This is a genomic window from Prochlorococcus sp. MIT 1323 (genome assembly GCF_047304905.1).
GTDB classification, from domain to species: Bacteria; Cyanobacteriota; Cyanobacteriia; order PCC-6307; family Cyanobiaceae; genus Prochlorococcus; species Prochlorococcus marinus_D.
Map to the genome: position 1 here is coordinate 918,198 of NZ_CP138973.1, position 115,343 is coordinate 1,033,540.

General features: G+C 51.9%; 110 protein-coding genes, 2 tRNA genes and 3 pseudogenes (1 of these 115 only partly in view). 62 read left to right on the forward strand and 53 right to left on the reverse strand.

All coding sequences use genetic code 11. From position 1 onward, the window contains the following. Positions 1–1,450 precede the first annotated feature (1,450 nt). Positions 1,451–1,726, reverse strand: coding sequence for a hypothetical protein (locus SIB68_RS04485; protein ID WP_328586775.1), 276 nt, complete (start codon positions 1,724–1,726; stop codon positions 1,451–1,453). A gap of 51 nt (positions 1,727–1,777) precedes the next feature. Between SIB68_RS04485 and SIB68_RS04490 the strand changes: the two genes are divergently transcribed. Continuing rightward, positions 1,778–2,038, forward strand: a complete 261-nt coding sequence (locus tag SIB68_RS04490; protein ID WP_063399277.1) for a hypothetical protein — start codon at positions 1,778–1,780, stop codon at positions 2,036–2,038. A gap of 668 nt (positions 2,039–2,706) precedes the next feature. On the opposite strand, the gene SIB68_RS04495 is transcribed toward SIB68_RS04490, so the two are convergent. Next, a complete protein-coding gene (locus SIB68_RS04495) occupies positions 2,707–2,904 on the reverse strand; it encodes a hypothetical protein (RefSeq protein WP_063399331.1) in 198 nt (65 codons plus the stop codon). 192 nt (positions 2,905–3,096) lie between these two features. Next, positions 3,097–3,168, reverse strand: a tRNA-Lys gene (locus tag SIB68_RS04500). Positions 3,169–3,392: 224 nt separating this feature from the next. Between SIB68_RS04500 and SIB68_RS04505 the strand changes: the two genes are divergently transcribed. The 4 genes from SIB68_RS04505 to pepN all read left to right on the forward strand — a co-directional run bounded on the left by SIB68_RS04505 (position 3,393) and on the right by pepN (position 9,469). Next, complete coding sequence (locus tag SIB68_RS04505) at positions 3,393–3,509, forward strand: photosystem II protein Y (RefSeq protein ID WP_011130420.1); 117 nt, start codon at positions 3,393–3,395, stop codon at positions 3,507–3,509. A gap of 75 nt (positions 3,510–3,584) precedes the next feature. Then, entirely contained in the window at positions 3,585–4,988 is a 1,404-nt protein-coding gene (trmFO, locus tag SIB68_RS04510) for an FADH(2)-oxidizing methylenetetrahydrofolate--tRNA-(uracil(54)-C(5))-methyltransferase TrmFO (protein WP_063399276.1), read from the forward strand. A 132-nt stretch (positions 4,989–5,120) separates the two neighbouring features. Next, the gene (crtH, locus tag SIB68_RS04515) at positions 5,121–6,683 is read left to right on the forward strand and encodes a carotenoid isomerase (protein ID WP_063399275.1); all 1,563 of its coding nucleotides are present in this window, start codon (positions 5,121–5,123) and stop codon (positions 6,681–6,683) included. 167 nt (positions 6,684–6,850) lie between these two features. After that, positions 6,851–9,469, forward strand: coding sequence for an aminopeptidase N (pepN, locus tag SIB68_RS04520; RefSeq protein WP_063399274.1), 2,619 nt, complete (start codon positions 6,851–6,853; stop codon positions 9,467–9,469). An 8-nt stretch (positions 9,470–9,477) separates the two neighbouring features. Here pepN and SIB68_RS04525 read toward each other — a convergent pair whose 3' ends face one another. Continuing rightward, positions 9,478–10,710, reverse strand: coding sequence for a glycoside hydrolase family 10 protein (locus SIB68_RS04525; RefSeq protein ID WP_063399330.1), 1,233 nt, complete (start codon positions 10,708–10,710; stop codon positions 9,478–9,480). A 361-nt stretch (positions 10,711–11,071) separates the two neighbouring features. Here SIB68_RS04525 and SIB68_RS04530 point away from each other — a divergent pair, with 361 nt between their 5' ends. Further along, positions 11,072–11,509, forward strand: coding sequence for a hypothetical protein (locus tag SIB68_RS04530; protein WP_063399273.1), 438 nt, complete (start codon positions 11,072–11,074; stop codon positions 11,507–11,509). A 397-nt stretch (positions 11,510–11,906) separates the two neighbouring features. On the opposite strand, the gene SIB68_RS04535 is transcribed toward SIB68_RS04530, so the two are convergent. Genes SIB68_RS04535 through lysA form a run of 5 tightly spaced genes read right to left on the reverse strand, consistent with a single transcriptional unit; the run spans position 11,907 to position 16,930 of the window. Continuing rightward, the gene (locus SIB68_RS04535; protein ID WP_063399272.1) at positions 11,907–12,839 is read right to left on the reverse strand and encodes a rhodanese-related sulfurtransferase; all 933 of its coding nucleotides are present in this window, start codon (positions 12,837–12,839) and stop codon (positions 11,907–11,909) included. Beyond that, the gene (gene bioB, locus SIB68_RS04540) at positions 12,836–13,843 is read right to left on the reverse strand and encodes a biotin synthase BioB (RefSeq protein WP_011825650.1); all 1,008 of its coding nucleotides are present in this window, start codon (positions 13,841–13,843) and stop codon (positions 12,836–12,838) included. The genes SIB68_RS04535 and bioB overlap by 4 nt, the downstream gene beginning before the upstream one ends. Positions 13,844–13,863: 20 nt before the next feature. Next, positions 13,864–14,661 carry an isoprenyl transferase gene (locus SIB68_RS04545; protein ID WP_011130429.1) on the reverse strand — a complete coding sequence of 266 codons (798 nt, stop codon included), beginning with the start codon at positions 14,659–14,661 and terminating at the stop codon, positions 13,864–13,866. Continuing rightward, on the reverse strand, positions 14,658–15,539 hold the full coding sequence (gene cdaA / locus SIB68_RS04550; protein ID WP_063399329.1) for a diadenylate cyclase CdaA: 882 nt from the start codon (positions 15,537–15,539) through the stop codon (positions 14,658–14,660). Before cdaA ends, SIB68_RS04545 begins: the two co-directional genes overlap by 4 nt. A gap of 23 nt (positions 15,540–15,562) precedes the next feature. After that, positions 15,563–16,930 carry a diaminopimelate decarboxylase gene (gene lysA / locus SIB68_RS04555; protein WP_063399271.1) on the reverse strand — a complete coding sequence of 456 codons (1,368 nt, stop codon included), beginning with the start codon at positions 16,928–16,930 and terminating at the stop codon, positions 15,563–15,565. Between the two features lie 69 nt (positions 16,931–16,999). Here lysA and rimI point away from each other — a divergent pair, with 69 nt between their 5' ends. From rimI to SIB68_RS04580, 5 genes are all read left to right on the forward strand, one after another. Continuing rightward, on the forward strand, positions 17,000–17,485 hold the full coding sequence (gene rimI / locus SIB68_RS04560; protein WP_063399270.1) for a ribosomal protein S18-alanine N-acetyltransferase: 486 nt from the start codon (positions 17,000–17,002) through the stop codon (positions 17,483–17,485). A 175-nt stretch (positions 17,486–17,660) separates the two neighbouring features. Further along, positions 17,661–20,240 (forward strand): ATP-dependent Clp protease ATP-binding subunit, encoded by a 2,580-nt coding sequence (locus SIB68_RS04565; protein WP_063399269.1) that lies wholly within the window; start codon positions 17,661–17,663, stop codon positions 20,238–20,240. Positions 20,241–20,256: 16 nt separating this feature from the next. Further along, a complete protein-coding gene (locus tag SIB68_RS04570; protein ID WP_063399268.1) occupies positions 20,257–21,417 on the forward strand; it encodes an iron-containing alcohol dehydrogenase family protein in 1,161 nt (386 codons plus the stop codon). 14 nt (positions 21,418–21,431) lie between these two features. Further along, positions 21,432–22,331, forward strand: coding sequence for an alpha/beta fold hydrolase (locus SIB68_RS04575; protein WP_063399328.1), 900 nt, complete (start codon positions 21,432–21,434; stop codon positions 22,329–22,331). A gap of 2 nt (positions 22,332–22,333) precedes the next feature. Continuing rightward, a complete protein-coding gene (locus SIB68_RS04580) occupies positions 22,334–22,978 on the forward strand; it encodes a DUF2993 domain-containing protein (RefSeq protein WP_063399267.1) in 645 nt (214 codons plus the stop codon). A 5-nt stretch (positions 22,979–22,983) separates the two neighbouring features. Here the strand turns inward: SIB68_RS04580 and SIB68_RS04585 are convergent, their stop codons facing one another. Continuing rightward, on the reverse strand, positions 22,984–23,898 hold the full coding sequence (locus SIB68_RS04585; protein ID WP_063399327.1) for a phosphatidate cytidylyltransferase: 915 nt from the start codon (positions 23,896–23,898) through the stop codon (positions 22,984–22,986). Positions 23,899–23,917: 19 nt separating this feature from the next. Further along, positions 23,918–25,318: a lysine decarboxylase gene (locus tag SIB68_RS04590; RefSeq protein WP_063399266.1), complete on the reverse strand. Its 1,401-nt coding sequence runs from the start codon at positions 25,316–25,318 to the stop codon at positions 23,918–23,920. A gap of 101 nt (positions 25,319–25,419) precedes the next feature. Between SIB68_RS04590 and SIB68_RS04595 the strand changes: the two genes are divergently transcribed. After that, positions 25,420–27,066 (forward strand): ABC1 kinase family protein, encoded by a 1,647-nt coding sequence (locus SIB68_RS04595; protein ID WP_063399265.1) that lies wholly within the window; start codon positions 25,420–25,422, stop codon positions 27,064–27,066. 282 nt (positions 27,067–27,348) lie between these two features. Here the strand turns inward: SIB68_RS04595 and SIB68_RS04600 are convergent, their stop codons facing one another. Next, positions 27,349–28,311: an RpoD/SigA family RNA polymerase sigma factor gene (locus SIB68_RS04600; RefSeq protein ID WP_413681947.1), complete on the reverse strand. Its 963-nt coding sequence runs from the start codon at positions 28,309–28,311 to the stop codon at positions 27,349–27,351. Between the two features lie 315 nt (positions 28,312–28,626). Between SIB68_RS04600 and SIB68_RS04605 the strand changes: the two genes are divergently transcribed. Together SIB68_RS04605 and SIB68_RS04610 are read left to right on the forward strand one after the other, a co-directional pair. Further along, a complete protein-coding gene (locus SIB68_RS04605; protein ID WP_063400345.1) occupies positions 28,627–29,361 on the forward strand; it encodes a pseudouridine synthase in 735 nt (244 codons plus the stop codon). Positions 29,362–29,394: 33 nt separating this feature from the next. Continuing rightward, positions 29,395–30,324 carry a helix-turn-helix domain-containing protein gene (locus SIB68_RS04610; protein ID WP_063400299.1) on the forward strand — a complete coding sequence of 310 codons (930 nt, stop codon included), beginning with the start codon at positions 29,395–29,397 and terminating at the stop codon, positions 30,322–30,324. Here SIB68_RS04610 and malQ read toward each other — a convergent pair. After that, positions 30,246–31,811 (reverse strand): 4-alpha-glucanotransferase, encoded by a 1,566-nt coding sequence (gene malQ, locus SIB68_RS04615; RefSeq protein WP_063400298.1) that lies wholly within the window; start codon positions 31,809–31,811, stop codon positions 30,246–30,248. The two genes, SIB68_RS04610 and malQ, sit on opposite strands and share 79 nt — an antisense overlap. Before the next feature lie 182 nt (positions 31,812–31,993). Between malQ and SIB68_RS04620 the strand changes: the two genes are divergently transcribed. Next, positions 31,994–33,010, forward strand: a complete 1,017-nt coding sequence (locus tag SIB68_RS04620; RefSeq protein ID WP_413681949.1) for an LCP family protein — start codon at positions 31,994–31,996, stop codon at positions 33,008–33,010. A 10-nt stretch (positions 33,011–33,020) separates the two neighbouring features. Here the strand turns inward: SIB68_RS04620 and SIB68_RS04625 are convergent, their stop codons facing one another. Beyond that, positions 33,021–33,557 carry a hypothetical protein gene (locus SIB68_RS04625; RefSeq protein ID WP_063400296.1) on the reverse strand — a complete coding sequence of 179 codons (537 nt, stop codon included), beginning with the start codon at positions 33,555–33,557 and terminating at the stop codon, positions 33,021–33,023. Positions 33,558–33,643: 86 nt separating this feature from the next. Between SIB68_RS04625 and SIB68_RS04630 the strand changes: the two genes are divergently transcribed. Further along, entirely contained in the window at positions 33,644–34,648 is a 1,005-nt protein-coding gene (locus SIB68_RS04630; protein WP_063400344.1) for a ribose-phosphate pyrophosphokinase, read from the forward strand. 858 nt (positions 34,649–35,506) lie between these two features. Continuing rightward, on the forward strand, positions 35,507–36,046 hold the full coding sequence (locus SIB68_RS04635; RefSeq protein WP_063400294.1) for a hypothetical protein: 540 nt from the start codon (positions 35,507–35,509) through the stop codon (positions 36,044–36,046). Here the strand turns inward: SIB68_RS04635 and lipA are convergent. Both lipA and recR read right to left on the reverse strand, forming a co-directional pair. Further along, on the reverse strand, positions 36,028–36,948 hold the full coding sequence (gene lipA / locus SIB68_RS04640) for a lipoyl synthase (RefSeq protein WP_063400293.1): 921 nt from the start codon (positions 36,946–36,948) through the stop codon (positions 36,028–36,030). The genes SIB68_RS04635 and lipA overlap by 19 nt on opposite strands. Before the next feature lie 4 nt (positions 36,949–36,952). Then, positions 36,953–37,522, reverse strand: a complete 570-nt coding sequence (gene recR, locus SIB68_RS04645; protein ID WP_011130449.1) for a recombination mediator RecR — start codon at positions 37,520–37,522, stop codon at positions 36,953–36,955. A 137-nt stretch (positions 37,523–37,659) separates the two neighbouring features. Between recR and psbP the strand changes: the two genes are divergently transcribed. Next, positions 37,660–38,214 carry a photosystem II reaction center PsbP gene (gene psbP / locus SIB68_RS04650; protein ID WP_063400343.1) on the forward strand — a complete coding sequence of 185 codons (555 nt, stop codon included), beginning with the start codon at positions 37,660–37,662 and terminating at the stop codon, positions 38,212–38,214. Positions 38,215–38,413: 199 nt separating this feature from the next. Here the strand turns inward: psbP and SIB68_RS04655 are convergent, their stop codons facing one another. Then, positions 38,414–39,310, reverse strand: a complete 897-nt coding sequence (locus SIB68_RS04655; protein ID WP_063400292.1) for an LCP family protein — start codon at positions 39,308–39,310, stop codon at positions 38,414–38,416. Between the two features lie 377 nt (positions 39,311–39,687). After that, positions 39,688–41,490: an ABC transporter ATP-binding protein gene (locus SIB68_RS04660; RefSeq protein ID WP_063400291.1), complete on the reverse strand. Its 1,803-nt coding sequence runs from the start codon at positions 41,488–41,490 to the stop codon at positions 39,688–39,690. 139 nt (positions 41,491–41,629) lie between these two features. Here SIB68_RS04660 and SIB68_RS04665 point away from each other — a divergent pair, with 139 nt between their 5' ends. Further along, positions 41,630–41,830 carry a hypothetical protein gene (locus SIB68_RS04665; protein ID WP_063400290.1) on the forward strand — a complete coding sequence of 67 codons (201 nt, stop codon included), beginning with the start codon at positions 41,630–41,632 and terminating at the stop codon, positions 41,828–41,830. A gap of 54 nt (positions 41,831–41,884) precedes the next feature. On the opposite strand, the gene SIB68_RS04670 is transcribed toward SIB68_RS04665, so the two are convergent. The 10 genes from SIB68_RS04670 to SIB68_RS04715 form a co-directional block, all read right to left on the reverse strand. After that, a complete protein-coding gene (locus SIB68_RS04670; protein ID WP_063400342.1) occupies positions 41,885–42,196 on the reverse strand; it encodes an RNA recognition motif domain-containing protein in 312 nt (103 codons plus the stop codon). A 446-nt stretch (positions 42,197–42,642) separates the two neighbouring features. Then, positions 42,643–42,870 (reverse strand): hypothetical protein, encoded by a 228-nt coding sequence (locus tag SIB68_RS04675; protein WP_413681951.1) that lies wholly within the window; start codon positions 42,868–42,870, stop codon positions 42,643–42,645. A gap of 67 nt (positions 42,871–42,937) precedes the next feature. Continuing rightward, on the reverse strand, positions 42,938–44,788 hold the full coding sequence (locus SIB68_RS04680) for a DEAD/DEAH box helicase (RefSeq protein WP_063400341.1): 1,851 nt from the start codon (positions 44,786–44,788) through the stop codon (positions 42,938–42,940). 108 nt (positions 44,789–44,896) lie between these two features. After that, positions 44,897–45,280, reverse strand: coding sequence for a phosphomannose isomerase type II C-terminal cupin domain (locus SIB68_RS04685; RefSeq protein WP_063400340.1), 384 nt, complete (start codon positions 45,278–45,280; stop codon positions 44,897–44,899). Positions 45,281–45,293: 13 nt separating this feature from the next. Further along, on the reverse strand, positions 45,294–47,024 hold the full coding sequence (locus tag SIB68_RS04690; RefSeq protein WP_063400288.1) for an ATP-dependent DNA helicase: 1,731 nt from the start codon (positions 47,022–47,024) through the stop codon (positions 45,294–45,296). Then, the gene (locus SIB68_RS04695) at positions 47,021–50,845 is read right to left on the reverse strand and encodes a UvrD-helicase domain-containing protein (protein WP_063400287.1); all 3,825 of its coding nucleotides are present in this window, start codon (positions 50,843–50,845) and stop codon (positions 47,021–47,023) included. The genes SIB68_RS04690 and SIB68_RS04695 overlap by 4 nt, the downstream gene beginning before the upstream one ends. A 232-nt stretch (positions 50,846–51,077) precedes the next feature. Further along, on the reverse strand, positions 51,078–51,464 hold the full coding sequence (locus SIB68_RS04700) for a M10 family metallopeptidase C-terminal domain-containing protein (RefSeq protein WP_155724937.1): 387 nt from the start codon (positions 51,462–51,464) through the stop codon (positions 51,078–51,080). Between the two features lie 177 nt (positions 51,465–51,641). Further along, the gene (locus tag SIB68_RS04705; protein WP_236068932.1) at positions 51,642–52,205 is read right to left on the reverse strand and encodes a methyltransferase family protein; all 564 of its coding nucleotides are present in this window, start codon (positions 52,203–52,205) and stop codon (positions 51,642–51,644) included. Between the two features lie 96 nt (positions 52,206–52,301). Next, positions 52,302–55,613, reverse strand: coding sequence for an exodeoxyribonuclease V subunit gamma (locus SIB68_RS04710; RefSeq protein ID WP_063400284.1), 3,312 nt, complete (start codon positions 55,611–55,613; stop codon positions 52,302–52,304). Then, positions 55,607–56,308, reverse strand: a complete 702-nt coding sequence (locus SIB68_RS04715) for a metallophosphoesterase (RefSeq protein ID WP_081215508.1) — start codon at positions 56,306–56,308, stop codon at positions 55,607–55,609. The genes SIB68_RS04710 and SIB68_RS04715 overlap by 7 nt, the downstream gene beginning before the upstream one ends. Positions 56,309–56,354: 46 nt before the next feature. Here SIB68_RS04715 and SIB68_RS04720 point away from each other — a divergent pair, with 46 nt between their 5' ends. Further along, positions 56,355–56,729, forward strand: a complete 375-nt coding sequence (locus SIB68_RS04720; RefSeq protein ID WP_236066052.1) for a hypothetical protein — start codon at positions 56,355–56,357, stop codon at positions 56,727–56,729. A 176-nt stretch (positions 56,730–56,905) separates the two neighbouring features. On the opposite strand, the gene SIB68_RS04725 is transcribed toward SIB68_RS04720, so the two are convergent. Beyond that, positions 56,906–57,643, reverse strand: coding sequence for a pyridoxine 5'-phosphate synthase (locus SIB68_RS04725; protein WP_063400281.1), 738 nt, complete (start codon positions 57,641–57,643; stop codon positions 56,906–56,908). 110 nt (positions 57,644–57,753) lie between these two features. On the opposite strand from SIB68_RS04725, the gene SIB68_RS04730 reads away from it, so the two are divergent. From SIB68_RS04730 to SIB68_RS04750, 5 genes are read left to right on the forward strand one after another with little or no spacing between them, the layout of a single operon-like run. Further along, complete coding sequence (locus SIB68_RS04730; protein ID WP_063400280.1) at positions 57,754–58,491, forward strand: lysophospholipid acyltransferase family protein; 738 nt, start codon at positions 57,754–57,756, stop codon at positions 58,489–58,491. Positions 58,492–58,517: 26 nt separating this feature from the next. Continuing rightward, positions 58,518–59,054, forward strand: coding sequence for a hypothetical protein (locus SIB68_RS04735; protein WP_063400279.1), 537 nt, complete (start codon positions 58,518–58,520; stop codon positions 59,052–59,054). A 56-nt stretch (positions 59,055–59,110) separates the two neighbouring features. Continuing rightward, on the forward strand, positions 59,111–59,344 hold the full coding sequence (locus SIB68_RS04740; protein ID WP_011130466.1) for a BolA family protein: 234 nt from the start codon (positions 59,111–59,113) through the stop codon (positions 59,342–59,344). Positions 59,345–59,366: 22 nt separating this feature from the next. Beyond that, a complete protein-coding gene (grxD, locus tag SIB68_RS04745; protein WP_011130467.1) occupies positions 59,367–59,690 on the forward strand; it encodes a Grx4 family monothiol glutaredoxin in 324 nt (107 codons plus the stop codon). A gap of 37 nt (positions 59,691–59,727) precedes the next feature. Next, a complete protein-coding gene (locus SIB68_RS04750; RefSeq protein WP_011825608.1) occupies positions 59,728–59,901 on the forward strand; it encodes a hypothetical protein in 174 nt (57 codons plus the stop codon). 243 nt (positions 59,902–60,144) lie between these two features. Here SIB68_RS04750 and SIB68_RS04755 read toward each other — a convergent pair whose 3' ends face one another. Next, positions 60,145–60,417, reverse strand: coding sequence for a DUF6761 family protein (locus SIB68_RS04755; protein ID WP_011825607.1), 273 nt, complete (start codon positions 60,415–60,417; stop codon positions 60,145–60,147). Positions 60,418–60,563: 146 nt separating this feature from the next. Between SIB68_RS04755 and SIB68_RS04760 the strand changes: the two genes are divergently transcribed. Next, positions 60,564–61,268: a response regulator transcription factor gene (locus SIB68_RS04760; protein ID WP_011825606.1), complete on the forward strand. Its 705-nt coding sequence runs from the start codon at positions 60,564–60,566 to the stop codon at positions 61,266–61,268. 547 nt (positions 61,269–61,815) lie between these two features. Here the strand turns inward: SIB68_RS04760 and SIB68_RS04765 are convergent. Continuing rightward, complete coding sequence (locus SIB68_RS04765) at positions 61,816–62,241, reverse strand: hypothetical protein (RefSeq protein ID WP_063400277.1); 426 nt, start codon at positions 62,239–62,241, stop codon at positions 61,816–61,818. A gap of 213 nt (positions 62,242–62,454) precedes the next feature. Between SIB68_RS04765 and SIB68_RS04770 the strand changes: the two genes are divergently transcribed. The 3 genes from SIB68_RS04770 (at position 62,455) to SIB68_RS04780 (ending at position 63,967) form a co-directional block, all read left to right on the forward strand. Further along, positions 62,455–62,664, forward strand: a complete 210-nt coding sequence (locus tag SIB68_RS04770) for a hypothetical protein (RefSeq protein ID WP_063400276.1) — start codon at positions 62,455–62,457, stop codon at positions 62,662–62,664. Between the two features lie 33 nt (positions 62,665–62,697). Continuing rightward, positions 62,698–63,810, forward strand: a complete 1,113-nt coding sequence (locus SIB68_RS04775) for a histidine kinase (protein WP_063400275.1) — start codon at positions 62,698–62,700, stop codon at positions 63,808–63,810. Between the two features lie 84 nt (positions 63,811–63,894). Then, a tRNA-Glu gene (locus tag SIB68_RS04780) sits at positions 63,895–63,967 on the forward strand. 130 nt (positions 63,968–64,097) lie between these two features. Here the strand turns inward: SIB68_RS04780 and SIB68_RS04785 are convergent. Next, positions 64,098–64,670 carry an SRPBCC family protein gene (locus tag SIB68_RS04785; RefSeq protein ID WP_074160284.1) on the reverse strand — a complete coding sequence of 191 codons (573 nt, stop codon included), beginning with the start codon at positions 64,668–64,670 and terminating at the stop codon, positions 64,098–64,100. Positions 64,671–64,841: 171 nt separating this feature from the next. Here SIB68_RS04785 and SIB68_RS04790 point away from each other — a divergent pair, with 171 nt between their 5' ends. The 6 genes from SIB68_RS04790 to SIB68_RS04815 all read left to right on the forward strand — a co-directional run bounded on the left by SIB68_RS04790 (position 64,842) and on the right by SIB68_RS04815 (position 71,866). Further along, positions 64,842–65,942, forward strand: coding sequence for an FAD-binding oxidoreductase (locus tag SIB68_RS04790; protein WP_063400339.1), 1,101 nt, complete (start codon positions 64,842–64,844; stop codon positions 65,940–65,942). Positions 65,943–66,113: 171 nt separating this feature from the next. Continuing rightward, on the forward strand, positions 66,114–67,637 hold the full coding sequence (gene zwf / locus SIB68_RS04795; protein WP_063400273.1) for a glucose-6-phosphate dehydrogenase: 1,524 nt from the start codon (positions 66,114–66,116) through the stop codon (positions 67,635–67,637). A gap of 41 nt (positions 67,638–67,678) precedes the next feature. Then, the gene (locus tag SIB68_RS04800; RefSeq protein ID WP_063400272.1) at positions 67,679–68,968 is read left to right on the forward strand and encodes a glucose-6-phosphate dehydrogenase assembly protein OpcA; all 1,290 of its coding nucleotides are present in this window, start codon (positions 67,679–67,681) and stop codon (positions 68,966–68,968) included. A gap of 41 nt (positions 68,969–69,009) precedes the next feature. Further along, entirely contained in the window at positions 69,010–70,437 is a 1,428-nt protein-coding gene (locus SIB68_RS04805) for a cobyrinate a,c-diamide synthase (RefSeq protein WP_063400271.1), read from the forward strand. Between the two features lie 69 nt (positions 70,438–70,506). Then, positions 70,507–71,097, forward strand: a complete 591-nt coding sequence (locus SIB68_RS04810) for a histidine phosphatase family protein (protein ID WP_063400270.1) — start codon at positions 70,507–70,509, stop codon at positions 71,095–71,097. Between the two features lie 79 nt (positions 71,098–71,176). Beyond that, positions 71,177–71,866: a GAP family protein gene (locus tag SIB68_RS04815; RefSeq protein ID WP_063400269.1), complete on the forward strand. Its 690-nt coding sequence runs from the start codon at positions 71,177–71,179 to the stop codon at positions 71,864–71,866. On the opposite strand, the gene SIB68_RS04820 is transcribed toward SIB68_RS04815, so the two are convergent. From SIB68_RS04820 to folD, 4 genes are read right to left on the reverse strand one after another with little or no spacing between them, the layout of a single operon-like run. Next, complete coding sequence (locus SIB68_RS04820) at positions 71,841–73,316, reverse strand: ATP-dependent DNA helicase (RefSeq protein ID WP_063400268.1); 1,476 nt, start codon at positions 73,314–73,316, stop codon at positions 71,841–71,843. The genes SIB68_RS04815 and SIB68_RS04820 overlap by 26 nt on opposite strands. Continuing rightward, positions 73,313–73,825: a divergent PAP2 family protein gene (locus SIB68_RS04825; RefSeq protein ID WP_063400267.1), complete on the reverse strand. Its 513-nt coding sequence runs from the start codon at positions 73,823–73,825 to the stop codon at positions 73,313–73,315. Before SIB68_RS04825 ends, SIB68_RS04820 begins: the two co-directional genes overlap by 4 nt. After that, positions 73,822–74,724 carry a geranylgeranyl diphosphate synthase CrtE gene (crtE, locus tag SIB68_RS04830; RefSeq protein ID WP_196757120.1) on the reverse strand — a complete coding sequence of 301 codons (903 nt, stop codon included), beginning with the start codon at positions 74,722–74,724 and terminating at the stop codon, positions 73,822–73,824. Before crtE ends, SIB68_RS04825 begins: the two co-directional genes overlap by 4 nt. A 42-nt stretch (positions 74,725–74,766) precedes the next feature. Next, entirely contained in the window at positions 74,767–75,675 is a 909-nt protein-coding gene (gene folD, locus SIB68_RS04835) for a bifunctional methylenetetrahydrofolate dehydrogenase/methenyltetrahydrofolate cyclohydrolase FolD (RefSeq protein ID WP_063400266.1), read from the reverse strand. A gap of 70 nt (positions 75,676–75,745) precedes the next feature. On the opposite strand from folD, the gene SIB68_RS04840 reads away from it, so the two are divergent. Further along, entirely contained in the window at positions 75,746–77,854 is a 2,109-nt protein-coding gene (locus SIB68_RS04840; RefSeq protein ID WP_063400338.1) for an HDIG domain-containing metalloprotein, read from the forward strand. A 216-nt stretch (positions 77,855–78,070) separates the two neighbouring features. Here the strand turns inward: SIB68_RS04840 and SIB68_RS04845 are convergent, their stop codons facing one another. From SIB68_RS04845 to SIB68_RS04865, 5 genes are all read right to left on the reverse strand, one after another. After that, a complete protein-coding gene (locus tag SIB68_RS04845) occupies positions 78,071–78,694 on the reverse strand; it encodes an RluA family pseudouridine synthase (RefSeq protein ID WP_063400265.1) in 624 nt (207 codons plus the stop codon). 68 nt (positions 78,695–78,762) lie between these two features. Beyond that, positions 78,763–79,170: a hypothetical protein gene (locus SIB68_RS04850; RefSeq protein WP_063400337.1), complete on the reverse strand. Its 408-nt coding sequence runs from the start codon at positions 79,168–79,170 to the stop codon at positions 78,763–78,765. 68 nt (positions 79,171–79,238) lie between these two features. Next, entirely contained in the window at positions 79,239–79,415 is a 177-nt protein-coding gene (locus SIB68_RS04855; RefSeq protein WP_196757114.1) for a hypothetical protein, read from the reverse strand. Between the two features lie 57 nt (positions 79,416–79,472). After that, complete coding sequence (locus SIB68_RS04860; RefSeq protein ID WP_196757113.1) at positions 79,473–79,634, reverse strand: hypothetical protein; 162 nt, start codon at positions 79,632–79,634, stop codon at positions 79,473–79,475. Positions 79,635–79,667: 33 nt separating this feature from the next. Continuing rightward, complete coding sequence (locus SIB68_RS04865) at positions 79,668–80,165, reverse strand: hypothetical protein (protein WP_063400264.1); 498 nt, start codon at positions 80,163–80,165, stop codon at positions 79,668–79,670. 845 nt (positions 80,166–81,010) lie between these two features. Here SIB68_RS04865 and SIB68_RS04870 point away from each other — a divergent pair. Continuing rightward, the gene (locus tag SIB68_RS04870) at positions 81,011–81,307 is read left to right on the forward strand and encodes an FUSC family protein (RefSeq protein WP_236068930.1); all 297 of its coding nucleotides are present in this window, start codon (positions 81,011–81,013) and stop codon (positions 81,305–81,307) included. A gap of 255 nt (positions 81,308–81,562) precedes the next feature. Here the strand turns inward: SIB68_RS04870 and SIB68_RS04875 are convergent, their stop codons facing one another. Beyond that, entirely contained in the window at positions 81,563–81,808 is a 246-nt protein-coding gene (locus SIB68_RS04875) for a hypothetical protein (protein ID WP_413681956.1), read from the reverse strand. Between the two features lie 492 nt (positions 81,809–82,300). Continuing rightward, on the reverse strand, positions 82,301–82,546 hold the full coding sequence (locus SIB68_RS04880) for a Nif11-like leader peptide family natural product precursor (protein WP_063400262.1): 246 nt from the start codon (positions 82,544–82,546) through the stop codon (positions 82,301–82,303). A 142-nt stretch (positions 82,547–82,688) separates the two neighbouring features. Here SIB68_RS04880 and SIB68_RS04885 point away from each other — a divergent pair, with 142 nt between their 5' ends. Then, positions 82,689–83,051 carry a hypothetical protein gene (locus SIB68_RS04885; protein ID WP_011130491.1) on the forward strand — a complete coding sequence of 121 codons (363 nt, stop codon included), beginning with the start codon at positions 82,689–82,691 and terminating at the stop codon, positions 83,049–83,051. 61 nt (positions 83,052–83,112) lie between these two features. Here SIB68_RS04885 and SIB68_RS04890 read toward each other — a convergent pair whose 3' ends face one another. Then, complete coding sequence (locus SIB68_RS04890) at positions 83,113–83,952, reverse strand: carbohydrate ABC transporter permease (protein WP_196757119.1); 840 nt, start codon at positions 83,950–83,952, stop codon at positions 83,113–83,115. A 27-nt stretch (positions 83,953–83,979) separates the two neighbouring features. Next, positions 83,980–85,602 carry a 2-isopropylmalate synthase gene (locus SIB68_RS04895; RefSeq protein ID WP_063400260.1) on the reverse strand — a complete coding sequence of 541 codons (1,623 nt, stop codon included), beginning with the start codon at positions 85,600–85,602 and terminating at the stop codon, positions 83,980–83,982. 147 nt (positions 85,603–85,749) lie between these two features. Here SIB68_RS04895 and SIB68_RS04900 point away from each other — a divergent pair, with 147 nt between their 5' ends. Next, entirely contained in the window at positions 85,750–87,318 is a 1,569-nt protein-coding gene (locus tag SIB68_RS04900) for a glycoside hydrolase family 57 protein (protein ID WP_063400259.1), read from the forward strand. Here the strand turns inward: SIB68_RS04900 and crtL are convergent. Both crtL and gyrA read right to left on the reverse strand, forming a co-directional pair. Next, the gene (crtL, locus tag SIB68_RS04905; RefSeq protein WP_413360323.1) at positions 87,315–88,541 is read right to left on the reverse strand and encodes a lycopene beta cyclase; all 1,227 of its coding nucleotides are present in this window, start codon (positions 88,539–88,541) and stop codon (positions 87,315–87,317) included. The two genes, SIB68_RS04900 and crtL, sit on opposite strands and share 4 nt — an antisense overlap. Positions 88,542–88,543: 2 nt before the next feature. Then, positions 88,544–91,171 carry a DNA gyrase subunit A gene (gene gyrA / locus SIB68_RS04910; protein ID WP_063400333.1) on the reverse strand — a complete coding sequence of 876 codons (2,628 nt, stop codon included), beginning with the start codon at positions 91,169–91,171 and terminating at the stop codon, positions 88,544–88,546. A gap of 158 nt (positions 91,172–91,329) precedes the next feature. Here gyrA and SIB68_RS04915 point away from each other — a divergent pair, with 158 nt between their 5' ends. From SIB68_RS04915 to rsmD, 5 genes and pseudogenes are all read left to right on the forward strand, one after another. Further along, positions 91,330–92,469 (forward strand): CAAD domain-containing protein, encoded by a 1,140-nt coding sequence (locus tag SIB68_RS04915; RefSeq protein WP_413681958.1) that lies wholly within the window; start codon positions 91,330–91,332, stop codon positions 92,467–92,469. Between the two features lie 75 nt (positions 92,470–92,544). Continuing rightward, positions 92,545–93,708 (forward strand): GuaB3 family IMP dehydrogenase-related protein, encoded by a 1,164-nt coding sequence (locus tag SIB68_RS04920; protein ID WP_063400332.1) that lies wholly within the window; start codon positions 92,545–92,547, stop codon positions 93,706–93,708. Between the two features lie 224 nt (positions 93,709–93,932). Continuing rightward, a complete protein-coding gene (gene trxA, locus SIB68_RS04925) occupies positions 93,933–94,256 on the forward strand; it encodes a thioredoxin (protein ID WP_011130499.1) in 324 nt (107 codons plus the stop codon). A gap of 94 nt (positions 94,257–94,350) precedes the next feature. Continuing rightward, the gene (gene hisH / locus SIB68_RS04930; protein ID WP_074160285.1) at positions 94,351–94,992 is read left to right on the forward strand and encodes an imidazole glycerol phosphate synthase subunit HisH; all 642 of its coding nucleotides are present in this window, start codon (positions 94,351–94,353) and stop codon (positions 94,990–94,992) included. Beyond that, a pseudogene (gene rsmD / locus SIB68_RS04935) lies at positions 94,989–95,552 on the forward strand (16S rRNA (guanine(966)-N(2))-methyltransferase RsmD); the annotation flags it as partial. The gene hisH and the pseudogene rsmD, both read left to right, overlap by 4 nt. Positions 95,553–95,562: 10 nt before the next feature. Here rsmD and petG read toward each other — a convergent pair. Then, complete coding sequence (petG, locus tag SIB68_RS04940; protein WP_011130502.1) at positions 95,563–95,679, reverse strand: cytochrome b6-f complex subunit V; 117 nt, start codon at positions 95,677–95,679, stop codon at positions 95,563–95,565. A gap of 56 nt (positions 95,680–95,735) precedes the next feature. Between petG and SIB68_RS04945 the strand changes: the two genes are divergently transcribed. From SIB68_RS04945 to SIB68_RS05015, 15 genes are all read left to right on the forward strand, one after another. Continuing rightward, positions 95,736–96,113: a c-type cytochrome gene (locus SIB68_RS04945; RefSeq protein ID WP_063400331.1), complete on the forward strand. Its 378-nt coding sequence runs from the start codon at positions 95,736–95,738 to the stop codon at positions 96,111–96,113. Next, complete coding sequence (locus SIB68_RS04950; RefSeq protein WP_063400255.1) at positions 96,110–96,859, forward strand: RNA methyltransferase; 750 nt, start codon at positions 96,110–96,112, stop codon at positions 96,857–96,859. The genes SIB68_RS04945 and SIB68_RS04950 overlap by 4 nt, the downstream gene beginning before the upstream one ends. Before the next feature lie 30 nt (positions 96,860–96,889). Beyond that, on the forward strand, positions 96,890–98,050 hold the full coding sequence (locus tag SIB68_RS04955) for a serine hydrolase (protein ID WP_063400254.1): 1,161 nt from the start codon (positions 96,890–96,892) through the stop codon (positions 98,048–98,050). After that, entirely contained in the window at positions 98,047–99,462 is a 1,416-nt protein-coding gene (locus SIB68_RS04960; protein ID WP_063400253.1) for a DUF3370 domain-containing protein, read from the forward strand. Before SIB68_RS04955 ends, SIB68_RS04960 begins: the two co-directional genes overlap by 4 nt. Further along, positions 99,459–100,550: a magnesium chelatase ATPase subunit I gene (gene bchI / locus SIB68_RS04965; RefSeq protein WP_063400252.1), complete on the forward strand. Its 1,092-nt coding sequence runs from the start codon at positions 99,459–99,461 to the stop codon at positions 100,548–100,550. Before SIB68_RS04960 ends, bchI begins: the two co-directional genes overlap by 4 nt. Positions 100,551–100,554: 4 nt before the next feature. Next, on the forward strand, positions 100,555–101,019 hold the full coding sequence (gene ruvC, locus SIB68_RS04970; RefSeq protein ID WP_011130508.1) for a crossover junction endodeoxyribonuclease RuvC: 465 nt from the start codon (positions 100,555–100,557) through the stop codon (positions 101,017–101,019). An 8-nt stretch (positions 101,020–101,027) separates the two neighbouring features. Then, a complete protein-coding gene (locus SIB68_RS04975; protein ID WP_063400330.1) occupies positions 101,028–101,795 on the forward strand; it encodes a methyltransferase domain-containing protein in 768 nt (255 codons plus the stop codon). Continuing rightward, positions 101,792–102,361 carry a 5-formyltetrahydrofolate cyclo-ligase gene (locus SIB68_RS04980; protein WP_063400251.1) on the forward strand — a complete coding sequence of 190 codons (570 nt, stop codon included), beginning with the start codon at positions 101,792–101,794 and terminating at the stop codon, positions 102,359–102,361. Before SIB68_RS04975 ends, SIB68_RS04980 begins: the two co-directional genes overlap by 4 nt. 272 nt (positions 102,362–102,633) lie before the next feature. Beyond that, the gene (locus SIB68_RS04985) at positions 102,634–103,488 is read left to right on the forward strand and encodes a hypothetical protein (RefSeq protein WP_155724935.1); all 855 of its coding nucleotides are present in this window, start codon (positions 102,634–102,636) and stop codon (positions 103,486–103,488) included. A gap of 280 nt (positions 103,489–103,768) precedes the next feature. Continuing rightward, positions 103,769–104,245, forward strand: a complete 477-nt coding sequence (locus tag SIB68_RS04990; RefSeq protein WP_063400249.1) for a hypothetical protein — start codon at positions 103,769–103,771, stop codon at positions 104,243–104,245. Between the two features lie 9 nt (positions 104,246–104,254). Continuing rightward, entirely contained in the window at positions 104,255–104,716 is a 462-nt protein-coding gene (locus SIB68_RS04995) for a SufE family protein (protein ID WP_063400248.1), read from the forward strand. A gap of 37 nt (positions 104,717–104,753) precedes the next feature. After that, complete coding sequence (locus SIB68_RS05000) at positions 104,754–106,070, forward strand: homoserine dehydrogenase (RefSeq protein WP_063400247.1); 1,317 nt, start codon at positions 104,754–104,756, stop codon at positions 106,068–106,070. A 116-nt stretch (positions 106,071–106,186) separates the two neighbouring features. Next, positions 106,187–106,411, forward strand: a complete 225-nt coding sequence (locus tag SIB68_RS05005) for a hypothetical protein (RefSeq protein ID WP_063400246.1) — start codon at positions 106,187–106,189, stop codon at positions 106,409–106,411. 57 nt (positions 106,412–106,468) lie between these two features. Further along, positions 106,469–108,058: an ABC transporter substrate-binding protein gene (locus SIB68_RS05010; RefSeq protein ID WP_074160283.1), complete on the forward strand. Its 1,590-nt coding sequence runs from the start codon at positions 106,469–106,471 to the stop codon at positions 108,056–108,058. Next, positions 108,058–109,077, forward strand: a complete 1,020-nt coding sequence (locus SIB68_RS05015; RefSeq protein ID WP_063400245.1) for an ABC transporter permease — start codon at positions 108,058–108,060, stop codon at positions 109,075–109,077. The genes SIB68_RS05010 and SIB68_RS05015 overlap by 1 nt, the downstream gene beginning before the upstream one ends. Here the strand turns inward: SIB68_RS05015 and SIB68_RS05020 are convergent. Then, positions 109,071–110,663: an alpha/beta hydrolase gene (locus SIB68_RS05020; RefSeq protein ID WP_063400244.1), complete on the reverse strand. Its 1,593-nt coding sequence runs from the start codon at positions 110,661–110,663 to the stop codon at positions 109,071–109,073. The genes SIB68_RS05015 and SIB68_RS05020 overlap by 7 nt on opposite strands. A gap of 562 nt (positions 110,664–111,225) precedes the next feature. Here SIB68_RS05020 and SIB68_RS05025 point away from each other — a divergent pair. From SIB68_RS05025 to SIB68_RS05035, 3 genes and pseudogenes are all read left to right on the forward strand, one after another. After that, complete coding sequence (locus SIB68_RS05025) at positions 111,226–111,588, forward strand: glutamyl-tRNA amidotransferase (RefSeq protein WP_236068927.1); 363 nt, start codon at positions 111,226–111,228, stop codon at positions 111,586–111,588. A gap of 240 nt (positions 111,589–111,828) precedes the next feature. Then, a complete protein-coding gene (locus SIB68_RS05030) occupies positions 111,829–112,203 on the forward strand; it encodes a hypothetical protein (protein ID WP_063400242.1) in 375 nt (124 codons plus the stop codon). Positions 112,204–112,930: 727 nt separating this feature from the next. Then, a pseudogene (locus SIB68_RS05035) lies at positions 112,931–113,364 on the forward strand (iron uptake porin); the annotation flags it as partial. A gap of 157 nt (positions 113,365–113,521) precedes the next feature. On the opposite strand, the gene SIB68_RS05040 reads toward SIB68_RS05035, so the two are convergent. The 4 genes and pseudogenes from SIB68_RS05040 to SIB68_RS05055 form a co-directional block, all read right to left on the reverse strand. Further along, a complete protein-coding gene (locus SIB68_RS05040; protein ID WP_063400240.1) occupies positions 113,522–113,878 on the reverse strand; it encodes a hypothetical protein in 357 nt (118 codons plus the stop codon). After that, complete coding sequence (locus tag SIB68_RS05045; RefSeq protein WP_196757111.1) at positions 113,863–114,273, reverse strand: hypothetical protein; 411 nt, start codon at positions 114,271–114,273, stop codon at positions 113,863–113,865. The genes SIB68_RS05040 and SIB68_RS05045 overlap by 16 nt, the downstream gene beginning before the upstream one ends. A 727-nt stretch (positions 114,274–115,000) precedes the next feature. Then, positions 115,001–115,102: pseudogene (locus tag SIB68_RS05050) on the reverse strand (chlorophyll a/b-binding protein); the annotation flags it as partial. A 163-nt stretch (positions 115,103–115,265) separates the two neighbouring features. Beyond that, positions 115,266–115,343, reverse strand: the end of a protein-coding gene (locus SIB68_RS05055; protein WP_063400238.1) for a chlorophyll a/b-binding protein. 126 nt of this gene lie beyond the right edge of the window; 78 of the gene's 204 nt are visible here — the last part of the coding sequence; its start codon lies off the right edge, out of view; it ends in the stop codon at positions 115,266–115,268.

Genomic DNA, 115,343 nt, shown 5'->3' on the forward strand with positions numbered 1-115,343 from the left:
ATCCGCAGCATCTTGAAACTACCCATACACGATGCTGATAAGATCAATTTGAGCAGGCTCCTCAGAGATCCCTCAACGTAAGCGAATCCTGCTCAACAGCCCAAACCGCAATTAGGCCAAGGATCAGCCCTACTCCTTTGCGGTACAAGAGCACAGTTCCTCAGGACAAAGATTCACGAATGCATTGTCCGAATTGCTCCCACTGAAGGTCGGTCATGTTGTCGGTGCCAAATGGGATGCCAATTTGCTTTGAACAAACAACTCTGCGCGACTCTGCTTTAGCGTTCATCTGTTGGGGATATTGGTCCTGAATGCATATTCCCATGACAATTAAAAGACATGTGACGGCGAGCTGTGATTTCATCTTTTGGATAGCGTGAGGGCTCTATGCCCGTTGTCTACCAGCCTGATTTCATTAAATAGAAGAAGCCTTGAGGCCTCTCACTCATCTTCGTGATCTTGCTCACATGATGGGTTGAACAAGAAGAATGCAAGGTCTCCACTTTGATAGATCTTTTGAAGACCCCTTCTCAAGGCAAATTATTAGCTTCAAAAGCTTGACTCTTTGAGCCTGATTAGAACACCAAAAACCCCATGTGAAAGTAATTTACTGTTAGGGGAATTCGTAAACCTTTGAGGCATTACTACGAAGACTTTGGATCTCTAGAAATCAAGCGCATCATTCTTCTACCACTCCGCCTTAAAATTATTTTTAACTATACCCTGCAATTGATCTTGCATGGATTGGCAAAATCCGTAGAGAAACTACTCGCGGAGCAAAAGGTTTGAGTATCTCTCTCGAAATTATTTTCAGGGAGTTCCATTGATCTAATCAGTCTCAATGATCAATTAAACAACACAACGGAAGCACCTATCGCCAAGATCCTTTTGGACTAAAGAACCAAAGCTATCGGGAGCGAAGCATCAACACAGTGTTTGATTAGTGATTCTTCAAACTAGAGATGGATACACCAATTTCCATAAGCTTGGATGCATCACAAAACCAGGGGATAATAGAGCAGTAGTGGTTCTGCAATCTGCAGAAATGGCGCCTACAAGAGCTTGATAGCTTTTAAATTTCAGGCTATTCCAGTTGGCAAGTAATCCTCTTAGTACCACCCTTATACGGTTCTTGTTAATGCATGCATCACTCCTCATACAGGACACAAATCTGGGTTCAACCCCCTAGCGCTTCTGATTTGCTTTCAGCATCAGATTTTTCCTTGCTTGACAATGACTACAGAAAACCCAACCCCATAGACTGGACTAATGCCCAACAAGCACTTGGAACCATTGGATCAGCTTGGGGCATCATTCTCACAGCAAAGAGATACAAGTAAAGCTCAACCAATCAATCAGATCCATCGAAGTGGATCCAGACTCACAGCTGAGCACATTTCCGAATAACTCATGCCTACAACAGTGAGGATTGACAAAAAACAGCTCTAAGTCATTTAGCTGACTCTTTCGACTTCGATTTTTTAGCCGACTTGCTTTCTAACAGTTCGAGTAGAGCTTCCAACTGGGCAATAGCAGCTCGAATATCTCCAGGCTCAGGGAGCACTGTTTCTTCAAGCACCCCTACATGCATGACCCGCAAGGCCTTGCGGAAGCCCTGAAGCTTGGCCTTAACCTCTTCACGTTTCTCACTCGCTGTAGAAATCGAGAAACTCTTTTTCGAAAAGACCTCAGCACTTTGTCGGAAAGTGTGTCGACTAACACTCATGAGCACAAATACGCAACAGAGTGGATTTGTCCACCAGAACCGAGAACTGGATTGAAAAACGAGCTACTTAATGGGTCTGTAAAAGGCGAAAGAAGCTATTCCCTGGGCTATGACGTTGAAATAGCCATTGACCCCGACAAGCCAATCAAAGAAGAAGTGGCAAGAACCTTCGAAGAGGCGACGCAACTCAAGCCAGTCCTAATCGAAAATCCACTCGTAGCAATCGACGCATCAAGCTGGAGCTGGGTCGTCGAAGACGACGAAGACAGTGACGAATTCCTAGTGGTCTTCAAGAAAGTCGCTCAGGAGTGACAAGGCACGCAAGAGTTTTGCAATCTGACCACAACAAGCTCAACAAAACCACCATCACAGCGTTCAAACGCAAAAGGGCCAAAGCTTTTTGGCCCTAGCCCCTTGGTGTGATTGAGATAGGTCGTCTGCGATTCGAACGCAGGGCCAGCCGGTTTAAAAAGCCGGATGAAAACCCTGAGATGCGCTGCTAAAACAAAGCAGTATTACAAAACTTACGCGTCCATTTCCACGAATGCGATCCCCTCCCCATCAACCAAAGGGGTTTATCCAGTTGCCTTAGCATTCCGAAGCTACTTGAGCTAGGTATTTGAACCTATTAAAAGTTTGGGCTTGGGATATGGCACTCAAGCCGGGGGGCTAAAGACCAGATTGGATATGAGCAAGATCCGAGAACTGGATTGACAAACAAATCAAGGATGATCGAAAGAAATCAAATCACTCAACGCCCAGAACTATGACGTTGCAATAGCCATTGGCCCCGACACGCCAGTCAAAGCAGAAGTGGCAAGAGTCTTCAAAGTGGCGACCCAACTGAACCAGTCCTCATCGAAAATCCACGAGTAGCTCTCGACACATACAGCTGGAGCTAGGTCATCAAAGATGACGAAGACAGTGGCGAATTCCTAGTGGTCTTTAAAAATCCTCTAAGGGATGTCAGGTCATGAGTTTTACTTCTTCGACTTCTTCGCTGACTTGGGTTCAAGTACTTCAAGCAGCTCTTCCAATTTGGCCATTGAGGCACGCACCTCGCCGGGTTCGGGCATCGTGCTTTCCTCCATCACTTTCGAATGGATCTCCCGCAATTCCTTGCGCAGAATTTGGAGCTTGCTTTTGATGTCCTCACGTTTTTCAGCGGCTGTCGCCATTGTTCCTTTTGATAAAACTTTGCCCCTCAAAATAAGGGTTGATTCTTCCCATCCGCGCCTAAGTCCATGTCGCAATGCGCGACATGAGCCGATTCCCAACGAAGCCATCCGAAGTCTTTGATGGCTCTTCAGGGCAAGAAAAAAGCCAGTGACTTCAAGGGCTTTCCCTGAGATCCACTGGCCTGACTGAAGTGGGTCGCCTGCGATTCGAACGCAGGACCAGTCGGTTAAAAGCCGAATGCTCTACCGCTGAGCTAGCGACCCGTCTTTTGGCATGCCATTCAGGCACGCATGAAAATTATCATGCGGCCTATCGAGCAAAAAGGACACCTTGGCAAAGGATCCATGCATCCACCGCATCAACTGAAGATTAAGGACCTAAAGTGATTGATGAAAATTCGATCAGCTGCTGAGGCCAAGCATGCTTGGCCTTATGTAAGTCCGTAGAATCGGTTCTCTGCAAAATCCACTAAGCGATCAGCCCCCTCATGATTCTCATCGTTCTCCTCCCTATTTTACTTGCCGCCACCTGGGCCTTTATCAACATCCGCGGTGCTGCTTTAAAGCAACAGGGCTTAGGGCTTGTCAGCAAAAACAAAGGCTAAAAATCCGCAATGGCCATCCCCAAATGGCCACTGCCTAAGCTCGAGTTCAGGCCAAATGCCGAATGACCTGAACTCTTGAGTTCCCTCCCTACTGTGCTTGTCATAGGAGCCGGCCTGGCTGGTTCAGAAGCTGCTTGGCAAATAGCACAAGCAGGCGTGCCTGTCAGGCTGATAGAGATGCGGCCGGTCAAGCACTCACCAGCTCACTACAGCAGTGAATGTGCAGAGCTGGTCTGCAGTAATAGCTTTGGTGCTCTGAGTAGCGATCGAGCGGCCGGCCTACTCAAGGAAGAGCTGCGCCGGCTGGGCTCAATCGTGATCCGCACAGCCGACAGCCACGCCGTACCTGCTGGTGGTGCACTAGCTGTCAATAGGGCTTCTTTTAGTGCATCCCTTACCAAAGAACTCTCTGCCCATCCACGCATCACGATCGAGCGCCAAGAGCAGGAACACCTTCCAGATGAAGGACAAATCACTGTTCTGGCAACGGGTCCTCTGACCAGTGAATTGCTTGCAGAAAACCTACGCACCTTCACCGGCCGTAGCGAATGCCACTTCTTTGATGCCGCCAGTCCAATTATCGAAGGCGAAAGTATCGATCTCACACTGGCATTTCGAGCAAGCCGCTACGACAAAGGTGACGCTGACTACATGAATTGCCCGATGGACAAAGGGCAATACCTTGCCTTTCGGGAGGCACTGCTCAATGCTGAGCAAGCCGAACTCAAAGAGTTCGATAAGGAATCTGCCAAGTTTTTCGAGGGCTGCCTACCAATCGAAGAGCTTGCTCGTCGCGGCGAAGACACAATGCGCTACGGCCCACTCAAACCAATCGGACTCTGGGATCCCCGCTGGGGCGATCTCAATGATCGAGACGTGCGTCGCTCCAAGCGGGCTTATGCAGTTGTGCAACTGCGCAAAGAAGATCACGAGGGTCGTCTCTGGAATCTGGTGGGCTTTCAGACCAATCTCAAATGGAGCGAACAAAAGCGAGTCCTAAAAATGATTCCAGGGCTGAACCAGGCTGAATTCGTGCGTTTTGGGGTCATGCACCGCAATACCTTTCTCGAAGCCCCGCAGCTACTTGAACCAACCCTGCAATTCAGCAAACGATCCAACCTCCTCGCTGCTGGACAGATCACCGGCACAGAGGGTTATACCGCTGCAGTAGCTGGAGGCTGGCTTGCTGGAAACAATGCAGCGAGATTGGCAATGGGCCTCAACACCATTACGCTTCCTTCCACAACAATGATCGGTGCCCTTACACACTTTGTGAGCGACAGCGACTGCTTTAGGGGCCGCAAAGGTGAGTTCCAGCCGATGCCCGCAAATTTCGGCCTTCTGCCAGAACTTGCAGAGCGAATCCACGCTAAACGCGCACGCTACGGTGCCTACCGGGATAGGGCACTCACGATGCTTGAGGAAGCCCAGCAAGAATGGGGCACGAGTAAGGCCCCTGTCCAGATAGGGAGTTCATAATCGTCTCGAGCAGGGCAAGCATCAAACTGATTCTTTAATCTCTCCAGCAAAGCTGCCGCAAACTTCACAGTCAGAGTTGACGGGTTCAGAGTTGCATGCAAGCCCTTAGCGTCAAGCTGTTGAGACCATGCCATGGAACCTATCCGCATCGAAAAAGACGCAACACAGCCTTGGGATGCTGTGGTTATCGGTTCCGGCATCGGCGGCCTGGTCACCGCCAGTCAGCTAGCTGTCAAAGGTGCCAAGGTTCTTGTTCTGGAGAGCTACACAATCCCAGGTGGTAGTAGCGGCTCATTCCAGCGAGAGGGCTACACCTTTGATGTAGGTGCATCAATGATCTTCGGGTTCGGAGAAAAGGGATACACCAACCTGCTCACCCGAGCCTTGGCCGATGTGGGGGAGCACTGTGACACCCTGCCTGACCCCGCCCAACTCGCCTACCACCTTCCTGGAGGATTAGAGCTCGCAGTTGATCGGAAATACGAGCAGTTCATTGCTGATCTCACCGCACGCTTCCCCCACGAAGCGAAGGGGATCCGTCACTTTTACGACATCTGTTGGCAAGTGTTCAACTGCCTGGATGCAATGCCACTGCTATCGATCGAGGATCCCACTTATCTGGCCAAAGTTTTTTTCAAGTCCCCCCTGGCCTGTCTCGGTCTTGCGCGCTGGTTGCCCGTCAACGTGGGTGATGTAGCCAGGCGTCACATCAAAGACCCAGAACTGTTGCGGTTCATCGACATTGAATGCTTCTGCTGGTCAGTGATGCCTGCCGACCGCACACCGATGATCAATGCTGGCATGGTGTTTTCAGATCGCCATGCCGGTGGCATCAACTACCCCAAAGGAGGCGTTGGTGTGATAGCCCAAAAGCTCGTCAAAGGCATGCAACGTCATGGTGGTGAGATCCGCTACAAGGCACGGGTCACACGAGTGGTGCTAAAAGATAACCGTGCTGTTGGTGTACAGCTAGCAAATGGAGAAATCATCCACGCCCGCAGGGTGATATCCAACGCCACTCGCTGGGACACCTTCAGCGGTGAGGGGTCCAAACAGGCCCTGGTGGATGCAGAACACACACCCGCAGCGGAGCAGACCTGGCGACGCCGCTATGTGCCATCGCCATCCTTCCTCTCTCTTCACCTTGGAGTCCGTAACGAGGCCATTCCAGCCAACAGCCACTGCCACCATCTGCTCCTAGAAAGCTGGGATGAAATGGAGAGTGAACAGGGTGTCGCATTCGTCTCTATGCCGACTCTCCTGGATCCATCCCTGGCGCCAGAGGGGCATCACATCGTCCACGCCTTCACACCATCCTCAATGCAGGCATGGCAAGACCTAAGCCCTGCGACCTACAACAGCAAAAAGCAAGCTGATGCTGATCGTCTCATCAGGAAACTCGAAAAAATCCTGCCTGGCCTAAGTCAAGCCATCGTTCACCGAGAGGTGGGCACTCCTCGTAGCCATCGACGTTTCCTAGGACGATTTCAGGGTAGCTATGGGCCAATCCCCTCAAGTCGTTTACCTGGCCTTCTCACCATGCCCTTTAACCGCACTGGACTCAAAGGGCTTTATTGCGTCGGCGACTCTTGTTTCCCTGGCCAAGGCCTAAATGCAGTTGCTTTTAGTGGCTTTGCCTGCTCCCATCTCATCGGTGCCGATTTAGGGATCAACCCCTGGGCCCTGCCCAATTGAGCCATCTTCTAGATCTTCATAGAAGACAATCGCTACCCGAACGAACTTGAAGTACAAGGCAGCAGCAGAAATTGTTCCGCGGTATTGCTAGCACATCTCAATTGATGTCATCAGGAAATTAGCGAGGAAGCTCAAGCTCAAAAATCTCTACAAACAATCACTCCCCCATGACAACAGCAACCACCCGATTAGCAGATTACAGGCCATATCCCTTCCAGATTCCTAATATTGAACTGGATGTTGTTATCGAAGAACAGCACATCGCGATCTCCAGCTCCATGCAGATCGAGCCTGCCTTGACAACCAAAGTTCCTTTAGTCCTTCAGGGGTTAAACCTGGAGTTGGACTCCATTGTTATAAACGGCAGTTCTGTACCAACGGATGCCTACAGCCTATCTAGCAGTGAGTTAGTTCTCCATCAGCCACCAATTCATCCTTTTAAGTTGAAGATTATCTGCCGAATTGATCCCTTCAGCAACACCTCACTAGAAGGGCTTTATGCCAGCGAGAGCATGATCACAAGCCAATGTGAGGCAGAAGGCTTCCGTCGCATCTGCTTCCATCCTGATCGTCCTGATGTTCTCAGTCGCTATCGAGTACGAATTGAGGCGGATCGGACGCGTTATCCAGTGTTGCTCTCGAACGGAAATCTTGTGAGCAAAGGGTCTTTAGCTAAAGATCCAATGCGACATGAGGCAATTTGGGACGATCCCTATCCCAAGCCTGCCTATCTCTTTGCTTTGGTTGCAGGGGCACTTCAGGAAGTTCAGGCTCATTTCAAAACCACATCTGGACGCTCAGTTCTATTGCGTTTGCATGTTGAAAACGGAGATGAGCCCTACACCTCTCACGCCTTGGAGTCTCTGAAAAAAGCTATGGCCTGGGATGAAAAGGTCTATGGACTGGAGTACGACCTGGATGAATACAACATTGTGGCAGTGCGTCACTTCAACATGGGTGCAATGGAGAATAAGAGCTTAAATATATTCAACTCAAAACTTGTATTGGCTGATTCCGAATGTGCAACCGATGGTGAACTTGAACGAATCGAAAGTGTTGTTGCTCATGAATATTTTCACAACTGGACTGGCAACCGTATCACCTGCAGGGACTGGTTTCAGCTCTCCCTAAAAGAAGGTCTCACTGTATTTCGGGATCAGAGCTTCACAGCGGATCTGCATTCAAAAGCAGTGAAACGCATCGAGGATGTCTCAATGCTGCGAAACACCCAATTTCGCGAAGATTCAGGCCCTACATCTCATCCAGTTAAACCTAGTGAGTACAAGGCAATTGATAACTTCTACACCACAACTATTTATGAAAAAGGTGCAGAGTTAATCCGCATGCTTCACACCCTGCTTGGGCAGCAACGCTTCATGGCAGGAATGGCGTTATATGTGCAGCGTTTTGATGGCACTGCTGCCACCACAGAAGATTTTATCCACTCCATTGCTGAAGGAGCCTGCGCAAATGGGGAACAACTTGGGTTTGATCTTGATCAATTTCAGCGTTGGTATCACCAAAGCGGAACTCCTCAAGTCTGCGTCAAACGCCACTGGGATTCTCAAGTCGGAACACTCACACTTGAGGTCAGCCAATTCACACCACCAACGCCTGGTCAACCCTCAAAAGCACCTCTAGTCATTCCGATGGCCCTCGCCGTGATCAGCCCAAATGGACGCATCGGCGAAGAGAAACTGGTTGTGTTGGACCAAGACACGCAGAGCGTCTCACTAAGGGATCTACCAAGGCAAGCAAAGCCTCCAGCTCTATCGATATTTCGTCGTTTTTCAGCTCCGATCACGTTGCAGATGGACGTCTCAGTCGACGAATCGTTGCAGCTACTTGCTCTGGATGACGATCCCGTTGCTCGATGGGAAGCAGGCCAGAGATTATGGAGAAAGATCCTTTTAGCAAGGGCTCGCAAGCAAGCTGACAAGCCACTTGAAGAACGTTTAGCTCTAGCGCTAAATCAACTGATCACCAGTGGAGGGGAGAGTGATCCCTCTTTTCTGGCGATGTTATTTGGCATGCCAGGAATAGCTGAACTGGAGGCCGCCCAGGATGTCGCCGATCCATTGATGCTCTATCAGGTCTATCAATCACTCAAGTCATGGTTGGGAGTCAAGCTTTCAGATCCGCTCCAGAATCTGCTTGAACGTAGTCGATTGAATTGGGGGGCTCAATGGCCAGCTGGACAAGGTGAACGCATGCTCACAGGACTGACCTGGAGCTGGTTAGCGGCTGCTGGTGATTGCGAAGTTCGCAAGGAAGCAGTTGAAGCAGTCAACGGACCCTCGATGTCTTTGGCTCGAGCGGCCCTTCGGGCACTACAACCCGTTGAATGTCCTGAGAGAGACGAAGCTCTCAAAAGCTTTTACGAGCGCTGGCAAGATCGACCAGTGATCCTAGATACCTGGTTTGCTCTGGAGGCATCCACTCCACGGTCAGATGGGCTTGAACGAATCAAACAGTTACTAAATCATCCCCGCTTTGACCCAATGGCACCCAACGCGATAAGGGCTGTCCTTGGTGGGCTCGCTTCAAATCCACCTGTATTTCACGCTATTGATGGAAGTGGTTACAACTTCATGGCTGAACAGCTCATCGCCATTGATCAACGGAACCCAATCACTGCTTCACGCATGGTGAAAGTGTTCAGTCGTTGGCAAACTTATGCTCCCTCAAGGAAAGAGGCGATGCACCGGGCCATCGATCAACTGGCCAGTGCAGAGCTTTCTGCAAACACCAGAGAAGTGGTCACACTCATGCAGCCAAAACACTAGAAGTAAGCCTAGTTTTTCTTCTCATGCAATTGCTTGAACTGCCTGAGGCGCTGAATTCCACCCTCTATCCCAGCGTGCTGTCCCCAGAGCCCCTCCCAATAAAAATAAATCACTCCATGGCCGCGCGAAGCTGCCATTCGAACCTTTTCAGCCAAAATCGGCATGGGCGTGGTGCGTTTGCCGAATCCTGCCAGCACACCAATATGCACAGGGACACCCAATTGAGGTGCTTTGCGTAAGGCCGGCTGGTCGAGATCCTTCGCAAATCCCTTGAGCGAGTAGGCGTAGTTCTGCACAACCAACTCGTCTATCAATTTGCCTACAGTCCAAAGCTCCCAGTCTTGAAGCCAGTTGTTGTAAGCAAACCTGAAAGGCCCAGGGGCAAGGCTGATGTTGACAGGTAGCTTTTCCTTCTCCAATGCTTGCCTCAGTTCTCTAAGCAAACCGGTGAGCTTCCGTCTTCTCCATTGCATCCAAAAGCGGTCGCTGTAGTCCCGGGGCGGAGAGGAGCCGGTTTCTTGTTGATAAAGAGCCACGGTGTAAGGGTCATAACCAAGCTGCACCGGCCAAGCAAAATGATCATCAAGCTGAACACCATCCATCTTGCAGCGCTTCATGACCTCAATTACTACGCCAATGAATCGCGCACGAACCTCCGGATGGGCTGGATTAAGCCAAACCCGCTGGTGATTCCCATGCATCTTCACAACTGGGTTGCCATCAGCTCTGGCAAGAACCCAGTCGGGATGAAGCTTAACCACCTCTGCGTCATCAGGCTCCATCAGCCCGTATTCAAACCATGGCACCACCTTCATGCCGCGGGCATGACCTTCTCTACTCAGGGTGCAAATAGGGTCTAGAGCCAAGCCTGCTTTCTGAAGGGGCCCTTCTACAGGGGCATAGTTGCTGCGATGGAAGGTAGACCCCCGACTCCAAACATTGAGATAGAGCGCCGTGAAGCCTGCGCTATAGAGATCTTTCACCGCCTTATGCATCAAGTTACGTCTGTAATAAAGAGGGCTCGGACTATTGGTCATCCAAACACCAACAATCGGCAACTGATCACTTAAATGACGCAAGCTTGATTGGGCCACTGATGGGGAAGTTGATGCCTGCGCTGAAATTACGCATGGTTGAGAAGTCATCAACAACACAACCACTAACACTCTCAAGTAGGGATAGCGCCACCAAAAGCTGAGTGATGGCATCGTGTTATCAGGGCATGGCATATTTCTTGGCATGACGCGAGATTCAACCAAAAACAGGATTTAAGCAAAGCGTGGAGAAGGGTTGAAGTTGTAGAAAGATATCTAGTCCTGAAAGATGAGCATAAATAGCCTGCTTGCTAGCAAAGAAGCAAAAGAGATGAAAGAACGAAACCAATCGCACGTAATCGTTATTGAGCCCCTACATATCCTTGCTAACACTCAGACCAACGGACAATCCCAAAGGCATTGATCGCAGCAAGTGTTTTTGTCTGGCCTATGGGCAAAGGTCTATCTGAAGACCACGGTCAAACTTAGTCATGCTTTGGAGTGCTTCTGGTCAGATTTTTGCATGTGCATCCGCGCAAGATAAAAAGGTCAACTTTTGGAGTTCTCGATGAACTTTTCCATACGTTCCAAAGCCCTTTGGCTGATTCCTTGTTTTGCCCTTGCTGGTTCGGCCTTTGTCGTCCGCGATGCTGACGCCAACAAAGGTGGCCAAAGTTTTGGAGCCAAACTTAGCGAAGCTCAGCAACAGAAGCTTTTTGAGGCCCGCAAAGAATGGGAACTAAGTAGTGCAGGCAATCGGATTGCCATCATCAACGCTTCCCAGAACTGTATTGATGCTGCCCAAACACCAGAAGCTTTTCGAAACTGTAAACAAAAAGGGCGGCAATCTTATAGAGCCTTAAAAGAGCAACGCCGCAAAAAAATCAATACCACCCTAAAGAACATGGGGCTAGAGCCTATGCAATCACACCTTAAGCATGGCCATCGCAAAGGCAGAGCAAACAATCAAAGAATTGGAGCTAAGCTGAGTTCAAATCAAGTTTAAAGCCTCAAAATTGGCTTCTTATTTACTCCTTTAGATCAGTTAGGCATGCATGGCTCCAACCCTCTTAAATCCATGAGAGTTGGAGCCATATATGCTACTTGCCTTTCCACGAAGATGTTCCGGCAGAAAAATACTGAGTCTCTGATCAGACTTCTCTAATCAATGCAAGCAAGCGATTCATTCAACATTGCAAGGTTCATTGCTCGAACAAAAGCAACTGTTCATGCATCCATTTAACTAGCATTCCTTCGTGAGAGTAGCCAACGAAAAAACTTCACTTCGACAAGAGGCACATTGCTGGAAAGCCTGCTTGGAGATATTCAACTGCTCTTAGCATAAACTTAGCCAATCTCTAACTAAAAACCATACAGACACACTTTCTTCATCGCTGTGTTATCTACTTCCTAGAACTGTGTGCCATCTGCCGTTGTCTTTCAGCAAAACGAATACGGTCCGTATCACTAAATTGATCCACGCAGTGGCGACATTGAACACCAGGCAGATAACTATTCATCGTCTGTTCCTCAGGGGTGAGGGGCATTCCACAGGCATGACAAAGACAATGGACACCAGGTGAAAGCTGATGATTCAAAGCCACACGTTGATCAAAAACAAAACACTCTCCTTGCCAGCGACTTTCAGCTTGAGATACCTCCTCAAAATAACGAAGAATGCCACCACGAAGATGATGGACGTTAGTAAAGCCCTTCTCAATCAGATAAGACGTAGCCTTCTCACAGCGAATGCCACCTGTGCAATACATGGCTATTCGTGCTGGAGTTTGTGCTTTAACCATCGAACGCAACTGCTGTTCTACCCAAGCAGGAAAGTCGCGGAAGCACTTCGTTTGGGGGTTTATTGCTCCTTTAAATCCCCCAATCGCAATCTCATAGTCATTTCGCGTATCGATCAAAAGAGTATCTGGATCATCAATTAGATCATTCCATTCATGAGCGTCCACATAAGTCCCCACCGTCTTTGATGGATTCAGGCCGGCAAGACCCATGGTCACAATCTCTGCCTTACGGCGAACCTTGAAGCGACGAAAAGCCTGCTCAGGCGTCCAGCTAATTTTCAGTTCAAACAAACCCTCGATCAAATCGCGTTCTAACCTCTCAAGCAAAGCGCTAACACCACCAACCGATCCACAAATCGTTCCATTCACCCCTTCCTCTGCTAACAGCACAGTTCCCATCAGTTGATGTTCATCCCCAAGGCTCAGCAGATCCTGCAATAAGCAGGCAATAGTGACCTCAGGCCAAGCAGTAAAGGAATAGAAAGTCGCTACCTGAAATAGATCTGCAGAGGTCTGATCATCTTGCAGATTCATTCGTCACTCTCCTCCCAATTCGCATGAACTCCTGCCTGAGAGAGAAGTTCGCGATCAGTTTTTACATCAGGATTGCTGGTAGTTAGCAAACTATCGCCGTAAAAGATCGAATCAGCTCCCGCTTGGAGACAAAGGATCTGAGCCTCTCGGCCAAGCTGCTCACGCCCTGCGCTTAGACGGACACGACTGCGAGGCATCAGAATTCGAGCCGTCGCAACCATGCGCACCATCTCTAAAGGATCCACCGCAGGGAGGTCCTGCAATGGCGTGCCCTCCACTGCCACCAGACCATTAATTGGAACACTCTCAGGATGAGGGTTGATATTGGCTAGTACACAAAGAAGAGAGGCTCGATCCAGCGTTGATTCCCCCATCCCGATGATGCCCCCACAGCAAAGAGTGATGCCAGCTGAACGAACCTTCTGAAGGGTTTCGATTCGCTCTTGGTATGTGCGCGTTGTGATGATCTGGTCGTAGTACTCAGGGCTGGTATCAAGATTGTGGTTGTAGGCAGTCAATCCCGCATCTGCCAACCTAGAAGCCTGCTTTTCAGTCAGCATGCCGGCAGTAACACAGGCCTCTAGTCCCAACTCCCGTACACCACTCACCATCGCAAGCATGGCTTCAAACTGGGCACCATCTCTGATCTCCCGCCAAGCCCATCCCATGCAGAAGCGATCCGCACCAGCATCTTTGGCGGCCCGTGCGCGCTCAAGCACTGTTTGGATCTGAACCACTAGATCGGGCTGCCCTTCAACATCACTACTGTTGTGCATGGACTGGGGGCAATAAGCGCAATCCTCCTGGCATCCTCCCGTCTTCACGCTGAGCAAAGAAGCCAGCTGGACCCGATAGCCAGGATTTGCCGTCCGATGCACAAGCTGGGCCTGCCAGAGCAAGTCCATAAGTGGTCGCTCCAAAAGTTCCCGCACCTCATCCACTGTCCAGTCATAACGATGAACTACGGGTTCAAAGGTGAGATCCTTGGCAATAAGCACGGTCATGGAACGACTGGAGCCAACGGTCAAGATCCCAGATGATTCGCTGCGATTGGATCCAAACCGCCGAAACGACGACAGCGTGACTGGTAATCAAAAAGAGCTTTTGTCAAAGCTACTTCATCAAAATCAGGCCAGCACACATCGGTGACGTGAATTTCTGCATAGGCGAGTTGCCAGAGAAGAAAATTACTGATCCGTCGCTCACCACTGGTGCGGATCAGCAGGTCTGGATCAACCTCACCAGCTGTGAGCAACTCAGCCTCGAAACTGTTCTCATCAATCAAAGTTGGATCAAGATCCCCTCTTGCAGCGCGTTGTGCAAGTTTCTGTGCCGCTAGCACCAGTTCACGTCGACCACCGTAATTGGTGCAAACATTGAAGTGAATGCCATTGTTCCTAACAGTGAGCTCGGTGGCCTCACTGATCAACTCCTGCAGACCTGATGGGAGACCCTCAAGGTCTCCCAGAAAACGAATCCGTACCTTTTCACGTTCAAGTGACTCCAACTCCCTCTGCAGCACACGCTCAAACAGAGTCATCAAGAAATTCACCTCATCTCCAGGGCGAGACCAATTCTCCGTAGAAAAGGCATAAGCCGTAAGGGCGCCAATGCCCCAGTCACTGCAAAGACGAAGGGTTCTCTTGAGAGCTTCTACGCCAGCGCGATGGCCAACCATCCTAGGCAGGCCCCTTGCCTTGGCCCAGCGTCCGTTCCCATCCATAATCACAGCCACATGGTTAGGTAGCCGATAGGGATCAAGCCCCGAGGGACATGCACAGACCTTTGGATGGCCTGAACTAGTGGCCGAACGGCGGCTCACGGGAGTGGTTCCTCGATAGAGCTGCTCACGCTAAGCCTGGATGAAGCTTGTGTAGCAACAGCCGAAGCTTTGACTGGACTAGAGGCCCCCTTTGTCGCCGCTGCTCCTGATGAAGAAGCGATCAACTCCTTAAGCAAATCCTGCAGACGACTACTGGTGATGGGCCGTTCAAGCCGGCCCTGGCTTGCAAGAGACAATGTTCCAGTCTCTTCGGAAACCACCACACAAATACAGCGATCAAAACGTTCTGTTATCCCCAAAGCGGCTAAATGTCTCGTGCCATAACGGCTGATGCCCTGCCGCGAGAGGGGCAGAATCACACCAGCAGAAACGATCCGATTCCCCTTTACAAGTACGGCCCCGTCATGAAGGGGCGTATCAGATGCAAAAAGATTCAGCAGCAACTCACTACTTAGCTGGGCATCGATCAGCACACCTGGGTTAAGGAAGTCTTCTGGACGAAGATCACTACCCATATCAACAACAACCAATGCTCCACGGCGGCTCTGAGATAAACGTCCAGCCGCCTCAGTAAGCTGAGCAACAGTGCTGGCGGTGGCCCGTAACTCGTTCTGAGGATTGCCAAGGAGAACGGCCAGACGACCTGTTCCCAGTAATTCCATCAATCGTCTCAGTTCCCCCTGCCAAAGGATCGCTAATGACAAAGAACAAGCCAAAACCAGCGCATCCACCAACTTTGAAGTGAGCGGAAGATTTTCAAAGCGCTGCACAAACCAAGCCAAGGCAACCAAAAAGAGGTAGCCCCTCAACAACCACAGGGTGCGCCGCTCATTGATCCTAGAAAAAAGCAAGACGCCAAGGGCCGAAGCAAACAAAACATCGAGCAGGCGCGGATCTACCACCCCCCACAAGTTCACTCCCACTCCCCAGCCTTGCTTGCTCAGCCTAACGCTAAAAATCGTTCCGGCATAACGTCATATCGCAGAAGATCTTCTGGCTGCTCCCGCCTCTGCACCAACTCCGAGTGGCCTGAATGAACAAGTACCGCTGCAGGTCGTGGGATGCGGTTGTAGTTAGAACTCATAGAGACGTTGTAAGCCCCTGTCGCAAACACCACCAAGACTTCTCCACTGCTGGCATATGGCAAAGCAAGGTCCTTAAGCAGAACATCCCCAGATTCACAATGCTTGCCAACCAGAGTGATCGTCTCGTCTGGCGAGGCCAACGGTCGGTCAGCAAGGCAAGCCGTATAGAGAGATTGATACGTGATTGGGCGGGGGTTATCACTCATGCCTCCATCGACAGAAAGATAGGTGCGCAGCCCTGGGATGGTCTTGCGTGATCCAACCCGATAAAGGGTGACTCCGGCAGCAGCGACCAGAGAGCGACCCGGCTCACACATCAACCGGGGCAAATCCAGTTTGCGAGAACGACAGGCTTGATTCACTGCCTCGGCAACCACCTTGACCCAGTTATCAATTGAAGGTGGATCATCAGAGCTGACATATCTGACACCTAGGCCTCCTCCAACGTTGAGATCCATAACTGGATGACCCAGGCGCCTAGCCAGTTGCAGAGCACCAGCCATCACATCTGCCAGATCCTGATGAGGTTCCAATTCAAAGATCTGCGATCCAATATGAGCGTGGAGTCCCGTTAAGCGTGCCCAGCGACAGCCGAGTAACTGATTCAGAACCGATTCCAGCTGATCTGGATCAAAACCAAACTTGCTATCAAGATGGCCGGTGCGGATGTACTCATGGGTATGGCATTCGATACCCGGAGTGAAACGCAACATCAACTTTGCAGGATCTGCTCCAACAGGCACCAGTTGTGAGAGGCGATCCAGATCATGCTGATTATCAGCAACGATTGTGACGCCATTGCGATAGGCAAGCAGCAGCTCCTGATCAGATTTGTTGTTGCCATGAAGCACAATGCAATCGCCTGGCACACCTCCCTTCAAAGCGGTAAGCAACTCACCTGCTGAGACCACATCCAGCCCAAAACCTTCTGAAGCCACCAGGCTGCTCATCATCAATGAGCTATTGGCCTTAGAGGCATAGATAGGAAGAGATGGCCCTGGATAGTGACGCTGTAATGCCCCACGGTATGACTGACAAGCTGCCCTCAAAGTGGCTTCATCGAGCACATAGAGAGGGGTGCCATAACACTCCGCCAATTCGCTCAGTTGACAGCCTCCAACGATCAAGCGTGATTGCGCATCAAGTTCGGTTGTAATCGGCGCGAGGTTGCAATTGGGGCTAAGGGGATCCCGCCCAGGCTCATAGGGGCTGGATGACATCATGGCGATGGACGAGGAAATTAGTTAGAGGGATCAATGTAGGGATCAATCCCCCCAAGGAAGGGGTTAGGCATGTTGAAGCACGACATCCAAGCAATGGAAGTCATCCATCTAGGGCCGGAACAGATCAATGCGTGCATGGAGCTGAATCAACTCGCACTCAATGGACTCTGGAGCAAACAGCAATGGATTCAGGAATTGATCGATTCCCGCAGTCTCTGCATGGGAGTGCTCAAGTCTTCAACACTGCTTGCTTTGGCCTGTGGCTGGCTAGTGGTAGACGAACTTCATCTCACCGCAATAGGAGTTCATCCTCAACATCGCAGACAGGGCCTTGCCCGTCTGCTGCTATCAAAGTTGCTCGAGCAAGGGCAACGAACAGGAGCCATCCACGCCACACTCGAAGTTGCCAGAAACAATTCGGCGGCCAGAGGGCTTTACGAAAGCTGCGGATTCAAGACAGCAGGATGTCGTCATCACTATTACAGCAACGGCCAAGATGCTCTGATCCAGTGGCGAAGCTTAGGGAAGCAGGCTGAGCCAAGACAAAAGATTTGAATAAGTACGGATTACCGTCCGGGAAATACAACGAAGACAAACATCTTAGCCACTTCATTGTTACTATTGAAACCACTAACTCCCTTGCAGCAAAGGGACTAGGCCAAATAATCCAACAGCTCACATTCCAACACCAACCCTGATAAGTTAGAGATAGATTCACGTGCCCCGGACCATGTTCGAGCGGTTTACCGAGAAGGCCATCAAGGTGATCATGCTGGCCCAGGAAGAGGCCAGGCGTCTTGGTCATAATTTCGTGGGCACCGAGCAGATTCTTTTGGGATTGATCGGTGAGGGCACAGGTGTGGCAGCGAAGGTTCTCAAGTCAATGAGCGTGAACCTTAAAGACGCCCGCGTTGAAGTTGAAAAGATCATTGGCCGTGGTTCAGGCTTCGTCGCAGTAGAAATCCCCTTTACTCCCAGAGCAAAGCGCGTACTAGAACTCTCTCTAGAAGAAGCCCGACAACTTGGCCACAATTACATCGGTACAGAACATTTACTGCTTGGTCTCATCCGAGAAGGAGAGGGTGTAGCAGCCCGAGTCCTCGAAAACCTTGGTGTAGACCTAGCAAAGGTGCGCACCCAAGTAATCCGCATGCTCGGAGAAACCGCCGAGGTCACTGCAGGCGGAGGTGGAGGAAAAGGCTCAACGAAGACAGCCACACTTGATGAATTCGGCAGCAACCTGACCCAGCTAGCCAATGAATCCAAGCTTGATCCTGTTGTCGGGCGACAAAATGAAATCGATCGTGTTATTCAGATCCTCGGAAGACGCACAAAGAACAACCCTGTACTGATTGGAGAGCCCGGAGTTGGGAAAACAGCAATTGCTGAAGGCCTCGCTCAACGCATCCAACAGGGAGATATTCCCGACATCCTTGAAGAAAAGAGGGTTCTAACCCTCGACATCGGCCTGCTAGTTGCTGGAACCAAATACCGGGGGGAGTTCGAAGAACGGCTCAAAAAGATCATGGAAGAGATCAAAGCCGCAGGCAACGTGATCCTGGTCATCGATGAAGTGCACACACTGATTGGGGCAGGCGCTGCAGAAGGTGCGATCGATGCCGCCAACATTCTCAAACCAGCGCTAGCTAGAGGAGAACTGCAGTGCATTGGTGCTACCACTCTTGACGAATATCGAAAACACATCGAACGGGATGCTGCCCTAGAACGCCGATTTCAGCCGGTCATGGTTGGCGAGCCATCGATCGCTGAAACCATTGAGATCCTGCAAGGATTAAGGGAGCGCTACGAACAGCATCACCGCCTAAAAATCACAGACGAAGCCCTAGATGCCGCAGCAAACCTAGGCGATCGCTATATCTCTGACCGCTTCCTGCCGGATAAGGCCATCGACTTAATCGATGAAGCTGGCAGCCGCGTGCGTTTGCTTAACTCCAAACTTCCCCCTGCGGCAAAAGAGGTTGACAAAGAATTACGCAAGGTTCAAAAGGAAAAAGAAGATGCCGTTCGTGATCAGGACTTCGCCAAAGCCGGGGAATTACGTGAAAAAGAAGTTGAGCTAAGAGAGAAGATCCGCACTCTGCTTCAAAGCAGTCGCCAAGGTAGTGAGGAATCGCCCCCCGCTGAGGCGGAAAATGCTGTTCGTTCCAGCGATGAGACGCCAACGCCTCAACCTGAAAAAGAGACAACAGCTGCATTAATTCCTCATCTCACAACACCACTGGTGACAGAAGAAGATATTGCCAACATCGTGGCGGCTTGGACCGGAGTACCTGTACAAAAGCTCACCGAAAGCGAATCAGTGAAGCTCCTAAACATGGAGGAAACCCTCCACCAGAGGCTGATTGGCCAAGATGAAGCCGTCAAAGCAGTCTCCAAAGCCATCCGTCGAGCCAGGGTGGGCCTCAAAAACCCCAATCGCCCCATTGCCAGTTTCATCTTTTCAGGCCCTACTGGCGTCGGCAAAACCGAACTAACCAAAGCTCTCGCCACCTACTTTTTTGGTAGCGAAGAAGCCATGATCCGACTAGACATGTCGGAATTCATGGAGCGACATACGGTCAGCAAGCTGATCGGATCACCTCCTGGCTATGTGGGGTTCAACGAAGGGGGACAACTCACCGAAGCTGTTCGTCGCAGACCTTATACCGTTGTGCTCTTCGACGAAATCGAAAAGGCACACCCAGATGTTTTTAACCTGCTGCTTCAATTATTGGAAGATGGTCGACTAACTGACTCCAAAGGAAGAACAGTGGACTTCAAGAATACCTTGATCATTATGACTTCGAATATCGGTTCAAAAGTGATTGAGAAAGGAGGCGGAGGACTTGGCTTCGAATTCTCAGGTGAAAACGCAGAAGACAGTCAATACAACCGAATCAAATCCCTTGTCAACGAAGAACTAAAACAATACTTCCGTCCTGAATTTCTGAACCGTCTCGATGAAATTATCGTCTTCCGCCAACTCAGTAGAAATGAGGTGAAAGAAATCGCTGAGATCATGCTTCAAGAAGTGTTCTCTCGCATGCAAGACAAAGGGATCACTCTCACTGTTTCAGATGCATTCAAAGAGCGACTAGTGGAAGAGGGATACAACCCCTCTTATGGAGCGAGGCCGCTACGAAGGGCTGTCATGCGACTCATGGAAGACAGTCTTGCCGAGGAAGTGCTTACTGGCCGCATCAAGGACGGTGATGCTGCGGAGATGGATGTGGATGACAACAAGCAAATCGTTGTACGCCATGTCAGCAAAACTGCTGCCACACCGGAACTCGCTGGAGCAAGCGTCTGACACCTCTCCAACATCAATGAACAAAAACAATTTGCCTGAGGCGGTCTCTCACTGCTCTCACTCCATCGCCCCCGCAAAGGTTGTTAGGGGAGAAAGGGCGTGGGAAGAAAACCATCAACTCATTGCCTCGATTTGCCGCTCACCTTTACTTCTTGGACGCAGCATCGCCACGGCTGAGTTACGCCAGGGATTACTCAACAACCTCAGGGACCTTGAACTCAACACAGTTCCTACTGAGCTCAAGCACGATTGTTGCGAGATAGATCTCAAGCGGATCAATGCTCTTGCCTTGTACAACTCCTGCGACGGTGTGATTGCCGCAGGTGGGGGCAAGGTGCTAGATGCCGGGAAGCTTTTGGCCCATCGGCTAGGCATCCCATGCATCACAGTTCCACTTAGTGCAGCCACCTGTGCCGGTTGGACCGCCCTCGCCAATATCTATTCACCAACAGGTGCTTTTCAACGCGATCAAGTTCTGGCTCGATGTCCAGATCTGATGATCTTTGATCATGGTCTCGTGCGTCAGGCTCCTACCAGGACTCTCGCAAGCGGCATCGCAGATGCAATCGCCAAGTGGTACGAAGCGTCTGTCAGCAATGGCTCCAGCAACGATGGCTTGATTCAACAAGCTGTGCAGATGGCAAGGGTCTTGCGCGATCAGCTGCTGCTTGATGGGCCTGAAGCGCTGAAAGATCAAAACAGCCTGGCCTGGATCAGGGTTGCCGAAGCCTGCGCACTAACTGCAGGGCTTATCGGAGGGATTGGAGGTTCTCGCTGCAGTACTGCCGCTGCCCACGCGGTACACAACGCACTCACGCAATTAAAAGATTGCCATGAGGTCCTTCATGGAGAAAAGGTGGGTTACGGGATTCTCGTACAGTTGCGTCTTGAGGAGATTATTGGAGGCCATCAACTGGCCGGACAGGCAAGGCGACAGCTGATTCCATTCCTCAAAGGACTTGATCTGCCTGTAAATCTTGAGGATCTGGGCCTATCGAATTTGAGTCTTCACGAGCTGCATGAGGTCTGCCAATTTGCCTGTCAACAAGGCTCTGACCTGCATCAACTGCCGTTTCCCGTCAATTCCAGCGCCCTTCTCGAAGCACTCCTCGACGCTAGCGACAATAGCCCGGTGCCCGTCGAATCCACAGTCAGCAAGCGAATGGCAGCCTCTTGAACCTCAAAACTGGAATGGCAGCCCAAACAATCGCCTCGTCAGAGACCCTTTTACGTAAGCTCACACCACAACTTCTGGATCCATTAGCCCGTGACCTGGCCAATCAAGTTCAGTGGTGGGCTTTACCGGGGCTTGTCCCATGCTCGACTTCAGAGCCTGAGTCCTACCCAGTAGCGATAACTGGCGAGGGGGCTCCAGTGCTGCTGCTGCATGGGTTTGATAGCAGCTTCCTTGAATTCCGACGCCTAGCGCCTTTATTAAGCCCTCACCATCAGCTTGTGATTCCGGATTTGTATGGTTTTGGCTTCTCTCCCCGTCCCCCTGAAGCTGACTATGGACAAGAGGCGCTCATCCGTCACCTCGATGAACTGCTAGCCCATCTGCCCTCTAATTCTCCAGTGGGAGTCATCGGAGCATCAATGGGGGGTGCTATTGCCATGGAGCTTGCTCGACGTCATCCAAAACAAATCAACCGCTTGCTCTTACTTTCGCCTGCAGGATTAACAGGTCGGCCAAAACCTATCCCTCCAGGCCTAGATCAACTGGGCGCATGGATCCTTAGTCAACCGGCTGTGCGACGCAGCATCTGCCGACAAGCCTTCGCTGATCCCAAAAACTCCGTCGGAGATGCTGAGGAACAAATCGCTTCCCTTCATCTAAAGGTATCAGGCTGGAGGAGATCACTAGCTGCCTTTGCCCGCAGTGGAGGGATCGCCAATTGCGGAACACCGCTACCCCAACAACCACTTCATGTGATCTGGGGTGCCAACGACCGTATTCTAAATGGACCTCAGAGACGGGAAGCCCTCACCCTGCTGGGGTCTCACGTGGAAGAACTTGACAACTGCGGCCATTTACCACATCTCGACCATCCCAAGATTGTCGCCCAACGCTGGCTTCAAGCTTTGTCCTAGCCATGGGAGATCCTTCATCCACCACCACCAGTACCGGCCCTTTACTGCAACTCCTCGCCAATGGTCTAAAGATTTGGGTCCGCCGACAATGCGATGCCGTTGGTGAACTGCAGCTGGAACTGCACGGATCTGCTCTGGAGCTATTGAGAGGTCGTCTTTCAGGAGTCAGTCTCATGGCCAAGGAAGTGATCTTTCAAGGCCTCCCATTGCATTACGCCGAATTAAAAAGCGGCCCCCTCAGGCTGAACATGAACCTCGGCAAATCAGCCCAGGTTGTGACTCTCGAGCAAAGCTTCGATCTGCAGGGCACTGTCTCAATCACGGACAAAGACCTCAATCAGGTCCTGCTATCAGATCCATGGAGATGGCTTGGCGATTGGCTAGCAGAAGAGCTCATTGGCATAACGCCTCTTGGAGGACTTCAAATCAACAACGACACCTTGGAATTACAGGCTGAAGTGATTGGTCAACAAGAACCGGCAAGACGACGTTTTCTAATCAGAGCGGATCAAGGAACCGTGCTGATTAGACACCAGGATTTGGATTTAGAAGCTTCACTACCCATGGACCCGGCTATTCACATTGAAGAAGCCGTTCTGAACGGTGGACAACTTCACCTCAAAGGTCACGCATCAGTAACACCCTGATCGCATTAATTCATGACAGGCAGGATCAGCGTTACTGCGTAATACACCACTGCAGGAGTGAAGAGATAGCTATCAATGCGATCAAGGATGCCGCCATGACCAGGCAGCGCATCACCAGAATCCTTAAGACCCGCATCTCGTTTCATCATCGACTCGATCAGGTCTCCAACCAGCGCAAATAATGCAACCAAAACTCCAAGTAGCACGCCCAGCAAAAACCCCAATGGCCAAGCCAAAAGCTCACCGGCGACTGCCCCTATAGTCATTGCGCAAAACAGGCCTCCGACAGCACCTTCCACAGTCTTGCCAGGCGAAATAGACGATAAAGGTAGGCGTCCAAAACGACGTCCCAATTCATAAGAGCCAATATCACTAGCGACGATCATCAAGCAAGCCACCAAAGTGATCGCCATCCCAGAAGTCAACCAGCCTGCACACCAGCCAGGAAGCTGACCCAGCCCAGGAGCAAGATCGAGAGCACTCAAATTGCGCAATCGCAACCAATGGCTGGGTAAAAACCCCAAGTAAAACAACCCAAAGATCGAGGCGGCGATATCGGCAATGGAGCCGGTGATTGGCTGAAGCAACAACCAACCACAAATGGCTGCTCCAGAGAGAGGCAGCACTGCTGCAGCAAGATCAGATGGCAAGCCGCCAACCACTCCCCACTGTGTACTTATCAGCAACAACTGACAGGCCACAAGAGTCGTTTTCGTCGCCGGCCTAATTCCGGTGAACTTCGCCATGCGGAAAAACTCAAGCAAAGCAAGGTGCACGATCACACCCAAACCAACCGTGAACCACCAACCCCCTAAAGCAACCACCACCAAACCGAACGCTCCGGCAGCCAGACCACTGCTAATCCGCTGGCTGGAAGATCCGGCTGCAACCAATCTCCATCGAAAGGCCTCTGCTCTCACGCCCACACCATTGATGGTCTTACACGGCCAGAACTTTTACCGTACCAGCGATCTGCTCGGGCCAAAGGTTCTGCTGCTCTAAAAGCCAGTCCACACGTCTGTGATCCAGCTTCTCACCTGGCACTAGCAAGGGAATCCCTGGAGGATAGGGACAGATTAACTCCGCCGCGACTCTCCCTACCGCATCAGCAATCGACACTCTCCGACTTTGAGCGCGCCAAGCCAAGCCGCAAGCCATTGCTGGTGCTGTAATGCGCGGAAGTGGCGGGGGCGTAAAGACTGGCAAAGGCAGGCCCTTACCTTTGGCTGCAAGGAGTCCCCGCCAGCGACGATGCATCAGCCTGACCAATCCACGCTGGGGCGCCAAGCCAAGACAGAACGTTAGGCAGCCTGGTTCTGGAAGTTCGCCCACCAGCCCCCTGGCCATCAGCCAAGCATCTGCTTCAAGTCCACTGATTCCCCCTGCAGCGGTGTGCAAAATCAGCCGCAAGGGATCCTGGTTTTCAAGCAAAGGCAATCCCAACTGACGAAGTTGAACCGCCAATTCGCGAGCATCCTTGAGGCGCGTTCCCAGCTTGTGCAAGCCTGCGGGCTTGCACAAGTCACTCAGCGACGCTTCACAAGAAGCCAGCAAGAGTGCGCTTGGACTGGTGGTTTGCAACCAGCCGAGACTGCGCTCGACAGCTTTGGGATCAACGCGATCCCCTTGGCTCCAAAGCACTGCTGTCTGAGTCAAACCGGCAGCAGATTTGTGCAATGAGTGGACGATTAAGTCAGCACCTGCTGTGATCGCAGAATCAGGCAAAGATGAATCCACCCGACTAGCGAAATGAGCACCATGAGCCTCATCCACTAATACCGGCCAACCCCGAGAATGAAGCTCAACAACCATGGGCTTGAGATCCGTCGCATAGCCCTGATAAGTGGGATGCACCAACACAGCTGCAGCGATCTCAACACCAGCGATGGGAAGTTCATTCAAAACGTCCTTCAACCAAGGTCCATCAGGGGGAAACACATGACCCCGATCAACCATGAAAGGGAGGTCAAACAAGACAGGCGTGAGATCGCCCAAAACACAAGCCTGAATGAGGCTGCGATGGACATTGCGAGGCATCAACACAGCCTGTCCAGGCCTTGCTATTGCCAAGAGAGCAGCCTGCAAGAGGCCTGTCGCGCCATTAACGCCATACCAGCCCCGCTCAGCCCCGATAGCAATCGCTGCCTGCCTTTGACTCTCTGCCACCGCCCCCTGCTGCATCAATGGCCCACCCAACTCAGGAAGTTCCGGCAGATCCCAGATGCCAGCTCGATGGCGCAACATTGCACGCAGATCATCAGGCAAGCCAGCCCCACGACCATGAGCGGGGAGATACAAGCTGCGACCACGGTCGCGAGTCAACAGGGGAAGAAAGCCCATGAAGGTGAATCGCCGTTTCTAAAGTCTGATGATCAACGTGCCCGTGCGGTCTGTTGAACACCTCCAATCCATCGTCCGCTTCAGCATCCCGCAAAGCCCCGATGCGTTACGACGCGAATCATGATCTGCTCTGGTTGCTAGCCAGGCCCTGGGTGTGGATACCTCGATTCATTCATGTGCTCACCTCACTGCTCACACTGGCGGTGAGAGTGCTGTCTCAGGGCTCTAACAACGACGAAGAGGCACAAAAAAGGCTCGCAAAAAAACTGCTCATCACCCTCACCAACCTCGGGCCTTGCTTTATCAAGGTGGGCCAAGCCCTTTCCACCCGACCAGACCTAATCAAGCGTGAATGGCTCGAGGAACTCACCAGCCTCCAAGACAATTTGCCCGCCTTCAACCATGCCACGGCCCTCGCCACGTTGGCAGAAGATCTTGGGGCTCCAGCTAGTCAACTCTTTGAAGAGTTTCCTAGCCAACCAATTGCTGCAGCCAGCCTGGGCCAGGTCTACAAAGCTCGCCTACACGGCAATCAATGGGTAGCCGTGAAAGTACAACGTCCTCAACTGGCGTTCATCTTGCGCCGCGATCTCGTCATTATCCGCCTGCTCGGCGTGCTGTCAGCACCAGTGCTCCCGCTCAACCTGGGCTTTGGACTAGGCAACATCATTGATGAATTCGGTCGCAGCCTATTTGAGGAGATTGATTACGAACAAGAGGCTAACAATGCTGAACGATTTGCGGCTCTTTTCGCCAAAGACCCAACGGTGACGGTCCCAAGGGTGGAGCGATTGCTGTCATCCCGTCGTGTACTAACCACAAGCTGGATCGAGGGCACGAAGCTACGAGACCGCAAGGAGTTAAAAGCCCAACTTCTTAATCCAACAGCACTGATCAGGACGGCCGTCATCAGCGGTCTTCAACAACTTTTTGAGTTCGGCTATTTCCATGCTGATCCACACCCAGGCAACATTTTTGCCCTCAGTGGTCAAAGTAAAAGGATGGGCCATCTTGCCTACTGCGATTTCGGCATGATGGATTCAATTAGTGATGACGATCGTCTCACTCTTACTGGAGCAGTAGTTCACCTAATCAACAACGATTTTAATGCGCTAGCCAAAGACTTTCAAAAGCTTGGCTTCCTTAGCCTAACCAGTGATCTAACGACAATCATACCGGCACTAGAAGAAGTACTTGGTGGCTCTCTTGGTGAATCAGTGGAGTCCTTCAACTTCAAGGCAATCACCGATCGTTTCTCAGAACTGATGTTCGATTATCCCTTCAGAGTCCCGGCGAGATTTGCCTTGATCATCCGAGCAGTTGTTAGTCAAGAAGGTCTTGCATTAAGGCTAGATCCAGAGTTCAAGATTATTGGTATTGCCTACCCATATGTGGCCAAACGTCTACTAGCAGGAGACTCAATGGAGATGCGAGAGAAACTGATGGAGGTGATTTTCGATAATAATGGGCACCTACGTCTGGAGCGAATTGAAAGTTTGCTGAAAGTGATAAGCCAAGACGCTGTAGCACCAGATGCAGAACTAATCCCTGTTGCAGGAGCAGGCCTAAAACTGCTACTTGGCCCAGATGGAACCACTTTGCGTAGTCGTCTACTGATGACATTGATCAAAGATGAGCGTTTAAGCGCATCTGATATCAAGGCCTTAATGAGCCTGCTAAGGCGAACCTTCAGCCCTCGCAAGGTCGCAAATGGCATGTTGCAAACCCTTACTCCACGAACCACCTAAACATGGGCATAAAGAATAAGAATCGCCAGGGGAAAAGAAACTACTCCACAATACAAGTTTCTGCCATTCTTCAATGCTCTGATCCCACAATAGCTATCTATCGATTGGCACGAAGATTTAGCAATAATCCAACCAAATTCTATTCATACCATGCTGAACAGGCGATAACAAAGGGAAGAGAATATGCAACTGATACGGACGAGAGTTAGGATAAATTAATCCAGGAATAATCCCTAAACCTTAGTTTTGGTTGTCGACTCTCATAAAACTAAAAAGCAAGTTTTAAACCGCCATATAAGCCTCAAGTTCAAACGAAGAGGTTCGCATCAACGCCAAGCCTTCCCTCTCCAGACGGCGTGTTCGATCGCGACTCATTCCTAAAGTCTTAGCAATCCCGGTGAGGTTCATCGGCTCGCCTCCGTCGATTCCATAACGCATCCGCAGCACACGACCCTGCAGCTCGGGCAACTTTTCTAGCAAGGTACGTAAATCGCCTTTCATGCAATCCACTTCCACCTTCTCACTCGGTAACTCCTCTTCCCCAGCAAGCAACTCAAGCAACTCCGTTTCATCCCCATCTCCCACCTTCATCTCCAAACTCATCGGCTGACGGGCACGGCACATCAGATCCTTCACCTCCTCCTCGGGCAACTCCACAAATTCTGCAAGTTCGCTCACTGTTGGCGTGCGCCCCATCTCCTGACTTAACTCTCGCTGGCCTTTCTTGAGCTTGTTCAGCATCTCCGTGATGTGGATCGGCAGACGGATCGTCCGGCTCTTCTCCGCAATCGCACGCGTGATCCCCTGACGAATCCACCAATACGCATAGGTCGAAAACTTGTAGCCACGGGTTGGGTCGAACTTCTCCACTCCCCTCACCAAGCCGATCGTTCCCTCTTGGATCAAATCAAGCAGCTCCATATTCCGTTTGGTGTACTTCTTGGCAACACTCACCACTAAGCGCAGGTTCGCAGACACCATCCGCTCCTTCGCACGTCGTCCGCTCTGCAACTTCTTCTTGAGCTGCAACGCACTCAATCCAGCTGCCTTCGCTAGCTCTTTATGACTCGCTGGCTCACCTGTTTGACCTTCCAGTTCAGACTCCAACTGCTCTAAAGACATCAACTCCTGCACCTGACGACCCAGCGTGATCTCCTGCTCATGGCTCAGTAGCGGCACTCGACCGATATCGCGCAGGTATGAACGCACCAGGTCGACATCTGAAAGCACCGCCAAGGGAGCCATACTGAATAACGAAACAACCAGGTTTCCTAATTTACCATCGTTTGCCAAGAGCAAATCAATGCCTTGCGGACGAATTCCACTCCATTGCCAAAATAAAGAAGGCTTTAAAAACGAGAATTAACGTTTTATCTTCAAGAGCCATCAATAGAGACAGTCTGTTGATGCGCCAAGCACTTGCAAATCCTTATCTATAATGATGCCCTCGAAAACCTCACCACATCTTCCAAAACACTCTTCCAACTATTAAATGCTTGGAGATGGATATGGTGTAGCTGGGTCTCGGCGCCCGCTGAAAGCCATGCTGAAAACATTGGCATGAAGCAACAAAGACTGCAGAAGCTGATTGCAGCGTCAGGACTCTGCTCCCGACGCCATGCAGAGCAACTCCTCCTGCAAGAGCGGGTAACGTTGAATGGCCATCTTGCCAAGCTTGGCGACAAGGCCGATCCAGAGCTTGACAAAATCTCTGTAGATGGGCGTGTGCTCAATTCCAACACCGAAACAAGAGTGTTGCTTTTCAACAAACCTGCGGGGGTGATCACTAGTTGTCATGATCCCCACGGGCGAGTGACTGTATTCAGCCTGCTGCCCGACAAACTACGCAAGGGTCTTCATCCTGTAGGCAGACTTGATGCCGATAGCCGAGGAGCTCTGCTAATCACCAACCAAGGAGAGCTCACGCTGCGATTGACCCATCCACGCTATGCACATGACAAGACTTACCAAGTCTTGGTGGAAGGTAAACCCTCAGCCCTAGTACTCTCAAGCTGGCGGCATGGCGTCATGCTTGATGGGAAAACAACCTTGCCCGCTGAACTAGAGCTTTTGCAATCACACCCAAGTCAAAGCCTTTTGAAGGTGGTTCTAAGGGAAGGCCGCAACCGACAAATCCGTCGCGTAGCCGAACAACTAGGTCACCCCGTATTAGACCTTCAACGCACTGCGATTGCAAATGTTGCCCTAGACGCATTACCAGAAGGGTGCTGGCGTGCTCTGAACGAGAGAGAATGGACTCCCCTACTGAAAATCACCAAGCCCTCAATGTGTTGATGAGCTTGATAAAGCCATCCAATTGAAACGCCGATGCGACTAAACCTTCCATGGCAAAAATCAAGATCTGAAGTCGAAACCAGACAAGATCCACAACAGATATTCCAGAGCTCATTACTGGAAGCTGGTCGTCAACTCAGAGAGCGTCGCGAACAGTGTGGAATGAGCCTGCGTGATTTAGCTGAAGAAACACGAATCACTACCCCAGTTCTAGAAGCAATTGAACGGGGGTGGGTCAAACGACTACCAGAGCCAGCCTATCTGTGCTCAATGCTTCCGCTGCTGGAGCAGCATCTTGAACTAGCCCCAGGCAGCCTCAACGGGGCCATGCCAGAACGCAATGCTAGGAACCAAACTCATTCCAACAGGGGCCTAACGCGATTCACCCCCGGCAGCATCGATGTCTTCACCACCTGGCAAGGGAGTGTGATTTATGGCGTGGTCATGCTCAGCAGCCTCTTGGCCCTCAATCACCAGCAAAAGCATCTTGCTGCACTCAACAGTCAAACCCTCTCGCCAATCACAGTCAGCCTTGAATCCCTTGCTGATCAACACTCAAGCGAGACATCCAACCCCGCCCTTTATGGCCTAAGACCCCTGGAAGAAGCACAAAAACGATCTCCAGAACAATGGCTCAACGCAACCCTTATCCAGCACCAAGCTCAGGGTGAGATAGGTCTACTGGAGATCAATCTCAGTCAGCCACGTATGCTCAAAATCAACAGCGCTGGGAAAGATCTCACAAATCTCAGAGAAGCTCAGGGGACACTCACTCTTCAATTGCGGCCACCCCTCCTACTAGAGATCAAGCCTCCAGCTGCTCCTGAGGACAGCGTCATTTGGAAGGGCCAGGCGCATACTCACGAACCCAATCATCCTGGGATTTACCGACTCGCAGATGCCGTCAGCAAACCGGCTGCCGATTCAAGCGAACGTCCCCAGACAGCTCCTCTCTCGCCATAGCCTCTCAGGGCTCCATCAAGAGCTGAATCAAAGCAAGGCAACCGCCAACACCAATTTCCCTCGACAGTGCCAGGGGTGTTGAAACGAGCTACATCATCTAAATGAAGCAAATCCTGCACAGGGGTCATCACTAAACACGCCTCTGTCGCTAGGCCCAGCTCCAGCAACTGCCAACCAGGGGCATGAACTACACCCTTCAATCGATCTGCGACCCGCTCACGGATGTCGAGATCAAGCTGCTGCCACCAACCCAGCGTAGTTGGATTGTCGTGAGTGCCTGTATAAACCACCCAGTGATGACCCTTAATATTTTCAGGTAGATAGGGATTACTGGGATTGCCATCAAAAGCAAACTGGAGAATTTTCATTCCAGGCAGACCAAATTGGTCTCGTAGCTCTTCCACATCAGGGGTAATCACTCCCAGATCTTCTGCAACCAGTGGCAAGATGCCACCAGCATCACGCCTTAGCCGCTTCAATAGAGCTGCACCTGGAGAAGACCGCCACTCCCCGTGCTCCGCTGTCGTATCGGATCCAGGAACTGCCCAATAAGACGCAAGCGCCCTGAAATGGTCGAGACGTAAGAGATCCACCTGTTGCCATTGACGCACAAAGCGGCTACGCCACCAATGGAATCCACTGCAGCGATGCCGCCACCAGCGATAAACAGGCGTGCCCCAGAGTTGTCCTGTACTGGAGAAATAATCAGGGGGAACACCACTTTGGATCTCAAGCTCCCCTCCTTGAAAGATCGAAAACAGGCCCTGATGACTCCAGACATCAGCGCTATCGCGCGCAACATAGAAAGGCAGATCACCAAACAACAAAACGCCAAGCTCGCCTGCTAGATGTCTCAGTGCTTGCCACTGCCGATCAAGCTGCCATTGCAGCAAACGATGTTCAAGCAGAGCCTCCTGATGATGACCTTTCCAAGCATTGAGAGCCCTACGTTGATGAGCTGCCAAGTCTTCCGGCCATTCCCACCAAGGGAGGCCTTGATGCTGACGACGGAGCTCCATAAATAAAACATGGTCCTCAAGCCAGAGCTGCTTGCCACACCAACTCTCAAAGGCAAGATGATGGTCTCTAGCCTGCTCTGACCAAGCCTCCCTTAAGGCTATGCCAAGTCGCTGACTTCGAAGGTCAGCCAGAGCAAAATCAACCGATGCGCAAGGCTTCTGGATAGGAACTGTTCCTGGTAACTCACTAAGAGCGGATGCGAACAGGAAATCCTCATCAACAAGATCATCGGCATCTAGCAACCAAGGGTTAAGAGCAAAGCTTGAAGGGGAGCTGTAGGGAGACCCTGTCGCATCAGGAGGAGCCAAAGGCAACAACTGCCACACGCCGATGTCATGGCGAGCAAGTGATTGCAACCAAGCCCTTGAAGGAGCACCGAAACTGCCGCAAACTGGACTTGCAGGCAGTGCTGTGGGATGAAGTAACACCCCGGTCGTGCGGACTAACGCTGAGCTGCCCTCAACCATCAAAAAACACCAGAAAATAAAAACAACAGTGGAATCTGATCGAAGTCAGCATCTAGATCAGCCATTAGCACCAATCAATCTTGGAAGGACTTAGGCCGGGTCGTTACATACTCGCAAGATGCCTTGTCAGCAGTCTCGGTTAGTCCAAAAGCCATTGGACTTTTAACCCTAAGGAGCTGTAGTTGAGCAAGACTGTGATGCCGCTGTCCTCAACACAGTTGATGCCTACACAAGATTCAGGCAGAACGCGAACGCCATCGAGCGTGGGTAACTGGATGGGGAAATATCCAGGCCGTACCTTGCTACGCCTAGCTGCGACCTTGGGTGGTCTTTGGCTGGCAAGCACGGCCCTGGGGCTGCTCTGGCCGGAGCCAGATCAAGTCGCCAAAGGCGATCCATCAGTGGACAAAGCAACCTCCCTAGCGCCGCTTCCCAAAGAACCAATCATCATCTTGTTAGTGGGCATTGATTCGGACCAACTGAACGATCTCACAAACCAAGCTGCACCGATGGGTTCAGCCAATGCAGACAGCCTGATGCTCGTGAAGGTAGCGGCCAAGCAACCTGTTGAAGTTCTTCAGCTGCCGATTGAACTCGCTGTGACCCTGCCTGGAAGCAATGGGATGCAACCACTAGCGTCAAGTTACAGGCGGGGGGGTATTGCCCTTACCGCCGATGTGATTGCGGAAATCCTCGGCCTTACAAAAGGACAACCCCACCGCTTTGTGGTGATCCCCCGCAAAGCTCTAAGAGTCCTTGTAGATGGACTCGGAACTGTGGAGGTCAACCTCAACGCGCCTTTTAAACACAAAGACAATGCCCAGAACTATTCGGTGGACTTGCAAGCAGGGCGGCAGAGCCTCAATGGAAACGAGGTAGAACAATTGGTTCGCTACCGAGCTGGTCCTGAAGAAGAAAGCGGTCGGCGTCAAAGGCAACAATGGATCCTGAACGGTCTGTCTAGACAATTGCGACAGCCGAACACCCTCGCAAAACTTCCCAAACTTCTGAAAGAGTTTTCAAAAGAAGTGCAAACCGATTTAACCCCACGTGAGTTGTTAAGCCTTACGGCAGCGGCTCTTAGCAACAATCAATTCCCAATCCTCAGCGAGTTACCTCTAGCCCCACGAGCCGGTGAACAAACCCTGCGGCAACTCAAGACAAGCCACCCCATGCCGCTCTGGCCGCAGGGCAACTAATAGGGCCTCATCAATCGGACGACAGCAACAGCCGTCGACGCAATTGCACCACGACCTCCTCCAAAGAGGGCCCCTGCTGCAAGCAGCCCCCATTAGGGACTGCTGACAAAGCTGAGGGATCATCTGGAAGCAAACCGAACCACGGCAAACCATCAGAGCGGCGAAGGCTGAGGTCCCATGGGCCACCCAATTGCAGAGCCCCAATCAGAGGAACATCGAGGGCCGCACAGAGCGCTACATAAGCAGGAGCCACTCCAGGGATCTCCCCGGATGGCAAAGGCGAGACCATCAAAATGGTGGGCTGGCGCCATGCTCCCAGAGCCTCCAGCCAGCTACCACCATCTGGATGAAGCATGGCTGGATCACCACTCAGTCGCACCATTCCCCCCTCCGGAGGCAACAAACCAAGAACCTGATGGGGATTTTCAGAGCAGCGATGATGGCGTAACTCCCCTCCCCAAGCGCTAGCCAAAAGCAAGCAACCAGACCGCATCCGACCATCAGAGAGGGGGCCTGCACCAACCAGAAAAGGGATGGGAGCAATCATCAGGCGACCCTACATAGAGAAGAAGTTGAGATGAGAGCCTTTGCAGCACTAGCATCGGAGTACAGCTGATATTGCTCGCTGGCGACGTGACGAGTTTTCTGACCGCAGCCCGTACCGAACAAGAGAGCATCAGCTATGACATGCAGCGTCTGCGCTTGTTCAGCGGCACCTCAAATCCAGCTCTTGCAAGAGAGATTGCGGCCTACCTAGGTGTTCCCGATGGTCCAAGGATCTGCAAACGGTTCGCAGATGGTGAGCTCTATGTACAAATCCAGGAATCGATCCGAGGTTGTGACGTCTTCCTGATTCAGCCCACCTGCGCGCCAGTGAACGACAATTTGATGGAGCTGCTGATCATGGTTGATGCCTGTCAGCGCGCCTCTGCCAGGCAGATCACGGCTGTAGTTCCCTACTACGGCTATGCAAGAGCCGACCGCAAAACAGCTGGCCGCGAGTCAATCACTGCCAAGCTCACCGCAAACCTGCTGGTGAAATCTGGCGTGAACAGAGTCCTGGCCATGGACCTGCATTCCGCCCAAATCCAGGGCTACTTTGATATCCCTTGCGATCACATCTACGGCTCACCAGTCCTGGTTGATTACCTCGCAGCACAAGAACTTAACGAAGTCGTGGTGGTGTCTCCAGATGTGGGAGGAGTCGCACGAGCCCGAGCCTTTGCGAAACAAATGAGGGATGCGCCACTGGCAATTATTGATAAGCGCCGATCAGGTCACAACGTTGCCGAAAGTCTCACAGTGATCGGCGATGTAGCTGGAAAAACAGCCATCCTGATCGACGACATGATCGACACTGGGGGAACCATTTGCTCAGGAGCTCGTCTTCTTCGACAAGAAGGGGCTAAACGGGTGATTGCCTGTGCCTCCCATGCCGTGTTTTCGCCCCCCGCCTGCGAACGATTATCCGAAGAAGGCTTATTCGAACAAGTCTTGGTTACCAACAGCATTCCCATCGCTGCGGAACGACGCTTCCCTCAATTGCAGGTACTTTCAGTGGCCAATATGCTTGGCGAAGCGATTTGGCGCATCCATGAGGAAAGCTCTGTGAGCTCAATGTTTAGAGGAAAACCCTGAGATTAAGTCTAAAATTAGCTGCTAAGCAATAGAGATGACTCTTCTTAGAGCAGCTCATCAATGTTTTAGGCACTAAAATCGAAGAAAAATCAATAAGCCTTAACCCTCTAGGCCTTTTCAATTAATCCCAACTTGCTTGCCTTTTAAATGCTTCATTATTAGGGCAAAGGCATTTCAACTAAGCAAGACCTTAAGACCTATTCACAAGACCATTGCTTACCGATAAAAGTGTGGCGAAAGAAGAAAATCAAACAGACTCTTGAGAAACCTTCTATAAACACTGCAGAACAGCCTAACTATTCGTTTCCACAACCTGCAATTCAAAGCCATCAAAAGAAACTGGCTTGACTTGACTAGGGATAAGCTACGCAATGAAAATGTTAGGCATTGCCATTTCACGCTCATTACTCAAGCAACCTTGATAATTTCCATCACTTACCTAAATACATCTGATTTCTTTCCAAAAGATCGTTTACATTTAGAGTTTTAATAGACAGTTGATAAGCCTAAAATGAGATTAGCGAAAACAAAACTCCATGCTTACACTAACCTGCTGCCTGGCGAAATGATATGCTGATACTGTATACATAGAGCGCTGGCTTGCTTTGAGAAGATGATGGCTCTGAGCATATATTGCAGTTAAATGCTGCTCTATTATCCTGAACTTAGCAATGATGTTATCAAGAGCCACTAAATCAACTTCTGCCGGAAAAAATCCGCCAATTAACAAAGGCAGGCAGCAGAGAGTAGAAGCTGAATTTCATCTTGAATTCTACGATTACTGTGATCAGCTTGCCATTCGTAACTAGGATGTATTGCCTTGACTCGTCAAAAATTTGTCACTCTCATTCCCTTGTCATGACTCAACTAAGTCTAATTGAGTTAGAAAAGCAGGCCTCTGATGCCGGCCTGCTCTTGAGGCTGCAGGTGAGAAGACCACTCAATCTCTGGTCCTTAAAATTAGTCGTCGCACAAGCTCTCGATGAGGAACGTATACAACTTTGGGGTGAGATGAAGGCTTGGGCCTATGCAGGCGAGAAGGGATTACAGCTCGACACAATGCGTGTTCATCCTGAAGCACCCGCCGGAATAGGGGATCTCATCTGGGTTGGCACCATGACCTGGGCACTTGAAGCCACTCCTTGCAAACAGGCTCGACTACTGGCAATTTGTGATGAAGGGCGCCAGCACAATCGCTTAATTCGTTATTTCCGGCAACGTGGATTTCTTACTATCCGAGAGCTAGGAGCAGCCCCAATGGATTTCCCACTCAGGATGATCTGGGGGGGAGCCGGAGCGTTAATGGTTGGAAGCTGCAGTGAGGTGCTGGAACGTAATCAGCGTCGTTGGCAAACCTGCCGGGGATTGGATCGCAGAGATCATTCTTCACCAGCGTGATAACTACTACGCACTAGAGGCCCACTACGCACCTGAGCAAATCCAAGCTTGCGAGCAACTTCAGCCAAGTTCTTGAAATCCTCGGGATGCCAATAACGATGCACCGGAATATGTGCCAATGAAGGGCGCAGATACTGACCCAATGTGACCCGTTGACAGTCAACAGAACGGAGATCCTCAAGAGTCTGAATCACCTCTTCTTGCTCTTCTCCTAGTCCCAACATCAAGCCTGATTTGGTAGGGATGTTGGGAGCAAGTTCCCGCGCTGCAGCCAGCAGATTGAGAGAATGGCGATACGTAGCTCCCCGTCGAACCTTGCTCTGAAGCCTTTCAACGGTTTCGAGGTTGTGGTTGAAACAAACTGGTGCAGCCATGAGCAACTGCGTGAGCCGTTCTCTCTGAGCCTCTAACGCCTTGGCCAGATCAGCGAATCCGCCCCAAAAATCCGGCGTCAGCACTTCTATCTCAATAAGAGGATTGCGCTGGCGAATGGCCGCCATGGTCTCAGTAAAAATACTCACACCATGGTCAGGCAAATCATCCCTTGCTACTGAAGTAAGAACCACATAACGAAGACCCATCTGCTGCACCGCATCTGCAACTCGCTCTGCCTCGAGTGGATCGATTGCCTGAGGAGATTGGCCTTTCATGACCTGGCAGAAAGCACAACTACGCGTACAGATCGATCCGCCCAGGAGAAAAGTTGCTGTGCCGGCTGCGTAACACTCGCCGCGATTGGGACAATGCCCTTCCTCGCAAATGGTGTGAAGCTGATTCCCCTTTACCAGCTGCTGCATCTGCTCCAATTGGGAGACGCTGCCGATGGGGCGCCGCAACCATTCCGGAAGGCGCTCCGTAGGCAAAATGGAGCTGTATTGGGTTGGGCGATGGGTGGAAGACATTGCTTTATTGCATCGCTCGACGCCCTTCAAGCGCACGAGTCAGGGTGACTTCGTCCGCATACTCCAACTCACTACCAACAGGAAGGCCGTAGGCGATTCGACTCACTTGAGTAAACGGCTTTAATAACCGTGCCAAGTAAAGGCTAGTGGTGTCACCTTCCACACTGGGAGTGAGAGCGAGAATGACCTCGCTAATGCCATCACGATCAACGCGTTGAATCAAGCTGGGGATCTGCAGCATGTCCGGCCCGATACCATCCATTGGTGAGATCAGTCCGCCGAGGACGTGGTAACGGCCCTTATATTCCCTGGTTCTTTCGAGAGCTAACAGATCTCGGGAATCAGCCACCACACAAAGCAATTGATCGCATCGCTTGCCATCACGGCAAATGTCGCAAAGAGGCTCCGCGCTGAGATGAAAACAGGTCTGACATTGACCCACTTGAGAACGGGCCGCGAGGAGTGCATCAGCAAAAGCGCGGATTTGATCTTCTGGTTGTCTCAACAGATGCAGGGCAAGTCTCTGGGCAGTTCGTGGCCCAATCCCAGGCAGACGCTCGAACTGGTCGATCAAGCGAGCCAGGGGTCGAGTAAAGCCGCTCAGGGGTCCGCCGCAGATACTGAGAATCTTGGCAGTTCACCAGGTGGCAATTGTTGATCAAGCCAAGACCGTACGCCGGCAGAATGGTCAGCAAGTCCGGTTCTGTTCCAATGCTTGAACTTGTGCGAACCATTTCACGTGTGGGTTTCGCTTGTGCGCTTGTGATGTTGCTCGCTGCCTGCAGTGGTTCATATGCAGGCATGAACTCCTTCCAGAGCCCGGATGGTCGTTATGCATTCCTTTATCCCAATGGATGGAGCCGTGTGAGCATGAATGGAGGGCCTCAGGTGGTATTTCACGACTTAATCAACAGCGACGAAACACTAAGTTTGGCTGTTTCGAAAGTTGACGAAAAGGGAGATCTGCAAACCCTAGGGAGTCCAATCGCAATTGGGGAACGTTTAAGCCGTGAAGTGATTGCACCTCAAGGCAGTGGGCGAGAGGCTGAGTTAGTAGACGCCAATCAGCGTGAAGTAGGAGGACACATCTTTTACGATTTGGAGTATACCGTTCATCTTGAAGATCGAGAACGCCATGAGCTAGCAACAGTGGTCGTTGATCGGGGGCGTTTATATACATTAGCAGCAAGCACTAACGAGTTTAGATGGAATAAAGTCAAGGGGCTGTTCGAAGAGGTAATCACATCATTTACATTCTTAATCTGATCATTAAAGGCCGTAAAAGAAAACACACCATAGCAATAATTATTACTCAAGGCTAATAAATTGGATGCAAAATCCAACTTCTAGTCTTTATTGCTATTTCTTGCATATCATGGAGTTGAAGCTGAACAAACACTTCATAGCAAATTTCCCATTAAAAGCTCAAGGAAAATGATTGAGTTTTGATCTGCCACCGATCGATTTAAAATAGGAATCGGTAAAGTGAGCCATTGGCTTCCGCAGCATCTGGCCATTCAGTGTCTAGGTAACTGATGCCATTACTAAAGAATGGCGTAGCTGCTAGCCGCGTTGTTTCAAGTTCAGTGGTACCCATTGCTGTCATTAAACCTCCAAGCTCCAAAGGCCCCATATCTGTCTTGATGTTACGGCCTGCAGCACTTATCAATGCTGGCAGTCGAATAAGATTCTCAGCTCGAGTTAGCGTACTAAAGAGACTCTTGAGAACTAGTTGTTGACGACCCAGACGACCAAAGTCGCCTTCACCATCATGGCGCCACCGCAAAAACCCCTCGAGATCTTTACCTTTCAAGACCTGAGGGCCAGCTTGAAGATCAATATAAAGACCCTGGGATTGATCTTGGTAATAAAGACGCTTAGGCACATCAACCTCAATGCCTCCCAATAAGTCTGCAATAGTTCTGATTCCTTCAAGATTAACAAGGATGTGATGGCTAATGGGACGATGCATCAGCCGAGTTAACTCACTTTTTACCGCCTCGATACCACCATATGCATACAAAGCATTAACTTTCATTGGCCCAAAATTACGCGAATTAATATAACTATCACGTGGAATCTGGGTGATTCTTGTTTCGCCCCCCGCAACTCGAATTGTGAAGATCACATCAGTGTTACCACGTCCTGCATCCATGCCTAGCACCACCACATCACGATTACCAAAGCCCTGCCAAGCATTAAAGGGATTGCTAATCGGGAAAAGGGGAGCGGTTGTGCCTGCAGTCTTTTGCGTGAGTGATCGACTGAGTGGAATTGAAAGGAACAGGCCTGCGATCAAGCCCACGCCAATGGCAGTGGTCATAGAACGCCAACCAGAACTGCCTTGATGCTTGGGAGTCATATCACCATCTTAGAGCCCTTTAGATTTTTCTCTAATAAAAGTAGCCTGCCGCTTTAAACACCACTCTAGCCAGTGCTCAATTGTGTTGGACATCTAGCTGAACATCTAGAGTTAATCATAAGCTCAATTTGAATTGCTAACTGTTGCTTGCTTCAAGATCTTTAATCAGTGCAAAGAAGATACTGCTTTTATTTCTCAGCAGAAGAAGCGAAAACTTACAAAAAATCAAGCCTCTTCTTGGCAACCTATGTCGACAAGACAACCAGATGAGCTATATTGAAACTGATTAACAACGAGACAATTATGCCATATGGATATTGTGCTAATCAGAAGATATCTCACAAATATGATAGACCAAAGACTCGGCAAGGGTTGATTCAGGCCAACAGCAATTCGTCAGCACGTAACCCAGCCTGAACTCGCCAGAGATCCCTATAGATACCTGATTGCTTCAAAAGTGAATCGTGAGTACCTTGCTCGACAATATTACCTTGATCCATAACAATAATCTGATCTGCATGCCTCACCGTACTAAGACGATGAGCAATCACAACAGTGGTTCGGTTTTTGGTGATATGCATCAATGAACGTTGAATCGCTGCTTCTGTCTCATTATCAACGGCAGCGGTGGCTTCATCCAAGATCAGAATCGGTGCCTGCTTGAGAATTGCCCTAGCCAGGGCAATTCGTTGACGCTGACCACCAGAGAGACGTTGCCCACGTTCACCCACCAACGTATTGAAACCATGCGGGAGGGCTTTAATAAACTCTGAGGCTTCAGCCAAATCTGCCGCATCATCAATTGTTTCCTGAGTTGTCTCGGGACTGCCATACGCAATGTTTTCAGAAACTGTTCCATGAAATAAATAAACTTCTTGACTGACCAGTGCGATTGAACGACGTAGATCCCTTAACTTGAGCATGTCAATCGGCTGTCCATCCAGAAGAATCCGTCCAGAGCTGAGTGGATAAAGCCTCAGCAAGAGTTTCACCAGGGTGCTTTTTCCTGACCCTGTAGCTCCCACAATGCCGATCGTGCAGCCAGCGGGAATATCAAGATTAAAGTGAGTTAGAAGAGGAGCACGGCCTTGGTAATGGAAGCCCACATCCTCAAAGCACAAAGCGCCCCGCACTCGTGCTGTTATCAACGGCTGTGATCCTTCAACGATGGTAATCGGAGTATCGATCAAATCCAGCACACGATTGGTGGAGGCCATTGAACGCTGATATTCATCAAGTGTGCGGCCAAGTGTTGTAAGAGGCCACAGCAAGCGTTGTGTAATAAAAACGAGCACGCTGTAAAGCCCAACAGCCATTTGCCCCTTCCATGCCTGAAGGCCTCCGATCACCAAGATGGCCAAAAAGGCAAACAAAATCGCAAAGCGAATCAGAGGAATGAAGGCTGCTGAAAGTTTGATTGCCTGCTTATTGCTGCAGCGATAGGCCTCACTGCGATAGCGAATTTGCTCTAGTTCCCAGGCTTCTGTAGCGAAACTCTTGATTGTGAACATCCCACCGAGGTTGTTGCTGAGATGAGCAGCCAGCTCACCAGCTTTATCTCTGACCTCGCGGTAACGCGGAGCCAACCGCCGCTGAAATTGAATTGATCCCCATAAGATCACTGGGATAGGCAAAAAGGCGAACAAGGCAACGCCTGGAGCGACGAACACCATCGCCCCACCTACCAACAGCACAGTTGTAATCAACTGCAAGATCTGATTGGCCCCGTAGTCGAGAAATCGTTCTAATTGGTTGATGTCGTCATTAAGAACAGCCATCAGCCGCCCACTGCTATCTGCCTCGAAAAACGCCATCTCCAAATTCTGGAGGTGGTTATAGGCCTTCAGGCGAAGATTGTGTTGAGTTGTCTGGGCGAGATTGCGCCACAACACACCATAAAGATATTCAAAGAAGGATTCAGCACTCCAGATCAGAAAGGAGAGCAACGCAAGAAATCCCAATTGGCTAGGGACAGTGCTAAAGCCAAGATTCGCCAACCAGGAGGTCTGCTCGTGTACGACGACGTCAATGGCCAAACCGATGAGTACCGGTGGGGCGAGATCAAACAATTTGTTGAGAATGGAGCAAGTGGTTGCCGCAAGAATCAGGCGCCGATGAGGCTTAAGGCTGCTGAGCAGCCTTCTCAGGGGACTTGCAGTGCGCCGAACGCGAGAATCCATAAACCTTGGGCACTACCTTCATTCAAGCGCTACAAGGTTTCGGATCAAAACATTGAGCTGAAACCTTGCTAAGCAATCCCGTCTGAACTGTTCATTTGGCCTGAAAGGGGGTAGAACTTAAAGACTTGAAGGAGGTTCGATGATCCGTTCGAGAGCGTTCAATCGATTCCATCGCTTCACCGCAAAGAAACGCAGGCTCAGCCTTCGAGCAGCGGTTCCAAATCTGCAAAACGACATTCGTTCTGGCAATGAAGCGGTTAACCACCGCGAAGAGCTCCACCAACGGGCTTGGCAAAAGGATCTAATGCTCGAATTAATCGATCCAGAAGAAACTTATTAAGACGAATAAGGCCACCCACAGGGTGGCCTTATTGAAAGGGCTAAGGCTACTGATTTACCAGCGGTTGCCGCCACCGCCACCGCCACCGCCGTATCCACCACGGCCACCACCGCCACCTGTGCGTTCACGTGGTGTTGCTTTATTCACGCGAATCATTCGCCCCATCCATTCAACGTCCTGAAGATCGTCAATCGCTTTTTGTTCGTCTGCATCGTTTGTCATCTCAACGAAGGCAAAACCACGCTTGCGCCCCGTCTCTCGATCGAGAGGGAGGCTGCATGTCTTGACTTCGCCATATTGGCTGAACAGGTCGAGCAAGTCCTCCTGTTCCGCCTGGAAAGAGAGGTTGCCTATGTAAATGGTCATTCCTAAAAGGACCGATGGGATTTGATCAGTGAAGCCTTGGTCCGAAAAGGAAAGTCCTTGAATGCTGGAGCTGGAAAGCCGAAGCCTAGGGAGCGAGCCGTTTGGGGCCGGTGAGCTGATGCTGATGCTCACCTAAGTTACAGGGGAGCGAGTCAGAAGCTCTCAAAAAGCCAAAAGACATACAAACAAACTGTTGTCTGGCGACAAAATCAGGCGATTGTCAAAAGTGGCCAATCACGAGCTCTAGAGTGGATTGTCCTTCTTCTCAATCTTGGTTGCAGCTGCGATGGTGTGCTGAACCAAGGGAATCATCAGAATCGGCCTAACATTCTTATCAACAGAACAGAACTATTGAGGAAGTACCGTTCGTATTGATCAGAATGACTGAGATTCTTGATCTAAATCGCTTTCAGGCCAATATTCAGATCAATACATTAAAAGGAGGTTTAAATGTCGTAGTGGGCACCTGCCTTGGCTTCGCATTTGGACTGAGCTGAACTGATGAATTCCCCGGCATTCACCTGATCTAGGAAACATTGACAGGTGAACTGGCCCATCCCTGCAGGGGGCGTCTTACCTGCATTGGCCATAGCTGCGTTAAAACCCAGCAAACACATTGTGGTAATAGCGTTTTCATCCTCGCTGCTTTGAGCTAAACCATCAGCCGTAGACATAGCAAAAAGGACACTGCTCAGACTGATAGATAGGCAGATTCGCTGCAAAAGAGCCATCGACGCTGAATTAAGAAGCACGCTGGATATGCAACTCTCGATTCATCACCTTGAGACGTTTTAGATCTTTAAAAACATCCTCAGGCATTCCTTTGGGAAGATCCACAAGACTGTGCGACTCAAAAATCTGAATGCGACCAATCATCCGTCCTTCTAGCCCGGATTCATTGGCGATGGCACCAACCAGATTGCCAGGCTTAACACGATCGCGATGACCGACTTCCACACGAAAGCGCTCCATGTGATCTTCCGGCGGTCTCGATGAACGCTCAGGCCTTCGGCCAGAGCCTCCACGACTTTCGTGACGATCGTTGCGACGGTTTCGCTGAGTTGATTGCTGCAACCAACCCTCATCAGCCTGCACCAAGATTGGGCCTGGGCCAACAGCAAGCTCTAATGCTGCTAGAGCCAATTGCTCTGGACTGAGGCTGAGCTCCTGCACAACACGCTGGATTAGCTCCTGGAGAAGGGCTGTCTCCTCGGAGTTATCTCTCTCCGTCTTAGCGGCAGTGGTGAGACGTTGACGAAGGCGATCAAGACGACTCTGGTTAATCGCTGCATTGTTGGGGATATCCATCGGTTCGATGGGTTGACCTACAGCACGTTCAAAGCCGCCCACAAAGCGACGTTCCCTAGGGTTCACGAACAAAATAGCCTCTCCACTGCGGCCAGCCCGGCCGGTACGCCCGATGCGATGCACATAGGCTTCGCTATCAAAGGGGATGTCGTAGTTGATCACCAGGCTGATGCGATCGACATCTAGACCTCGAGCGGCAACATCAGTAGCAACCAAGATATTCACGCTGCCTTTGCGCAAACGTTCAACCGTTCGTTCCCGTTGGTTTTGAGGGACATCCCCGTTCAGTACGGCAACATCGTGTCCAGCGGCTTCCAGTGCCTCAGCAACGGTGAGAGTGATCACCTTGGTGCGGGCAAAAATAATCACTCCCTCACCAGTGAAAGCCTCAAGAACCCTTCTAAGGGCTTCAAGTTTGTGGCTGTTCTGGAGAGTGATACATCGCTGACGGATGAGACGAGCCTCCTGATCACGGCTCTTGATCGTGATCTCTGCTGGTTCGTGTAGGTATCGCTTCGAAAGTCGACGGATCTCTGATGGCATCGTTGCCGAAAACAACACCATCTGGCGCTCCTCAGGCAACTGCTCCAGGATCCATTCGACATCATCGATGAAACCCATACGCAGCATTTCATCGGCTTCGTCAAGCACCAAACACCTCAAACCAGAGGTGTCGAGAGTGCCCTGCCGCATGTGATCCATCAAGCGGCCCGGGGTGCCTACCACGACATCCACGCCACGCTTGAGGGTATTGATCTGAGAGCGGAAATCGGCTCCGCCATAAACCGCCAAAACTTTGAGATGCGGATGGCCAACGGCATAAGCACGGAACGAATCCGCGACCTGCATCGCCAACTCCCGGGTCGGGGCCAGCACCAACACTTGGGGACGACTGCCATGATCATGAAGCCGCTCGATCAGGGGCAATGCAAAAGCGGCTGTTTTGCCTGTTCCAGTCTGAGCCTGACCAACTAGATCACGACCCAGCATCAATTCTGGAATAGCAGCTTTCTGAATTGGGGAGGGTTGCTTATAACCCTTTTCTGCAAGGGTCTTGAGCAACGGCTCGCTAAAGCCAAAACAATCGAATTCGGAAACTAACTCTGTCGCTTCAGTCTCTTCACAGGCCTCAGCGGCTACTGCGACCGAGCCATCCCCTGAATTGTTTTGATTGGTGGCCTCAGCCTCAGTCGTCAAACCATCATCCGAGCTCGTTGAAGAGATCTCAGACGCACTCTTTTCAGGGGAACACGAGACATCCTCGTGCGCTTTTGTATGGGTCATTGATAGAAGGCGTTGTCTGCCTGATTGATCCTTTAAATCAGGCAGACAACGCCCCATACGCGGATACCCGCGTTGTGCTGCCTCGCCTTTTCTTCAAAGGTTGATTGCCTAACTTATCACCCGTCCGTAGTCATCCTCGAGGCGTTCAATATCTGATTCCTGCAATAGCTGACCATGCTGAACCTCAATGACCACTAAATCGCTTTGGCCTCCACGAGCTCGGTGAAGCACTCCCAGAGGGATATACAAGGTGGTGCCAGCTTGAGCATTGTGCCAAGTGTTTTTACAGAAAAGCTGCCCCTGGCCTGAGACCACAGTCCAATTTTCACTGCGATGTTGATGGCGCTGAAGGCTGAGCTGTTGACCGGCAAAGACCAAAAAACGCTTGACCTTATAACCCTCTCCTTCGAGCAGATCTTCATACCAACCCCAAGGACGCTCAACTCTGTGGGGGGGCTTGCTCATGCCTCTGCTAGCAGTTGCGTTCAGCATGGCGGCGTCAGCCTCAGCCGTCACTACGAGCAGATGGCATTGCAGTAATGAGATCCACTCGCTGTCGCGCGCGAGTGATAGCAGTGTAGAGAAGTTTCCTCTCGAAGCGAGAAGCGCTCTCACAACCATCAGCGCTGGTAGCAGACACAGCTGTGATTTCCGGCCAGAGAAGAATGACATGATCAGCCTCACTCCCCTGAGACTTATGAACCGTAAGAGCCAAAGCTGGCTCCACCACGCTCAATCGGGCCGGGTGGATGAAGCGTGTGGTCAGCCCTCCCTGCTCAGAGATCACGCGAAACAGGATGCGGAGATTGTCTCCTTGACCAACCACCAAGCCAACGTCACCGTTTGCTAGCCCCAGTTCCGCTTGGTTCTCGCAACACATCACCGGCGTTCCCAACGGCCAGCGCATCACTCCAGCCTCAAGGCTTTGACCCAACAATGCGCGATGCACATGATCGACTCCCCAAAAACCACGACGTTTCGGACAAAGCACCATCAACCGCTCGAGAGAATCCAGCAAAGACTCAGCTGCAACGGCAAGATTGGTGTTGAGCATGGTTGAGGTATAAGCATCATCTGGCAGCTCGAGCATCAGTTCGGCAGTGAGTCGTTGCAGTGTTCTGCTGTGCTCCTGCAAGTGCTGAACTAAAAAGCTTGGCATGCTGCTGAGGTTGCATTGATGCTGCTCAACATTCGCTGATTTGGGCAGAAGAGAAAGTTGTTGCCAAAAAGCAGACAGGCCCTGATCACACAGAACTCTGCTCAACGTTGCTAGTGAACCGCGGTTGCGATAGAGCTGATGCAGATGAATGGCACCATGATTGAACTGTTGGCGGATATCCGCCTGTTGGAGTTGATGCCAAACCGCTCCACTACCAACTGGAGGCAACTGATCGGGATCACCAATCATTACAAGCTGACTATCAACAGGAAGAGCGTTTAATAACGCCTGCATCAGGGTGAGATCTACCATCGACATCTCATCAATAACGAGGAGATCAAGCATTAGCGGGTGTTGTTGATGCCTAGCAAACCCACCAGGCCTGGCCTGAAGCCAGCGGTGAAGGGTGCTACAAGGCAGGCTGGTCAATGCCTGCCGCTGGGGGGGAGAGATTGTCTCAAGCCCCTTGCGAACAGCCTCCTCTAGGCGTCTTGCTGCTTTGCCTGTGGGAGCAGCAAGACCAATCTTCAGGCCTGGTCTCAACGTGACTGCCCGCGCCAACATTTGCACGATGGTGCTGGTTTTGCCCGTACCCGGACCGCCACTCAACAACACCACGCCATGGTGATCAATGGCTTCTACGGCAGCCTGCTGTTCAGGGTTAAGCCCATCCAACAAAGCAGGATGTTGCGATGGTGTGATGCAGATTGAAGTCGGTTGATCAACATTTGACCTGTTGATCAACTCCTTGATCACAACGTCCATGTCACCATGCCAACGACGCCAACTCAATTGATTGCCGTTTAAAACCATCGGAGACGCCGCGCCTTCCAGCCAGCCACTAGCCAGCAGGGCCTGGTAATGAGCCTCAGGCCATCCCATCGCTTTGAGTTCTTGAGGGGGAGACACCGCAGTGAGGTTCAGCTGCAGCTCACCGCGGGCTAATGCATCCATCAAGGCGTTGACCAAATCCTCGAGATGAATTGATGAGGCCTTGGGCGGGAAACGCCTCAACAACGTTTGATGCAGTGCTCTGGGAAAGCCTGATGGCCAAGTGGATAAATCGCTGCGAGTCATTGTCCTCCGTTCTTAAGCAAGCGATCCAAAAGCAAAACCCGCTCCAATGGTGCGGGCTCCACAATCAAGCCAGGCACTGGTTTAGTAAAGGAGCGACCGTTGATGGCCTTAGCACCTGGAACACCTCTAAGAAAAACGTAGACGTATCCACCTAGATGGCGCTGTGGTTCGTAACTTGGCAACCGCCAACGCAGAAAACGATGGAGCGCGACCAAATATAGATGGGCTTGAAGAGGGTAATGATGAAGGAGCATCTGCTGCTCCATTGCGGAGTCGTCGTAATGGAGCGGACCACAAGCGACAGCCTGCCCCTCTGGATCACGCCGACCGATCCAGTTGCTTTTCCAATCAGCAACCCACCAACGAGCTTCTAAAGATTCTTCTGAATCGGTGAACACAAGATCAATCGAACCGGTAAGAAAACCACGACTGCAAACATTGAGACCTTTAATCATTTCGGCATAGGGCAAGCCAAAGCGAGCCAATGGATTCAGATGAAAAACACTGGCTAGATCAAACGAACGCAACACCTTGCCCTGATGAGCAATTGGCAAATCGAAGCTGAGTTCATGAATGCGACGTTGACCATGCAGTTGATTCAGTCGCAAGCCTCCCAGGGAACCACCAATTGGAGTACTCAACACCCTGTCAAGACCATCCTGAACTGAGGCGAGCAGAGTGATGTCAAGGCCTGCGCGTCGTAGCTCTTCTTCAATCACGATGACGGCATTCGGATCTTGCAATGGCTTGCAAAAATCCAGTCGTTCAAGAATCCGGTGTAAGCAATCCCCTGCTGCTGCACCACGAGGGAATTGCCGCAGAGGGCCCTGGTCAGACCAGTTCAACGTTGGAGTTGAGCGAGAGGCATCAGCAATCGCACTCTGATCTTGAAGTTTGAGCATGGGTTCAAGCTTCTGCTGATCGCTATCTCGACCTTCTTCCAACTCCAAAGGATCAGCAGGAGCACTGCCGTCATAAGTGTGTGTAGCAGACACCCAAGCGGAATAACTACTGCGACCCCAAGACAGATCAAGGCGCCGTTGCGGTGTTGGGCCAAGAGCTAACTCACCTTGAAGCGACGGCGGTTGCCAGCGCTGTTGCATCGATTTCAGCTGAGCCGGAACAACAGTGATCGGCAACTGCTGGCGATCAAGCCAAGCACTCATTCGTTCTGGCGTGAGATCCTGCATCGCTGCATCGATGGCATCAACACCAAACAGCCAAGCGCTGAGGGGATTGCCTTCCTGTTTGGCGCCCCGAGCCCAAATCAACATCAACAGAGAGCAGGCTCTAGTGATCGCCACATAAGCAAGACGTTCGGATTCCTGCAGGGATGCTTGATGAGCCTGCTGTGAAAGCTGCCATCCTTTCCCCCAGCCGGTGTTGAGTGCTACACACCAACGCGACTCTGAGCCGGATCTCCACAGGGGGCCTTGGGGGAGGGAGGGGGCTTGCCAGAGGTAGGGACAAATCACAACGGGATATTCCATCCCCTTGCTGCGATGCACTGTGACCACAGCAACCGCACTCTCGGCTACATCACTGTGAGGTTGTCGAACCTCTGGAACCGGATCAACAGGTTGTAGTCGTTGGCGACGCAACCAATCAGCTGCAGTAGACGCATCCAAGCCTTGGCGATGAATCACCTCCTGTACAAGCTGCGCACATTGATATAAGTCGCCTAAAAGGCGTCCGCGTTCTGAGAGATCAGCCATTGTGCGACCTTCAAGTAACTCCGCTAGGCAGCCCATAAGACCAAGGCGGGGAAGATTAATGGCCCAATTCCTGAAGCGAAGGGCTAATTGATCGAGCTCACCATTGCATTCAGCATGAGCGAGCTGCTCTGTATTCCATTGCATCAGAGCTGAACAGGCCACAAGCTTCAAACTGCTGCTGTGGGAGGGTCTGGCCAAACAATCCAGAAAACGTTGTAAGACCTGGGCCGCTTCACTGGTGAGAACATCCCACTGGCTAACAAGCCGAGTGGGCACTGCAGCGACAGCAAGGCCCTGGCGAATGCTGGCTGCCTGTCGATGACGACCAACAAGTATGCAGATATCAGAAGGGCTGAAGTTGTATGAATCACTCTGAAGCAGATCCAAAACAGCATGGGCAACAGCGGTTGGGATCTGTTCTTCCAGGTTGGTTTTAGATGTCAATGGAGCAGGTTGCGCGCCTTTTTGATGAGTAGCGTCATCAAGATTGAGCAGTTGAAGTGGGTGCACACCAAGGGGCAAAGGCTTTGGTGTTGCTCCACTACAAGCAGTCAAAGATGGAACATTTAGTTTTGAACGCCTCAAACCTGGAGCCATCAAGTGGTTCAAGCCATCAAGCAATGGAGTCGTTGTACGGAAGTTATCAAGTAAGGCGTCGATGCGATCAACCTTTGAACGTGCATGCATGTAGGTGTTGAGATCACCACCACGAAATCGATAAATCGCCTGCTTAGGGTCACCCACCATCAACAGAAGATGGTCAGGACTATGTGCAAAGGCTCCTTCAAGCAGACGCCATTGCACAGGATCCGTATCTTGAAACTCGTCAATCAGCGCGACGCGATAACGCTGTCGTAACGCCTCAAGCCATGGTGCTTGTTGATCAGCATGGCTTTGAGCGATGGTCTCAGATTGAGGCTTGGGATCCAGTGCAGAGAGAAGCTCTGCGTAGCTCATCACACCACGCTGCCTGCGGCGCTCAGCTAACGCAGAGAGCCCCCAATGCAAGGCATGATTCCACACCTGTTCAGCAGGGCCATCACAAAGATCAGCAATTGATCTCTGCAATGCAGGCATCAGAGGATTGGGATTTTCTTCGCCGCAACGCCGAGCAACAGTGCAAACAACAGCTGGATGAAAGTAATCCGTGAGCAAGGATTGATCACGGATCGCTGCGTAGCCAGGAGTAAAAGGCTGATCAGAATGTTGTGGTTGTTGGGAGAAAGCTTCAAGCCAGTGATTGAGGATGGCGAAACGATCTTTTTTGGGTTTAGGGCTAAAGGGTTTTGTATCTTTAGCGCCCAGAGATCGCCAATCAGCAGCGCGGCTCGATAAAGCGATATCCAATTCAGAGCCGTGTCGATGCCAGTGATCAACAAACTGTTGCCAGCACTGCTGAAGGTAGGCATCGAACTGGCTACCTAGCGGTTGTGAAGCCTGCAGATTGCTGGGGTGAGTTTCGAGAGCCAAGCTGGGATCGCTATCGAGCTTGAGCAACGCCTTGGCCAAGTTCTCAACGCTCAAGCCAGCATGCAGAAGTCCGCGTAGATGCTGGGCATCGAGAGCTAAGACCTGTTGCTGCCAATACTCATGAACAACTTCTTGAACAAGTTGTTGTCCTGAGTCATCCAGGCGTGGGTCCATGACAGCACCACTCTCAAGAGCCTGACGCCGCAAGGTACGCCTGCAGAAGCCATGGATGGTGGTGATATCAGCCAGATCAAGGCTCTCCAGTGCTACCAAGAGGGAGGAGATCCATTGATGCCGTTGAGAACCATCGTGGCATTTGCGCTGGAGCCATTGTTCGAGAACAAGGTCAGGCGGCTTCTCAGTGACGCCCAGATCGAGGGCTTCAAGACCTTCAAGAGCATCCTCAAGGCGTTTGCCGATGCGAGAGCGCAGCTCTGCTGCTGCAGCTTCAGTGAAGGTCACCACCAACAGTTCACTCATTTGGTGGCCGCCTTCAGTGAGCAGGCGTAAAACCAGATGTGCAAGAGCAAAAGTCTTGCCTGTTCCTGCACTCGCTTCAAGAAGACAAACACCTGGTTGAAGGGGATAGTCGTTCAACTGAAGTATTTGCTCTGCTTGAAGACCTGAAACAGTCATTTAGCTTGGAAGTCGCCGATCAAGGAGCTGGTTAAACATGATGTATCAACATCTAAGATATTCAAGCAAGAGTATAAAGGCGATTAAAAGAAAAATCGAAATATAAAAACTGTCAAATTTCTAAACTGGAACAAACATATTGCAGAAACAAAGGTATTTTCCTTAAATGACTCAAACTCCTCTAAAGGATCAAATCATCAATTGTAAGACTGTCGACACCAAGGAGCTGGATCTAAAAGAGTGGGCTGTTGTTATAGCCAGGAGTACCAAGTTGCAAGATTCCGTTGTCAAAGCGTATTTCTCGTTTGTCTCCTGTGAAATCTGATAATCCTATGAATACAAAGTCTTTTCCTATTGAAAATAGATCAATTTTGCCATCTTCAGACGAGCTAAAATCAGTGATCACATCACGATACTGTGCACCTTGCCTTGATTCTTTGTAATTGCGATAAACAAACCTGTCCGAGCCTTTGCCTCCTGTCAAAACATCAGCCCCACCACCTCCAAAGAGTTTGTCGTCTCCTTCATTTGCATTGATATAGTCTGCTTCAAAACTTCCTTTGAGCTTATTATCAAACATTGACCCGAGAATGCCAGATCCATTGACCTGATTGGTCAAAGAAATATCATTTCCGTCTCCACCCTTCTATAATACCTGTCTCTTTAATGACAAAACGCAATCAGCAGACCATCGCATTAATAAAGACATTCTCAAAGAATTTTCCCTTTGATCTTTCATAGCACGTTGAATCCATAGCTGTAATCAATCACTGTTCTAAAGCAGCCTTAATCTCAATTAGCTTCGCCAGTCCAGCAAGGGCAGCCAGGGGATGATCGCTGCAGTACTAGCTCGATAGGCACTGTATTCAGGATGCAAGATCATTAACTTTCGCTCCTCCCGCCGAGCCTTACCTCTCAGCAAAAGGCACAGCGCAAGGAACAACGCCACATGCAACAGGCTGCCAAGGGCAATGGCAACTCCAGCGGAACACAGTAACAGCGCTTGATAAAGCGGATGGCGGCAGCGTCGATAGGCACCCATCGTCACCAGGGCAGCAGCGGGCTTTGGATCAGGCAGTGGTGAAAGGCTTGCACCAAGACGCCAAAACGCTTGAACCGCTAACAACACCCCCACACCAAATAGGCAGGCTCCAAAAATGGTAATTGGCAATGGCCAGTGATACCCCCAACGCTCTAAAGCAGGCCAAGGGGGCAAGAGATGGGCTGCAATCAGGATGATCTGTGCCAACAGCCACCACTCACCCTGGCGATTATCCAGCCAGCCTCCCCAACTCAGGCCCCAACCAGAAAAAGCCTTACCCAGAGACTCTGCTGCGCTTTGCTTTGAAGAATTTGACATCGAAGCCATGACATGGATCTATTCACACAAGTCTGCGCAGACTGAATAGCAAAAAGCTTGCATGACCTTCAAATCAATGATCAGCCGCAATGACTTCTAGATCGCCAATGCCTCAACCAAAGGGCCATAGAGGCTTGTGTATGCCTGCTCAAAACCAGCGCTGTTGAGAAGCTCTGAAGCTTCGCAGTTCAGACCAAAACAGAGCTGCATCTCAGCCCGTTCACGCTCACCCTGAACATTAAATCCGCCACTCCAAGACTGACGGAAGGCTTGTTCACCCCTACCAGCCGATTTGTTGTTGGCGTTGGCGTAGGCCCAACCACTCATCGGTGGCACCGGCCAACACTGACTCAAGCCCTGACAGGCCAAAGCCTGCAAAGCAATGAGTTGTTCTCTTGCTTGCTCGGCTGGAAGTGGCTGCCAACGCAGAGCTATCTCAAATTGATCCTTCTTGGCTGCTGATCCACAACGGGCTACGACGACAGTTGCCGACGTAAGCGTGTGATTTGCGCAGACCTGCAAATGGCTTAGCCATCCCTCCATCACCCCCCTTGACTTCAACTGACCTGGTTGCACCACCACGACCGTGTCCCCAGCCCAGAGAATTTGCCTGGAGCCATCCGCCAATTCAAGACGTCGTGTCGAGCATGGTCCCATGCTCAGTAGCGTTGCCTGTAAATGTTGCCAACGCTTCTCGAGCCGTTCGCACTCCAGCGTCGCAGCTGCTCCAGGTGGAAGGGTGCCTTGGCCGGCATAGCGATGCTTCCAATCACCTGCTTCTGATCCCTGCAACAATGCCTTCTCATCCGTAGGGAGATGGCCAAGCAGCTCTGACAAGCGTTGCCTGAGCAAACCATGCCGATGCCATTCATCTAGATCGAGGGCCTCAAGGTCTTCAACAGGATCAAACCATTCACGTGGTGTTACCTGAAATTGCTCCAGCCAAATCAGCTGGGGAGCGATTAACCAGCGCAACAACAATTCAGATGAGATAACCGCAGAAGCTTCCAATGACACCGAACTCCAATGCAAAGGCAGCGCAAGGGCAAGGGGTGGTGGCGCTAGAGTTTTATCCAACCAGCAGCGCGCCTCGAAATGGCGACGGTCACAGCTAGGAGGCGGTTGGCTCCCCTGAGATAGAAAATTACTGCGCTGAAGGGGATTGGCGGCTGGTTCTCGACATAGACCCTCAAATGTCTCATCGCTGAGCTCATGCTGCAGCCGTCCAAGCCATTGCTGCACAGGGCTAGCAGCTGGGCGACATTCGCCCGTGTGCTCATCGCGGCTGTTCCAGGTGATCAGCAGATGCTGTCGGCTCGACATCAATGCTTCCAAAAGCACATAACGATCTTGATCACTACTGCGTGGATCACCTAGCTGACGCTGCTGCTCCAATAGATGAAAGCCAGCTCTCTCGCGATGGCGAGGGAAAACATCGGCGTCCAATCCCATCAGCACGATCACACGATGAGGGATGGCACGCATCGGCTCCAGAGCACTCACTGTGAGGGCACCAGTGCGATGTCCAAACCGACCGCTATCTGCAGAGAGAGCTTCATTCAACACATCTGCTACAACAGCAGCTTCCAACAGCAACGGGCAGTCAGCACCAATCTGACGCCAATCCTCCAAAGCAATCAGCAGGCACTGCCGCTCCCAGGCCCAAGAGCCACCATCACCAAACAACTCCTCGACAAAACCCTGTAGAAGCTCTACCCAAGCTCCACAAGTTCGAGCACGACGAAACTCTTTCAGCTGCCGGCAGAACTGGGCTAAAAGCTGCCACCACTTCGCAAGCTGTGCTGATTCCAGCCCCTCTGCGAAGGGTGCTGCTCCCCCAGGGGCCAGACCTGGTGTGCTGGGCAACACCAAGCCAAGCAGCCAGCGATCCAGGCACCAGCTGAGGCTATGGGTCTCATCACCACCACGCTCCTCGGCATCAAGTCCCCAGCGAAATCCTGTGCGCTGTAAACAGCGACTAAGGCTATTGGCATCATCCTGGCTGAAACCTTGCTGCTGCTGTATTGCCGGATTAGCGAGCAAGCCTTCAAGGGCGGTGGCAGTCAACCGCTCTCCTGCGATCTGAAGCAGTTGCAACATCCCCTGCGTCAGCCCAGGGCTGTCCTGCTGGCTGCGATCTGTGAGCCGCCAAGGAAGCTCCACGCCAGTGGCTGCAGCATCGTTGAACACCGAGGCGAGCAGAGGAGCAAAACGATTGACCTGTGGGGTCATCACCAACACATCACGGGGTTCGAGGCTGGGGTCGGCAGCAAACCATTGCAAGATCTGATCGCGGACCAACTGCACCTGGCGCCATTGCCCAGGGCAAGCCAAAAACTGCAAAGAACTGTCCTCTTGCCTGCGTCGCAGAGGTTGATGATCCTCCGGCGAGACAAGCTGCTGCTGAAGCTGCTCAAGCAACGTAGGTTCTTGCCCGGATTCACAAGCCATGGTGGCCGGCGCGGCGAATAGATCACCCTCCTGCCACTGGCCAAGCTGACTCTCACCGCCACCTTCCAGCAACTGCTGAAATTCTGCGCCCATGCGTCCAAGGATGGCTTCTAAGCGCGGCGCTTCGAGCATCCACAAACCATCAGCCGGCTCGGTCCACTGATTCCCCAACGTCTCCCTTCTGCTACGACATCGCTGCCAAAGATCCGGGCAGGGGGTCAGCAGAAACATCTGTACGTCCACAAAACCAGAGAGGGCCTGAATCAACTCCACTTGCACCGGAGCAAGACTGCTCAGACCAAACAGCCGCAGTTGACTTGGCAATGCCATGGCGGGGTTGTCTCCGCTGCGCAGCTTCAAAACAGCCCTATGCACCTGAATCCCGAACGGTTCAACCTGCAAACGTTCAGCCAATAAACGCAGCAACTGGGGTTGCCAGCGCAGGGTTAAAGGCATCTCCTGCGATGAGTTCAAAAGCCGATCACTGCCCTCAAGCCATTGATGGATCAACTTGGGGCGGTAAAGCGCATAGTCGTCAAAGGCATCGGCAATGCTTCTGGCTAACTGCCATTGCACTCGGTTAAGGTGGCCTGGCCGAGATGGCTGCCGATTGACCCATTCTCTCAATGGCGCAGCTTCTTCAGTCTCCAAAAGCTGTGGCAACAAATCAAGCAGAGGCCAAACGAGTCGACTAGCCCGCCAGGGATCTTCAACATCACTATCGATCCCCAATATCATCCGAACCAATTGCCTTAAACGTGATCCTGGGAAAGGGAATCGCACCAAAGCACTGATGCCATTCACGCTTGCCAACTGTTCCCCCAGCCAGCGGCTTGTGGGCCAGGTGTTCACCACGACATCCACTGAGTCAAATAGACCTGGTGGTGCCAGACGCAGCTGCTCCGCCAACACTCGAGCTAACCACTCCGCTCTGTTGCTGCGGTAGATCGTCAGCAAGGCTTAGTAGAAACCAGGGATGATGATGTAGTCATCTCTTGAGTGAACGACTCTTTGAGCTTGTCGACATCGCATGCAAGGTGCTGATTCAACTTGCGGTCACCGCAGACCTGAACAACAGCATCGCGTTCTGGGCAATAGGCGCTCAGCAAGCCCCCGTAGCAAGCTCCCGTATCAATCATCACAAGATGGCGATGGCGCTCCACCTGCGGTCGAGGGGTATGAGCCACGATCACGCGTCCATAGCGACCGTCGTAATCCTCCCAGAATCGCTGACGAATGCTCAAATCAGGATTGCCATCGAGGTCAAAGCCAGCGTGAGTCGCAATCCATCCCTTGGCTTTGTAAACAAGAGGAAGCCCTTTCAAGCGGCTTAACCACTCGCGAGCCTGGCGATCACCCAATTGCCGGTACGTGTCAATCGCCAGCAAAGCAGCCTGGCCATCTTGAGGGTCGACCTCCAGACAATCGATCAGGTGTTGTTCATGGTTTCCACGCAACCAGTGAGCACGACCGCCACAGACCATTTCCCAGGCAAGCAACATGGTGGCCTTAATGGCCGGCCCTCGATTGATCACATCTCCACAAAACACGAGCTGGTCTGAGCTGGGGAGCAAGGCGATGAGCTCTACCAAGGATTGATAACAGCCATGGACATCCCCAATCACCCAGTGACATTCGCGGGGTGACTTCACAATCGCAGCAGCATTCTCTTCAAGATTCTGGCTGGGCAGTAGCCATATGTCAGCGCTACTGCGTACGGTGAACAGTCTTGAAGTGGTTGATTTGGATCCACGCACGTTGCCGGTCATCAAACGAGTCGACTTACTCGTCAAATCCCTCAATGGTGCTGAGCGCACCAATGAAGCTTTGGCGCGTTGCGAGGATGCAGACTCCATGATTGACGTCCTTCTAGGTGCGGCAGCCCAGCTTGAGCTTGGTCTCACCCGGGAAGATTTGATGACCACACCACCAATCCGTGACTGGATCTGGTGGAAGGAGAAAGAGGCCCTGATTACCATCGGTGAAACCAAGCCCCGTTACAAACAGGACGATCGAGCCTCCGCAGAGAACTCGACTGGACGTCGCACCTTCCTAGGGTTGTTCAGATTCTGATTGCTCAATGCTGGAGGGGCCTGTTTTAGGCTTCAGTAGAAGGATCAGTAACGATCGAGACCACCATCACTGCAGGCAGATTCATCTTTTTTACTCAGTCAACATGCCCGGCATCAAATATTTACTGAGTAACCATTAATTTGCAGAGATAAATAATGCCTACTCATCCTTACTGACTACCCGAATAGAGGCTCTCGTCGGGGGTTCTGGACAAGACGCTTCATCTCTCTTACAGCTTCCTGAAGGCCTACAGCGATCGAGCGGGCCACAATCGTATGACCAATATTCAATTCTTCAATCCCTTCAATCGCAGCCACGGCTTCTACATTCTGATAAGTGAGGCCATGCCCAGCATTCACCCGTAAGCCAAGGCTGCGGCCTCTTGCTGTCGCTTCATTCAAGCGTGCAAGTTCAAAGGATTGATCAGCCCAACAGGCTTCGGCGTAAGCGCCAGTGTGCAGCTCCACCCAACGAGCGCCACTCTTACAAGCTGCCTCCAGTTGTTGAGAGACAGGATCTAAGAACAAGCTAACGGGAATCCCTGCAACCTGCAGCTGATCCACCATGCCTTTCAAGGATCCCTGCTGGGCAGCAACATCCAAGCCTCCTTCTGTGGTCACCTCCTGCCGTCGCTCTGGTACGAGTGTCACCATGTCAGGTTGAATTTTTAAAGCAATCCCCACCATTTCAGCAGTGGCTGCCATCTCCAAATTGAGACGACTACGCACTGTTGCCCGAAGCAGGTCCAGGTCTCGATCCTGAATATGACGGCGATCTTCTCTTAAGTGAACTGTGATGCCATCGGCTCCACCAAGTTCCGCCAATAGAGCCATCGGCACTGGATCGGGTTCCACGGTTTGGCGAGCCTGGCGCACATTGGCAATGTGGTCGATGTTGACCCCTAGGCTGGCCATAAAGAAAGGGAAACAGGCCTGATCCTATTGGGGATAATTGACCGCCTTCTACTCTCTAAGGGATTTGACCGCCGGTTCAACTGCCCAATCAACATTGGGTTCAGAGGTTCTTGGCCTTTAACTTCGGATGTTTGAACTCGCCAGAGACGGTGTCCTCGGCCCTAGCGACTCGTGAAAATTCCCTGGGTCTCGCAATAGACCCTTTTTTGGCCCCCGTTGCCATGGTGACGACGCAAGACATCGTCCTGCGCCAATACTTTCGAGAGCGCATCGTTCTGGGTCAAGAGAATCTGCCCATGCAAGGGCCAGTGTTGCTGTCTCCCACCCATCGTTCACGCTGGGATGCATTGATGTTGCCCATGGCCGCTGGCCGTCGGGTTACAGGTCGTGATTGTCGATTTATGGTCACTGTTGATGAAATGAAGGGCCTACAGGGATGGTTTCTCCATCGCTTGGGATGTTTCCCGGTGAATCAGAGCAAACCTTCTCTCACCAGCCTGCGCTATGCGATTGATCTGATGGCCGATGGACAACAGGTCGTGGTTTTTCCAGAAGGAACAATCAATCGCACAGAAAAACCCATCAAGCTCTATCAAGGTTTGGCACGTCTGGCTCAACTTGCAAAAAGCCAAAATATTGATGTCCAAGTCGTACCAGTTGGTCTTGGCTATAGCGAAGTCATTCCCAAAGCCTGTGGACGGGCATCAATTTGCTTCGCAGAACCGATGAAGGTCTTGGAGACTGGTCGTGAGGCGGTGAAAAGCTTCAATGCAGAGTTGTCAGAAAAGATGCATGCAGCTGAACAAGCTGCCCTCCATGCAGTAGGCCGTCTCAAGAAAGCACCTTAAAGTTTCCCCCATCTGTTCTTCAGTTCATGCGTTGTCGCCTTCCGCTGACGGCCCTGGCTCTTTCTGCTGGCCTACTTCTCTCAGGTGGTTCAGCACTAGCTCAAACAGCAGCTTCATCCAATGACAAGGTGCTAGCCCAAGCGGGCGGTGGATTCAATGTGGCAGCAGTTCAAGCCCTCCTAAATCAAGGCGATGCTGCTGTATCCGCTGAAAATCTCACTGAAGCCCGAAATGACTACGACAACGCTCGCGATGCTGCAAAGCAGCTGCTTGCCTTTTATCGAGACCTCAGTGGAGCCTTCCGCGGTCTGGATGCTCGTATCCCACGCGAAATGGATGCCAAAGGGCGTAAAGCCATGGGGCTCCTTGCCCAGGCCAACCTTCGCCTTGCAGCACTTTTCCGCCAACAAAACCAACCTGAGGTCGCTGTACCGGTGTTGGTAGAAGTGGTGAGAGTGATGTCGCCCTCCCGCCCCGAAGGCCAAAAGGCCTATCAGAGCCTTCTGGAGCTGGGCTTCGTAGAAACCCCCTATGCCGGCGCCAAGCTGACAGCTCCCAACTGAGTCAACTTTCGACTTAGATCTGCCAGCATCAAGCTTTGAAGTCAACATTGGTCTCCATGGTTCAATCCGACGAGGTGGGTGCAGCGATCCGGCTAGCCCTACCTGATGCCCAAGTCACCGTTGAAGACCTCACTGGTGGTGGCGACCATCTACAGGTGAGCGTCATCTCAAACGCCTTCGCTGGCCTTTCCAGAATCCGTCAGCATCAGTTGGTTTATGGGGCCCTCAAAGATCAGCTCGCCAGTGAAGTCATCCATGCCCTGGCCTTAAGCACCTCGACTCCCAACTAAACCCTATCCCCCCTCATTTTCGATGGATCCCACTACCAAAACACGTATTGAAGCCCTGATCCAATCAAGCCCGATCATGGTGTTCATGAAAGGCACAAAACTGATGCCTCAGTGCGGCTTCTCCAACAATTGCGTGCAGATCCTCAACTCCCTCGGCATGAGCTTCGAAACCTTTGATGTGCTATCCGACATGGAAATTCGCCAAGGGATCAAGGACTACTCCAATTGGCCGACAATTCCCCAGGTTTATGTAAAAGGAGAATTCATCGGCGGATCAGACATCTTGATTGAGATGTACAACGCGGGGGAATTGGCCGAGAAGCTTGAGATCGCTCTTAACAGCTAAAATCTCAAGCTTTAATTCGTTAAGTTTTAGCAATTAAATGCCGTTACTACTCGCCACAACCTTGCAAGCAAATCTCCTCTATGGAGTGGCTGTGATCGGATTTTTTGCTGGTTCCTGGTTTTTGGGTCGAGCGATCACAGTGATCACCAAAGGCAATAACCCGCTGGTTTGGCGAGGCTGGAAGAAATTATTTGGCCTTAAAAAGGACTGAACTACTCAGCAGCATTGCCCCCCTAGGGCATCCCCATCAGCCCTAGAGAGGCTTGAGGTGATTGGCTTAAACGAGATACTTCTCCAAAACTTAGGGAACCAGGCCCAGGTTGGTGGCCACCGAGCCAATCATGGCCAACACAGCAAGCGAAAACAAAAGGCAGCTAACCAAATCCTGGGATGTAAACAGGGAGCTTGCCCTGGCCGGCTGGTCTGCAAAGGCTGCTGGAATTCCAAAAAGGAATTACCAACCCGCTTCTTTTTTGCGATAAAGAGTTCCCATATCGCCATCTGGGCCAATAAAGCTGGAGGGATCCAAAATCCAACGATCGACAAGATCTTCCAACCTGGCCTGATCCCTTATCTCCAGTTGACCACTACGCCTTAGAGCATGAATATAACCGTCTGCATAGAGCCGCAGCTCCGACTGACTGTGGTAACGACTGGTCAGTTCCTGACAGGCATCACAAAGCGACTGGAAGTGTCTAATCGCCTCAGGGTGATCAAGAGATGTCATGGTCGGAGATCACGGCAGCCTCTTTTGGCAGCTTGCCATTGGATTGGGTTTAGCGTAAGCGCGATCTGTGATCACATGTGACCTCCATTCCCCGCAATCTTCATTCCAATGAGGACACCCAAGTGTCTTCATCGGGGTCTTTGCAGATGCAGACCACGCCAAAGCAGCCCTCAAGGGTCCTTGTGGTGGAACCTCACCAAACTCTTCGCACGGTGCTGGTCCATCGCCTCCGTCAGGACGGCCATCTCACCGCTGCAGTGGCATCCGCCGTGGAAGCCCTTGACGTCTGCCGAGATCAATCACCGGATCTTCTCGTTAGTGCTGAGTTACTTGAGAGGAGTTCTGCAATGCGACTCTCTCATCAGCTCCGTTGTCCTGTGATCGTGTTAACAGCTCGAACAGGCACAGAGCCCATGGTGGGCCTCCTGAATGAAGGCGCCGACGATGTGTTGCGCAAACCATTTGGACTTGAAGAACTCGCCGCACGCTGTCGCACCTTGCTGAAACGAGGACATAGCGGTTTGCAGGAGCGCGTCACAGTGGGCCCCCTTGAAGTCCACTTGTTGCTCAGACAAGTGACTCTGCGCGATAAACCTGTGGAATTAAGCCCCAGAGAATTTGCACTTCTCTGTGCACTTTTAATGCCTCCAGGTATCGTACGAAGCCGCCAGGAATTATTGCGAATGGCTTGGCCTCCCTTCAGCGGCGGGCCTCGTTCTGTAGACACCCAGATCCTTACCTTGCGTCGCAAACTTGAGCAAGCTGGGCTTGGCGAAGGAGGGGGCATCACCACCATGCGCCAGCAGGGCTATCGATTCAGCCTGGACACTCTTCCTGATTCTGAATCATAAATACTGGACCTCAAAACTATCGATTAGCCAATGATTAAAGATCCTGGTTGAAGTTGCAGAAATAGATTCTAAGCATTACTACAAGTTCATGATTTATGACATAATCAAAAGATGAGCGCAATAGATTAATACTCAGGCAACTAGGACAAGTGATCAATCCTTAAGGAAGTCTGTCATCAAAACAAACTCTAAAAGGCTGACAAGCTTGGGTGAGCAGCAATTGCCCAAATCAGCGGAGCGGTACCAATAGCGGTTGCAGTCAGAAGTTGAGCACCGATAACAGCGAAGTGTTTTGCAGTCATGATCTAGGACTGATGGCTGCACACACCATCCATGAGATCAACAACATCTGTTCTAACCTTGCTCAAATACTGCAGTGAGATTGATCACAGTGATGAATCCTGCGTCGAACATCATCAGCATTTATTAGCCAACAAGTTGACAGCGGCTTAATCAGCCAGCAAGAAGAAGTTGATGATCTCAAGCATGAGCTACTCATCCAAGATGCTTTCTCCAGCTTTAAACAGCACCTGAAACCTCACCCCGTCTACTTGCTGTCCTGTTGTTTCTTGACAGCCTCCTCAACCTTGGCCTTCACATCTGCTGGCACCTCCTTAGGGCAGTACTGAATAGCTCCAGTGATGATCTGAAACTCAGCACCAGCGAAAAGCTGTTTGGTATTGAGTTTGCTGGTTCCTGCCGAAGCCACTAATCCACCATGGCGGCCCGTAAGGATCTGCGCGTACGTAGCGGCAGCGATACCAACGGCCTTGGGAAATTCCACGCCAGCGGCACGTGCATTACAAACGTACGAAGAGCCAATGCCTCGATAGAGAAAGATGTCTTCGTTGCTAGCCGGTGTTGCTTTGGACTCACCAGATTGCTGAGCAAACGCAGCAGGACTAATCAAACTGAGGGGCATCAACAACGAAGCCGCCAAAACTGGACGAAGTCGACGGGAAAGGGTTTGCAATGGATCTGGTCTTCAAGACTTTGCCATGGTGCCCTATCCGACAAGGGTTTAACCACCCCAACCGAGTCAGTTATGACATATCAACGCTTTAGAGAGTCAAATCAACTCCTATCCCTTCTGAATCGAGGCTGATGCCCTCTCAAGCAAATTCTGATGGTGGATAAACCCTCGTCTTCAATCAGCCCGTCCCACTTATCGCCAGGTTTTTCGTCAATGAGTCGCACTGCTTGTATGGCCAACAGCTACAGCGATAACGGCTATCACCCTCTTTGGCTTATGCAAAAACCTCCACGCGGATCAACTGATCCAAATATGGGAGCAATCAATCTTGCAATGGGAAGAGAGCCATCAGCAACGCCCACTGAGCAACAGACTGTTCATCAAGGTCTTAGCAGCTCTACCAGTTCAAGTAAAAACCCATAATGTGAACCTCAACCTTGCCAGGCACCCGCCAAAGTGGATGGGGTCAAAGCCAATCAGCGACAACAGCTTCAGCTCCTGCTTGTAGCAGCTCGCCATCAGCTCTCCAGAAGCGATCTGCGATCAATGATCCAGTTTCTGGAGAATGAAGACTGCGGCTTCGATGTCACGCTGCAGATGGCTGATCCAAGTGAACAGCCGGAGTTGCTTGAACTGCATCGACTAGTGGCAACCCCTGCACTAATCAAGCTATCGCCAACGCCAAAGCAAGTGTTCGCAGGCAGCAGTATTTTCCAGCAACTACAAAACTGGATCACTCGCTGGCAGCAAGACATCGTCGTCACTGGCCTGGGCCTGAGCTTGAGGCCAACAGAACTAGATGGCAGCCGTACTCAAAGGGAATTGCAACTGGAAGATCAGCTGCTGGTATTGCGCCAGGAGAACGAAACCCTGATCGACCGCCTCAATGCACAGGAAAGAACACTGAGAATGGTGGCTCATGAGTTAAGAACTCCTCTAACCGCAGCAGTCCTAGCGTTGCAGAGTCAACAGCTGGGGCAAATCAATATTGAACACTTTCAGGATGTCGTCAAACGGCGTCTTGATGAAATCGAATTGCTATCAAAAGACCTGCTGGAAGTAAAAAGCACGAAATGGGAAGACCTTTTCAATCCACAAAATCTTGATCTAGGAAATATCGCCGCAGAAGCGATCCTAGAGCTCGAAAAGCTATGGCTTGATCGAAACATCGAGATCCGTACAGACATTCCCTCCGACCTACCCAAGGTCTTTGCTGATCAGAGGCGCATGCGACAGGTGCTGCTCAACCTGCTGGAAAATGCCCTGAAGTTCACTGAGGATGGCGGAGAAGTTTCACTGACCATGCTGCACCGCACAAGTCAATGGGTGCAGGTCAGCATCTGTGACAACGGGCCAGGGATTCCAGAAGATGAGCAAGAGCGGATTTTTCTTGACCGAGTTCGCTTGCCACAAACTTCAGTTTCAACATCTGGATTCGGAGTCGGCCTATCGGTATGCCGCCGCATCGTGGAGGTCCATGGGGGCAAAATCTGGGTTGTCTCAGAACCCGACAAGGGCGCATGCTTTTACTTAACAGTTCCAGTCTGGCAACGAAATGGACAAGATTGAACTCAGCTTGCCTTGACGGAGGGTCAGGCTTAAACGTAGTTTTCCCGAGTGATCACAAGCACAGACAGCTTTGATTACGGCCTCGCCCCCATCGTCTAGAGGCCTAGGACACCTCCCTTTCACGGAGGCGACAGGGGTTCGAATCCCCTTGGGGGTATCAGCTGATAACGGATTGAGCTTGCTAAAGGTGGGCTTCTATTCGCAAAAGCAATGACCTTTTTCGTAGACCCTTAGCTCGAACAATTCAAACAAACGCTGCTCAAGATCATCTCCATATTTTGAGATGTTCAAACCAAGGACTGGCGACGTAATCCCTCCATCTCCACTGCAAGTAGATTTGCAGTGAGATCATCTCTCAATCGCTGTTCAATCAAGGCAACTGGCATACCAATGCAGCCCTGAACAGTGAGCTCGTAGAGAAGGGAAGTTGACGTTCCCTCAGCCAGCTCGCGCATGATCCAATTCCCCTCAAAACGTCTGAAGTCCCCTTTAAGCAAATGGAACTGCAACTGGCCCTCAGATCGATATTCCACCAACTCCAACTGAACCTGAGCTGAAAACCTCAGCCCCAGCAACTGTTGAGAACCCACCTGGTTCAGCCGCACTCGATTGCCAGTGCGTTCCAACACTGTGCTGCTGGCAAGGTTTGGGATGAATTCACTAAGTTTGTCGTAATCGGTCAGAACGTCCCATAGCAAAGACTCTTTGATCGGCGTTCTCAACTGGACCGCAAGTCGTCGCGCCCCATGAGGCAAGCGTTCCATCGTCTGCTCGATGGCCTGTCGCTTCACAGAGACCGACTCTGGTGAGGCTATGAGCACGGAACCCGAACGTGGCTGAAGATCCTGGATAGGTACCACAAGAAGAGGCTGTGCTCAAGACGCCTAAGAATACCGAAAGAATTCAATGACCGTTGAGCCAATGCCCAGAGACTGAGCTGTGCCAATCGCTAAACGTAACCCGAAAACGCGGATGAGTATGCATACCATCACACCTTCTAAGGTATTCTCGCCGTCACGCTCTTGCTCTTGATGGCTTTCAACCAAACTGAAGTAGTTCTCGGTGGAATCGCCCATATCCCTCTTGTTATTGGCGCTTTCTACGTTGTCAAAGCACTCTTTTACCGAGGCCAAGACGGAGAGTTAGCTCCTTTTAGCTTTTCTTACCGCCAAGCAGCTCAAAGAAAATCATCATCGACAGCTGCCTCAACCGAAAAGCCTGATACCAAAAGCCCACCCGCTCAAAAAGCGATACCCATTAACCTTTACAAGCCGAAGGCACCCTTTGAAGGGACTGTTCTAGAGAACTACAGCCTGGTCAAAGAAGGTGCTGTTGGCAGGGTCAATCACATCACTTTCGACCTTGCCGGGAGTGATCCACATCTCAGTTATGTAGAAGGCCAGAGCATTGGCATCATTCCTGCTGGTACAGACGCCAACGGCAAGCCCCATAAGCTCCGCTTGTATTCCATTGCCAGCACCCGCCATGGCGACAACCTAGAGGGCAAAACAGTCTCTTTATGTGTTCGTCAGCTCCAATACGAGCTAGACGGCAAAACGATCGACGGTGTCTGCTCCACCTATCTCTGCGACATCAAGCCTGGAGCCAAAACGAAGATCACCGGACCGGTAGGCAAAGAAATGCTTCTACCAGATGATGAAGAGGCCAACGTCATCATGTTGGCCACCGGAACCGGCATCGCTCCAATGCGGGCCTATCTTCGCCGCATGTTTGAGCCCACAGAGCGCTCCAAGAATGGCTGGAAATTCCGTGGCAAAGCCTGGCTCTTCATGGGAGCTCCCTACACGGCCAACCTGCTTTATGACGAAGACTTTGAGCGGTATCTCAAAGAGTTTCCCGACAACTTCATCTATACCAAGGCCATCAGCCGTGAACAGCAGAATCCTAAAGGCGGCAGGATGTATATCCAAGACAGGGTGATGGAGTATTCCGATCAGATCTTCAAAATGATTGAGAACCCCAAAACCCATGTTTATATGTGCGGCCTCAAGGGCATGGAGCCTGGCATCGACGAAGCCATGACCGCAGCAGCAACTGCTAAGGGGATCGATTGGTCAGAGTTACGACCCCAGCTGAAGAAAGCTCATCGCTGGCACGTGGAAACCTATTAATCCTGCACTCTCCAGGTTTTTTAACCTGATAAAAAGACCCGCCCAAATGGGCGGGTCTTTTTATGCTTCCTCAAATTTTTTTGGGCATACGACGACAAAGCATGCCGGGATGGTCTGGAGCACTTTGAATTCACAGATCCTTGGTTACCCGTCAGAAGAGGTCTGTGTTCCATGAGCACCACGATCACCAACCCTTTACGGGTTGGACTACGTCAAGAGCGGGTTATCGCTCCGCAATGCCTAGTCATCTTTGGTGCAAGTGGCGACCTGACCCACCGAAAATTGGTTCCAGCCCTTTTCGAGCTATACAAACAACGGCGGCTACCGAGTGAATTCGCCCTACTTGGCTGCGCGCGACGTCCTTGGAGCAACGAAATATTTCGCCAAAAAATGGCTGAATCCCTCGGCGAAACTATCAGCGAAAACCATCTTGCTTGGGATCAATTCGCCGCCGGTCTTTTTTACGAACCTGTCGATCTACAGAAGCCAGAAGACCTCATCAAACTCAGCCATCGGCTGGAAGAGATTGATCGACTCCGCGCCACCCGCAGCAATCGCACCTTCTATCTTTCGGTGTCACCAAAGTTCTACGGCAGTGGCTGCAAAGCTCTTGCTAATGCCGGTCTTCTAAGCGATCCCAAACGCAGTCGAGTGGTCATCGAAAAACCATTCGGGAGTGATTACGCCAGTGCTCAGTCTTTAAATCAAATCGTCCAAAGCTGTGGCCAAGAGAATCAAATCTTCCGCATCGACCACTACCTCGGCAAAGAAACAGTCCAGAACATCCTTGTACTGCGATTCGCAAATACCATCTTTGAACCAATCTGGAACCGGAATTACATCTCCAGCGTTCAAATCACAGCCGCTGAAACCGTAGGTGTTGAAGAACGAGCCAACTACTACGAATCATCAGGGGCCCTGCGAGACATGGTGCAAAACCATCTCACCCAGATGCTGGCCATCACCACGATGGAGCCGCCAGGGCGCTTTGACCCTGAGGCAATCCGCAATGAAAAAGCCAAGGTTTTGCTAGCGGCTCGCCTCGCGGATGAGTTGGAACCTTGGAACTGCTGCATCCGTGGCCAGTACGCACCTGGCGGCACCAAGGAAGCTCCGATAGCAGGCTACCGACAAGAACCGGGTGTCGATCCCATCAGCACCACCGAGACCTATGTAGCGATGAAACTTTTCATCGACAACTGGCGCTGGCAGGGAGTGCCCTTTTACGTTCGCACTGGCAAACGACTGGCAAAGCGTCTTAGTGAAGTGGTTCTCACCTTTCGAGAAGCACCCGTGCACCTTTTCGATGCCGCTGGGGGCAGCCCTACAGCGAACCAACTCATCCTGCGAATCCAACCGGATGAAGGAGCCGAGTGGCGCTTTGAGGTGAAGTCACCTGGTTCAGGCATGCGCAGCCGACCAGTAGAGATGGAATTCTCCTATGACGAATCCTTCGGTGAGCCATCCGATGAGGGATACGTCCGACTTTTAGCCGATGCCATGCTCAGTGACCCAACTTTATTCACCCGCAGTGATGAGGTTGAAGCAGCGTGGCGCCTTTACACCCCTCTACTGGAACTGATTGAAGACAGCCCATGGCAATTGCCCATTCATCCCTATGAATCACGTACCTGGGGCCCCGCTGCTGCCGATACCCTGCTTGCCAATGACGGATTGCTCTGGCGCCGACCCTGATTCCGCCTGGCTTATCTCATCTTGATTACTCAGCTCTATCCATGTCCCCCCAGCTCACGCTTCAGAGCCCTCTGCAACTCCCTCCTAGTGAGGTCCCTAGCTATCTCGAGCAGCTCTGGTTAAATGATCAACCTGGCAACACAGGCGCCAAAACATTCTCCCTGCTGGTTTGGCAGCCGGCCTGGGTCGAACAGCAGCTGGTTAGAACCGGCCAGATTGATGGCCCGATCATTGGATCGCAGAGCCAAGAGCTCATACAAGCTGCCCGCAAAGCCGTTACCGAAGGCGATCTACCCCACAGCACACCTCCTCTGGATTCAAGTGTTGCAGCAGTCCTTGCCAATCGCAAAGGCAATCAACATGGCGAGGATTTACGTGGGCAACACATTGATGCTGCCATCAGTGCCTTAGAACCCCGACGCCTGATCACACTGGCACCAACCCTCGATAAGGGGCATGACCTCGAGACACTCGTGGCTGCCTATTGCCCATTACCAGAAGAAGGAGGAGGAAACAGCGCCTGCGGAGATGTGGTGGTGCTTCGCGGTGACCATCACGCCCTAACAGATGGGCTGGGAATCCTTCAACCTCTACTACCTGCAGAACTGCCCTCCTGGGTCTGGTGGAACGGCAGCCTGGACGAAGCCCCCGAATTGCTCGAGCGGCTGGCTGTGACCCCACGACGCCTGGTGATCGATACAGCACTAGGAGATCCCCATCGCTGCATTGAGCTGCTCAAGGCCCATGTGGAAGCAGGCCGAGCGGTGAATGATCTGAATTGGTTAAGGCTGCGCACTTGGCGAGAACACCTCGCAATGGTGTTTGACCCACCACACCGCCGAAATGCCCTTAGTCATGTTGATCAGCTCGAAATCGACGTTGAGGGTCATCACCCCGTCCAGGGTCTGTTGTTAGCCGCCTGGATCGCCGATCGACTGGGATGGCAATTACAAGCCGCACAGACAATAAAAGGGGAAGGCATTGCTGCCGAATTCCGCCGAACCGATGGCCCAACTGTTCAGTTTCGCCTTATGCCTGTACCCATGGGGCAACCGAGCATTCATCCTGGCCAGATCGTAGGGGTCAGGTTGATCTGCAAGCCAGATGCACAACTCGAACATGCCGTTTGCGTGATTCTCTGTGCCGAATCTGGCGGCTGCATGAGACTCGAAGCAGGTGGCATGGCCAGCATGGAGCTGATTGAAGAAGTCGTCCCCATGCAGGTCGCGTCTGTAGAGATGGATGTAGCCAGACTCCTCGCTGGTGGCCATAACACCACCACCCCCCTGCTTGCCGCTGCCGCCCCCCTTGCTGCCAAGCTGCTTAGCTAAGACCCCCCTTTGGCGAAGCCCTTTTTCAGCCGCCACCCGTCATGGCCTGTGTGATTGCTGCCCCAGCCAGTGGCACTGGAAAAACCTTACTAAGCCTGACCCTCACAGCCTGGGCGCGCAGCCGTGATCTAAGTCTCCAACCATTCAAGGTGGGGCCCGACTATCTCGACCCGCAACAACTAACAGTTGCTTCCGGTAGACCCTGTCGAAACCTTGACCTACTGCTCTGTGGCCCCGACTGGGTGCAAAACAGCTTTCATGGCTTTGGTGCAGCTGCCGACCTTGCGCTGGTGGAAGGCGTCATGGGCCTATTCGATGGTGTCGGCATTTCGCAGCAAGGCAGTACTGCTGCCGTAGCTCGTCATCTGCAACTACCAGTAGTGCTTGTCGTGGATGCATCCGGCCAAGCAGGCTCCCTAGCTGCACTTGTTAAAGGTTTCCGAGATCACGATCCACAACTGACTCTGGCTGGGGTGGTGTTGAACCGGGTCAATAGCAATCGCCACAAAGAATTACTGAAAGAAGTCCTCCACAGCATTGAGGTGAAAGTTCTCGGTTGCTTGCCCCGAGATCCTGAACTCAATCTTCCCAGCAGACATCTCGGCCTTGCCCCAGCCCATGAGCTTGAGCGATTGGAAGCTCGACTACAAGCCTGGAGCGCCCTCGCAGAAACTCATCTCGATCTAACGAGCTTCAAAACGTTGCTCCGCGCGCCTACCCCGGCAATAGATCCAATTGATGCCTTGCTTGGAAAAAAGAGCATCCAATCACCACAACCACTACGGCCTGTAGCAGTAGCTCAAGACGATGCCTTTCACTTTCGCTATCCAGAAACCAAAGATTGCCTTGAAGCTCTTGGGATGCCAGTCCTGCCCTGGAAACCACTGGAGGATGAACCCCTACCTGCACAAGCGAAAGGTGTGATCCTTCCAGGCGGCTTCCCGGAACAATATGCGGCGAGTCTTAGCCAATGTGATCGCAGCATGGCAGACCTACGAGCCTGGTATGGACGGCGCCCGATTTATGCCGAATGTGGCGGGATGCTGCTGCTTGGACAGACCCTCACTGATCTGGAAGGACAAGCCCATCCGATGACAGGCCTACTTCCTTTTCATGCCAAAAAAGGCTCCCTTCAAGTGGGTTATCGCAGCCTTGATGGCACAGAAGACAGTCTTGTTGTACGCAAAGGTGATCGACTGATGGGCCATGAATTCCACCGCTGGGAACTCCACCCCACGGGCCCTAACGATGGCTTAAAAAAACCTCTTGATCGACCACACATGATCAACAAACCAAGCTCTCTATGGCAAGTTCAAGGGTGGCGGGTGCCGCAACACAAAGAAGGATGGAGCCATCAGACATTGCATGCCAGTTGGGTGCACCTGCACTGGGCGAGCTGCTCAATGATCTCCCGTCGATGGCGAGCCGCACTCGAGCCGCAATCAATCCCAGCAACAAGTGATTTCTGAAAAGCACAAACCCAAACAGACCTCAGTTGACGATGCTCGTCAAAATCCAGGCAGCAGCAACCGCCCTGCATGACATCTGGTCAACTTTGGATCATTCGCCATGGGGCTACCGAATGGGCACTCCAAGGCCGCCATACCGGTAGCACCGACCTCCCCTTGCTACCCCAAGGAGAAAAAGAGGCGAAGGCTCTTGCTCCTGTACTCAAAGGCGTGAGATTTGCCGCTGTGTTGTCATCTCCCCTGCAACGAGCCATGCGCACCTGTGCGCTGGCTGAGCTTGAAATGCCCGCTGAAATCCTGCCGGAGCTGATCGAGTGGAACTACGGAAACTATGAAGGCATCACCACAGCAGAGATCCGTCAAACCGTTCCTGAGTGGACCATTTGGGATCAGGGTTGTCCTAGTGGCGAGAACGCTACTGCCGTGCAAGACCGTTGTGAACGAATTATTCAACATGCCCTCGGCATCTCAAACAACGGTGACATCGCTCTCTTCGCCCATGGTCATATCTTGCGTGCCCTGACTGGCACCTGGCTAGGCCTAGGTGCCGCAGCCGGCCGACTGTTCAGACTCGATACCGGCAGCATTTGCATTCTTGGTTTCGAAAGAGAACAGCGCGTGATCACGCGCTGGAATGCCCTCTGCACTGGCCAGTTCTAAATCGAACAACGAAAGGTTCTTGCGCCAAGATTGACCATTGATCATGAGCGAATATTGACAAGCTCACCTGATCGCCTCAATGGCTGACACCACCCTCTGGGCCGAACTATTGGCCTTTGGCACCGGCTTAGCTCTCTCGCCGATCCATTTAGGTGTCCTACTTCTCCTACTGCTAGGGCCTAAACCGATTCAGCGGGGAAGTTGGTTCGTTACTGGCTGGATCGTAACCACTCTGGTCACCGTCATCCTGCTGCTGACTGTGGGCCACAGCTTGGTGTTGGACATGACCCAAGGCTCTCATCATCGAACAGCTCTCGACCTTCTTGGCGGAGGAGCTTTGATCTCGTTGGGATTAAAGGAGCTCTTGCGTTCGTTTGCTGCAGGAGAAGAACAACCAGCCTGGACCAATACGATCGAACGATTTATCAATTTGCCGCTGCCGCTTTTGATCGCCGTTGGTGCGCTAACAGAACTCATCAGCCCAGACGACCTCTTCCTATTTGCCAAGACTTCAGCCGTGGTCCTAGCAGCAAGCCTCCCCAGCTGGCAAGAAATCGTTGGCTTAGTGTTTTTCACATTTGGCTCGAGCCTGCTGCTACTGATCCCCCTAGTCGCCGTGATCATTGGCAGAGAACGCGTGATTCCCCTGCTGCAATCTGGCAAACAACTTTTATTTGCCAAAGGTGACTTAATCGTTGGTGGGGTGAGTTTTGCTCTAGGTACCTACCTTGGTTGGCAAGGAATCAGCGGTCTGACGATTGTGATCTGAGTTGATCCAACCAGCGACCTTGTGAGGCAGCGGCTCCTGTTTTCCCCACAAGCCACACACCTGTACGGGCACGACTAACAGCCACATAAACCAGTTGTCGTCTCAAGCTGAGATCTTGAGGCCAGAAAACATCACCAGCAACAAACACCTCCCCGAAGCTGCTCCCCTGGCTGCGATGGACGGTAAGAACCGCCGCAGGACCCAATGATGCGAAGGCATCTCGAAGCAGAAAAAAACGCCGCCACAAAGAGCGACCATCCCTTTTTCCCGCCGCTTTTGCCTCAACCCTGAGCCTTTGCAACGTGTTATCGAGCAAACGTCTGCCCTCAGAACCAACTGGCGGCTGCAAACGCAACTCCAAATCAAGCTCACCTGCTCGAACTTTGGCCGTCAGGGTGTCAACCACCGGCACAGACCAATCGCTTTGTCCTTCTAAACCAAACTCTGCAAGGTCACAGCGTTCCGGAGTGACGTCACGGACAACCACCTCTCGGTTTGATCCGAGCACCATGTCGGGTTCCTCGCCAGTCTCGGCACCACTACGAGAAGCCGGTGCCATGACTGCTTTGCGTGCAATCAAAACCTCTCCGGGGAGTACCGGCAACTGATCGGCCATATCACCATGAATCGCCCGCCTTGCATGGGGAACCAATTGCTCCAAGCTGCGATTCGTGTAGCAAAGAATCCTTGCTGCATCAGGGTTATCCTGAATCGCCGCGGATTGCAAGGCAGCCTGAGCTCGCTTCAGCCAGTTGTTTTGATCCAGGCATCCAACCCGGCCCCGCTCATCCTCAATCAAGGGAAAGCATGGCGGGGACTGACAGGGCAAGCTGCCATCGCGAAGACGACTCGCCAATCGCAACACAGGGCCCTGATGACGCACCACCTGCTGCAATGTTGCTGTACAGGCTCTATGCATCGAGAACACAGGGCTTTGAGCCTCACCGATAGGAGGCAGTTGAGCAGGATCACCTACAAAAACGAGACGTGTCTGAAAGGGGTGGGCACACTGCAGAGCAAGACCCAGCAGGGTGCTGTCGATCATCGAAGATTCATCGATCAGAACCAGGCCCAATTGCTCTAGAGACTGGGCCGTTTGCTCTGTTGACTCACACAGCTCAAGATCACCCTGCCGCTTCAATTTCAGGCGAAGCAGCCGATGAATCGTGGAGGGATACCAGGTGGGCCTGAGGCCTTCAAGGTCCAAAGCCTGGCGAAGCACACCAACAGCCTTGTGAGTTGGCGCAACAACTGTCCAACACAGGCCAGTGTCCTCCACCTGACGCAACAATCGCATCGAAAGAAACGTCTTACCACTGCCTGCGAAACCACTCAGAACAAAGGGATTGCCATGATTCGCATCATCCAACCAAGAACTGAACGCTTCGGCAGCCTGCTGCTGATCTGCGGTGAGCTCAACAGTCGCAGGATCTAAAGAAGACTGCGTCACCCCAATGTCATACCCAATAAATGGCTGAGATGGAGTGGAGAACCAACAAAAACCAATCCCGGTAAAGCCACTGCAGGGCCGATCAAACTGCCTACTAACACTTCAAAACGAGTGTGACCAAGGCTTTCTTTAAGCTGTTTTTCTGGTGGAGTGGGCCAGGTCTCCACAGGCAAAAGATTCACCCGTGCTGCGGTAAATCCCGCAGCACGTCTAATCCCACTGGCGTCATACATGACCACAAAAGCCACAGTGGCTGCAAGAGCAAATCCTGAATGATCAAAACCCATCTCCCATCCCACACCTGCTGCTGTACCAGTTACAAGGGCCGAATGGCTCGAAGGCATGCCACCCGTTTCAAGAAGCACTGCAGGTCGCCAGCGACGATAAAAAATTAACTCCACAATCAGCTTGGAAAGCTGAGCCAAGCCACAAGCGGCAAGCCCCCAAGCCAATACAGCATTATCTAAAAGTCCAAGCCACGCTGATGGGGAAGAATCGCTGACAATCATCGATCGCGGCTGGTGATGTAATCGGCTAGTGCGAGCAAAGGTGCAGCAGAAGCTTGCCAAGGCTCTAGTGCTGCCTTGGCTTCGCTCACAAGGAGCTCTGCACGCCGGCGGGATTCCTCTAGACCCAACAATTTGGGATATGTGGTCTTATCGGCAAGCAGATCCTTGCCAGCAGTTTTGCCAAGAACATCGCTGCTCGCCGTTACATCAAGGATGTCATCAATGATCTGAAACGCCAAACCAATCCCTCTGGCATAGATGCGTAGCGCATCAATCAAATCGTCTTCTGCTCCACCAATCAACGCTCCGCAGATCACACAAGCACTCAGCAAGGCCCCGGTCTTATGGAGATGAATGAACTCCAAAGTCTCTAGATCCACCTCTTTGCCCTCACACTCCAGATCTACAACCTGCCCCCCCACTAAACCAGGAGCACCAGCAACCAGCGAAAGCTCACCAACAACCTTCAACAGCCGCTCAGGCGCTACACCCTGGCTGCGCAAGGCAACCATCTCAAAGGAACGTGTAAGCAACGCATCACCCGCGAGGATGGCAACGGCGTCTCCATACACCTTGTGATTGGTGGGACGACCGCGGCGGAGATCGTCGTTATCCATGGCGGGGAGATCGTCATGAATCAGCGACATCGTGTGAATCATTTCCAAAGCCACTGCTGTCGGCAGAGCCTGTGCCGGTTCACCTCCAGCAAGTTCGCAAGCTGCAAGGCAAAGGATGGGGCGTAAACGCTTACCACCCGCCAAAAGGGAGTAGCGCATGGCCTCCCTGAGTTGCTCAGGGCGCTCAGGGCCAAGCGAATCATCCAAAGCCTCTTCAACGCTGGCTTTGGCCGCAGCCAAATAAGCAGGGAAGTCGAAGAAGGTGCTGACCGCCGCCGCCATGAACCTTGTCTCGTTCATGGGATTCTCTCAGGCCAACCAGTCTCAAAGCAGCAAATCTCTCAGGCCGAAGGGCAAACCGCAATGCTGCTGCCATCTAGCCACGGTATTCACCAAGAGCATGGTCACGGTCATCGGACCTACACCACCAGGAACAGGGGTCAATGCACTTGCCAAAGGTTCAACTTCTTGCGTTCGTACATCTCCACACAACCTGGCCTTGGCTTGCGTCCCTAGTTCAGGATCTACGGGAAGGCGATGAATGCCAACATCGACAACCACTGCTCCTGGCTTGACATGCTCTGAGCCAATCATTTGTGGCCGCCCGGCCGCTACCACCAACACATCGGCCTGCTGAGTTAACGAGGCCAGATCACCGGTATGAGAATGGGCCACGCTCACCGTGGCATTTGCAGCCTGAAGCATCAATGCCATTGGTTGGCCTACCAGGATGCTGCGCCCAATCACAACAGCCCTTTTCCGCTCCAAAGAAATCTGATGGCGTGCCAACAAGGCCATCACACCGGCAGGGGTACAACTGCGCGGCCCAGGTTCACCTTTCAACAATCGGCCAAGGTTGAGGGTATGCAGACCATCGGCATCCTTCTCGGGATCAATCGCAGCAAGCAAAGGCCCTTCATCAAGGCCCTTTGGCAAAGGCAATTGCAAAAGAATTCCGTCTACTCGCTCATCGATGTTTAAGGCCTGGATCGTGGCCAAAACCTTTGCAGCTGAAATCGTTTCCGGCAAATGGGTTAGATGGCTGGCCACGCCAATACGCCCACAAGCTTTCTGCTTGTGGGCCACATACACCCCACTGGCGGGGTCGTCCCCGATACGCAACACAGCTAACCCTGGCGGCCTTCCGGCTTGCACCAAGCCAGCCGCAATTTCAGATTGGAGACACTGCTCCAATTCTGCGGCCAGTTGTTTGCCATCAAGCCTAAGGGCCATTCACCGATCCGATGCTTCCCCAAGCATGCACGCAGAAGAGAGCTAGCGTTTAGAACAAGTGCCAGCTTCTGTGGTCCGTCTTCCAACCTTAAACAGGCTCTGGCAGAGCTGGTTACGCAGCGAGTCTCCGCGGCGTCCGGTGCTCCGCTGGTCGATGCCCCACAAGGCTGCACTCCTGCTGAGTTGCTTTGCTGTAGCAATCATCTCTAGCTGGCCCTGGTTGGTTCAACCGAATTTGAGCCCAGGACTTCCAGCTCCATTTGAGGCACGAGCCCCGAAGGATGCTCGCGTCGTTGACAGTGAAGCCCACGAACAAAGGCGCTCTCAACTCATACAGAGCACCTTTGTACAGGTAATCGATCAACAAGAAACAACCCAGCTCAAAAAACGGCTAGAGCGCAACCTCGCTGAGCTAGAACGTGTTGCACGCAATCCAAAGACTGGCCGCATAGGGCCTGTCAATCTCACTGCCGAAGAACAAACCTGGCTCAAGACCCGCTCCCAACAGGAACGCAGACGCTGGGACATGGTCATCCGCCGTGCCTCAGAACGCATGCTCAGTCAAGGACTCAACAATCTCGCCCTTGAGCAGCTACAAGAGGCAGCCTCAATTCAATTAGCCGACCTAGGCGAGCAGAACGTACCTGCGAGAAGTCTTAGCAGCAAGTTGCTTGCTACCACCTATCAAGGCAGTACCAATCTGCGCACAGATCCAGCCCGCAGCCAACGCCTCATTGAAGAGCTGATTACCCAACAAGACATCCCAACCATTGAAGTCCGCCGCGGCGATCTGATCACGAGCAAAGGAGAACCCATCAGCCCAAGGGCCTATGCCGTTTTAAATCACTTCGGCCTTGTCAGTCGAGGCCCAGACTGGGGACCTTGGCTCAGTCGATTCAGTACAGCCCTTGCTGGCTGTGGCGTGATGCTGCTGATCATGCGACGGGAGCGTCCCTGCCTAGAAGCACGTCATGGCCTACTGGCCGTTGGATTGCTGCTGATCACTCAGGTCAGCAAACTCTGGTTGGTTCCTGCGGTGAGCCCACTAGCCCTAATCGTGCCGCCAACACTCATACTCGCCCAAGGTCTTGGCACGAGCTGTGGCCTGGCATGGATGGCTGTAGAGAGCCTGCTATGGCCTATGCCAGTCAACGGCCTTGGCGAAGGTCCAATGATGATTGCCTGTGTCGTTGCTGCTGTGGCAGCTTTTTATGCCGGCCGTCTGCGTAGCAGGGTCCAGATCTTGCAAATGGCCTTTTTGTTGCCTCTAGCAGCTCTGCTGGCTGAGTGGCTGCTCCTGAGTGCGGGCGGCGGCGGCACCTGGGGACGATTTGCGCCAAACGCAAACGAATTGGTCTCAGAAGTACTGCTAATGGGCATCTTGCTGATGCTGGCGATCCTGCTGACCCCAATTTTGGAGACCTCTTTTGGCCTGCTCACCAGAGCCCGCTTATTGGAATTGGCCGATCAAGAGCGCCCTCTGCTACGCCGTCTCGCCGCAGAAGCTCCAGGGACTTTCGAGCACACATTGATGATCTGTGGGCTTGCAGAGGAAGGGGCCAGAGCCATCGGTGCCGATGTAGACCTAATCCGAACCGGTGCCTTGTATCACGATATTGGCAAGCTCCACGCACCAAAGTGGTTTATCGAGAATCAGATCGAAGGGGAGGAAAACCCTCACGATCAACTGAATAATCCCCACGGCAGCGCGGAAGTGCTTCAAGCCCATGTGGATGAAGGTTTAAAACTGGCCCGTCGCTACCGCCTACCGCGCCGAGTGGCGGACTTCATCCCTGAGCATCAAGGCACCTTGAAGATGGGGTATTTCCTTCATCTTGCAAGAGAACTAGACCCCTCCGCTGCAGAAAGAAACTTCCGCTACCGCGGACCAATACCTCATTCCCGCGAGACTGGAGTCTTGATGCTGGCCGACGGCTGTGAAGCATGCCTTCGATCCCTGCCACCGAACACCTCTGAACGCGAGGCACACGCCACCGTGAAGAGAATTGTTGAGGAGCGACAACGGGATGGCCAACTGAATAAAAGCAGCCTCAGCCGAGCCGAAGTAGAGCTCGTGGTGAGTGCTTTCGTACGCGTTTGGCGACGCATGCGCCATCGCCGTATCCCTTATCCGATACCTGCACGCAAGGCATTCCCCCCATTAGCAGCAAGAAGCTGAGAGAATCAAATCAATGCCTTACAGATTCATCTCGCCATCTAATCACTATCAAATAAATCCAAGTCTCGGCGAAAGACTCAATTACCATCAACAATCGCAACTTGGCAGCGCAAGATTTCTGTCAGAGCGCACTTGCTAAGGTGCTCGACATTCTTCTATTTCAGCAACAACCAAGAAAGACCTATCTACATTTTTGAAGCTGTACTTTTCTCTTACTTAATTTTCCTGAGCAGGAAGGAATGGAGCCCTACTTCGTAGGCGAAGCCTCTGACCCGTAAAAGGATGACGAAAGCTCAAGGCTGTCGCATGTAAATACATCCTTTCAAAGACAGCTTCTTTGCCATAAATCGGATCACCCAATATCGGATGTCCAACACTTGCTAAATGTGCGCGCAATTGATGGGATCGACCTGTCAACGGCCAAAGCCATAACGTTGAGCCGTTTGCGTTGCAGCTTCTAAGCCTCCATTGTGATCGACTGTCTTTTCCTTGCGGATGCTTGCCATATAGAGGCGGATTCTTCTGCAGCCGCGCCATCGGGAAGCTGATCGTTCCAGCATTGCTCTTCATCCGGCCAACCACCACTGCCACATAAAGCTTGCGCACTCGACGTGCTGAGAAAAGCATGCTGCAACGCCGCAAGCTCTCAGCCCCTCGCGCCAACAACAACAACCCTGAAGTGTCTCGATCAAGGCGATGCACCAAGCGCAGCTCTGGATCAACAACCTGCAGGCAACCAATCAGCGAATCCTGCTGATCAACACCAAGACCAGGCTGACTCAACAAGCCTGATGGCTTCTCCACAGCCATTAGCCAGTCATCCTGAAATAAAACCCTCATCAACTAAGCCCACGCGAGCTCAATAAACAGGCAATGAAAACTGATCAGGGAATCATCAACTGCTGAGATCAGAGTCGTCCTCCCTGGCGATGAACTGGACGACACCAATAAAGCAACGCCAGCAGATTCAAAACGAACATCAACAGAGAAAGTCCCCCAAGAGCCTGAGTATCAGGCACCACCAATGACTTATCCAAAACCAGGCGGACAATTCCGTAAGGCAACGACCCTGCTAAGGCCATGGATAAAGCAACAATGGCAACGATGACGCCCCATCGCCGCTCAGCCAAAAGGCCAGAAGATGCCACGATGCCAACGATGGCAGCCGGCCAGGCGAGGCTAAAAGCGAGGCTGATATTGGTTGTTTGCAGAGCCTGATTAGTAAATGCAACCACTCCAATAATGGGGAGGGCCGCCACGTTGGCTAGCAAGCCGATCCAGGCCATCAACCAATAACCACGAACCACAGCACTCATCACAAAGACCCTAACTAGTGCCAACGTAAGCAGGCCTACTAGATGCTTCTAAAAGAAATCAGGTTGATTCAGGAATTGGACTGAGCTCGCGGATCGATAAGAACGTCACCTTGAGAAGACTTATCGGCAGCAGCGCCATTGTTTGCGGCCTCATCGCCAGAGACTTCTCCAGCACTCTCAAGCTCAGTCTCCAGAGATGAAAACAGCAGAGCCATTGCTTCTTTACAGCCCAGAGGAGAGGCCATGACCTACTCATTCCAGCCCAAGCAAAGGCTTTCAATCTCCTGGGTCAGCAGGCTTAGTTAGCGAAGAGCTTTCGTCACTTGGGCAGAACTTTGTAGGCCAAGATCACCGCCATCAAACGCCAACACCACATAACGGCACCAATCTTTGCCCAGGTAAGTGAGCAGACTTTCGCTATCAATCGTTGGCCCTGTTAGAGGCGTGATCAGATCATCTGCCATGGCCACCGATAGCGATGGCTCCCTATGGATTAGCTAAGGCTCTAAGCGATCGGCACAGTACTGAAGAAAAAGCCTTTTAACTTCCTCAACAGGAAGGGCCTGCACAAGGCGTGCCTCAACCTCCTCACGTTGTTGACTCTTGTGATAGAGGCGAAGCTCCCTCACCACCTCTGGAGAGCTCCGTTGCACAGTTAAAAGTGCTTTGCCTAGCTGGTGATCTGCCAACAAGGGACTGTCCTTGCAAGCTTGCATCACATGGGCCGACTCATGGGCAAGCACTGTCCAAACCTCTGTCGGATCATCCTCAAGGTTGTTGGCACAAAGCAGCACTGCATTCCTGCCAACATGAAAAGCACCCATCAATCCTGATGGACAGTCACCCGCTACCAGAGTATTCGTACCAGCCTGCTGCATAAGGTTTTGATAACGACCAATCTGCTCCCAACTACTGGCATTGCAAACATCAAGCCAAGCCAAACCAGACACGGAAACCAGCAAACATCCCAACCATCGCAATAACACCACAGCCAATCGGGCAATCCTCTGTTCTTATTGGATACATATCGGCCGCGTTAGTTGCTTCAATGCACCGAACTTCTCCGGTTTTCATTCAAGCTCCTCAGAGCAAACGCCCCCCAGGGATCCTCAACGCAATGAGCGATTCAGCATGAGGTTGACCAAATGCACTGAGCAGGGCCCTCATCAGCCAGAGGAAGGGGCTGGAGGGGCCCGATATTCAACCAAGACGAGTCACGAGTTAGTCGTTCAAGGCCTGATCGGAAAGCCTTGCCAATCAGGCTCACAAGAATCCCAACGATTAAATCCTTTCTTAGGCCAATCCCTCCAGAAATCTCTTCAAGAAAAACCCTGCAAATCCCTAAATACGATCCGCCTAAACCTTCTGCGGAAATCAAAGAGCAAAGCTTTGCCGATACAAGTCAGATGAAATTCAAATCTCCGCAGACTAAATCTTGAAGCCAAAGAGCCTATGGCCAATTTAAGCCCTTCTTTTCATCATATCCTTGCAGTAAATGTCGACAAGCCCCCTTGAGAAAAAGCTACAAAGAATCGCCAAAAGACCAAGGCAAGTATTCTTGACTATTTAAAAATAAAGCCAACTTTTATATGAATCAAGCTTCAAACCCTGCTTTCAAAAGCATCAGCACAGTAAATTTTATCACTAGACCATTGCCAAGCTTTTCATGTATTCTTCTTGCCTAAGATAGAAAATCTATTAAAATTAAAACAGGACCTCATAGCACTCGCTCGCTTTTCAAGTCAATGCACTGCCAACCCGAGCGCCCAATAGCCCCTATAGTTTTCCAACCAGAAAGGCTGGCCATTTGTTAAAAAGACATTTCAGCACTGTCGCCAAGGTGACACAAAAGAACCAACCACAAAGCCATCGCGCGCAGCTGCGCAATCAGCTCAGCCTGATTATTAGGGCTTTCACCGCACTGACAGGAGCTATGTTGATTCTGCTACCAATGCAACCAAGCTGGGCTGCCTTGGACTATGCCAAGCAGGATGAAATCCTTAGCAACACCAACATGCCAGAGGACACCTTCGATTCGGCAATGTTTGACGACCTTCCTTTCGCACAACGCCGCCAAGCGCTCAGGGAGGAATCTGGGATCAGGCTTCGTGACTCCTCTACACCTCTAATCCCTTAAGGGTGAGTATTTCACTCATCCAAATGTTGTAAAGCTGGCTCATCAAATAGCGTCTAGTCAACCCAGCCAATGAATAGCCGCTGGACTGACAACCGGACTCAAGATCAGGCAATCAACAGTTAACCAGGTCCACGACATCCTTAGCAGCAATAGGAGTAATGCCTCTTGTATTTAAACGTGTGTTTATACATCATCGCCAAGGACCTAACTGTATATTTAGCCACTCGAGTATCAAGTTGACACAATGGGTCAGCCTCAATTTCTGGGACAGCCCACAGTTCGGCAAGACCCTCTACGCGTCATCACTTCAACACCAATAACCCTTTGACTGATTGAGCAGTTAAGCCCCTGTCTATCACGCCAATTCTTTGCAGCGGCAAGAGCTGCTTCATCTGAGTCATATGGAGAATCCAGCACAGGGAGGGGAGTTCCATCAAGAGAAACCAACCTGTAAAGCAGTCGTTGGGGCGCCATATTTCTTCCTTTGCTCAACACACCCATAATCTCACGATTGAGGAAAAACTTGCAAAACCAGAAAACGATCTCTCTAGCAGTGTTCTTCCCTGCCAAAAACCCATCTCTCTACGGAGCCTGCCATAACTTGATCAACAAGACTGCCGCACAAACTCTTTTTCAATGAAAAACACACTTCTATACATCCAGAATGCCAGTGAAGATCAAGCAACTACAAGCTGTTCATATTTCAACCTCCAGCCTTTGAGCGATTGTTTCTTGCAGCAACAATCGGAGGTCGAGTTTTAGGATTTACCACGAGAAATTTACGGGGTACATCCTGTTATTGCCATAACATAACTAGTGTATTTATCTCTAAAAGCATGTATGCAATCATCAATGATTCAAAGTCATACTGAATTAATAGCAAGTCAATCGAAAAGGCCAAAGTCGAATTTATGGCGCCACATTAACTTTAGGCAGCCAGCACACAAACTCCTATGGAGTCGTCTTGCTTAGACGCCATCCTCATCAATCTTGTCAGCCTTGGATGAAGTGACGCAAACGACGAGACTCTTCAGCCATGCGGCGTTGCAATTCCTCAGCAGGAAGAGAACCCTCATCGCGTTGTTGAGCAGTAAAAAGATCAGCTTCCGTCACGTCAAGCCCACGCTCCTGCGCTAACTCCAGGAACTGCTCAACCTCGATAGCGTCCTCAAGTTGCTTATCGAGCAATGGATCCTCCTCCCTTAAAGCCAACAGACGGTCCAGGTCCTTAATCGACACGACCCCAATGCGAGAGTGATCGGTCTACATCAGCCAGCAGCAAATTGGCAGATGATGCGTTCAAGCATGCCTGAATTTGTAGCTGCATAGATGCAAAGTCAACACAGAACCGCTACACCCATAAAGTCTCCTTAACGACGGCATGAAAAACTGGAAAGGCTGGCGGCTGATTGGTGCCGGAGGGATGAGCATGCTGACAGTGCTTTTTATCGTGATTTGGCAAGCGGTTGCCAAGCAGACCAACACTCTTAACCAGGTTATGGAACGGCTGAGTGAGCTTGAACAAAAACCACAAACAAGCAGCAGCCGTTTGCTGGGCGAGCAACTACACAGCCTTCAGATCCGGCTCAATAATCAAGGGGAAAGGCTTAACGCACTCATCGAACAACAACGACAGATCACCAAGCCGCAAAAAGAGTCCATCCACAGTCAATCTGACCCATGGCGAATGCAACCTGAACCTCCAGCCACACCATCAGCTCCAGGGCTGTCACCACAACCTTGAGCTTCATAGAACCCTGAAAGTCTTGACAAGAGCCTGGGATTGATTCTTGGCGATCAAAAACCTATCCCTTCACCGCATCCCCACTTGCACTAGGGAGAATAAAACGCTGCAAAAGGATGAAGAGTGCCAGCACCGGCAAAATCGACACCACCGACCCAGCCGCCACAATTCTCCAATCAAGAGAGAAGCTGCTGGCGAGCTGCTGTAGGCCGAGTGGAAGGGTGTAAAGGCTGGGGTCATCCAAGATCACCAAAGGCCAGAGGAAATCGCTCCAAGTGCCGATAAACACAAACATGGCCAGGGTGATTAGATCAGCACGAGCAGCCGGAATCATCACGTTCCACCATTCACCCAATCGACTACAACCATCGATTCGCGCAGCCTCTTCAAGTTCCACGGGCACCGTCAAAAAACTCTGTCGCAAGAGATAGAGCCCAAAGGCTGTTGCGGCCTGTGGAATCACCAAGGCCATCAGAGAGTTACGCAATCCCAACTGCACCATCAAAAGATACAAAGGGATCATCACCACCTGAAAAGGAATGAGGATGGTTGCCACCACAAGGGCCAAGACCAGACCTCTTCCGGCAAAGCGCATCCGAGCGAGTGGATAGGCCGCCAGGGAGCAGAAAAGCAGATTGGCTACCACCGCCAAACAGCTCACTACTGTGCTGTTGAGCAAATAAATCCCTAGCGGATTCTCGGCGAATAGTCGCCAATACGCCATCAGGCTCGGTTCGGCAGGTAGTAAGGCTGGAGGACTAGTAAAAATCTCTTCAGCGGGCCCTTTCAAGGACGTGCTTACCAGCCAAAGCAATGGAAGGAGAATGACAAGCGCCAACACGATAAGGACCCCTAACTGAAGACCTTTCAGCAGTGGCGAAGCCAAGCTCTTACGCCTCATCTCCACATAGGGAAAACGCCCCATTGTTCAGATGCCTGACCGTAGATCAGCTAGCACAGCATCATGTTGGGGATGAAGAGACTGGCGACCGCAACCTGCCACCAGCCGATTAAGCGCATTCACAAATGCTTGAGCTGCAGCAACAACCACATCAGTGTCAGCGGAATGACCTGAGAAAAGCTGCCCATCCCGACGTAGCCGAATCGTGACTTCACCCATCGCATCAATCCCTTCCGTTACCGACTTCACCGAGAACTCGATCAGCTCATTAGGTTCGCCAGCTAGAGCATTCAATGCACGACAGACAGCATCTACTGGACCGGTACCCACTGCAGCGGCAGTCTGCTCCTGTCCATCCTCTTGCGCAAGAATGACAGTAGCCGTAGGCCTAAGACTGCTACCGCAACTGACTTGCACCAGTCGTAACTGAAAACGAGCTTCAGACTGCTGAACCTGTTCGCTGACAATGGCCTCAAGATCTCGATCGGTTATATCGCGCTTGCGATCGGCCAGATCCTTAAATCGTGCAAAGGCCTCGTCAAGATCCTCCCGAGTCAAGTCGTAACCGAGCTCCTCAAGGCGAGCTCGGACGGCACTGCGGCCACTTAGCTTGCCCAGCGAGATCCGATTGTCGGTCAGCCCAACCGTACGGGCATCAACAATTTCATAAGTAAGACGATTTTTAAGCACACCATCTTGATGAATACCTGACTCATGGGCGAAAGCATTGCTGCCTACAATCGCCTTATTGGGCTGCACCACCATGCCGGTGAGATTTGAGACCAATCGAGAGGTCTTGGTGATTTCCTCCGTGCGAACGGCTGTTAGAGGAGTAGGGCTATCAGGTTCACGCCCAAATAAGGGATTGAAATAACGCCGCCTCACATGCAAAGCCATCACCAACTCCTCAAGCGCAGCATTCCCTGCCCGCTCTCCAATGCCGTTGATTGTGCATTCAAACTGCCGGGCTCCACTCTTCACAGCTTCTAAAAAATTGGCTACAGCCAGTCCGAGGTCGTTGTGACCATGAACAGAAATAACCGCCTCATTCATGTTTGGAACATGGCAATCGATACCAGCAATCAACGCCCCGAACTCCGAGGGAGTTGTAAAACCAACTGTGTCGGGGATATTGATGGTGCCCGCCCCCGCAGCAATCGCAGCCTCGATCACCTCATAAAGAAACTCAGGATCGCTTCGAGCGGCATCCTCACAAGAGAACTCAACATCATCAACAAGTGAGCGGGCGTAGGCAACCATCTCTGGAACAATCGCCAGAACCTCCGCCCGAGATTTACGCAGCTTGTGCTCCAAGTGAATATCACTCGTGGCAATGAATGTGTGAATTCGTCGTCGAGGTGCTGGGGCAACGGCATCAGCACAAGCCTTGATATCAGCACGCGAAGCCCTAGCCAAGCCACAAATGATTGGCCCTTCATCCCCACCAACCTGCTGGGCAATACGTTGTACGGCAGCAAAATCGCCCTGGCTGGCAAAAGGAAAGCCAGCTTCAATCACATCCACACCCAAACGAGCGAGTTGCTGGGCAATAGCCAGCTTTTCCTCAAGATTGAGACTTGCCCCAGGGGACTGCTCTCCATCCCTGAGGGTGGTGTCAAAAATCAAAACGCGGCCTGGATCCTTGGCCATGACAGCACCCTTCAGGGAGTTAGTCGAAATGACTATGAGTTAAGCCAGTCTAAGGGGGGACTGCCTACTGCGAAGCGACAACTCAGCAAACCAAGGTCGGCTTTATCAACAAAGTCGTTCTAAATTCAACTCCACTGAAATCAGAACGTGGGCAAAGGTGCTCTAGCCCTGGTTCTCCATGCCCATCTCCCATATGTGCGATCGGCAGAGCCCGGTTCATTGGAAGAAGACTGGTTTTTTCAAGCCCTGATTGAGTGCTATTTACCTCTTCTCCAGGTTCTGGAAGAAGCTGCCGCAGCACCCAACCAACACCCCAGGCTCACGATCAGCCTTTCTCCGACCCTGCTCTCCCTACTCAGTGACGACGATCTAAAACACCGATTCCCCGCCTGGCTCGCTGTTCGTCTGGACCTCCTAGCCCAAACCTCCTCAGCCCTACAACCTGCAGCGGACCACCTCGCTGAGATCATCCAACGAAATCTGCATCAGTGGTTGGCATGCGAAGGCGATCTCATTGGTCGCTTTGCCCAACTTCAAAGGTCAAAGGTTGTCGACCTGCTCACCTGCGGAGCCACCCATGGCTACATGCCATTACTGAGGGAACACCCTGAGGCAGTGCGTGGTCAGTTGCGCACTGCCGTACGTGAGCACCACCGCCTACTAGGAGAGCAGCCCCTGGGAATCTGGCTGCCGGAATGTGCCTACTACGAAGGGCTGGACCGTTGGATACTCGATGCTGGACTGCGCTACACCGTGCTCGACGGGCATGGCCTCCTGCATGCCACTCCTCGTCCGCGTTATGGCGTATATGCCCCAATCTGCAGCCGAAATGGCGTGGCCTTCTTCGGCAGAGACAGTGATGCCACGCTTCCTGTCTGGTCAGCAGAGCAAGGGTATCCAGGCGACCCTTTTTACCGTGAATTTCATAGGGATCTTGGTTGGGACCTACCAATCGAACAACTCCATGGGATCGGGCTAAAGGAACCCAGACCCTTAGGGCTGAAACTGCATCGAGTGACAGACCAAACGTCACCCCTTGATGCCAAAGCAGTTTATGAGCCCGCCATAGCTTGCGCACTTACCAAAGAACACGCTCAGCTCTACCTAAAGGGTCGCCGTATCCAACTCGATCAATTAGCTAACACCATGGCCATCGAGCCATTGTTAGTGGCTCCCTTCGACGCAGAGCTCTTTGGCCACTGGTGGTTTGAGGGGCCAACTTTCCTTTCCGAAATCTTCCGCCAGGCCAGCAAGGAGCAGGTGTATTTCACCAGGCTTCGAGACGTCCTCACATCAAACCCCCAACTCCAACTTTGTGAACCATGTCCCTCAAGCTGGGGTCAAGGTGGCTACCACGACTATTGGCTCAATGACAGCAATGCATGGGTGGTTCCTGAGTGGAGCCGAGCCGGAAAAGCAATGGTGGAGAGATGCAGCCTAGGAGTGGCTCGAGAATCGGACCTACGACTGCTGCAACAGGCTGCTCGAGAACTTCTCCTGGCCCAGTCCTCCGACTGGAGTTTCATTCTGCGAGCAGGCACAACCACGGAGCTTGCGAAGGAACGTATCCATCGCCACCTCAACCGTTTCTGGCAATTAATGCAGGCCATCAATGACAAGCAACATCTGCCCGAAGACTGGCTGATCACACTCGAATCGGAAGATGGCCTCTTCCCATTCATTCAAGCGACGGACTGGGCTCGCATTCGTGACTAGGTCGAAGAGGCCCCAAAAAGCATCCCCAACCGAATCTCCCAGGAGGAAAGCAAGAACAACCGCAGCATCACCATCAGAAGACGAGGTAGTGGCAGCGTGTTGGCCAGAAAACCTGCCCAATCCTCACGTGGCAACCGAAAGAAAGTGGCAAAGAAGCTGCGCAAGCGAGCTTCGTCAAAGCTCATCAGTCGCCGCAAACCAAACTGATAAAGGCGATGACGCTGCACAAGCTCCGGCGACCAAAGCACCTGCCACCCTTCCCGAGCAAGAGCGGAAGAATCCAGAGGAGGCTCCACAGCCATAGCCATTGCCAAATGCTTTGCCAATGCCGGAGCTCGACGTAAAAGAGCTCCAACCATGTAGCCCGAAGCAGGATGGACCATGCTTGCTGCACCACCAAACGCGAGCAAAGGTTGACGACGATCAGGCAAAGGCAAGTTCATCGGGAACAGGCAATATTCCTCATGGATCACTTCTTTAATCTCCACCCCGCGGTGAGACAAGCGTGCATGCAGCCTTTCCCTTAATTCACTCCAAGACAATGGAGGCGCGCAGGCAAGCGAAGTCTCCTCAACAAAAAAGATTCCCTCACCAAAATCCATGGCATAGAGAAAGCTGGGGGGTTTCTCTCGTTGTTCATCACTGAGATGGTCGGGACGAAAATCCATTAATACGAACTGACCAGACTCCACTGGTGATGAACTGAAGCGTCCCACGACGCCATAGGCCGCCTGCTCCGCTACGGGCCCATGATCAGGGCGACGGATAAATCGACTGCGATGACCACTGGCATCAATGACAACCCGTGCTCGATAAGCGTTGCCAGAGTGACAGAGAACTTCCGTATCTCTCCCCAAGACCTTAATGCTCACAGCGGTTTCAACATTCCAACTCAATTCACCACAACGACTCAGCAATGAATCTTGTAATGCGGCTGGATCGAAAAGGCCGTAGTCGAAATGATGGTGAATGGGAGCAAGACCCTCCTCGTTATCACCATCACCGAAATAGCTAACTGTGTTGGTCCAACGCTGCCCCAGTAAAGAAGCCATCCCAAGAGACTCAAGCTCCTCAGCCCAGATTCCATAAGTATTGGGCCATGGCTGCTCAGGTGTATGCGAGGCGAGGGCAGTCACTGCCAAGCCTTGCTCGACTAACTCAGCAACGATACAGAGAGCCGCCGGACCAGCTCCCATCACTAAAACATCCGTACGACTGGTCAATGTCAGCTGGAAGGAGCGTCGTCAACCCCAGCCACTTCACTGGGATCAGATCGATCATCTGGCTGGTCCTGATCCTCAGAATCAGGCGGCACAAGCACCACCTCAGAGAGGCGATCACCTGCATCCAAGCGCTGAAGTCGAACACCAGTAGCAGCCCTTGACTGCTGAGGAATTTTATCGGCACTGGTACGCACAATCACTCCACGCTCGCTTACCAACAAAAGCTCTTCTCCGTAGCCAAGCACCCTTAAACCCACCAACTCGTCTCCTTCGCGCCTGAACTTGATGGCACGCAGACCCATGCCTGCACGTTTCTGCAAACGGAACTGATTGACCGGTACCCGCTTACCCAGTCCACTAGCGGAAGCAACAAGCACCCATGGTCCATCACTAACGACAACGGTCTCGCCGCTTTCATCCTGATCATCCTCAAGACTCTTGGCGACCTGATCGGCAAGCTCGACAGGCAATACATCCATGCTCACCAAGGAATCGCCGCCTCGTAAATTCATGGCACGCACGCCACGAGCAGTTCGTCCTAAGGGTCGTAACTCCTCATCACAGAGTCGGAAATGAATGGTCATTCCAGCCCTAGAAGCAATCAAAACACTGTCACCAGGAACTGCCAACCTCACCCAAGTAAGAGCATCACCCTCCTCCAGACCAATGGCAATCAAACCATTGGAACGAATCTTGCTGAAAGCTGATAGAGAGGTGCGCTTGATAAAGCCACCCTTCGTCAACATCAACAAGTGGGTGTCGTCATCGAAGGATATAACTGACAGAAGGGAGGTAATTGCCTCTTCACGGGGAATGGGCAAGAGCTGTACGATAGGTGTTCCCTTCGCTGTGCGGCTGCACTGAGGCACACGATAAGCAGGAAGGGCATAGGAGACACCGCGGTCACTGAACAACAGCAACGTGTCATGGTCATTGCAGCTGATAAACAGCTTCACCGCCTCCTCACCTTGACTGCGAGTGCCTGCCTTGCCTCGTGTCCCACGACTCGTGGCCTCAAACTCGCTTACCGGCATGCGCTTGAGATAACCGGTCTCAGTGAGCAACACCACAGATCGCTCGTTGGCAATCAAGTCGATGTCTTCGAGCCCCCCTCCTAAATCGAGGATCTCGGTGCGCCGAGGCAAGCAATGCTTCTCGCGCAGCTTGGTCAATTCGTCCTCAATCAGACCGAAAACACGCTCACGTCGGCCAAGGATGTCCTTGTAATTGGCGATCTTGGTGACAAGATCCTCGTGTTCCAAACGAATCTTGTCAGCCTCTAAAGCGGTCAAACGCCGCAACTGCATCTGCAGGATGGCATCCGCCTGAATCTCCGTGAGACCATGATGCTCCTGCAACTGTTGACGAGCTGTAGCCGTATCAGAGGCAGCACGAATCAACGCGATGATTGGATCAAGCTGATCGAGAGCAAGCAGAAGACCCAACAAGATGTGGTCGCGTTCCTCAGCTTTACGAAGGAAATAGCGGGTCCGACGTTCAACAGTATCAACGCGAAAATCGAGGAATACCTGCAGCATCTTGCGCAGGGTGAGAAGCACCGGCTCGCCATTGACTAGCGCCAACATATGGGCACTAAAGTTGCTCTGAAGAGGAGTGAGCTTGAAAAGATTATTAAGCACTACCTGAGGGTAGGCATCACGTCGCAGCTCCACGACAATACGCATGCCATCGCGATCGCTTTCGTCGCGAATATCAGAAATACCCTCCAGCTTCTTATCATTAACCATCTCTGCAATCCGCTCAATAAGCGCTGCTTTATTGGTCTGATAGGGCAATTCAGTAATGATCACTGCATCCCGGTCTGCTCGACCGGGATGTTCAATCGTCTCAATATTTGCCACGCCGCGCATCGTTACCGAACCACGACCGGTGAGATAGGTTTCACGAATACCACTACGACCAAGAATCTGACCACCAGTTGGAAAGTCCGGCCCAGGTATAAGCGTCATCAACTCAGAATCACTTAGCTCGGGATTACTGATCAGAGCCTGCAGACCATCGATTAATTCACTGAGATTGTGCGGTGGAATATTGGTAGCCATGCCAACGGCGATCCCTGAGGAGCCATTCAGCAGCAACTGAGGAATACGTGCTGGCAATACCATTGGCTCCTGTTGGGAGCCATCAAAGTTGTCCGCGTAGTCAACTGTCTCTGCTTCGATATCCTCAAGCAGACTGTCTGTCGTAAGCGACTGAAGACGCGATTCGGTATATCGCATGGCCGCAGGTGGATCGTTATCGACCGAACCAAAATTGCCGTGACCATCAATCAACGGCATTTGCATGGAAAAATCCTGAGCCATGCGAACCAGCGCGTCGTAGACGGCTGTATCCCCATGGGGATGGTATTTACCCAGAACCTCACCAACAACTCGGGCACACTTTCGATAAGGCCGATCGCTGGTCAGGCCCAACTCATACATCGCATAAAGGATGCGCCTATGCACAGGCTTGAGACCATCGCGAGCGTCGGGCAACGCACGCCCAACGATCACACTCATCGCGTACTCCAGATAGGAGCGCGACATTTCAATGCGCAGGTCCGTCTGGATTATCCGATCGTCGGACTCGCCGGGACCGCCGTCACTGGGTCCCACTGGATCCGCCATAAAAGAGCTGGTTGCCAATAATCAGGTTATCTCGGAAGCTGATGAATTGAGCCACCAGCATCAACAAAAACCAGCCTGTGCACTGTTAGGGCTTAATACAGCTAAAGGCTCAGTATTAAACAGGCCTCTTAAACTATTTAGAGTGTGATATTTGGACCATGAGCTCGGCTGAGGAATCCAAAGCAGAAGGAACCTCCGAAGCAACGGAAGGCACCGAGTCCTCATCTGAACCCGCTGAGTCCTCAGCTGCTGCAAATGACATCAAAGTGAGTGCGGCTCAGGGTGCCTCCTCACAAGCTAACCCTGCTGTCCCTAAGACACCAGCTCAACAACAACCTGCTCCAGCTCAAGACAGCCCTCCTATCCCCAAGCCAAGCACCATCCCCTCAAGCCCAACACCAACTCCCACATCCTCAGACGCTTCAGATGACCTCAAAGTGAGTGCGGCTCAGGGTGCCTCCTCACAAGCTAACCCTGCTGTCCCTAAGACACCAGCTCAACAACAACCTGCTCCAGCTCAAGACAGCCCTCCTATCCCCAAGCCAAGCACCACCCCCTCAAGCCCAACACCAACTCCCACATCCTCAGACGCTTCAGATGACCTCAAAGTGAGTGCGGCTCAGGGTGCCTCCTCACAAGCTAACCCTGCTGTCCCTAAGACACCAGCTCAACAACAACCTGCTCCAGCTCAAGACAGCCCTCCTATCCCCAAGCCAAGCACCACCCCCTCAAGCCCAACACCAACTCCCACATCCTCAGACGCTTCAGATGACCTCAAAGTGAGTGCGGCTCAGGGTGCCTCCTCACAAGCCAACCCTGCTGTCCCTAAGACACCAGCTCAACAACAACCTGCTCCAGCTCAAGACAGCCCTCCTATCCCCAAGCCAAGCACCATCCCCTCAAGCCCAACACCAACTCCCACATCCTCAGACGGGCCCGAAGGCCTTGATCAAGGAGAGGAGTTGAAGCTGCTTTTGGAGAGACTGCGCAACTTCTTCAAGTTGAGCAACTGGATTAAGCAAGACGATCAGACAAGCCCATGGCAACAACTGAGACGGCCCGTTCTTCTCATTGCTGCACTGATCACCCTTGTGATTTTTGTTCGTATCTACGGCGGTATTTTGTCCACGATTGAGAGCGTCCCTCTGGCTCCATCTCTCTTCGAACTGGCCGGCATCCTCTGGCTGACATGGTTTTCAATCACCCGCCTGATCCGCAGCGAAGATCGACAGGATGTGATCTCCAGAGTGCGCACCCGATGGGAGGCCTTCCGTGGAACAACTGACAACAAGCCCTAGCTAAAGCTCCTTTCCCTCAAAGCAAAATTTGAATCACCCCAGTTGGTAACTTGGCGTGACTTTATTCGGTCTGTGGTGAACATTCAGCTCGGACGCACCAAGGTCGTTCGCCGGGCCTATGGCATCGACGAAACCGCCCTTGTTCCGGGTGGACGAACCGTAGCCCCGGAGATCACTAACACCTGCTGGAACCTCGCAGGCATCGAACGTGAGATACCGATCATTGCGAGCGCTATGGATAGCGTTGTCAATGTCGATATGGCTGTTGCCCTATCTCGCCTTGGAGCCCTCGGCGTAATGAATCTGGAAGGAGTCCAAACCCGCTACAAAGACCCCAACCCAGTACTGGATCGGATCTCTGCAATCGGAAAGGACGCCTTCGTGCCACTGATGCAGGAGATCTACAGCAAGCCTGTGCAAGAAGACCTGATCTATCAACGCATTAAAGAGATCAAAAATCAGGGGGGCATTGCTGCTGTGAGTGGCACACCCGTGGCAGCAATGCGCTTTAGCAAAACCATTGCAGAAGCGGGTGCTGACCTCTTCTTTGTGCAGGCGACAGTGGTCTCAACCGAACACATTGGTCCTGAAGGTCAACAAACTCTCGACCTAGAAACCCTTTGTCAAGGCATGGGGGTCCCTGTGGTGATGGGTAATTGCGTCACCTACGAGGTCGCTCTGCAACTGATGCGTGCAGGTGCCGCAGGGGTGATGGTTGGCATCGGCCCTGGTGCTGCCTGCACCTCCCGTGGGGTTCTTGGGGTGGGCATCCCCCAAGCTACCGCAGTAGCAGACTGCGCTGCCGCCCGTGAGGACTACGAGCGAGAGAGTGGTCGCTACGTTCCGATCGTCGCAGATGGAGGCATCATCACAGGAGGCGACATCTGTAAATGCATTGCCTGCGGTGCCGATGCGGTCATGATCGGCTCTCCGATCGCCCGAGCAGTTGAGGCCCCTGGTCGTGGCTTCCACTGGGGCATGGCCACTCCCAGTCCAGTACTGCCAAGGGGCACAAGAATCAAGGTGGGCAGCACAGGCAGCCTGGAACGGATCCTTAGAGGGCCTGCTCTGCTAGACGATGGCACCCATAACCTTCTAGGAGCTCTCAAAACATCCATGGGCACTCTTGGGGCCCGTACGATCAAAGAGATGCAACAGGTAGAGGTCGTCATCGCCCCATCTCTGCTGACCGAAGGGAAGGTTTATCAGAAAGCCCAGCAACTAGGTATGGGCAAGTAAACACTCCGATCGCAGACGAAAACCAATTGGATCCGAGAGAGGCCATGGCTAGTATGTCTTCGTGAGGGCTCCGGCCCACACACTCCTCACACACACTGGCCCGACGAGCTCGGGCTTTTCGTCTTCTGTGCAAGAGACCGTCACAGTTCCTACCTGTGCAGGCTCTTAAGCCTGAATAAAATACAAACGATTGCTAAATTTCCGCAAAATCAACGACCTAAGGAATGTCCAATGCCGCCGCAGTTACCGACGCCTCCTTCGAGCAGGACGTCCTTCAAAGCGACGTGCCTGTGCTAGTTGATTTCTGGGCCCCTTGGTGTGGCCCATGTCGCATGGTTGCTCCGATCGTCGATGAGATTGCCAAGGAATTCGAGAGCAAGATCAAAGTCTTCAAGCTCAACACTGACGAAAACCCCAACGTCGCCAGCCAATACGGTATTCGCAGTATCCCCACCCTGATGGTGTTCAAGGGAGGTCAAAAAGTCGACACCGTTGTTGGTGCAGTGCCCAAAGCCACGCTTTCTGGAACCATTTCAAAGTACCTCTGAAGCTTGATCCAACTTCGATTCAAGCCCTCCTAGATCACCATTGGCCTGATTCAATGCCACACATGGCTAAAAGGCCAGATTGCGGAGGGTTTCTTTGATTACACGTCTAGGCTTAATTGATTACGGCATGGGCAATCTGCACTCTGTGCAGATTGCCTTTGAAAGGCTCCACAAGGCTCTTCACATAGTGAGGCAGCCCGCCGACCTCCGCCGCTGTGATGCATTGATCTTGCCTGGAGTCGGTGCCTTTGATCCCGCCATGGTGCACCTTGAGCAGACCAGATTGGTTCCAGACCTCAAGAGTTGGGTGAAAGGAGGACGACCTCTTCTAGGTATCTGTCTGGGCCTGCAGCTGTTGTTCGAATCGAGTGACGAAGGAAATTCCACCGGCCTAGGGTTGCTTAAGGGCCACGTTCAACGACTGCCCTCCAATCAAGGCGAACAAATTCCCCACATGGGCTGGGCTGCTCTAAAACATCGAAACGACTGCCCGCTGCTTGACAAAGAAGATCCAGACAGCTGGATGTATTTCGTGCATTCCTATGCTGCAGTCCCCAGCCAAAACAGTGATCTTGCGGCCACAGCGCCGTTTGGCCAAGACAACATCACAGCGATGGTCTGGAAAGGCCGACTAGGGGCCTGTCAGTTTCACCCAGAGAAATCCGCCGCAGCCGGCGAGCGCATGCTGCGGCGTTGGCTGAAGTGGCTGGAGACCGGAGCAAAACCTGTGCCATGAGTAGCAAGCTAAGGCTCTCCGGAGGGCGCAAGCTTCAGAGTCCCGCTGGCCAAGGCACTAGACCCACGACGAGTCGTGTTCGTGAAGCAGTTATGAACGTGCTAGCCCCACGCTTGCATAACTGCCAATGGCTTGACCTATTTAGCGGCAGTGGAGTAATGGGCTGTGAGGCGTTGCAAAGCGGCGCACGACGGGTTGTAGCTGTTGAACGAAACGCGAAGACAGCAAAAGTCTGTCAGGCCAACCTAATAGCCACCGCCTCTGGCCTCTCCCAGCAGAGCAACATTGAAGTGATCCGCCATGACGTACTGAGCTGGCTGAAGAGAGGTTGCCATGCCGCCAGGTTCAATCAACCGTGGGTAGGGGAAAACCCTGGTTTCAACCTGGTCTACCTCGATCCACCTTATTCTTCAAAACTCTATTCAGAAGTCTTCGAAGCCCTGCTTACAGGCCATTGGCTGCAGAGAGATGCGCTAGTGATCTGTGAGCATGCCACGAACAACAGCTTGGAAACCCCGATGCAGTGGATTGAACAAGATCGCCGTATCTATGGCAGCAGCGCCTTACTTTTCACCAATCCCCCAGAACAGTATCGCGACGATACTGATTCCAAGCATCCACAAACAATCCAAGCAAAGTGACCGGAATCAAACCCAGAACGATGCCGCAGAGAAGTGGTTCGATCATGGCCTCGCGCCCAGTTGAAAGATTAAGCACAATTGTTTCATGCTCCTGAACTCACCGTGACGGACCCGTCATCAAACAATCAAAGCAAAAACGGGTTCATTGGAGCCCTAGTGGTACTGGCAGCAGCTGTCTCCATTGCAATTTTGTTATGGGTACTAGGGCACTCACAACGAGACCCCTACGTCAACGCCACCCTTGATTTGGAGGGATCTTTGGAGCAAGGAGGTCGGCTGTTCCGCATCAACTGCGCAGGCTGCCACGGGATTACTGCCCAAGGAAACTTAGGACCGAATCTCCTTGACGTGAGTAAACGCCGCAACGACGCCCAGCTGATCAGGCAAGTGGTAAGCGGCAATACGCCGCCCATGCCCAGATTCCAGCTGGAGCCTCAAGAAATGGCCGACCTACTGGCTTATTTAAATTCCCTGAATTGAACAAGGACATCCGCTCAATCCAAACGACTGTTGTTCTGGTTGAGCCAATTGGTCCACTGAATCTGGGCAGTGTGGCCAGACTCTGCGCCAACTTCGGAGTCCAAGAACTACGTCTGGTCTCGCCCCGCTGCGACCCTGCTGATGCCGAGGCACTACGCATGGCTGTCCATGGCGCAGCAATGCTTGAGCAGGCAAAACAATTCTCATGCTTGCTCGATGCCGTAGCTGACTGTCACAGAGTTGTAGCCAGCTGCGGCCGATTGGATCATGGCAACATCCCCCTGCAAACCCCCGAACAAGCAGTGCCATGGTTACTAGAGAGCATGGGTGCATCACCTGTGGCACTGGTATTTGGCCGTGAAGACAGGGGCCTAACCAACGAGGAACTTCAACTCGCCCAACGTGTACTCACTCTGCACAGCTCTTATGGATATCCATCCCTCAACCTCTCGCATGCAGTAGCAATCGTGCTGCATGAGCTACAACGTTGCCAAGGGCAAGGGACGCTCAGGGAAGGGCGATCGGCAGGGCCCGACCCAGCATCACCTCGTCAACTCGACGCATGCTTAACAGACGCACAGGATCTCCTGTTAGAGGTGGGATTTCTTATGAGCCATACGGCCCAAGCCCGCATGGCCAAAGTCCGTGGTTTACTTCAACGCGCTGCCGTTCGTCCCGAAGAAGTAGCCCTGCTGAGAGGGATGGTGAGGCAAATGCGCTGGGCTATCCATTCTCGTCACTCTTAACCTCAGCCGAACTCACTGATCTTCACTTCCTTGTCAAGCAGCCGCCCTTACCGCAACCGCTCAAACGGGGCTGGGCCCCTCCGGCTTTTGTTGCGTTTGATCTTGATGGGCATCGGCCTCGGCGTGATTACAGGTTCAGCGCTCAAGATGCTCGGCCCACAGGTGAAGCAGGGCAAACTGGACTTGCCGGAGTGGCTTCCTGGGCGAAATTGGATTTCCCTGAAGGGCCTCCCCAGCCGCTTCAACATCGTTGAGGAAGCCACAAACCCCATGCTCAGCAATAGGAATAGTTTGCAACTGGGCAATTTCCAGACGAAGCAAGAACTCACAACGTTGAGCAACCGCTGGAGAGATCTGGCCAAGCAACAGAAAGACTTACAAGCAAGCGCATTCTTGCTAGTGCTTGATGACGGACGCTATGCCGAGCTCTCCGCCGAGACAGCACTGCCTGCAGCTAGCTCCATCAAAACAGCAATCCTGCTGGTAGCTCTCGAACTCATCGATTCCGGTCAGCTCAGCTGGAATGAACCCCTGAAGCTCACCAAAGAGATTATTGGTGGTGGTGCTGGATGGATGGCCAGCAAACCGCTTGGCAGCCAATTCCCTGCCCACGAAGTTGCCACCGAGATGATTCGGGTGAGCGATAACACCGCCACCAATCTGCTGATTCAACGCATTGGTGGCAAGAACGTCCTCAATGCACGCTTCAATGCTCTCGGCCTGAGCTCCACGGTGGTGAATAACTGGTTGCCGGATCTACAAGGCACCAATACCACCAGCAGCCACGATCTGGCACGGGCCATCGCACTGGTCGATACTGGGAAAGCCCTTAGCCCACGCACACGAGATCTATTCAGGGAGGCAATGAGCACCTCCGTCAGCAACCGCCTATTACCTGGTGGATTTCTCAAGGGACTTGGCGGTAAGCAAGGAGAGCCTGACAACAGCCTCCTGGTAAAGGGCTACCGCATCTACAACAAAACCGGCGACATCGGCATCGCTTATTCGGATGCCGGCCTGATCGAACTACCTGATGGCAGTCGTGCAGTAGCAGGGTTCATGGTGAAAGGCCCCTTCAACGACCCCCGCTCCACAGAACTGATCCGCGACATGGCAGCTGCTATGGCTCCAGTACTCAAGCCAAAGCCATCGACACCTCGAACGGAATCAACAAAAAGCAATCAGCCATGATCCCCGCCCTTTTGTCAGTTGCGCTTTTCACCCTATCCGGAGCAGTGCTTTACACCCCTGCTCTCATCGCCGCCCCAACCGTAAAGCAAAGACAACAACAGGTCAGGCCCCTACCAGGCGAGCTTGACAAGGTGCTGATGGTTAATGACAACAATCCCGAACTGATTACAGGTGAAGGGATCCTGATCTCCACCTTCCCTACCAAAAACACACAAAGCTCAAGCGCCAAAGCTGACAAAAGCAACCTGGCCGTGCCACTCGATGGTCGTTTCGATCTATTCAGTCACCACGTGTATGCCGGCCTTCCTGATCATCTCGAATCAACCCTCTGGCTAGCAGTGCTGGCACAGCCACTGGTTGAGGAGCCAGTGCAACTGACCCTACTGAAAGGCAGTACCTCCCTATCGCAAGCCACCGAAGCAGGACAGACAGCTGCACCATTTCTGCCTCTGCCGAACGTGATTGAAGAAACCACGACCCCAATTGCCGCTGGCCCAGGCAGCCGGGTCGCTGGCGATCTACTGCGGGGGAAGCGAGCTCAAGAGCTGCCAGAGCGCTGGGAACTCCTACCAGGCAGCCCGAGTGCCCTATTGGTACTCCCCATTCCCGTAGCAGGTCTCGATCCACTTCTCAACGGTCGCAACCTTCAGATGCGGCTTCATAGCTCCGGCCCCATCTCACTGGCAACCGTGGCTGCATACGGCAATCCCAAAGCGGCCCCTCCACTGTCTCGCTGGATTGAGCTGCTTGAAAGCGGCCAACTCAGCCCCAAGGAACATCACCCCACGCCTCGAGGTAGCAGCGGCAAGATCGTGTATTCGCGCGTCAGCGGAATCCAGTTGGGCAGCACATGGAAGACAACCCTGACTGATCCTGGTAGCACCGTGCTAAACGCAATCAACACTCCCATCTCCTGGCCTATCAGCAGCCTTGAGAGGGGCAGCCTCGGCACAGATCAGGTACAAACCGCTGAATTACAAGCGCATTACGACAACACTGCATGGGCTGCCCATGGCAACTACGGAGTTGAATATGACCTCACCCTGCCGCTACACAACGGATCAAAGCAGGCAAAATCCTTCTTACTGACCCTTGAATCCCCCTTAAAGAAGGACAACAACAACACAAGCCTGAACTTTCGCGTTTCAGCCAGCGGACCTGTGATGTATCGAGGGCTGATCGAGGTCAGTGGACTCGATAGCGAGTCCAGGCGACCCATGGGCCGTCGCCGCTTCCACCTAGTTCTGCGACAGGGGCAGATGGGGCCAGACCTTGGTCGCATCAGCCTGACGCCAGGAGAAACTAGAAATGTCCGAATTCGACTGATCTACCCCGCTGATGCCACCCCACCGCAAGTGCTCACACTCCTACCTGTGAAACAATCCAAAACAACTCCAGACATCAACCCGTGAGTTCAACCCGCAAGCGCAGGGTCTTTCCCTTTACCGCCGTGATTGGCCAGGAAGAGATGAAACTGGCTCTGCTGCTCAACGTGATCGACCCGCGAATCGGCGGAGTCATGATCATGGGAGATCGAGGCACGGGCAAGTCCACCGCGATTCGAGCCCTAGCAGATCTCCTGCCAGGGATTGATGTAGTCGCTGGGGACCCTTACAACAGCTCACCCACTGATCCTGATCTACAGAGCAGTGACGTGCGCCAACGCATTGAACAGGGTGAAAGCCTGGCCACTGAGGCGCGACAGGTCCCGATGGTGGATTTGCCTCTCGGTGCCACTGAAGATCGTCTCTGCGGCACCATCGACATCGAGAAGGCCCTCAGCGAAGGAGTTCGTGCATTCGAGCCAGGCCTGCTGGCCAAGGCCAACCGCGGCTTGCTCTACGTCGATGAGGTCAATCTGCTTGACGACCATCTTGTCGACGTGCTGCTGGATTCAGCGGCATCAGGATGGAACACGGTGGAACGTGAAGGGGTATCAGTGCGACACCCTGCCCGATTCGTACTGATCGGCTCCGGCAACCCTGAGGAGGGCGAGCTACGACCCCAACTCCTTGATCGCTTTGGCATGAGTGTTGAGGTGCGCACTGTCCGAGATCCAGACCTACGGGTGCAGGTGGTTGATCAGCGCACCGCCTTTGATAGCGATCCCGACACCTTTGCCACATCGGTGCAAGCCAACCAAGATGCCTTACAACAACGCGTTATTGAGGCCCAGCAACGTCTTGAACAGGTGAGCCTCGACAACGATTTGCGCCTACGAATCTCGGCTGTCTGTGGCGAACTAGATGTGGATGGACTGCGTGGCGATATCGTCACCAACCGAGCCGCCAGGGCTCTAGCAGCCTTTGCAGGACGAACAGAGGTTTCGGAAGAAGATGTGGCACGCGTGATCTCTTGCTCTCTACGCCATCGATTGCGTAAAGACCCCCTCGAGCAGATTGATTCAGGGGATCGAGTCGTCAAAATTTTCTGCAAAGTGTTCGAACGCAGCGAGAACAGCGATCAGGCTGACTTCGAGCTAACAACTCAAGCAGGCTGATCGCTTGCGCATCCTTGGCATCGACCCTGGCATCGCCAGGGTGGGCTACGGGGTCATCGACACCAGCAACGGACAACAGCAGATGCTCGATTGCGGCATCATCCGCACCAATCCCGGCATTGACGATGGTGAACGGATGGTGGAAATCGCCAGCGATCTTCGCCAGCTCATCCGTCGTTGGAAGCCCCAACTGGCCGCTGTGGAGAAATTCTTCTTCTACCGCTCCAGCACGACGATCAGCGTGGTCCAGGCACGTGGAGTCATCATCATGACCCTGGCACGCTTTCGAGTGCCAGTGATGGAATTCCCACCGATGCAGATCAAGCTTGCTCTGGCGGGCTCAGGCCATGCTGAAAAAGATGAAGTGCTGGATGCGGTGATGCGCGAATTGAATCTTGATCAACCGCCCCGACCCGATGATGCCGCCGACGCTCTGGCCATAGCACTCACGGGTTGGTTCCAGCGCTAAAACCACTGATGGACTCCTCCTGCTCACCAAAACACGGCTGGTTTGACAGCGTGGCTGCGTCCTACGCCCAACAACGTCCCTATTACCCGCAATCCCTGTTTGCCTGGATAAGCAGCAAAGCCGCCGGCCACCAACGTTGCTGGGACGTGGCCTGTGGTAGCGGCCAGGCCTCTCTAGGGCTTGCAAGGCACTTTGATCGCGTCGATGCAACCGATCTCAGCCCCGCTCAGGTTGATGCCGCACCAGCTCACTCAAACATTCATTACCAAGTAGCAGCGGCTGAAGATTCAGGGTTTCCCAACGCATGCATGGACGCAATTGTGGTAGCCGCCGCCATTCACTGGCTAGATGTACCCCGATTCAACGAGGAAGCATTAAAGGTGGCACGCCCAGGTGGACTGATGGTCTGGGTGGGCTATGACCCCCCGCAAGGGGCTCCCCCTGCACTGCAGTTATGGCTAGACCAGCTTTACGGCGAAAGGCTATCGAGCTGGTGGCCTCCCCAGCGTCAGCATGTCGACAACCACTATCAGAATCTGCCATTCCCCGCCATCAGCAAATCGTTGCCCCAAGAGCTCTGCATCTCCCTCAAATGGAGCTGTGATCAGCTGATCGGTTACATAGGAACCTGGTCGGCTTTGAGGAAAGCAAAGCAGGAGGGACATGACTTGCTGCCACAACTCAGCATGGAACTGCAGAGACTCTGGCCAACAGATCAAACAACAATCCCCCTAATCTTTCCACTCATGGGCCGCTGGGGTTACCTAACGCGATGAATCAAGCCATCGCCAAAGCCAAGCTTCGTCGTCAATTCAAGGCCCTGCGTGCTCAACAATTATCTGCGGTTCAAGACACAATCATTCAGCAGGTTGCCAACACTATTCAGGGTTACTTAAAAGCTGGGAACTTGCGAGGGCACATTGGTGTGTATTGGCCGCTTAGTGGAGAAGTAGATCTCCGCGAACTGAAACTCAACTTGAAGTTGCCCTTGGCGCTACCAGCCAGTGGAGAGGACGGAAGTCTCAGTTACCACCCTTGGACTCTTACTCCACTGCGAAAAGATGCCTGCATGATCCCCGCCCCGCTAGAAGAAGACATCCTTGACGCTGATGCAATAGGCCTCTTGCTAATACCTGCTCTGGCGATGGATCAACGAGGGATCAGACTCGGCTATGGAGGCGGTTTCTTCGACCGCTTCAGAAGCAATTTGGCTTGGCGCAAAGTTCCATCGCTTGCAGTCTTGCCACAAGCCTGCGTATCAACAGACTTACTGCCTCGCGACAGTTGGGATGTGCCCCTTGATGGCTGGATTAGTGAAACAGGTGTTACTAGAGCAAAATAGAAACTTAGAATCAGCTCCCAAATTACGAATAAAAATGCATCAAGAAAGCCCTGCTATCACAAAGAGACAAGGCTTGAATTCAATACTTTCTTGACACTTAGTAATCTTTCTATTAGCCTTTTTCAAGGACTAAGCTATCAAGCGCAATGCCACCAAGTGCAATGCCACCACGAGCACTAAATTCGTACGCAATAGTTCAGTCCATAGAGATAGATGGCAAAGAAGACATTGTCACCATTAGGCCAGCTATTGGCTCTAACTTATTCCATTCATTGGACGAGGGTGATCATTATGCATTCCAGGCCACCATCAAAGGCAAAGACTTCACCTTTGAGGCTGCTGTTAATGATCAAGGGCCAAACATAACCCTGGAACTCGAGAATGATGATGCCGCTGCAATCGTTGAGATTCTCGACCAAAATAATGACAATCAGATTAGCGATGAGGAATTCGAGGAAGGTATGGAGAATGCCGTGGTGTTATATGAGGAAGATATTGAGCTTCACGAAAATCATTCCTTAGACTCAGAAGTGAACTTGCTGCTAGAAGCAGAGGATGTTGTTTTTGAATACGGTCCTACAAATGGCAATCCTGGGGAACTGTTATTTGGGCAATCAATTGCTTCAGTCGAGACGGATAATCAGGGAAATATCCTTTCATTTATTCACCCTCAAAGGTCATTCAATACGTTTTTACAAGGCTATACTCTTGACCTTACAGGAGAAGTAGAAGTCGGCCAAGTTGGAGGAGCGATCAACCCTATTACAGGAGAGGGAAACATCTATGTTGATGAACTCAAATGGCTTTTTTGGGGGAACATCACCACACCATCTGGCAGTTCATATGAAATCACTAAAAACGAAGCTGCATTCATCCCTATCAGAGATAAAGACACCAATAGTGGTTTACTAACCCTTGCTAGCATTGAAAATTCTGCCCATGGCAGCGGGAATATAGAAAACGTTTTCAGCTCTTATTTTGTCAGTGGGCAGCAAGGCTCTACACTTCAAACTGGTTTTTTGGAACAACTAATGATTGAGGGAGTTAATCTACTTCATCCAGGTCTTGCAACTGAAGGCACTGCAATTCAATGGAATATCGATTTACAACATCCAACTCCTGTTTGAGGTAGTGGTTATGAAGAGATTGCTCATTCCTTGCACATGGGTCATTGATCAATTGAAAGCTAAAACAAAGTGAATCAGATTCGAATCAAATCTAATTCCAAGAATTGGTCTCAAAAAATATTCAACTCGCCATTGCTGCCATTTTTCAGCAGCCAAATTTTCGCCTCTGGCAAATATTTCGTACGACAATAATCACACGTCTCCAAGGCTGCCACGCAGGTACTAGTCAATCCTGCAAGAATCTCTCAAGATGAATATCAGAGTTTTCAGAGATCATTCAATGCGGAGCCTGATCCAGCCTTTGTTTCTATTGATCGCAACAGCATCTCTTGGTCTCGGGCAAGGTCAGGAAGCGAAAGCCCATGCCATTGAAAGCACTCTCAACTACCTCGATGGCAGCCTGGAACTTCACAGCCAATTTTCAACAGGAACACCTGTTGAGGGAGCAGTGGTACGCGTCTTAGAAGCCAACGGAACACCAGGCCGAGAGCTGGGTCGAATGGATCAACAGGGAAAACTGAGCTTGAGCCTGCCAGACATGCAAGAAGGAACCCTCGACCTGCAGGTGGATGCTGGCCCAGGTCACCGTGACTATCTGATGCTGCCAATCCGCTCAGGCAAGGTGAAGCTCGATGAGGTGGTCAGCCAACCCAAAACTCCACAAACACCATGGTTCCTCGCCAGCACTGGCTCGCCTCTCCTGCTTGGTCTTGCAGGTGTTTTGTTTAGCGTGCGTGAGCAGCGCCTCAAATTCTGATCCTTCGCCATGGCTGAGCCCACCGCCGCACCCTCAAGCTTTGGCAGTGAAGCCCTAGACAGCATGGTCGAACGACTTAACGGCACCTCTGATCCCCGCCGCCGCTACGAATATGTTCTATGGCTGGCTAAAAAGCTGCCACCAATGTCCCCTGACTTACAAACCGACGCCGTCAAGGTCAAGGGATGCGTTTCTCAGGTCCATGTCCTTGGTGAACTCGTGGAAGGACGACTTCACTGGCAGGGAGACTCCGACGCACTGATTACAAGAGGTTTGCTGGCAATGCTGATTCAAGGCCTCAGCAATCTCACACCTGAGCAAGTCATGGCCGTGGACCCAAGCTTCATTGAAGCCACAGGCCTTCAAGGCAGCCTCACCCCATCAAGAGCTAACGGATTCCTCAATATCCTCCTCAACATGAAAGGTCAGGCTCAGCAGCTTGCCAGGGTTTCGTCTTCCACAACTTCCTAGAGTCCGGCTAGCAATTACACGACTGGACACAGCTGCCATGGGCACGAAGATAGGAGTTGGTCTCCTGGGGCTTGGAACGGTAGGCGCCGGTGTTGCAGGCATCCTCCAAGCCCCCGAAGGGCGGCATCCACTGGTTGCTGAGCTTGAACTGGTGCGTGTAGCGGTTCGAGATCTACAACGACCTCGCTCGATTGAACTTCCCGCATCCTTACTGACCAACAACCCACAGGCCGTTGTTGATGATCCTTCTGTGCAAGTGGTTGTTGAAGTCATGGGAGGGATCGAACCAGCCCGAACCCTGATCATGCGAGCCATTGCCGCCGGCAAAGCGGTCGTTACAGCTAACAAAGCGGTGATTGCAAGACATGGCGAAGAAATTGCAGCAGCTGCAGCTGCTGCTGGGGTCTACGTCCTGATCGAAGCTGCCGTCGGCGGTGGCATCCCGATCATCGAGCCACTTAAGCAATCACTAGGTGGCAACAGGATCGAACGCGTGAGCGGCATCATCAACGGCACCACCAACTACATCCTCAGCCGCATGGCACAGGAAGGGGTGGCCTATGACGACGTGCTCAAGACCGCCCAAGATCTTGGCTACGCAGAGGCAGATCCAGCGGCCGACGTTGAGGGGTTCGATGCAGCCGACAAGATTGCCATCCTCACTGGGCTCGCCTTCGGTGGACCTGTCGACCGTGACTCAATTCCCACCCAAGGCATCAACAACCTTCAAAGCCGCGATGTGGACTACGCCACACAGCTTGGCTACAGGGTGAAACTATTGGCTATCGCCGAACGTCTCAACTCAGACGCTCAGACCAGTCAGTCCTTGCCCTTAGCTGTAAGGGTGCAGCCAACCATGATTCCTCTCGACCACCCGCTTGCTGGCGTGAATGGCGTGAACAACGCCATCCTGGTTGAGGGCGATCCGATCGGCCGCGTGATGTTTTATGGCCCAGGCGCAGGCTCTGGACCCACCGCCTCAGCTGTGGTGGCGGACATCCTCAACATCGCTGGCATACGCCAATTAGGGGAAATCAACGGCAGCCTCGACCCCCTTCTTGCCGCAAGCAGTTGGCGTTCCTGTCACCTCGTTGATCCAAGCGCAATCCGTCAACGCAACTATGTGCGCTTCAACGCAGAAGACACCCCAGGAGTGATCGGTCGGATCGGTAGCTGCTTCGGCGATCGTGGCATCTCGATTCAATCAATCGTGCAATTCGATGCCTCCGATGCCGGCGCAGAAATCGTTGTGATTACCCATGAAATAAGTCAAGGCCAGATGCAAGATGCCCTGACTGCAATCACCTCTATGGCTGAGGTCACAGGACTGGCCGCCCATCTCAGCTGCCTTTAACAGCCAGCCACCCCCTGACGAAGAGACCCCTGCTTAAGTAAGAGTTATAAAACAAGTTGAGAGGCAAGTCTGCAGACGCTGACCTGTGCCCCCAAAGGTTCATGTCTACCGCTTCGATGATCTCAAGAGTCCAACTCTTTTCCAAGCCGGACTTCCTACCCATCATGGATCTCCATCAAGGCGACTGTGTTCAACTCCTCAGTGGTGATAAGGAGCAAGTCCAGGTGATCGGAATCGACGATGACCACAACCGCTGTTGGGTAAGACGTTGGCCTCTGCTTCCAAATGGATCGCCTGTGTTTGAAGTGTCGATACAACAAATCTCCTGCGCCTCCAAGTGAACAGGACGACACTCACTAGCAAGTCTTTAAATCAAGGCCATCCGATCCGCCCGCGTTGTGTCCAGCTCTGGCCGTCGTGATTCTCTGCGCTGGGCCGCTGCTCTATTTGTTTGCTCCCTAGCGCTGAGCCAGGTTGCCTGTCATCCGCCTCGCCGTAGTGAGCGACTTGTCGTGGCCAGCGCCGGCAAGATCACCTCTCTCGATCCTGCCCAGGCCAGTACTTTTGATGCTCTGCAACTGCTGAGCGCCCTCGGAGAGCCCCTCTACCGACTTGATCACAAAGGGGACCTAGAGCCACGACTGGCATCCGCCCTACCTCAGATCAGTGATGGCGGCTTCACTATCTCGATCCCTCTGCGCAGGGATGTGCTGTTTCACGACGGCACCCAATTCAACGCCGCCGCGATGGCCTTCAGCCTGCGGCGATTTCTGCGTATCGGCACCCTCAACTATGTGGTAGGAGGACGGATTGCCGCCGTGGAGACAGCCGGTCCCTACCTGCTACGCCTTCGACTCACGCGACCGTCAACTTCTCTAGAGGGACTACTCACCTCAATCAATCTGACGCCGGTATCACCAACGGCCTACGCCAAGCACAGAGATCAGTTCCTCAATAAGCAATTCATTGGAACCGGCCCTTACCGACTCACTAGCTTCCAGACCCAGCAACAACGCCTTGAGCCTTTTCAGCAGTACTGGAGTACCCAGGCCAGTAATGCTGGAATCGATTTCATCAATCTGAGCAACTCCACGGCCCTATTCGGTGCCCTACGAAGCGGTGAAGTGGATGTACTGCTTTCCAATTCACTCGATGAAGACCAACGCCTTGCCCTCCATCGCCTTGCCAAGCAAGGGAAGCTCCGCGAAGGAACGGGGCCAGCACTTGAAATTGGTTACATCACTCTCCTCAGTAATGCCGCTCCACTCAATCAACCACTCCTTCGACAGGCCCTCGCTTACAGCCTCGACCGTCAGCTGATGGTTGAGCGCGTGAGCTATGGACTCAGACGCCCGCTGCGGTCTTTAGTGCCGCCAAACTTGCAGACTGAACCAATCACACCTTGGCCGAGCTACAACCCTCAACGAGCCAAGCAGCTGCTGCAAAAGGCAGGTTATTGCGCAACTCAAAAGCTGACACTCCCTTTCACGTTCCGTTCCAACGTGCCAGCAGACAAGCTATTGGCACTGACGTGGCAGGCACAGGTGGAACGTGACCTCTCAGATTGCCTGACACTGAAGCTCAATAGCGTCGAATCGACCACCGTTTACCGCCAACTGGGGGAAGGCGCATTCCAGGCCGTCATCCTTGAGTGGCGAGGCGCCTATCCCGACCCAGAAGCCTATTTAGCTCCATTATTAAGCTGCAGCAAAACCAATGGATCTGTATGCGAAGAGGGGGAAGCGGCAATTAGCGGCAGCTTCTGGACCGCAGATGGGCTGGAAACGAGCCTTCGCCACAGCGATGAACTTCGCGGCCCCGATCGTCTCGACCAGCTCAGAGAGATCGAGCGCAGCGCCGCCGCCGGAGCGGCCTATCTACCAATCTGGCTGGTAGCACCACGAGCTTGGGCCCAGCTGCGCTTATCCAAGCCAGAATTTGACGGTAGCGGCCAGTTAATGCTCCCCCGTCTACGGGAGCTGAACTGATGGGCAGAGGGAGAGAACTACTGCGCTATAGCTCGACCCGCTTGGCCCTGGCACCGGTGATGCTTTGGCTCATTGCCAGCATGGTGTTTCTACTCCTACGGGTGGCACCAGGAGACCCAGTCGATGCAGTGTTAGGCAATCGTGCGCCGGCGGCAGCCCGCGCTGCTCTGCGCAGCAGGCTTGGACTGGATCAACCGCTTTTGCATCAATACCTGCACTTCATCAAAGACTTAATTCATGGCGATCTAGGCCAAGCTCTTCTCAACCAAGAACCAGTGAGCAAGATCATTGCCAGAGCCCTACCAGCCAGCTTGGAACTAAGCCTGACGGCACTATTAATTGCTGCAGTGATTGGTCTGGTCGTTGGTTTCAGTGGTATTGCCCGCCCGGAAGGCAAGCTAGATCTCGCAGGGCGCCTTTACGGCATTGGCACCTATGCCCTGCCACCGTTCTGGGCCGCGATGATCGTTCAACTGCTGTTTGCAGTCATTCTCGGTTGGCTACCAATTGGCGGACGTTTTCCCCCGAGCTTGCTACCACCAGAGGGGAGCGGCTTCCTGATCCTCGACAGTCTGCGGAGCAGCGACTGGATATCTCTTCAAGGAGCATTGAGACACCTGGTGTTACCGGCAGGGACCCTAGGCCTTCTCCTCAGTGGGATTTTTACCCGTACCCTGCGACTCAATCTTGGCCGCACACTGCAATCCGATTACGTTGAAGCTGCCCGTAGCCGGGGGCTGAATGAGCAACAGGTGGTGCTCAACCATGCCCTCCCTAATGCCCTGCTGCCAGTACTCACCATTGCTGGGATCACAGTGGCATCGCTGATTGGCGGCGCATTGTTAATTGAAGTCACCTTCTCATGGCCAGGCATCGCCTTACGGCTCCAAGAAGCAATCAACCAACGCGACTACCCAGTGGTTCAAGGAATTGTGGTTGTCGTGGCGGCCCTGATGGTGCTGGTAAGCGTGAGCGTGGATCTGCTCGTTGCTCTGATAGATCCCCGCGTCCGCTACTGAGATTTGCGAAGTCTCTCTGCTGCATTGCGATCCAAACGATGAAGCCGCAAATCCCCGACCTGCTGATGTGTGGAGCCCTCAAGGGCTTCGCCAGCCTCAACCTGCTCCAAAAAGATTTGAATCTCAACTGCCAACAATCGCTGCACAGCTAGCGGCTGACGCCCTACCAGCTCTTCGCCTAGTTGAAAGAGATCATCGCCACGTCCCTCACCCATCTGACCTTCAACCCGCACCGGTGAAAAATGGCTGGCGCCCTCCACAAGCACGACTCGACTAGTGGGATGGGGTGAGATTGCCAAAAGCAAATCGAGCTGCTCACTCAGCGGAGGAGTAATCAAATCAAGGGTGCCGCCAGTCAGCAAAACTGGAACAGACAAAGGCACAGCTCCATGACGAGGCCACAGCAAGCTGCCAAAACTGTTGAGAGCAACGATGGCCTCTAGCTGAGAGATTGAATGCAGTTTTGGCATTTGCACATCAACCAACTGACATTGCAATAAGCGCGAGAGATTGGTGAGAGGAAGATCGTCTAGAGCCTTACGACAGCGGGTATACAAACCAGGCTCAGGAGTAATACCAGCAGCCAATAGAGCCGTCAGTGCCCCAAGGGAGTGACCCATCAGCACCAACTTCTGACCAGGCAAGACCAACGTGCCTTTCTCTCGTGCCTGCAGGACAGCCTGCAGATCCGCCAAACGGCCAGGCAACACCTCTGCTCCAGGTGCAAGTCGTTGCCCCTTCAGCAGGGCATGCACCGCTCTGGCATCACTACCTGGATGCTCAAGCACCACAACCGGCCAGCCCTTACGTTGAAGGCTGAGAGCCAACCAACGAAAATGATCCTGGCTTCCACCCAAGCCTGGCATGAGCACCACCCAGCTCGACCGCAACGGAGTGCCATCAGCTGGGCGCCACACCTCTAGCTGGAGGGGCTTGGTGCGATGAGCCACTGGCAAAGGTTTCAACTCAGGTCCTGCATCAAAAACTTCCTGACCTGCCAGCTCTTGCAAAACTGGAAGTTGTGTTGCGGGAAACCTCCCGAGCGCTAACACCAACTGCTGCTGCTTTTGCAACTGACGCCGCCAGCGACTTGCCACCTGAAGTAGAGCATCAAGATCGAGGCGTACATTTTCAGCAGGGAGCTCCTGCAGCAAGTCCAGAGCGGTCACCTCTGACTGACTGTTCAAGAGCAGTTCCAGAGTGTTAAACAAGACAATGCCACTACTGTCGTCATCGACCCTCACCAAATCACTGACGGCATCAAGCAGCTGACGTCCTGCCCAACTACGCAGCATCTGTCGAGCCATGCTCTGATCTGTAAGCAAAGATGCCTGCAGCAGCTCCAAGAGATCGAAACGGCTATCGGCATCGAGCAAATTGAGCCAGGTGATGAGTTCAGAACTACTGCTGCCCCCAGGCCGCCCCAAATCGACCAACTCCCTAATCCAAACCGGTATCACCATCCCCTCAAGCTGCACCTCCAATCGCTCCGCAGCTCTCAGCGGCGATACTCCAGCAAGTCCGAACAGCAAAGCGCCGAATAGCCCAATCACAATTCGCTGTCCAATTGGGCGTGTTAATGCCAACGCCGAATACCGCTAACGAGCCAAACCATTTTCACTCAAGCCTTGAAGGGCTTAGATCGGATCAGTGAATGATGCTCCTGGGTGCCATCGACAAATCAGATGCCGCCATTGAGCTTCCAACTTCTGCTCAAGCCAGGCGAGAAACAACTTATCAACAGTGATCGCCATTTGCGAAGCGAAGTTATTAGCCGAGAAAGAGCTGACAGAGAACAATCTCGTCAAAACCTATACCTGAATAATCAACACAGCGAATAACAACAATCATTCCCCCCAAGCACCTCGCATAAGATCTGTAGCCGAAAACCATCCGGCTATATCATTGTTCAAATTAAAGCGGCTCTTTCGCTAGAGCACCAGACAGTCCAGCAGAAGAGACGAATCAAACAATGAAGAGCGATCCAAGCAACAAGCAAGCATTAAAGAGTAAGAAGAGTGGTACAAGGAAATATTTGCGCACGCAAATGCATGGATCATTCATCAAGCCTACAATAGGCAATAAATTATAAAATATATTATGATTGCCAGCAATTTTCACACCTATAAAAGACAACATCCAAGCAACATGAGAATGCTATTAGGCGCAACAACTGCTATGGCACTTTTGATTACATCCGCAGCCTCCGCCAATGTAACCAACCTTCAAATCAAAAACGCCAGCAAACAACTTGCGGTGAGCATTCGTGCCTTTGCAACTGGGACATCTGCCGCTAGCGAATGTCTCGTCAAAAGCGGAAAACTGAGCAAGAGGATTGCAAAAGAGACATTACCCTTATCACTTCTCGAGGTTGGCATTAGCCCTGAAGTCCTTGACAATCCTCAGGTCATCAAAGCAACCTCAATCTTAAGCCCTACACTTAATGCTGACTGCACATCGACGAAGATGAGCATCGAAGCCATCAATCGTCTAATCAAGGATGAGCTATAGAAATACTTCTAGCCGGGAAACAGATCAGCAAAACAAAAATCTATAAACAAGCCTCTCCTAAAAGCATATGAACTAGACCGTTAAAGCTCGCCAATGGATACAAAAAGCGTAGACAACAGGCAAACCACTTGCGCGAAGCAAGAAATGCGATTCAACTGACAAAGATAAGATAAGTAATCAAAGCCTCTAGAATGGCTCTGGGACAGCCTATTATTTGTCATGTTTGCCTAAGCACCAAAGATGGCTTACCCCGATTCTCAAGTCGTAATGGGCGGTTTGGTGCATATCCCCGTTATTATTGGTGTTTTTTGGGCGCTAAACAACCTAACCACAGGCGGCAGTAAAGCCAAGAAAGCCGCAGAAGCTGCTGCCAAACAGGCTGCTGACGAAGCTGCTGCCAAAGCTGCTGCGGAAGCTGCAGCCGCCAAAAAGGCTGCTGAGGAAGCTGCTGCCAAAGCCGCTGCGGAAGCTACAGCCGCCAAAAAGGCTGCTGAGGCCGCAGCAGCAGCTCCAGCAACAACAGCAGTGGCTCCAGTGAGTGGCGAAGCCGATGCATCACAAGCTTCTAGCAACGACACTCCAGCCACTCCTGCCCCAGACCAAGAAGTGCTCTAGGCATAGAACAGATCACTAGAAGTCATAACCATCAAAGGATATAGATAAACGTTCCGAAAAGTTGTTTACAATTACACAAGCCTAGAGAAAGGCCTGATTTTCAATGGATTCAACTTTAAACAAATAACCTCAGAAGAAAAATTAATAGCAAAAAATATAATCAAACAAATGCCAGCTTGGCCTAAAGCTTGCCAAAGACATAGTTCATCAATAAAATGACGTCTAACCAATCAATACATAGACATCTGGAATCAGGACATTCCCAGCGGAAGCAAACCATCAAATACACAAGAAGACGAATAACAATTGGCCACCAACCATAACTCGATATTTACATTCAGCCACCAATACGCAACACTCTCGAAGAAGAGATGAGAACATAAACAAATAGCATCAACAAGTCAACTCATGCACCCCACATGAAGCTCTAAATTCGAAGAGACAAGATAAACCATAAGGAAGAATTCGGTTGCAATGAAAAATGACTACTAAACAATGTTCGCCAGAAAAGCCAATACTTATTCACGAACAAGCACAGGCAAGGACTTTGACTAACCACAAACATTTCTCTTGAACATCTAATAAGCAAACTTGAAAATTAATTCTAGCGATAAATTCACGAAACATTAAGTACTGCAGGCCTATTTTTCACACCAAGATGTGTTTAAAGAGAGGTTAATGGCCAATATTCAATTGACGCATTGCACCTATCTGTGTGAGGAACCAAATGAAACTCTTCCAGCAATTGCTCGTGGCACCTGCTGCCTTGGGCCTGATGGCTTCAATGAAGGAGTGTCCGATTATTCGGCCTCCAGCGAGCAGGTCACCAGCATCTCCCAATTCCAAGATGTTTACCCAACCGACTGGGCTTATCAGGCTCTGAGCAACCTGATTGAGCGCTACGGCTGTGTCGCTGGCTATCCAAGCGGTAGCTACTTGGGCAACAGAGCAATGACCCGCTTTGAAGCGGCTGCTCTGTTGAATGCCTGCCTCGATCGCATCACTGAAGTCACCGACGAGCTGCGTCGTCTGCTCAACGAATTCGAGCAGGAGCTCGCCATCCTTAAGGGCCGTGTTGATGGCCTAGAAGCCCGCGTTGGTGAACTCGAAGCTACTCAGTTCCCGACAACAACCAAATTAGTTGGTCAGAAGTCCTTAATAAGTCAACGACTCAAAGAAGCCTAGTTCAAATGCGTTGCTCAATATAAATTCTGCTTTGACTTTTATCAGAATGAGATCGGCTTACAACAATCATCAGTCAAGAACTAGATCAATAACGCACAAAAAAGAGATCTTCTCGTCGTCTATGCATGCAAGGTTAGTTCAATAACGAACCATCAGCATTACAATCACGTAGATTATTCCACTTGGCCAAATTTTCTTCTAAGTTGTCAAACTCATTTTCTGATTCATTGATTTGTTGGGCTTTAATTAATGCTTGAAAAGCCTCGACACCATACTTGCTTGCGATTCTTTGCTTGATACAGGCTTTATACTTAGAGCCAGCCTTTAATTCCTCCTCTGCTTCTCTTAAATTATCCTGAGCCAACTCACTCTTTTCTCTCCATTCCAGCATGTGGTTAGTGAATTCTTCTTGTGCACCATCAGCGAAAGCAAATTCACTATGTACAACAAGCAAGAGCAATAACACTAATCCTGCTAAGAAATGACGCATTCCTCGTCCCTAGAGGCCTCATGATTATCCCATAAAAGTTTATAGCACCATTTCTCTTTCGGCGAATGCCTAACTCTTTCGACACCTTTCTTTGTCAGAATAAAGATTGGCTTTCCTGATTCTGAGACCTGCTTGATGTCTACATTACCAAGCATCCACATGCGCATAAATACTTGATTGTCCGTCATGGTCCCAAGATATTCCTTGCAACTTTTACCAACATCAATAAACCAGAGGGAAAGTAGATCTGCCTTCTCTCTATCTCCCTTGCAAAGCTGAAGCGTAGTCCGCAAAATAGCCGTTGCATCGCCTTGCTTAAGCGCAAAACGAATCAAGGCATTTCCAAGGCTAATCTGCTCGCGATCTAAACTCGTGGGGCTATTTCTGCTGGGCATATATAAGGAGTCGAAAATCGTAAGAAAAGTTATAAAATTGACTCTAGCCAAGAAAGCATCGTGCACTCCGGCTTAAATGCTCGGAAGTTATGGAATGAAGATGAGCGGCAAGATACTTTAGATTTGAAGGATTTAGAAGCTGAACCTATCAAGCTAGTATTCTGTTCAAGTAGAATCTAAAAGGTCTAGAACGGTTATTGAAAGCCTAACATTCAAGCCCAATGTCTATCCAATTGGATTAGTAAACTCTCTGTTATGCCGCAAGCTAAGCCTGAAAAAGGTTTGTTTAATAGCAATCAGAGCTGAGTTAACACAATCAACCCCACCTCAGCAGCCATTGCAAGGCTAATAGAAACTCATCAAAGCAACGAGCTTCTCTTGAAGAAACCTCCAAGAAGATTGGATGCCTTTAATGAAAAAGGCAAGTCACAACCAAGCCTTGGATTGATCATCTAAGCAAAACTGTCAATACATACTCAACAGACTATCCTTAATAGCTAGAGGCTCTAGTCCAAAGAAGAGGAGCGGCCTCTAGCTAAAAAGAATTTTTCAAAAGATGCCTGGAATAATCCAACCAGTCAATGCATAATCATAGCGATTAGACCTTTTAACAAGCCTTTTCGTGAATTTCTTGAGAGAGTTAAGGGGATTGAATTCCATAATAAGTCAGAAGAGATTAATAATGCCCTGAAGCTTTCACTTAAGGGCATTAATGTCTATAAAGTGATTAAAATAATCCAGGGATAATCTGCCCTGTAGCAGCATAACTGGCGAGTGCTCCAATAAAGCCAATCATTGCCCAGCGGCCGTTTTGTAGCTCTGCATTTTCATTCATGATGATTGAGAGGTAGAGGAATTGTGTAAGGAAAGGTCAGGAAAGACAAAAAGTCTTCATGCCAATTGGCAATCAGACAATAAATACAGTCAATGGCATATTCTCGGCTAATCCACAGTTTAAAAAAGATGATTAGCCTGAACAATGATCATTAAAATCAAAAAATACCGGGTAAGATTTGCCCTGTGAAAAAATAAGCAACGACAGCAGATAAGAAGCCAATCATTGCCCAACG

Excerpts from the sequence above, each read along its gene's own strand:
- SIB68_RS04485 (WP_328586775.1), bottom strand. The coding sequence starts at position 1,726 with ATGAGTGTTAGTCGACACACTTTCCGACAAAGTGCTGAGGTCTTTTCG.
- SIB68_RS04495 (WP_063399331.1), bottom strand. The coding sequence starts at position 2,904 with ATGGCGACAGCCGCTGAAAAACGTGAGGACATCAAAAGCAAGCTCCAA.
- SIB68_RS04505 (WP_011130420.1), top strand. The coding sequence starts at position 3,393 with ATGATTCTCATCGTTCTCCTCCCTATTTTACTTGCCGCCACCTGGGCC.
- crtH (WP_063399275.1), top strand. The coding sequence starts at position 5,121 with ATGGAACCTATCCGCATCGAAAAAGACGCAACACAGCCTTGGGATGCT.
- pepN (WP_063399274.1), top strand. The coding sequence starts at position 6,851 with ATGACAACAGCAACCACCCGATTAGCAGATTACAGGCCATATCCCTTC.
- SIB68_RS04525 (WP_063399330.1), bottom strand. The coding sequence starts at position 10,710 with ATGCCAAGAAATATGCCATGCCCTGATAACACGATGCCATCACTCAGC.
- SIB68_RS04530 (WP_063399273.1), top strand. The coding sequence starts at position 11,072 with ATGAACTTTTCCATACGTTCCAAAGCCCTTTGGCTGATTCCTTGTTTT.
- SIB68_RS04535 (WP_063399272.1), bottom strand. The coding sequence starts at position 12,839 with ATGAATCTGCAAGATGATCAGACCTCTGCAGATCTATTTCAGGTAGCG.
- bioB (WP_011825650.1), bottom strand. The coding sequence starts at position 13,843 with ATGACCGTGCTTATTGCCAAGGATCTCACCTTTGAACCCGTAGTTCAT.
- lysA (WP_063399271.1), bottom strand. The coding sequence starts at position 16,930 with ATGATGTCATCCAGCCCCTATGAGCCTGGGCGGGATCCCCTTAGCCCC.
- rimI (WP_063399270.1), top strand. The coding sequence starts at position 17,000 with ATGTTGAAGCACGACATCCAAGCAATGGAAGTCATCCATCTAGGGCCG.
- SIB68_RS04565 (WP_063399269.1), top strand. The coding sequence starts at position 17,661 with ATGTTCGAGCGGTTTACCGAGAAGGCCATCAAGGTGATCATGCTGGCC.
- SIB68_RS04570 (WP_063399268.1), top strand. The coding sequence starts at position 20,257 with ATGAACAAAAACAATTTGCCTGAGGCGGTCTCTCACTGCTCTCACTCC.
- SIB68_RS04575 (WP_063399328.1), top strand. The coding sequence starts at position 21,432 with ATGGCAGCCCAAACAATCGCCTCGTCAGAGACCCTTTTACGTAAGCTC.
- SIB68_RS04580 (WP_063399267.1), top strand. The coding sequence starts at position 22,334 with ATGGGAGATCCTTCATCCACCACCACCAGTACCGGCCCTTTACTGCAA.
- SIB68_RS04590 (WP_063399266.1), bottom strand. The coding sequence starts at position 25,318 with ATGGGCTTTCTTCCCCTGTTGACTCGCGACCGTGGTCGCAGCTTGTAT.
- SIB68_RS04595 (WP_063399265.1), top strand. The coding sequence starts at position 25,420 with ATGCGTTACGACGCGAATCATGATCTGCTCTGGTTGCTAGCCAGGCCC.
- SIB68_RS04600 (WP_413681947.1), bottom strand. The coding sequence starts at position 28,311 with ATGGCTCCCTTGGCGGTGCTTTCAGATGTCGACCTGGTGCGTTCATAC.
- SIB68_RS04605 (WP_063400345.1), top strand. The coding sequence starts at position 28,627 with ATGAAGCAACAAAGACTGCAGAAGCTGATTGCAGCGTCAGGACTCTGC.
- SIB68_RS04610 (WP_063400299.1), top strand. The coding sequence starts at position 29,395 with ATGCGACTAAACCTTCCATGGCAAAAATCAAGATCTGAAGTCGAAACC.
- malQ (WP_063400298.1), bottom strand. The coding sequence starts at position 31,811 with ATGGTTGAGGGCAGCTCAGCGTTAGTCCGCACGACCGGGGTGTTACTT.
- SIB68_RS04625 (WP_063400296.1), bottom strand. The coding sequence starts at position 33,557 with ATGATTGCTCCCATCCCTTTTCTGGTTGGTGCAGGCCCCCTCTCTGAT.
- SIB68_RS04635 (WP_063400294.1), top strand. The coding sequence starts at position 35,507 with ATGACTCAACTAAGTCTAATTGAGTTAGAAAAGCAGGCCTCTGATGCC.
- lipA (WP_063400293.1), bottom strand. The coding sequence starts at position 36,948 with ATGTCTTCCACCCATCGCCCAACCCAATACAGCTCCATTTTGCCTACG.
- psbP (WP_063400343.1), top strand. The coding sequence starts at position 37,660 with ATGCTTGAACTTGTGCGAACCATTTCACGTGTGGGTTTCGCTTGTGCG.
- SIB68_RS04655 (WP_063400292.1), bottom strand. The coding sequence starts at position 39,310 with ATGACTCCCAAGCATCAAGGCAGTTCTGGTTGGCGTTCTATGACCACT.
- SIB68_RS04660 (WP_063400291.1), bottom strand. The coding sequence starts at position 41,490 with ATGGATTCTCGCGTTCGGCGCACTGCAAGTCCCCTGAGAAGGCTGCTC.
- SIB68_RS04665 (WP_063400290.1), top strand. The coding sequence starts at position 41,630 with ATGATCCGTTCGAGAGCGTTCAATCGATTCCATCGCTTCACCGCAAAG.
- SIB68_RS04670 (WP_063400342.1), bottom strand. The coding sequence starts at position 42,196 with ATGACCATTTACATAGGCAACCTCTCTTTCCAGGCGGAACAGGAGGAC.
- SIB68_RS04675 (WP_413681951.1), bottom strand. The coding sequence starts at position 42,870 with ATGTCTACGGCTGATGGTTTAGCTCAAAGCAGCGAGGATGAAAACGCT.
- SIB68_RS04680 (WP_063400341.1), bottom strand. The coding sequence starts at position 44,788 with ATGACCCATACAAAAGCGCACGAGGATGTCTCGTGTTCCCCTGAAAAG.
- SIB68_RS04685 (WP_063400340.1), bottom strand. The coding sequence starts at position 45,280 with ATGCTGAACGCAACTGCTAGCAGAGGCATGAGCAAGCCCCCCCACAGA.
- SIB68_RS04690 (WP_063400288.1), bottom strand. The coding sequence starts at position 47,024 with ATGACTCGCAGCGATTTATCCACTTGGCCATCAGGCTTTCCCAGAGCA.
- SIB68_RS04695 (WP_063400287.1), bottom strand. The coding sequence starts at position 50,845 with ATGACTGTTTCAGGTCTTCAAGCAGAGCAAATACTTCAGTTGAACGAC.
- SIB68_RS04705 (WP_236068932.1), bottom strand. The coding sequence starts at position 52,205 with ATGTCAAATTCTTCAAAGCAAAGCGCAGCAGAGTCTCTGGGTAAGGCT.
- SIB68_RS04720 (WP_236066052.1), top strand. The coding sequence starts at position 56,355 with ATGTCAGCGCTACTGCGTACGGTGAACAGTCTTGAAGTGGTTGATTTG.
- SIB68_RS04725 (WP_063400281.1), bottom strand. The coding sequence starts at position 57,643 with ATGGCCAGCCTAGGGGTCAACATCGACCACATTGCCAATGTGCGCCAG.
- SIB68_RS04735 (WP_063400279.1), top strand. The coding sequence starts at position 58,518 with ATGCGTTGTCGCCTTCCGCTGACGGCCCTGGCTCTTTCTGCTGGCCTA.
- SIB68_RS04740 (WP_011130466.1), top strand. The coding sequence starts at position 59,111 with ATGGTTCAATCCGACGAGGTGGGTGCAGCGATCCGGCTAGCCCTACCT.
- grxD (WP_011130467.1), top strand. The coding sequence starts at position 59,367 with ATGGATCCCACTACCAAAACACGTATTGAAGCCCTGATCCAATCAAGC.
- SIB68_RS04750 (WP_011825608.1), top strand. The coding sequence starts at position 59,728 with ATGCCGTTACTACTCGCCACAACCTTGCAAGCAAATCTCCTCTATGGA.
- SIB68_RS04755 (WP_011825607.1), bottom strand. The coding sequence starts at position 60,417 with ATGACATCTCTTGATCACCCTGAGGCGATTAGACACTTCCAGTCGCTT.
- SIB68_RS04760 (WP_011825606.1), top strand. The coding sequence starts at position 60,564 with ATGCAGACCACGCCAAAGCAGCCCTCAAGGGTCCTTGTGGTGGAACCT.
- SIB68_RS04770 (WP_063400276.1), top strand. The coding sequence starts at position 62,455 with ATGAGTCGCACTGCTTGTATGGCCAACAGCTACAGCGATAACGGCTAT.
- SIB68_RS04790 (WP_063400339.1), top strand. The coding sequence starts at position 64,842 with ATGGCTTTCAACCAAACTGAAGTAGTTCTCGGTGGAATCGCCCATATC.
- zwf (WP_063400273.1), top strand. The coding sequence starts at position 66,114 with ATGAGCACCACGATCACCAACCCTTTACGGGTTGGACTACGTCAAGAG.
- SIB68_RS04800 (WP_063400272.1), top strand. The coding sequence starts at position 67,679 with ATGTCCCCCCAGCTCACGCTTCAGAGCCCTCTGCAACTCCCTCCTAGT.
- SIB68_RS04805 (WP_063400271.1), top strand. The coding sequence starts at position 69,010 with ATGGCCTGTGTGATTGCTGCCCCAGCCAGTGGCACTGGAAAAACCTTA.
- SIB68_RS04810 (WP_063400270.1), top strand. The coding sequence starts at position 70,507 with ATGACATCTGGTCAACTTTGGATCATTCGCCATGGGGCTACCGAATGG.
- SIB68_RS04815 (WP_063400269.1), top strand. The coding sequence starts at position 71,177 with ATGGCTGACACCACCCTCTGGGCCGAACTATTGGCCTTTGGCACCGGC.
- SIB68_RS04825 (WP_063400267.1), bottom strand. The coding sequence starts at position 73,825 with ATGATTGTCAGCGATTCTTCCCCATCAGCGTGGCTTGGACTTTTAGAT.
- crtE (WP_196757120.1), bottom strand. The coding sequence starts at position 74,724 with ATGGCGGCGGCGGTCAGCACCTTCTTCGACTTCCCTGCTTATTTGGCT.
- folD (WP_063400266.1), bottom strand. The coding sequence starts at position 75,675 with ATGGCCCTTAGGCTTGATGGCAAACAACTGGCCGCAGAATTGGAGCAG.
- SIB68_RS04845 (WP_063400265.1), bottom strand. The coding sequence starts at position 78,694 with ATGAGGGTTTTATTTCAGGATGACTGGCTAATGGCTGTGGAGAAGCCA.
- SIB68_RS04850 (WP_063400337.1), bottom strand. The coding sequence starts at position 79,170 with ATGAGTGCTGTGGTTCGTGGTTATTGGTTGATGGCCTGGATCGGCTTG.
- SIB68_RS04855 (WP_196757114.1), bottom strand. The coding sequence starts at position 79,415 with ATGGCCTCTCCTCTGGGCTGTAAAGAAGCAATGGCTCTGCTGTTTTCA.
- SIB68_RS04860 (WP_196757113.1), bottom strand. The coding sequence starts at position 79,634 with ATGGCAGATGATCTGATCACGCCTCTAACAGGGCCAACGATTGATAGC.
- SIB68_RS04875 (WP_413681956.1), bottom strand. The coding sequence starts at position 81,808 with ATGGGTGTGTTGAGCAAAGGAAGAAATATGGCGCCCCAACGACTGCTT.
- SIB68_RS04885 (WP_011130491.1), top strand. The coding sequence starts at position 82,689 with ATGAAAAACTGGAAAGGCTGGCGGCTGATTGGTGCCGGAGGGATGAGC.
- SIB68_RS04890 (WP_196757119.1), bottom strand. The coding sequence starts at position 83,952 with ATGAGGCGTAAGAGCTTGGCTTCGCCACTGCTGAAAGGTCTTCAGTTA.
- SIB68_RS04895 (WP_063400260.1), bottom strand. The coding sequence starts at position 85,602 with ATGGCCAAGGATCCAGGCCGCGTTTTGATTTTTGACACCACCCTCAGG.
- gyrA (WP_063400333.1), bottom strand. The coding sequence starts at position 91,171 with ATGGCGGATCCAGTGGGACCCAGTGACGGCGGTCCCGGCGAGTCCGAC.
- SIB68_RS04915 (WP_413681958.1), top strand. The coding sequence starts at position 91,330 with ATGAGCTCGGCTGAGGAATCCAAAGCAGAAGGAACCTCCGAAGCAACG.
- trxA (WP_011130499.1), top strand. The coding sequence starts at position 93,933 with ATGTCCAATGCCGCCGCAGTTACCGACGCCTCCTTCGAGCAGGACGTC.
- petG (WP_011130502.1), bottom strand. The coding sequence starts at position 95,679 with ATGATCGAACCACTTCTCTGCGGCATCGTTCTGGGTTTGATTCCGGTC.
- SIB68_RS04960 (WP_063400253.1), top strand. The coding sequence starts at position 98,047 with ATGATCCCCGCCCTTTTGTCAGTTGCGCTTTTCACCCTATCCGGAGCA.
- SIB68_RS04975 (WP_063400330.1), top strand. The coding sequence starts at position 101,028 with ATGGACTCCTCCTGCTCACCAAAACACGGCTGGTTTGACAGCGTGGCT.
- SIB68_RS04980 (WP_063400251.1), top strand. The coding sequence starts at position 101,792 with ATGAATCAAGCCATCGCCAAAGCCAAGCTTCGTCGTCAATTCAAGGCC.
- SIB68_RS04990 (WP_063400249.1), top strand. The coding sequence starts at position 103,769 with ATGCGGAGCCTGATCCAGCCTTTGTTTCTATTGATCGCAACAGCATCT.
- SIB68_RS04995 (WP_063400248.1), top strand. The coding sequence starts at position 104,255 with ATGGCTGAGCCCACCGCCGCACCCTCAAGCTTTGGCAGTGAAGCCCTA.
- SIB68_RS05000 (WP_063400247.1), top strand. The coding sequence starts at position 104,754 with ATGGGCACGAAGATAGGAGTTGGTCTCCTGGGGCTTGGAACGGTAGGC.
- SIB68_RS05005 (WP_063400246.1), top strand. The coding sequence starts at position 106,187 with ATGATCTCAAGAGTCCAACTCTTTTCCAAGCCGGACTTCCTACCCATC.
- SIB68_RS05015 (WP_063400245.1), top strand. The coding sequence starts at position 108,058 with ATGGGCAGAGGGAGAGAACTACTGCGCTATAGCTCGACCCGCTTGGCC.
- SIB68_RS05025 (WP_236068927.1), top strand. The coding sequence starts at position 111,226 with ATGAGAATGCTATTAGGCGCAACAACTGCTATGGCACTTTTGATTACA.
- SIB68_RS05030 (WP_063400242.1), top strand. The coding sequence starts at position 111,829 with ATGGCTTACCCCGATTCTCAAGTCGTAATGGGCGGTTTGGTGCATATC.
- SIB68_RS05040 (WP_063400240.1), bottom strand. The coding sequence starts at position 113,878 with ATGCGTCATTTCTTAGCAGGATTAGTGTTATTGCTCTTGCTTGTTGTA.
- SIB68_RS05045 (WP_196757111.1), bottom strand. The coding sequence starts at position 114,273 with ATGCCCAGCAGAAATAGCCCCACGAGTTTAGATCGCGAGCAGATTAGC.